Raw genomic sequence first — 115,343 nt, forward strand, 5'->3', positions numbered from 1 at the left:
GCCACCTTAATGGCCATAGGTACCTTTGCGGATATAGTCACCTTTATAGGCTGGTTCTTATTCGCTATTGTAGCATTACCTCTTAATTTAGCCCAAGTAAGAAAAGAATACATAAGTGCTCCCCTACTTAAAATATTTAAGGGCATTATGCCTGAAATGTCTCAAACCGAACAAGAAGCGATTGATGCGGGAACAACTTGGTTTGAAGCTGAACTATTCAAAGGCAAGCCTGATTGGAACAAGCTACATAATTATCCACAACCTAGATTAAGTGCAGAAGAGTTAGCTTTTTTAAACGGCCCTGTTGAAGAAATATGCTCTATGGTAAATGACTGGGAAGTAACTCATGAACTTGCCGATCTTTCACCGGAAGTTTGGCAATACATGAAAGACAATAAGTTTTTTGCCATGATCATCAAAAAAGAATTTGGTGGTTTAGACTTTAGTGCTTTCGCACAATCACGAGTATTACAAAAACTGTCTTCTGTCAGTTCTGTTCTTGCAAGCACCGTTGGAGTACCCAACTCTTTAGGGCCAGCAGAGCTGTTACAACACTATGGAACAAAAGAACAACAAGATTACTATTTACCACGTTTAGCTACAGGCGAAGAAATACCGTGTTTTGCTTTAACAAGCCCTGAAGCAGGTTCAGACGCCAGCTCCATTCCAGATTTTGGCGTAGTCTGTAAAGGACAATTTGACGGGGAAGAAGTACTAGGCATGAAGCTAACATGGGACAAACGTTATATAACCTTAGCTCCCGTAGCAACCGTATTAGGTTTAGCTTTTAAACTACAAGATCCTGAGCACTTACTTGGTGAAGAAGAAGATTTAGGTATCACTTGTGCCCTTATCCCTACTGATATTGAAGGTGTTATAACAGGCCGTAGACATTTTCCATTGAATATTCCTTTTCATAATGGTCCAACGCAAGGTAACGAAGTTTTTGTACCATTAGATTTTATTATTGGCGGCGCAGAAATGGCAGGCCAAGGCTGGCGTATGCTGGTTGAATGTTTATCGGTAGGTAGAGCAATAACCCTACCTTCAAACAGTACTGGCGGCGTTAAATCTTTGGCTTTAGCCACAGGGGCTTACGCAAGAATTAGACGTCAATTCAAACTACCTATTGGTAAAATGGAAGGTATTCACGAACCTTTAGCCCGCATTGGCGGTAATGCTTATTTAATGGATGCCGTAACCACAATGTCTACTGGCGCGATTGATTTAGGCGAAAAACCTTCAGTTATTTCAGCTATTGCCAAATACCATCTGACAGAAAAAATGCGTCAATGTGTATCAGATTCAATGGATATACATGGCGGTAAAGGTATTTGTATGGGAAAAAGTAACTATGTTGCTAGAAATTACCAAGGTGCTCCTATCGCGATTACCGTAGAAGGTGCAAACATATTAACGCGTAGTATGATTATCTACGGGCAAGGAGCAATCCGTTGTCACCCTTATGTTTTAGCTGAAATAGCAGCAACCCAGAATGAAGATGAAATTCAGGCGTTAGACGACTTCGATCATGCCTTTTTTGGTCATGTGGGCTTTTCTATCAGTAACATTTGTCGTAGCTTATGGTTTTCATTTACCGGAGCACGATTACAACGAACACCTTTTAACGATGAAACAACGCGTTATTATCAACTACTCAACCGTTTTAGCGCAAACCTTGCCATGTTGTCAGATATTTCAATGGTAACTTTAGGTGGCGAATTAAAAAGAAAAGAACGCATTTCAGCTAGATTAGGTGATGTACTTAGCTATTTATATTTAGCGTCTGCAACCCTTAAACGTTACAACGATGAAGGCCGTAACATAGAAGATTTCCCATTAGTAAAATGGGCACTTGAAGATAGTTTATTTAAAATACAAGAAGCAATAAACGACCTTATAAGTAACTTTCCGAATACAGCCGCTAAAGTCTTTTTACAATGTACCATCTTCCCTCTGGGTACTTGGTTACAAAAACCTTCAGATATTACCGACCAAGAAGTCGCAGAAATATTACAAACACCAAGCGAAACAAGAACAAGGCTAGGTAAGTGGCAATATTTAAAACGAGATCCTGCATTTCCAATGGGGCAATTAGAACAAACTTTAGAAGATATTATTGCATGTGAACCTATTTACACTAAGGCGTGTAAAGGGCTTGATAAGTACCTACCTTTTTATAAATTAAATTTAGTTGCTGAAGAAGCTCTAGCAGCAGGCGTGATCACTCAAGAAGAAGCTGATTTACTCTGTAGAGCTGAAATAGGAAGAAAAATAGCTATTGATGTTGATGATTTTGCATCTGAAGAGCTATGTATTAAAAACTAAATACGGGTAATAAATAATTAAAAATGCAGCTGAAGCTGCATTTTTTTTGAGAATCAAAAGCTAAAATTTATGTTGTTACATTCTTTAAATTAAGAGAAAAAGAAGTACCCTCACCTAATTGGCTATGTACTCTAATTTCACATTTCAATAATGCAAGTAATTTTTGAGTGATTGCTAACCCTAAACCTGCATGTCTGCTCTCGCCTTCAATAGCATTACTGGCTCGATATCTTGCATCAAAAATATACGCGATTTCTTCAGCCTTAATACCCGTACCATTATCTTTTACAGTTAAGTAGCATTGCCCATCATTAACGTCAGAGGTTTCTAACACAATACTTCCTCCATTTGGCGTATGCCGTAACGCATTATCTATTAAATTACTTAATACACGTTCTAACTTACCAATATCGCTATACACTTGAATATGGGAAAACTCAGGAATAATACTAAGTTTTATATTAAGTGTTTCTGCTTTTAGCTGAAACTTAGCCGCTACATCATATAAAAGTTCAGTTAAATTAAAGTTTTCTAAATTCATTGACACTTGCCCGCCTTCTAAGTGAGCTAATTCAAAAATTTGATCAATTAACATTTTTAACTGACTTGAATTTTTTAATGCTGTTCGAATGAATTGATCACGATCATCACTGCTTATTGAATCCCCTTTAATCGCAATAGTTTCAATATAACCTTGTAATGATGCCAGCGGTGTTCTTAAATCATGAGAAATATCAGCTAACAGCTCTCTTCTATGTATATCGGTTTGTTTCAATTGTTCTATTTGATCATTAATTTGCTCAACCATTTCATGAAATACACTACCTAGCTGGTGAACTTCATTTTGACTATTGTGCATCCACGAGTGTAATTTAACTTTAGATTTATCAAAATTACTTGATTTTAATGCCCTCATCTCGGACATTAAACGGCACAATGGACTCGTAAAGTATCGAAATAACCCTAACATAATGACAAATAAAAATAATAACGCGACAACAGCAAATACTATAGACAACTCAGCTTGACGAGTACCTTGATGTTCGTTATAGGCAGAGTCATAACGTTCTCCAGCGACAATAACATACAAATAACCTTGCAATTGTGTTCCGTTAAATACTGGTGCAGCTGAAAAAACTTTTTTACGTGTTAAATGACGAGGATCATCACCATAAATAGGTAAAGGTGCTTTATTTCGAGTTAATTGAATTAAAGGCACTAAGTCAACTTTTTTTCTCTTAATTAAAGAGTCATCAATCGAATGTGTTAATAAATTACCTTGCGGATCAACAAAATAAAACTCAAAGCCTGGCCCTAATATCATAAGCGTATGAAATAAGTTCTCTAGTGCGTCATGATCATACACACCCTGTTGTAGCAAAGGGTTATCTCTTGCTAAATTTGCCGCTAACGACAAATGTAGTTGCTGCTCAGATTCATAACGTGTGTTTTGCTCAACTTGTTGTGACCAAAAATAAAACACAAAAGCAATGGCAATGAACACACCAAATAATGACAATGAAAGTCGTTGGTACAACGATAACTTCATATTCTTACACCTTAACTTACGCCTTGTTTACAAAACTTATAACCAACCCCCCATACTGTTTGTACTATTTCAGGGGCAGTTGCATCTTTTTCTACTTTACTTCTTAAACGATTAATATGTGAATTAACCGTATGCTCATAGCCACTATGATGATAACCCCACACAGAACTTAATAACTGAGAACGAGAAAATACTTGTTCTGGGTGAGATGCTAAATACAGTAATAAATCATACTCTGTTGACGTTAACTCTAATTCTTTACCTGCTAACGTTGTTCTATGAGACAAATGATCTATTTGTAAGTGACCCACTTTCAAACACTGTTCAGGCTCTGGTGCTTGCTGCATATTGCTTAGTAGATGCGCGCGTCTTAATAAACTTCTGACTCGTGCTTGTAGCTCTCTTACACTAAAAGGTTTAGTCATATAATCATCAGCGCCTAATTCTAAGCCTAACACTCTATCTATTTCAGAATCACGCGATGTCACCATTAAAATAGCTTGCTCAGGCTTTTTCTCTCGTAACTGCCTACAAACATCTAAACCTGACATGCCGGGTAACATCACATCAAGAATAATCACATCATAATTGTTGGCTAAAGCAAGCTCTAATGCACGTTCGCCTGTTAAGCTGTGTTCAACATTTAATGATAGTTCTTCTAAATTTACTCTTATTAAATCAGCTATATCTTGTTCGTCTTCAACAACCAAAATGTTATCCATTTGGCGATCCTTGATCATTAAAAAGAGAGGCTGCAACGACACAACCTCTCTTTAACACTATTCTACCCGTGTAATAGTGATGCTTAATGTCGGATTATCGAATCGATGATCTTGTGTTAATACTGACTGAGTTAAGCCATCATCTTTACTAACAACACCTGGATGCATCGCAACATAATCAACGTCATCTCGCACTTCGTTGTATCCCTCTCCGCCAGCAGCAGGACCTGGGATAGTTGCCATCAGTTCACTATTTTTCTCGGTACCTGAGTCATATGAACTTGTTAATAAGGAAATACTTTCGTTTACAGCTAAATTACTTATATCTTTTGCTGTTATACCAGTAAAAGCGTCGTTTGTATTAACTAACATAGTGGCAATAGAAATACTGCTTGGCATAGTGTCTTCAATACTAACAGTAATGGTTTCACTCATACCTGGAGGTAATGGAGATACGCCACTTTTACCTGATAACACCATAGTTTCGCTAAGTACAGCTGAATTATCACCACTCTCTGCAAGGTTCTCTAACGCAATAGAAGCTGGCATACCTATTTCCCAAAGCTTGCCTTCATTATGTAAAACAACAGCAACAGGTGACATAGGTTGTGCTGTGGTCAAATTAACCACTTTAACTGTATATTCATAACTTACTGGAGTGGGTGCCGGAACTACCGGTGGCTCAGGTGTTACTGCTTTATTATCATTATCACTACCACAAGCACTGACTAAAAGACTTAAGGCTATAGCCGCTGATAACGACGCTTTTTTATATGTGTTAGATGAAATCATCATAACCCCCTACTTCACTACGATAGTAACGGAAGCAACAGGGTTCAACCAACGATGTACTGTATTATCAACATCACTTGTGCCACCTGTTAAATCATCATCACCTAAATTACCACGATGTACATGAACCGTTGTATTGGCTTCTACAGATGTAACACCTGTTCCACCTGTACCTGCATTACCGCCCGGTGCTGCCGGAATGCCAGGAGCACCAGGAGCTCCCGACCCCATTACAACGAGCTCATTGTTAGCTTCTGTACCTGCATCATAAGCATTTAACATAACTTTGTAAGTTCCCGCTTCACTTGGAATTTTCCAACCGTTTAAAGCAACAAAAGCATCGTTAGTAGGAAGTAACATGCTAGCAATCGATAAATACATATTACCGTCTGCCGTATCAAGCATAGCAGTAGTTGATTGAGATGGAGCTAATAAACCGCCAGCAGGATTTTCAACCATGTCAGCATTAACGCCTGCTAACATGGTAGATAAACCAGAAATATCGCCACCTTCGGCCATTGCTTGTAACTCAGGAGAAGCAGTTTCACCTAATTTATATAAAGAAGCATCGGCAGTATGAGCTGCAATAATAAGAGGGGTATAATGCATACCTTGAGTAAGGTTTGTTACAGTAACTTCTAATTGTTGTGCGTTAACAGCAACACTTGATGTTGCAAGCATTAATGCCGCGATAGTTTTATTAAATTTCATTTTTTATCCTTGGTAACTGAAATAATTCAAGTTCAGTATGCAAGGAAAGTTTCGCGATGGCGTCACGAAGTTATCACAAAACCATCACATTTTACTTACGTTAAATTTTATAAATAACCTGAAATTTTTAAAGCCTAAAGCGGTTCACACAACAATACATGCGAGAAAGGAGAGATATGTGTTTAATGTAAATTAAACTTGAAAATAGAGTTGCATTAAAAGTAACTCTACTTGAAAGCCTTTATTCTTATAAGCCTTTGATTAGAGATGTTTCGTTTTTACTAACACCAAAAATATCTTTGGGTTTAAAACCTAAAGTTACGTGAAAATCTTTTGCTGGCAATACTAATAATTGTCTAAAGTATTGCGCTTCAGGCGATTGAGCCACAACAAAATAAGTCGCTTGATCTTCCTTTAGTACACGTCCAAGACCTAATAAAGACACAGAAAGCTTTTCACCAAAATTGATAGTTTTAGTTACCGCTTGAAGTTCGTAAGGATTAATTAATGTGACATGAAAAGTATGATGATCTCTTATTGCCTGCCTTTCTCTAAAGGATGAAAATTCATTACCTAATATATTTTTCATTTGCTGTAAGTATACCGACAAATCAGCCTTCGATACCTTGCCACCTACGTATTTAAGTCCTTGATTATCTGTTAATTCAACAACTTCTATTTGAATGTTTTTAATAAATCCCTCTTCAGCATTCATACTTAAATCTTCTTTTATTCGAGAAATTTTATGACTTATTCTTTCTTGCTCTTCTATTAATTCAACATTTTCGCTTTCTTGTTCTTCTATATAAACTAAATAATCAGCAATACTACTGGCCTTTACGCTCATTGAAGCTACCGTAAGTATTGAGAGACTAATTAGAATAAAATTATGTAAAAATTTCATTTTTATCTCCAGATAAAACACATTATTGAGATATTTTACCACTAACTTTGATTGTTTAAATACCACTTCACGGTTTCTTTTATTCTCGTTTCAAATAATTGCTGTGGTATAGGACAACCTATAACGTAACGTCGAGTGAGAGTAAGCTAACTTTTACATTATTTAAAAATGGATAACCTCATTAGATTTAACAATAAAATACAATGTAACCTCCATATCGAAGCATATTTTAGCTATACTGTAATATAACAATCACTTAATACCCATTTCATTAGTGAAGCTGGTAATAGATAGAAAATTAACTAAAACATATGAAGTATATGCTTACCCCAAATGTATTTAATCAAGTAGCTACTCTGTTATGGAATACACGATGGCGCTTATTACAGTGGAGTTTATTTAGTTTTATATTATTTATTGTATTGCAAAATCAAATAAGTTTAGCAACACCAAACATATTAGTGTGGCTGGCTTTATTTATACTATTTTTTGCTTTACAGGCGTTGGTGATAGCTTCATTTATTTTTTTCTTTAAAAACTTACCTTCTACAAAAGCTAAATCACAAAACTGGTTTACTTTTTATCGTATTATCGAATGGTGTGAAACTCTTATTTTTACTCTGCTTATTCCCTTTCCTACATTAATTTATTTATATATGTTGTTTCTATACCCGTAACCAATCAAAATTGAATAGGCACTAACTGTCCATTTTCAATCGTAACAACACGATCAGCTATTTCTGCTAAGTGCTTTTCATGCGTAACAATAATAACGGTTTGGTCTTGTAATAAAGTAGCGAGTTGTAAATTAAAATCTTCTTTACCTTCTTTATCAATCATGGAAGTCGGTTCATCTAGTAATAGAATTGAAGGTTTAGCAAGTAAAGCCCTAGCCAGTGAAATACGTTGGCGTTGCCCACCTGAGAGTAAAACACCATTTTCACCGACTTGTGTTTTATAGCCAGACTCTAATTCATTAATAAAAGTATGGGCACCGGCCTTAATAGCGACTTTTTCAATTTCTTCTTTAGTTGCTTGCGGATAACCGTAAGCTATATTGTCCATTATTGAACCATCACACAACGCAATATCTTGTGAAACAAATCCTATATACCTTCTTAATACGGACAAATTAATATCATTAATATTTGTATCACCAATAGTAATAATGCCTGTAGAAGGTTCTATAAAACGCATTAATAAATGTAAAACGGTTGTTTTTCCTTTACCGTTTTGTCCAACAATAACAACAGTTTCGCCTGATGCTATATCTATATTGACATTATTTAGTAAAATATCACTTGCTTCATAACTAAAACTAATATTTTTAAAGGAAATTTTATTGTTATGAATATCTTGCTCTAAATCACCTTTATCAATAGGCTCAGGCGATATATTAAAAACTTTGATTAATCGGGTAGACGCACCTAAAGCTTGCTGTGTTTGACCGTACAAATTAGCTAAAGCACTCATAGGCCGCGCAAAAAGAATTCCGTACATTAATAAGGTGATTAAGTCAGGCATTGATAACTTACCTGTTTGATAATGAATAGCGCTCACCACCACAACCACTAAAACACCAGACGTTACTAACAATTGAACTAAAGGAGATAAAATAGCTTGAATCTTCAATTGTTTTCTTCGTAACTCTTGAATTTTATAAGCATTATTTTTAAAGCGATCTGACTCTATATTTTCTCGAGAAAAAGCTTTAACTAATTTTATAACACCAAAGTTTTCGCTAGCGATGGCAACAGAATTTGCCTGACTTTGCACAATATCTTCAGTAAGCGGCTTTATACCTTTGCCTAAAATTTTTAAAACAATAAAAAATGCAGGAACCATTAGCATAATAATTAAGGTGATTGTTGGACTAATAGACGCCATAAGGATTAAAGCCCCTACTAGTATCAATAAGGAAGGTACTAAGCTGGTAATAACACCTGATAAAAAATGACTTAAAATACTTACATCGTTACTCAGTAATGCAAGAGTTTCACCTTTTTTATTATTATTAAAATACTTAACTGGCAGTACTTGGATATGATCATACAAGCGACAACTTAACTGTGTTAAGACTTGCGCGCCTATATAGTTAATTCGGTAAGTGGAGAAAAAACGAAGTACCGCTTGAATAGCAAATAATGACAACCAAATGAGTGCTATCCACTTGTAGCCAAAATCATAAATTGTATAGTTTTCTAACACGCTTTTAGAAAATTGCCCAGCAAACCACGGAACACTTAAACTAACTAGACTTTCTAACACCATTAAAATAATGACGAATAATAAGCCTTTTTTATATTGTTTAAGTAAAGAGAAAAAATAAAAGAAATTCATTTTCTGTGCTTTCGTATTCAAAAAATCATCCTGATCAACATAAAATTACTTGGTATCAAATAATACGCAATATAGTGGCTATAATATTAACCTAAATCAAAGTACAAATTCTTCTTTTGCATAAAGAAGATTTAAATTTATTATTTTCATCTATGTCATAACTAAAAAAGAACACGCTTTAAATGTAAATAATTTGTTAACAGCAAATATTATAGCTATAATCCATGCAATTATTTAAATAGGGAATTATTCCATGAAAAAATCAATTTTACGTAGCGCTATCGCCATAGCAATCTCTTCACTTTTTGCATCTACATCAGCTTTTGCTGCAGAACAACCAAATGCTGAAGATCTTGTAGGTAAGGCATATGCAGGTATTCACCTTCTACATATTGATACTGACAGCGAACGCTGGTTAACAAACAATCCATTATCTTCACTAAACAATGGTGACGGTTTTGGTGCTGAATTGGGTTACCGCCTAAATACAACAACTGAACTAAGATTAGGTTACAGCCATATTAATTTAGATGCTAAACATGGTGGCTTTGCTAAACCAGATTCTTCAAATATTGCTTTTGACGTTTTGTATTTTCCAACAGAGCAAAACTTTTATTTAGTAGCAGGTTTAAGTGAATTAGATATTGTTGAATCTAAATTATCATCTAACCTAGGTTTAGGTTACCGCCATTACCTAAGTGAAAAAACAGCGCTTTACTTTGAAACAAAAGCTCATTACCAATTTGATGAATACTATGATGATTTTTCAGCACAACTAGGTTTTACTTACTTCTTTGGCGAATCTAAAAAATCTAAACCCGCTAAAAAAGAAATGAAAGCTGCTGAAGTCATGCCAGCTAAAGCTGCTGTAATGTTAGATGCAGACAACGACGGTGTTGCTGATGCGAAAGATCAATGTAAAAACACACCTCTTGTAGATAAAGTTGATGAAGTTGGCTGTACTATTTTTATGGAGGATGTGGCTTCAATTAATTTATTAATTAACTTTGATAATAACAATGCAGTGATTAAGCCTCAGTATTTTGAAAAAATTAAAGAAGTTGCTGAATTCTTAAAAACATATAAATCTGTAAATGTAGTTATTGAAGGCCATGCTTCTGCTCCTGGTAACGACGCATTAAACAAAACATTATCTCAATTACGTGCTAACGCAGTAGTAGATATGCTTATAAATAAACATGGTATAGATGCCGATAGACTATCTGCTGTTGGATATGGTGAAGAGCGTTTATTAAATAAAGCAACGACTAGAGCGGCTAATGCTGAAAACCGTAGAATAGTAGCTACTATGAGTGTTGACAAAAAAGTACCATTAAAGCGTTAATACAAGTAAATTAATTTACTGAGTTTAGGATCAATTTATCAACTATAACTGGACCTAAATTACAAAATATTTTAAAAGGCTAAACAATGTTTTAGCCTTTTTTATTTAAATGAATATACAGCCATTAATAATGAGTTCGAGCAAAAAACTAAGAATAAAGTTAGCATCCTCCTTAGAATTCTGAAATATTATTCTCTTTAAATAACTGAACTAACTCATCTTCAGTAAGTACTTCTACCCCTAAGTCTTGTGCTTTTGTTAGTTTAGAGCCGGCTTTCTCTCCAGCAACTAAATAATGCGTTTTAGCAGAAACACTACCTGAGACTTTAGCCCCTAAAGATTGTAAAGCAGCTTTAGCTTCGTTACGGCCCATTTGACTTAGCGTACCTGTTAAAACAAAGGTTTTATTAAGTAAAGGTTGCTCATCAGCAGCTGCGACTTTTATTTCAGGCCAACTCATAAAAGACGTTAAATCAGCAATCACTTCAATATTATGATCTTGCTTGAAAAATTGAATTATGTTTTTCGCCACAATTACACCTACGTCAGGTACCGACTGTAAGGTTTCTTCATCTGCATTTTTAAGCGCATCGAAGGTTAAAAAGTGATGAGCTAAGTTATTTGCTGTAGTTTCACCTACTTCTCGAATGCCTAACGAGTATATAAACTTAGGCAATGTGGTTTGCTTGGCTTTTTCCATACCCGCAATTAAGTTAGCCGCAGACTTTTGTCCCATACGCTCAAGCGTGCTAACACTTAATTCGGTTAATCTAAATAAATCTGCAGGTGTCGATATAAGCTTCTCATCCACTAATTGTTCAACTAACTTATCACCTAAACCGTCAATATCAATCGCTTTCCTTGAGGCAAAATGCTTTATTGCCTCTTTACGTTGTGCACCACAAAATAAACCACCGGTACACCTTAAAACAGCCTCGCCTTCAGCTTTTAATACAGCTGAATCACATACAGGGCAAGTTGTCGGAAATTGAATTTCGCGAGCATTATCAGGTCGTTTATCAATAACAACACTAACAATTTGAGGAATTACATCGCCTGCTCTTCTAATAATAACGGTATCGTTAATTTGTATTCCTAAACGATCAATTTCATCTTGGTTATGTAATGTTGCATTACTAACCGTTACACCACCAACAAAAACAGGCTTTAAACGTGCTACTGGCGTTATTGCACCTGTACGCCCTACTTGAAACTCTACATCTTCTAATACAGTTAATTCTTCTTGAGCAGGAAATTTATAGGCCATTGCCCAACGCGGTGCTTTAGCTACAAAGCCTAACTTTTGCTGAAGTAAAATGTCGTCAACTTTTAATACGGTACCGTCTATTTCGTAAGACAAACTTGAACGACTATTTAGTATATTTTGGTAAAATTCTTCGCATTCATCAGTATTTTTAAGCAATCTAACTTCTGGGCACATAGGTAAACCAAGCGCTTTAACTTGACATAATCGTTGGTGGTGAGAGTTTGATAACCATTGTGTGTTTTCATTGGCAACTCCGTCAATAAAGTCACCAACAAAACCTAAACCGTATGCATAAAAAGCTAAGTTACGCTTTGACGTTATTTTAGAATCAAGTTGTCTTAAACTACCTGCTGCTGCATTTCTAGGGTTAGCAAAAGTTTTTTCGCCTTTTTTAATGGCGTTTTCGTTAAGTTGTTCAAAGCTTGCTTTAGGCATAAAAACTTCGCCGCGCACTTCAATAATATCAGGGTAGTCATCCCCAGTAAGACGAAGTGGAATACTTTTAATAGTTCTTACGTTTTCTGTAATATTCTCGCCTGTAGCGCCATCACCACGGGTAGCCGCTTGAACAAGTACGCCATTTTCGTAACGTAGACTCACAGCTAAACCATCTAATTTAGGTTCCGCACAAATTTTTAGCGCTTTAGTGTTACCAATACGGTCTTGTAATCGTTTTACAAAAGCATCCCATTCTTCTTTTGAAAAAACATTATCAAGCGATAACATAGGTATTTGATGAGTAACTTGTGTGAAAACCTTAAGTGCTTCTCCTCCTACTTTTTGGCTAGGAGAATCCATTTTTTTCAATTCAGGGTGTTCTGTCTCAATAGCAATCAATTCTTTCATTAATCTATCGTACTCAGCATCAGGAACACTCGGTTCATCTAATACGTAATATTGATTGTTGTATTTATTGATTAAGGTATGAAGCTCACTAATTCGCTGAGATAACTGAATATTTGACATAATAAAGGTGATAATTCACTTAAAGTTAAAAACAAAAAAGGCTCTATAAAATAGAACCCTATTATAACCAAGTTGATTAATTTATTATTCAACTTGGCATTACTTAAATTAGCATAGCATTACAAATTTTATGCTAATGCGATACGATTTTTTCTTTCAAATTCTCTAATTTTACTTATGTAATGTTGCTCTGTTTGTTTAGTCATAACACTACGTTTATCATCGAGAAGCTGCGCCCCAAACTCTACAGAAATTTGTTTAGCTGCTCCTAGCATATGCTCAAAAACTTCAAATGCGTCACCCGCGTTAGGTAAGGTCATAAATAATGTTACCCCACAGGTTGTGAAGTTTTCTAAAGCATCTAAGTCGAAAGTTCCTGGGTTCATAATATTAGCTAGACTAAAGGTTACTTTACCATTACCGGCACTATCTTGATGACGATGAAAAATATCCATATCGCCGTAGCGTAACCCCAAAGTTAGCAAGGTAGGCAGTAACGCTGCACCAGAAATTACTTCTCCTTGAGGCATAACAACAGAAACCACTAAAACTTCAGGTTCAAGTGGCTCTCTTTTCATTTGTTTTTCAGCGGTTACAGGTTCATCAATTGCTGACATAGATGGCATATCACCTGTATCGACAGGGTCACCAAAATTCAATTCAATTTGATTACGCTTAACAGCTTCTTTTTTAGTGATAGGTGCTTTCTTTTTAACTTTAGGTTTAGCTGTAGTAATAACCTCTTTAGCTTGAGGTTTTGGTTGTGTAATAGGCGTATCGTATAACGGCTTATCTATAACCACCGGTTTTTTAACAGGTTCTTCTAAGTTTTCATTATTAAATAAATCAGGGTTTTCTGTTACGCCGTAGTCAAAATCGACAATATCGTCGCCAATATCTGTAGAACAGTCCTGCTCAGAGGTTCCTAGTTGCTCAATACCAGCGTCCGTTAAGCTAATATCAATTGAAGATGATTTAACTTTAGTTTCAGTCGTATCTATCGAGCTTGTTGTTAGCTGATCAGAAGGTTCGCTATAGTCAAAATCATCATTGACCAGCTCTGTATCAAGCGCACTATAACTAGGCTCTTTTTTAGCTGTAAAAGGCGTATTTTTTACTTCATTTTCATTAAGTGAATGGCTATCGCTTGGTGTTTTACTTCCAACCACGCGCGGTTTACTTACGCCATCTTGGTCAAAACCAGAACCGTCAAAACCTCTCTCAAGGGGTTCAATCGGTTCATTCGTTGCTTTTAATTTATAGGGGTTTTTATTTTTTCTTATCGTTATAAAACCATGTATAAAAATTACTGCAATAATAACAGCGCTTAGAATTATAAGGGTGTTTCTAAAATTGCCTTCCATTTTTCAACCTACAATATTTCGGCCATAGCGACAGCTTCTTCAATATCAACAGCAACCATTTTTGAAACTCCGGGCTCAAACATGGTAACGCCTGTTAAATGAGAAGCCATTTCCATGGCTATTTTATTATGACTTATATAAATAAACTGAACAGTTCGCGACATTTCACGAACCAAGTTACAAAATCGACTTACGTTAGCATCATCTAACGGAGCGTCAACTTCATCCAACATACAAAAAGGTGCTGGATTTAATCTAAAAATTGCGAATACTAATGATAAAGCGGTCAGCGCTTTTTCACCACCAGATAATAGATGAATAGTACTGTTTTTTTTACCAGGTGGTTGTGCCATTATTGTTACTCCGGTGTCTAACATATCAGCTCCGGTTAATTCTAAATAGGCTTTCCCTCCACCAAACACCTTAGGAAATAGGCTTTTCAGGTCTTTATTTACCTGTTCAAAGGTGTTTTTAAATTTCTGACGACTCTCTTTATCTATTTTTTCGATTGCGGCTTCTAATGTGTTAATTGCTAAGGTTAAATCATTATTTTGTGTATCTAAATATTCTTTACGCGTTAATTGTGTTTCGTATTCATCAATCGCAGCTAAATTAATTGCACCTAAGCGCTCTATATCTTTCGAAAGTCGAATAATATGCGCTTGCCAAATGCTTTCTTTGGCATTTTTAGGCATGTTATTCAGTATCTCATCAAATGATTGTTGTGTTTCTCGAAGTAAATCTAATGACGATTCAGCTCGTAATTTAAAACTTTCATAATCTAAATGAAATTTAGCGGATTTTTCACGTAAAGTTAAAATATTATCCTGATTTTTCTTTTGTTCAAGCTCAAGTGTTTTCACCTCAAGTTGAGTATCCGCAATATCTTGCTGAAGCTTTTCTATTTTGCTGTCTGTTTCAGACATTTCTTTAAGCCATTGAACCAGCTTATCTTCATCAATTTTTAATGGTTCGGCGCTGTTATCAATAACATGCTGATTAGACATTTGTTGTTCTATTAAACGTTCTATTGTTTTTTGAACACTTTGCACACTCTGCTTACATTGATCTTTTTCGTTTTTAAATTGCTCAACTTTAATGGCTATATTATGACGTTCTTCAGCTAAGTTATTCACTCGTTTTTGCGCAACACTCACTTGTTTTGCTAGGCTTTCTTGTTGATTTTTTAATTGCTCAAAATCAACATCAGCCGGCATCACTAATTGATTACGCTGCTCCGTAAGCTGATTAATATGTTGTTGAATATTGATGAGTTGTTGCTTATGAAACTCAATGTCACTTTTTATTTTTTGCTGTTGTGTTAAATAAAATTGCTGATTTTGCTCCGCTAATGCTTCTGTTTGTTTAGCGTTTTGCAGCGATAACTCAATAGCTTTACTTTCAATATTTAACTGTTCTTGTTCTGTTAACAACTGCTGTAACTCAAACTCTAACTTAATTAACCCTTCTTTATTTGTATTTACAGCTTGCTCTAGTTGACAAATATCTGTCGTTAATTGCGCTTTTCTTTCAAGTAATAAAAGATGATTCGGCGTGCTTTCAATAGTACCTTTACGAACAAAACCATGTCCTAACCACGTAGTATCCATGCAAATAACAGATTCGTCACCCCCAAGTTTTGGAAGGATTTTTTGCGCTTGTTCAACATTATCAGCAAAATAAATTTTTTGAAAAAAAGAAAGAGCAGACGGTAAATTCTGTATTTTTTCAGTAATAGAACCCGCAGAATTTTGGTTTATATGAGTATGAGATTCAATTAACAAAACCGTTTCTAAATGTTTAATGGCTGAAATAGAGTCTGATACTGAGTTAACTATTTCTGCTTGTGACCAACTTAACAGTAAACTTTCTACCGCTTTTTCCCAGCCTGACTCTACGCTAAGCTGCTCAACAAGGCTTGGAATATTTTGCTTTTGTTCACCACCTTCAACCACTATACCTTTTTCTTGTAAGCTATTTCCCTGTAAACAAGTATGCTGTTCAACTTGCCAATTTTCTTTACGAGAAAGTTGCTCATCAATATTCATTATATTGTTGTTGAATGCGGTTAATGAGGCTATTTCACTGGCCAATAATTGCTTAGTTTCGCTTATTTTATTTTGCTTAGCTTGGATCTGTTGATTTAATTTCTGTTGTTTACTTAGGGTAAGCGCTAACGATTTCTCAATAGTTTTACTTTCTTTAATATCAACCTGATTAGATGAATTATTCTGATACTGCTCATCAATATATAACAGCTGATTATTTAACGATTCAATTTGTTCATTAGCTTGTGATTTTTTTTGCTGCTCTAATTCGACTTTATTTGTAATGGTTGCTGTTTTTTCTTTAAATTCAGCAACACTTTGGTAAGAAGCATTCCATAAAGCTTGCACTGCATTTTGTTGTGTAGATAAACCTTCTAACGTTTTTTGTTCTGTTATTAATTTTTTTTCTACATCGCTCAACTGAGGTAAAATTTTCGTTAAGCTATTTTCTAATTTATTTCTTTTTTCTTGTTCTGTTTTTAAAAGCGCTTGAGCATTTAAAAGTTGCTGCTGAGTAATATCATTATTTTGTGTAATACTGGTGCTTTGCTGTTTTAAATGCTTAATATTTTGCTCTGTGCGGGCAATATGATTAGTTAGCTCTAACTTTTTATTATTAAAGCTAGTAATGCTCTCATTATTTAGTTCAACCTTTTGCTTCGCTTGAAACAGCGCAATATTTTGTTCTTCTTGAATTTTAGCAATCGACTCAATATCAATTTGGGCATCGTTATAAAACGTTTGTTGTTGTTTACTTTGCTGATCAAAAGCTTGCCAGCGTAATACTGAAAGTTCAGCTTTATATTTTCGCTCTTGTGCTTTTAAAGTACGAAAACGTTTAGCTGCTTCCGATTGTTTATGGAGTTTATCTATTTGTAGACTCAGTTCAGCACGAATGTCACTCAAACGAGCAAGGTTTTCACGGGTGTGTCTAATTCTATTTTCGGTATCTTTACGTCGTTCTTTATATTTTGAAATACCCGCGGCTTCTTCAATAAATATACGTAATTCATGAGGTTTAGATTCGATTAAACGAGAAATAGTACCTTGCTCAATAATGGCATAACTACGAGGTCCTAAACCTGTACCTAAAAATATATCCGTTATATCTCTACGACGACATTTGGTTCCATTCAAAAAATAAGTGTTGGTGCTTTCTCGATTAACTAAACGACGAATAGAAATTTCATTTCGATCCGCCATATTCCCTTGAATACGACCATCTAAATTATCAAAAACTAATTCTACACTGGCTTGACCTATAGGTTTACGGCTTGATGAACCATTAAAAATAACGTCGGTCATAGAATCGCCACGTAAATTTTTAGCTGAGCTTTCACCTAACACCCAACGAACAGCATCAATGATATTAGATTTACCACAACCATTTGGGCCAACAATCGCGGTCATCTGTTGTTCAAAAGGCACTTTAGTTGGATCAACAAAAGATTTAAAGCCAGCCAGTTTTATATGCTTTAAGCGCATATTATAAACAACCCCTTTTAATCATATTTAATTGTCGCCCACAAAGATTGGAATAATTGATGATAAGATAAACGATTTGCTCGTACCCTATTATAAGCCGCTAACTTTACCAGATGTTGATGTGCTTTGTAACAATTCAATACTGTAATTTTAAAGCCGTTCAACATATAATCGACTCTGTAATATCAAACAGTTAGGTAAATTAAAAACGATGCAACACAATACTTCTTCAACACAAAATACCAGTGGCGCTGGGTATTTTTTTAAAGGCTTTGACCTTATTCAACAAAAAGGCATTAAACGATTTGTTTTTGTTCCATTGTTTATCAATTTAATTTTATTCAGCGTAGCTTTTTATTACCTTTATTTGCAACTTGATCATTACATGGCGATGTTTACTCAATGGTTACCTAGTTGGTTAACTTGGCTTAGTACGGTTTTGTGGCCTTTTGTTTTAATTGCCGTTGTGGTGCTGTTTTCTTTTATATTTAGTACGGCAGCAAACTGGTTAGCTGCACCTTTTAATGGTTTGTTATCAGAAAAAGTTGAAGCTATGTTAACAGGTGAACCAAGCCCTGATGGTGGATTTAGCGATATTATTAAAGATATTCCCCGTACTGTAGGCCGAGAGTGGACTAAGCTTTGTTATTACGTACCTAGAGCGCTAGGCTTTCTTTTAATTATGTTTATTTTACCCGTTATAGGGCAAGTTATTTGGTTTATTTTTGTTGCTTGGATGATGGCTGTTCAATATAAAGATTACCCTTTTGATAATCATAAAATATCATTTACTGATATGAAAAACGCACTTAAAAAGAAACAAGGGTTAAGCTATGGTTTTGGATTTACAGTGGCTATTTTTTCAATGCTTCCAGTAGTCAATTTAATTGTAATGCCTGTTGCTATTTGCGGCGCAACAAACCTTTGGGTTGATCATTATAGAAAATCATTTATACGTTAAGATAAATAGCTTATAAGCTAAGCCTTGTTTCACTTTAATTAAAAGTTCAGCACTCGCTTAGCCAAAATAAACATGCTATAACTTGTTATATTTATATTATATATAGGGAAATACCGTGGCTAAAAACACCAATAAATCACTGATATTTTCAATGTTCTGTTCAACTTTATGTTCAGCATTGTTAAGCTCAACACTGTTAAGTACAAGCGTAAATGCGGCTGATACTGAAAAAGTAACCATTGAAGTAATGAATGATGCTAAAATTTTCGCGCAATTTGACGATGAAGTTCCTGCCGTAATTAATTATTTCACAAAAAATAATGAAACCAGTATTGTGGATTTTTATGAAGAAAATTATGGTCAAGCTATTTCATCTAGCAGAAAAAAAGGCCGATTAGAAAAGTCATTTATAAAAGATAACTACAATATAAAAATCATTATTTCTGAACAAGATAATTTTAGGCAAGTTGATGTATTAGTCACTAAATAACGCAGATATATATTCAACCCCTAATGAACAAAAGGAGCTTAATGCTCCTTTTTTAGTTAATAGTTTTGTCTGATAGCTATTTTCAATCAAACAATGCGTCTATCGTTCCTTGCGCTAAGCCATGGTATCCAGGTCTTGCTTGTTTATATACTTTTAAAGCCCAGTCTTTTCCTTCTTGCGTGGTAACAAGCTCTTTATATAACGGCACAATAAGTTTGCGTCGTCCTATAGATTTTAAGTAAGTCGCCATTTGCGGATAAACATGTTTATAACCAGCTTTAATTGATAATAAGTACCAAGCATGGGCAATTTCAGCATTCGTACTTACGGTTAAATTAAAACGTTTATCTAGTGTACTCATGAATGATTCATTAATATCTAATGGTAAGTTATTAATGAAATGAAGCCACTCGTGTAACGTCCACTGTGTGGTATTAATTTCATCTAAACTAATAGCTTTTGATAACAATTCATTTGTTAAGTTATCAATCACGTTAAAGGCATTAGAGGTTGGTTTAGGTGAAACACTGGGTAAACCTTGTCCATAAATCCATTCATTCAATACTTTATCAGAAACTATATCAGGGTATTTATGCGTTAAGTTTTCTTTTAAATACACTATAAAGTTTTCAGTACCTAAGCTTTGAAAAGCATGGCTATTAAAATAGTCGAGCATGAATATATCAAACTTATCTCGACCAAACTTTTCTTCTAAGTACATTAAAAACAACTGACCTTTTACATAAGGTACACCCGAAAAAGCATCATCAGGATCGCGTCCTTTCAAATCAATATAAAGCTGTGTATCACCAGGTGCTAATACCGAGATTTCATCATTCAAACCTTGAGCGCCTAATGCTTGCTCCATAACAGCACGGTCTACACCAAAAACAGATTCCATAATGCGATTTTCAACATAACTGGTAAAACCTTCGTTTAACCATAAGTCTCTCCAACTTTCATTAGTGACTAAGTTACCAGACCAAGAATGAGCTAACTCATGCGCAATAAGGTTTACTAAACTTTTGTCGCCCGCAATAACAGTAGGAGTAATAAAGGATAAGCGTGGGTTTTCCATACCGCCAAAAGGAAAACTCGGTGGTAAAATAAGTAAATCGTATCTACCCCAGCGATAAGGCCCAAATAATTTTTCTGTTTCATCAATCATCGCTTGTGTGTCATCAAATTCAGCAACAGCCGCGTCTAATATAGACGCTTCAGCATAAATACCCGTTTGCTTACTCATGGCTTTAAACTGTAAATCACCGACACCTATTGCAATTAAGTAAGAAGGAATAGCTTGCGGCATTGAAAAGAAGTAATCACCATCACGTTCGGTATCAGGTTCATTGTTAGCACTCATTACCGCAACTAAATCTTTATCGGTTGTAATTCGTGCTGTATAGGTAGCTCTTACCGTGGGTGTATCTTGAATAGGTATCCATGATCGCGCGTGAATGGCTTGGTTTTGGCTGAATAAAAAAGGTTTGTTTTTGCCTGCCGTTTGTTCCGGTAGCAACCACTGTAATCCTGAAGCTTTTTCCGTTGAGTGGTAATATACACGTACTTTTTTTGCTTTAAATTGAGGTTTAATGGTTAGCTTAGCACCAAGAACATCATCTCGTTTTGCTAACATATATTGCACTTTCACCCAGTTACCTGAGTTATTTTGTGCCATTACGCGTTTAATAATTAAATCACGAGTATCTAAATAAATAGGTTGTAGATCATCAGACAACCACTTTAACGATAGTTCAGCAAACCCTTTAAGTGATTTTTCTTCAAAATCGACAGCTAAGTCTAAATAAATATGTGTTGTGGTCACCTGATCATAATTAGCATAGGTATATGCATCTTTAAGTTGAGCATTTGCCGCACAAGACAAACTAACTAAGACTAAAGTGATAATTTTTAATAAGTATTTCATTATATAAACATCCATAAAAAATAGGCCTTTAGATTAAGATAACCTAAAGGCCTATTCAACTTAAATACTTAAATTCGAGATGCTTTACTGGAGAGATGAGACGTTTAACTTTTTTAATAGCAAGTTGATAAATTAATTGACCACTTAGCGAAAATTAAAAGCCTTAATACATGCTTTGCTCAATTATGGTTTATCCATTCTAATCACTACGCGTCTATTCTTTTCACGACCTATTATGCTGTTATTTGAAGCCACATGACGCTTCTCACCATAACCTTTAGCTTCTATTCGGCTAGGATCAATACCAGTTTTAACAAACTGCTCTCTTATCGTTTGAGCACGTCGTTTAGACATTTCATAGTTAGCATTTCTTGGACCGTAACTATCTGAATAACCGTCTATTAATACTAATTCTAACTCTGTATCTAAACTTAAGTATTCAGCAATCATAGCTAATTTACGTTTAGATGATTTAGTTAAATCGTCGGTGCCAAATTGGTAATTTAATACGGTATAAGAAATGTCATCAAAATTATAGTTTAGTAAATTACCCACGCAATTAACAAACTCTTGATAAGCACGTTGAAATTTAGCTGTTGATAAACCAACAGATATTTTTTCATCACTTCGGTACCAATCGTCATAATAAAACGTTGGGCTCATACCTTGGTCTAATTCATTTAGCATAGTCCAAGCCACTTTCTTAGGTAAACTTGGTGCAAATTGTTTATGCAATTTCATATCCGCCAGAGTATAACCTGCCACACCCGGTCGCCATTTAGGGGCAACAGAACGAACTTCAGCTAACGAGTAATTATCAGGTAGGCGCATCATATCTAATTCAAATTCTAAATTAGATTTACGATTGGCTTTGCTGTAAAACTTAGCTTCGCCGTAATTGGGAATATTGTGGGAAAGTGTGCACTCTAAACGTGATTCGTTAGATAATTGCCACTTAGAGTTATCTAAGTTAGCCGCATACTGCCTCATACCTGCATTTGCATTGCAAACAGATACTAATAAAACAACTGGTAGAAGATATTTTTTCATAATCAATTATATTTTAGTTTCAATGACAGTAACTATATCGACGAACATTTAAATAACTTTAACATGAATTGTTAAAATTAAAGGATAAAAGTAAAAAACACTCAGTTCTTCGTACTTATTTTAGCTATTTTCTGAGATAATTGTTATTAATTATCAAAATAAATAAGACTTTTTGTATGACGGATCTTAATTCATCTACTACTGCTTCAGCAGACAACGGAAAAACACTTTTTGCACAACGTTTTAGAGGTTACTTCCCTGTAGTTGTAGATGTTGAAACCGCTGGATTTAATGCGCAAACCGATGCTCTCCTTGAAATAGCAGCAACAACCCTTTCCCTTGATGAAGACGGTAATTTTTCTTTAGATAAAACCATACATTTTAATGTTGACCCTTTTGAAGGTGCTAATTTAGAAAAAGCGGCTTTAGAATTTACTGGTATTGATCCAACCAACCCGTTAAGAGGTGCTGTTGATGAAGAAACAGCGCTGAAAGCTATATTTAAATTAATTCGTAAAAAAATGAAAGCCGTTGGATGCCAGCGAGCTATCATGGTTGCTCATAATGCCTCATTCGATTTAGGTTTTGTAAATGCAGCAACAGAAAGGTGTTTAATTAAACGCTCTCCGTTTCACCCTTTTGTTAGTTTTGATACCACTACACTTTCAGGTTTAGTATTAGGGCAAACAGTATTAGCTAAAGCTTGCATAGCAGCCAATATAGATTTTAATAACAGTGAAGCTCATTCGGCTTTATATGACACAGAAAAAACAGCAGAACTGTTTTGCCATATTGTAAATAAATGGAAACAACTAGGTGGCTGGCCTTTAATAGAAGAGTAGCTTTCTTTTTCTCTTTAATTATTAACCTTTAGTGATATCACTAAAGGTTAATAATTAACTTATCCCATAAAAAAAGGAGCCATAAGGCTCCTCTTTCCAAATAAATCTAATCTTAACGACGTAGACCTAATTTACCGATTAAAGCAGTATAACGTTCAACGTTTTTGCCTTTTAAGTAATCAAGTAATTTACGACGTTGACTTACCATACGTAATAAACCACGACGTGAATGGTGATCATGGATGTGCTCTTTAAAGTGACCTTGAAGATGGTTGATTTGAGTTGTTAACAAAGCAACTTGTACTTCTGGTGAACCTGTATCACCTTCTTTTTGAGCATATTCAGCAACAATTGCTGCTTTTTCTGTAGCGTTTAAAGACATAATATTTCCTTAGTGTGTTTACTTAAACCGAGTATGGAATAAGTAAGTAAAATTCTCATCCTGCCAAACACTAATTCAGCTAAGACGACAAAAGAGCGCGTATTCTATCAGTAAAGTGTGCGATTGCAACTGTTTACTGCGGATCATTAGTTATATTTATACCCGTTACCAATCAAGGTGCGTATTTCAGAGCACCTTGAATGGTAACGGGTATATAATTTGCCTCACTACCACTATAAAAATGAGACTGTTTAACAATATGGATATTGGTTGCTATTTCTCTTATCGTAAATTCAATATCCATTTTTTCATGATCTATAAACTCTTTCGCAGCAACATAAAACACATTATCTGCTTATCATGAAATTATGGACAAACGATTAACTGCACTTAAAAAAATAGGGAATCTAATTAAAGAATCCCTATAAGTAATTAATGTTGTTCTATCTAAGATGGTAAAGCTGAAAATAAAATTAACTATTTTAATTTGCTGCCACAACAATACGTTTAGGTGCAACTCTGCCTTCATCATCAATGAAGCCTACACCAATAAATTCACCATCGTCTTCGTTATCACCAATAAACACTTGTACCATACCTTCAGCAGGACCATCAGAGGTTTGTACAGGATTACCATGCCTTAAATAATGAGCCGACATATCATCAACAAAAACAGCAGGTATCCCATCACAAGCCGTTGTCATGGGTAATAACAAAGGATCAAGTAGTGTAGAAGGAGACACTTCATCAGCCTCAGCTTGCGCTAATAAGGTTTCAAGTTGCTCCATAGTAACCATTCTATTTTTAGGATAATTGCCAACAGCACTTCTTCTTAAGTGAGCAACATGAGCACCACAACCTAATAACTCACCTAAATCATCTACAATCGTTCTTATATAGGTACCTTTAGACACATGAATAGATAAATCAACCTCATCATCTTCAAAACGTAAAAGCTCTAAATTAAAAACCGTTATATCTCTTGATTCACGAGGAACCTCAATACCTTCTCGCGCATATTTATATAAAGGCTGACCTTGATATTTAAGCGCTGAATACATAGAAGGGATCTGCTGAGTTGTACCTCTAAAGGAATCTAATGCTTTGCTAAGTTCATCGGCACTTACATTGACTTCTTTCTCAGAAACAATTTCACCGTCAGCATCACTGGTTGTAGTTCTAACACCTAACTTAGCAGTAACTTCGTATGTTTTATCAGTATCTAATAAAAACTGAGAAAACTTTGTGCCTTCGCCTAAACAAATTGGCAGCATACCTGTAGCTAACGGATCTAAAGCACCTGTATGTCCTGCTTTTTGAGCAAAATAAATACGCTTAACTTTTTGTAATGCGTTGTTAGATGACATTTCATAAGGCTTATCCAGCAATAAAACACCATTTATTGCTCTGCCCTTTCTCTTCTTGGCCATTAAGTTATTACCTTAAAATGCTAGCTTTACTCTTTATCATCTTCAATATCTGTAGATTCTACTGACTCATCGTCCATCAAATGCTTATCGCTTGCTACAGCTTTATCAACCAAAGAGCTCATACGAACACCTTCAGCCATTGATTGATCATAAACAAAGCGTAAATGAGGCATAATTCTCGCTCTCAATTTCTTTGCAAGTAATGAACGAATAAAGCCAGCAGCATCGTTTAATACTTCAATAGAGCTTTTAATTTCTGATTCTTCATTTGTAAAAAAAGTAACAAAAATTTTTGCATAAGCTAAATCTCTAGTTACCTCTACTGCTGAAACCGTTGTCATACTTAAACGAGGGTCTTTAACTTCTCTCATCAGTATAGTTGCGATTTCTTTTTGAATTTCTTGTCCGACTCTATCGGTACGAGCAAATTCTCTTGCCATCTTAATTACCTATTATTTCAAACAGCTTGCCATGGCTTACTGTTCTTTAAAAACATAAAAGGGCTAATACAAGATTAGCCCTAGTTTCATGCAGTATATTGTTTAATTAAAGTGTACGTTGAACTTCAACTGTTTCAAATACTTCAATTTGGTCACCAACACGAACATCATTATAGTTCTTAACACCGATACCACATTCTGTACCGTTACGAACTTCTTGTACGTCGTCTTTAAAACGACGAAGTGATTCTAATTCACCTTCGTAAATTACAACGTTTTCACGAAGTACACGAATAGGAGCTGAACGTTTAATAAGACCTTCAGTTACCATACAACCAGCAATAGCGCCGATTTTAGGTGATTTAAATACGTCACGTACTTGTGCAAGACCAATGATTTCTTGTTTGAATTCAGGGGCAAGCATACCGCTCATTGCTTGTTTAACTTCTTCAATCAATGCATAGATAACGCTGTAGTAACGTAAATCAATCTTTTCAGACTCAATCACTTTACGAGCAGCGGCATCAGCACGAACGTTGAAGCCAACAACTATAGCATTTGATGCTGCAGCAAGTGTTGCATCTGTTTCAGTAATTCCACCAACACCTGAACCAATAATTTTAACTTTAACTTCATCAGTTGAAAGCTTAGTTAATGAATCAGAAATTGCTTCAAGTGAACCTTGTACATCAGACTTCAATACAACGTTAACTTCAGAAACATCACCTTCAGCCATGTTAGCAAACATGTTTTCAAGTTTAGACTTCTGTTGACGCGCTAATTTAACATCACGGAATTTACCTTGACGATAAAGAGCAACTTCACGTGCTTTTTTCTCATCTTTAACAACTGTCGCTTCATCACCAGATTGTGGTACACCACTTAATCCTAATATTTCTACAGGAATTGAAGGACCAGCTGATTGAATTGGCTTACCGTTTTCATCGCGCATTGCACGAACACGACCGTATTCTAAACCACATAATACGATATCGCCTTGGTTCAAAGTACCTTCCTGAACAAGAACAGTAGCAACTGGGCCACGACCTTTATCAAGTTTAGATTCAACAACAACACCGTGTGCCATTTTATCGACTACAGCAGTAAGTTCTAGTACTTCAGACTGAAGTAAAACAGCATCAAGTAATTCATCAATACCTAAACCTGTTTTTGCAGATACATGACAGAATTGAACGTCTCCGCCCCACTCTTCAGAAAGCACGTCGTGTTGCGATAATTCACTTTTAACACGTTCTGGATCTGCGCCTTCTTTATCCATTTTGTTTACAGCAATAATAATTGGAGCATCAGATGCTTTAGCATGCTGAATAGCTTCAACTGTTTGTGGCATAACACCGTCATCTGCTGCAACTACAATAATAACGATATCGGTAGCTTTAGCACCACGAGAACGCATTGCAGTAAACGCCGCATGGCCTGGAGTATCTAGGAATGTGATCATTCCATGTCCAGTTTCTACATGGTAAGCACCAATATGCTGAGTAATACCACCCGCTTCGCCATCAGCAACTTTTGCTTCACGAATGTGATCAAGTAGTGAAGTTTTACCATGGTCAACATGACCCATAATAGTAACCACTGGTGCACGAGTAATTGACTCACCCGAATGACCACGGTCAGATAATACGGCTTCTTCAAGTGCATTTTCTTTAACAAGAACCACTTCACGACCCATTTCTTCAGCAACAAGTGCTGCTGTTTCTTGGTCAATCACTTGGTTAATGGTTGCCATAGCACCCATTTTAAACATTGCTTTAACAACTTCAGCGCCTTTAACAGACATTTTATTTGCTAATTCAGCAACAGAAATCGTTTCACCAATGCGAACTTCATTAAGCTTAGTTTCAGCTGGTTTAGTAAAACCATGCTGTAAGCTTTGAGGTGCTGATAAAGTTTGTTTACCACGAGAAGCACGGCCACCTCTTGCATTACGATCTTGTGAAGTATTTTTCTTCTTACGACGACGACGTCCGCCTTCATCGGCTGAATCGCTTTTATCTTCAGCTTCTTGAGCGTATTTAGAAGATGTTAAATGCACAACTTCTTTTTCTTTTGCTTTACGTTCAGCTTCTTCTGCTTTCCAACGAGCTTCATTTTCTTCAGCAAGTTTTTTAGCTGCTTCTGCTGCTGCTTTAGCTTCTTCTTCAGCTTTAGCCGTAGCTTCAGCTTCTTGAATTAGACGAAGTTTTTTGGCTTCATCACTTTCTGCTGGTTTAACTGGAGCTTTAACTTCATCAATATTTTTTGCTTTAGCTACTGCAGCCGCTTTTGCTTTCGCATCTGCTTCTTCTTTAGCTTTAGCTTTTGCTTCACGCTCAAATTCTAATTTAGCCGCAGCTGCTGCTCTAGCATTTTCAGCTTCTTTAGCGTCTGCAATTGCTTTCGCATTCGCTGCTTCTTCAGCTTTAATACGAGCTTCTTCTTGTGCTTTTGCTTCTTCTTCAGCAATTTGTTGTTCTTCTAACTCACTACGCTTAACGTAAGTACGTTTTTTACGAACTTCAACATTTACTGATTTAGCTTTACTACCATGCCCAAGAACTAAAGTTGATTTAGTTTTACGGTTTAGTGTCATTTTACTTGGCTGAGTTGATGATTCATCACCATGTTGCTTTTTCAAATGTTCTAATAATTTTTCTTTTTCATCTTGCGAAACAGAATCGGTTACCGACTTTTGAACACCAGAGTCAGCTAATTGACTAACTAAGCGTTCCACCGGTGTACCGATTTCTTTGGCAAGCTCTTGTACTGTTACATCTGCCATCTATAATTTTCTCCCGGTGTTATTATTCTTCATTAAACCAACAAATATTGCGGGCAGCCATAATTAGCTCGCCTGCTTTGGTTTCATCTAATTCTTCAATATCTGATATTTCATCAACACCTTGTTCAGCAAGATCTTCTAAGGTAATTACACCTCTACTTGCTAAAACAAATGCTAAATGACGTTCTAAACCTTCAAGGTTTAATAAGTCTTCAGCGGGTTCAGCACCTTCAAGTGTTTCTTCACTTGCTAATGCTTGTGTTGTTAATGCTTCTTTAGCTCTTGCGCGAAGCTCTTCTACAATGTCTTCGTCCATACCATCAATTTCCAACATTTCAGCTGCTGGAACATAAGCTATTTCTTCAAGTGAAGTAAAACCTTCTTCACATAAAAGCGTTGCAAAATCTTCATCAAGGTCTAACTTTTCAACGAATAAAGATAATACTTTGTCATTTTCAGCTTGATGTTTTTCATTCATCGCAGCAACAGTCATAACATTCAATTCCCAACCCGTTAACTGGCTAGCTAAACGAACGTTTTGACCACTTCTACCAATAGCCATTGCTAAGTTGTCATCTTCAACGGCAATGTCCATGGTATTTTTATCTTCATCTACAATAATTGATGCAACTTCAGCGGGTGCCATTGCATTAATTACGTATTGTGCTGGATTGTCATCATATAAAACGATATCAACACGTTCACCACCTAACTCACTAGAAACGGCTTGTACACGAGAACCTCGCATACCAACACATGCACCAACAGGATCAATACGTTTGTCGTTACTTTTCACTGAAATTTTCGCGCGAGAACCTGGATCACGAGCAGCGCCCTTTATCTCAAGCATTTCTTCGCCAATTTCAGGAACTTCAACTCTAAATAGCTCAATTAGCATTTCAGGCTTAGTTCGACTAACAAATAATTGTGCGCCACGTGCTTCAGGTTTAATATCGTATAATAAACCGCGAATACGATCGCCTGGACGGAAAGTTTCACGCGGTAACATATCATCACGATATATAATCGCTTCTGCATTACTACCTAAATCTAAAATAACACTATCGCGGCTCGCTTTTTTCACTACACCTGTAATGATTTCACCAATTTGATCTTGGTAAGCATCAACAATAAGTCCACGTTCAGCTTCACGAATTTTTTGAACAATAACTTGTTTAGCGGTTTGAGTGGTTACACGGTCAAATGTAACTGACTCTATTTGCTCTTCAACATAATCGCCAATTTTTACATCTGGGTCATCATACTGAGCAGCATCAAATGTGATTTCTGCATATGGATTTTCCATTTGATCATCACTAGGAGCTATAACTAACCAACGACGGAAAGTCTCAAATTCTCCTGATACGCGATCGATACTTACTCGAACAACGATATCACCTTCATATTTCTTTTTTGTGGCTGTTTCCAAAGCGGTTTCCATCGCTTCAAAAATACTTTCACGCGGTAATGCTTTTTCATTTGAAACAGCATCTACAACTAGTAATATTTCCTTACTCATGCTACTTAGCCTTAATTATTTAAAATAAATCTAAAAATTATCATTAAAATTTAGGAACAAGATTTGCTTTATCAATGTTACTAAAAAGAAGTTCATAATCCTGACCATCAACTACCACTATTAATATATCGTTATCGATAGTCTCAAGTTTGCCTTTAAACTTACGGCGGCCGTTTAAAGGCATTGATAATTTAACTGTTATGGTTTCCCCTATTACAGCTTGAAAGTGCTCTAAACTAAATAGAGGCTTATCCAAACCGGGCGAAGACACTTCTAAGTTATATTCTGAACCTATTGGATCTTCTACATCCAATATTGCACTAACTTGACGACTAACTTCTGCGCAATCATCAACGTTTATGCCATTTTCATGGTCGATAAACAAACGTAAAACCGAATTATTGCCTGCACTTATAAACTCAATGCCGAGTAACTCTTTACCAACACCTTCAACGGCAGGCCTTAACATTTCAGTTAACTTTTGATCAAACTTAGCCAATCATTTTCTCCAGAAACAAAAAAAGGGCATTAAGCCCATTATCAAAACATTTATTTGTACAAACAATGTCATAACAACAATCATTTACACATAAAAAAGCCCCTAACGAGGGGCTCAAATTCACTAACCCTCTGTATTGGCGAATAAAGTTCATTCGCCATAAGTACAACAGTTAATATTTATTAATAATACTCTCAATAAATACCTAGTGACAACTGCTACACTAAAAGCTGGTACGAATTATATATTTACTAACGTCTAAGCGCAAGGGCTTTACAAGTAAGGATAAAAAAAACGTTAAATAAAAAAATGCTGTATTTAAATTTAGGTGCTAATATGAATAAAAAACACTCAAAAATTAAACATTTGTGATATATCTTATTAGTATTATATGGTATATATAGCGCGTAAAAACCAATTAACATTTACCTAACATTTAACTAACATTTGTTCTTTTGGAGCTAACAAGTTTATTATGTATACTTTTTCTCAATTATTGTTACGAAATTGCATATTAGGAATTGTTTTTTCTTTAATTATTGTACTTTTTTCAATATTTACTACATCAAAATATTTACAAGAAAAACAAAACGTTCATGCTTCTATAATTAAAGCAAACTCAGCTTTGTTGTTAAGTGATCAGTCACAACTAAATAATAACAATGCAGCAGAACAAATATTTATAGAGTCGTTACGTTCAAATTATAAATATAGTTTACTGAAAATAACGAATAACACCGATAAAAGTATTTATAATTATTCAACCCCTATCAATACACTTATATTGCCTTACACTTTACCTAAAATTAATAAGTTAACAGTAAAAAACAATTTAACTATTGTTTATCAGCTTGATTTTAGTAATGAATCATCACTCATTATAAAATTGCTTTCATTAATATTAGGTTTAACCTTTATTTTTATACTAATTGCTAGCTTATTAAGTTCGCACAGCTACAAAACACTTCTAAAAAAATTATATGACGATTTAAAAATAGCGATAAATAATAATTTTACAGAAGATGAAACCTCAAAAAGCAATGCTCCCGCTGAATTTACTCATATATTTACTGAGCTTAAAAAATTAATTAGTACACATAACATAAATACAAAAGCGCTTGAAGAGAAAGCCTTTTTAGAGCCTATTACAAAATTAAGTAATAGAAGCCGTTTTGTTCAATATTTTGAAAACCAAATAAGTAGTGATAAAAACATTAAATTTGGCGTATTAACAATTACACGATGTTCAGAATTACAAACAATTAACCAAATTCATGGCTACAATGCTGGCGACACTTATATATGTGGCGTTGCTGAAATAATGAAAGGATTGATAGCTAAGTATCAAGGTGCGCAATTATTTAGACTAAACAGTTCTGATTTTGCAACAATAATCCCCAATAGCACCATTAAAAATGCGGAAAAATATGCTGAGCAATTAACAGAAAAATTCAACTCGTACCAACAAGTTTCAGATTTAGATTCGGTTGCTTTTACTGGACTGGTATATTTCGAAAAAGACAAACCTTTAGGCGAGTTGCTTGCCCTCGCAGACACCGGGATCAGCATAGCTCAAACACAACACAAAAACTCTTGGTATGCGCAAACTGACACAGATATTTTAGAAAGTGCCAGTGCTAGTTATGGCAATCAAAATTGGCGTCAAGAAATTGATAACGTAATAGAAAATCAAAGAATTACTTTACTGGTACAAAATATTAAACCGTCTAACCGAAATGTTAAAGTTTATGGTGAAATACTAGCAAGATTCTTAAATTCAAATGAAGAAATGTTACCTACAGCTTCTTTTGTTGCTATGGCAGAAAAGCTCGACAAAATTGTTGCAATAGATAAGATGATTATTGAAAAAGTTATTTCTGAGATTGCTAGTAAAAATCTTACTAATTCTTCTTATGGCATTAATGTAAGTACACGAAGCATTCACGATGAGCACTTTTTAATTTGGTTAGAAAGAAGATTACTTAGAGATTCGTCAATCGCTTCAAGACTTATTTTTGAAATAACAGAATATGGTCTACAACAAAATATAAAAACCAGTAAACGCTTTATTGATATGATCCACAGAGCGGGTTCCAAAGTAACAGTAGAACGTTTTGGTGTTGGCTTAACATCATTTAAATTCTTTAAAGACTTAAAACCTGACTTTATTAAAATGGACAGTACTTATACGCGTGATATTGATGAAGATAAAAACAACCAATACTTCTTACGCTTAATGGTAGATTTAGCTCATAGATTGAGTATTTCGGTATTAGCTGAAAGTGTTGAAGGCCAAGAAGAAAAATTTGCCCTAGAAAAACTCTTTGTAGACGGTTGCCAAGGATTTTATATAGGTAAGCCACTACCTTTATAGCACTTTAAACACTAGCTAACTGCAATGTTTTTTATTAAAAAGGCATTGCAGTTTCCTTTAAAACACCAAAATTTTGTATCCCTAAAAATATTCCCCTCCGTCTTACCACCTATATAATTGCTCATAATCTAAACAATTACTTGAAATGGCTCATAAACTTTCCAAATTGATGAATAACCCTACAATCAAGCGGTTGTTTCTTTTGGTATAAAAACGGATAATATCCACCATAAATTTACCAATGTAATCATTAAATGTCTGAATATCTCTTATTATTAGTCGGTACTGTGTTAGTGAATAACTTTGTACTCGTAAAATTTTTAGGATTATGCCCTTTCATGGGAGTTTCATCTCGTACTGAAACTGCTGTTGGCATGGCCTATGCGACGACATTTGTAATGACATTAGCTTCTTTACTAAGTTACCTTGTTAATACCTATATTTTAGCGCCGCTAGGGTTAGAATATCTAACAACTATGGCTTTCATATTAGTTATTGCTGTTGTCGTACAATTTACCGAGATGGTAGTACATAAAACGAGTGCCAATTTATATCGCCTTTTAGGTATATTCCTCCCCCTTATTACTACTAACTGTGCTGTATTAGGTGTTGCTTTACTTAACTTGTATGAGCAACACAACTTCTTTGAATCAATAATCTACGGTTTTGGTGCCGCAGCTGGATTTTCATTAGTGCTGATTATGTTTTCTGCTATGCGAGAAAAATTAGCCAATGCAGATATTCCAGCTCCATTTAAAGGTTCTGCAATAGCAATGATCACCGCGGGCTTAATGTCATTAGCCTTTATGGGATTTACAGGATTGGTGAAGTTCTAATGTCTATCGTTATCGCAATTCTTGTTATCGGTTTTATTGCCCTATTATTTGGCGCTTTGCTGGGCTATGCCTCAATTCGATTTAAAGTTGAAGGTGATCCACTCGCAGAACAAATAGATGACCTACTGCCACAAACACAATGTGGCCAATGTGGCTACCCAGGTTGTAAGCCCTACGCAGATGCTGTAGCCAATGGTGAAGCAATTAATAAATGTGCACCTGGTGGCGAAGAAACTATAAAGAAAATAGCAGAATTAATGGGTGTCGAAGTACAAGCATTAGATGAAAACCATGCCGCTGATAACACGCCAAAAGTAGCCTTCATTATTGAAGAAGACTGTATCGGCTGTACTAAATGCATACAAGCGTGTCCAGTAGATGCCATCATTGGTACCACCAAACAAATGCATACCGTTATTGTAGATGAATGCACAGGTTGTGATCTATGTGTTGCGCCTTGTCCCGTTGATTGTATTGAAATGCGACCAATTGAAACAACAAAACAAAGTTGGCAATGGGATTTAAATAGCATACCTGTAACACAAGTTGATTAGGAAAATACGTGAATTCTATTATTAACCGAATTGATAAAAACCAATTTTGGAAATTCCATGGTGGCATTCACCCACCTGAACAAAAATTTATCACTGAAAACAAGCCTATTCGTACTTTGCCTTTACCAAAAGAGCTTATTCTTCCACTGCAACAACATATTGGTCAAGCAGGTGAGTTAATTGTCTCTGTAGGCGATACAGTGTTAAAAGGTCAAGCTTTAACTGCTAGTAATCACCCAATGGCAATACCTATTCACGCACCAACAAGTGGCACGATTACAGCGATTAAAGATGCAACTATTGCTCACCCTTCTGCGTTACCAGAACCTTGTTTATTTTTAGCGCCTGATGGCAAAGATACATGGCAACAGCGCAATATTTGCACTGATTATCATAAACTCACTAATTTCGAACTATTAGAAAAAATAGCGAATGCAGGCATAGCAGGAATGGGAGGAGCTGGTTTTCCTACTCATATCAAAGCTAATAGCTCAGCTGCTCATTCTAAAAGAATAGAGTTTTTAATCATTAATGCTGCTGAATGTGAACCTTATATAACAGCAGACGATTTACTGATCAGAGAACAAAGCCCAACAATAATTGATGGCATCAATATTCTTCATCAACTCATTAATCCTGAATATGTATTAATTGGTATAGAAGACAACAAACCCGAAGCCATTAAAACATTACAAAACGCAACTAAAGATCTCGAACATATAAGAGTTTGTGTTATTCCCACCAAATACCCTTCTGGCGGAGAAAAACAACTGATTCAAATATTAACAGGTAAAGAAATACCTAGCGGATTTTTACCGAGTTCTCAAGGTATTATCATGCAAAACGTAGCAACCTGCTATGCGATTGCTGACGCTGTTATTAACGATATCCCGTTAATTAAACGAGTAACTACCGTTACTGGTTTAGGTTTAAATAAACCTCAAAACGTATGGGCCTTGTTGGGAACTCCTGTTAACTATTTACTTGAGCAATGTGAATACCAACCGCAAAGTAATAAACAACGCATTATTATGGGCGGCCCTATGATGGGGTTTGCTTTACCGTCAGGTAATGTACCCGTTGTAAAAATAACAAACTGTGTACTTGCGCCAAGTGAAAAAGAAATTGCTGCTGAAAATACAGAAGTTGAATGTATACGCTGCGGACAATGTGCCGATGTATGCCCTGCCCAGCTTCTTCCGCAAGAACTCCAATGGAGCGCAAAAGCTAAAGATCACGATCAACTAGAAACCCTCAACTTATTCGACTGTATAGAATGTGGTGCCTGCGCTTACGTATGCCCTAGTTACATTCCGCTAGTACATTACTATCGCATTGGTAAAGCTGAAATACGTGAACAAAAGCAGCTTGAAATAAAAGCCGAAAAAGCAAAAATAAGATTTGAAGCACGTAAGCTAAGATTAGAACGTGACAAAAAAGCGCGAGAAGAAAAACAGCGTAAAGCCGCTGAAGCCCGTAAAGCAAGAATGAATTCAGGTACTCCTGAAGCCAAAAATGAAATGTCAGCGGTTGCTGCAGCTTTAGCACGTGTAAAAGCTAAAAAAGCACAAACTACAGATGCTGCAACTACAACTCCTCAAGAGCAGCAGGCAGTAGAAGCCTCAGAAAAACCTAAAAACCCACAAATTGCAGCTGCGATCGCTCGTGCTAAAGCTAAAAAATTAGCCAACCAAAATAATTTTGATGCTGAAGATTCAACTAAAATTGAAAATAAACAAGACACTAAGGCAAATAATAAAACAGAAAAAAAACCTGCTTTAGAAGTTTCTCCAGAAGGTAAAAAATCAAAAGTAGCAGCAACTATCGCGAAAGCAAAAGCTAAAAAACTAGCGAAAGAAAATAAAGCTAAAGAAGTCCCTTCTACAGTAACTAAAGAAAGTGATGTTCCTTTAGCTGATACATCAAAAGCTACAGACACTCCTGAAATTGGTGAAACAGTAAAAACACCTGAAGTTATTGAAAAACCTAAAGTGACCGAAGCAAAAACTAATAATACAAACAAAGACGATAAAAAAGCGAAAATAGCAGCAACTATTGCCAAAGCAAAAGCTAAAAAGCTAGCAAAAGAAGTCCCTGCTACGGTAACTGAAGAAAGTGATGTTCCTGTGGCTGATACATCAAAAGCTGCAGACACTCAGAAAGTAGCTGAAACAGTGAAAACACCTGAAATTATTGAAACGCCTGAAATTATTGAAACGCCTGAAGCTACCGTTGCAAACGAAGACGATAAAAAAATAAAAATCGCAGAAGCTGTAGCGAAAGCCAGAGCAAAAAAAGAAGTTACAACACCAACAGACAGTAAAGATACGATAGCAGAAGAGAAGAAAAAAAGAATTGCTGAAGCAGTCGCTAAAGCAAAAGCCAAAAAACAACAACGTTCAGAGTTAACTTAAATTATGGCCTTTTGGATCGCAAGCTCGCCGCATAACCATTTAAAAAATAAAACATCCGCTTTAATGAGGTTGGTAATTTACGCCACCATCCCAGGTATTTTGGCGCAATGGTACTTTTTTGGTTGGGGTAACTTAATTCATATTTCACTAGCTATTGCGAGTGCATTAGTTGCTGAGTTTTTTATTTTATCCTTAAGAGAAAAGAAAATTCCTGAACAAATTTTCGATGGTAGTGCCATTTTAACTGCCATACTTTTAGGTATTAGCTTACCCGCATTAGCGCCGTGGTGGATATCTATTTTAGGTGCAGCATTTGCCATTATTATTGTAAAACAGCTATACGGCGGCTTGGGTCATAATCCATTCAACCCAGCTATGGCAGGCTATGTCATGCTACTTATATCATTCCCTGTTCAAATGACATCGTGGCAACCGCCATTACAGTTAATGGCAATCGACTTAAGTGCATTTGACACGCTCTCAGTTATTTTTACCAGCTACACCACAGACGGTTACTCGGTTGAGCAATTAAAAAGACACATAGACGGTTACACCATGGCAACCCCGTTAGATACCGTTAAAACCAATTTAACCTTAGGTTTAACCATTGCTGAAAGCATGGACAGCGCCGTTATAGGTAAAAACTTTGGGATAGGCTGGGAATGGGTAAATGCTGGATTTTTACTGGGTGGCTTGTTTTTAATATTTAAAAAAGCCATTGATTGGATCACCCCTTTTAGCTTTCTATTTAGCTTATTTTTATTTTCATTCATCGCCTTCATGTATAGCCCTGATAGTAACGCATCAACCATGTTTCATTGGTTTAATGGTGCTTGTATGCTGGGCGCATTCTTTATTCTTACCGACCCAGTTTCGGGCGCTACCAGTAATAAAGGAAGAATGATTTTTGGTGCATTAGCTGCCTTACTTGTATTTATTATCAGAAAATATGGTGGTTACCCTGAAGCTATGGCTTTCGCTGTGTTACTTTGTAATATGTCTGCGCCTTTAATCGATCAATACACACGTCCTCGCACATACGGACATAAAAAAACGCAGAATGCTCAGGATAAAACTAATGCGTAAAGCTATTCAAAAAAATGCTAATGTGCTTGCCATATTCGCTATCGTTTGTACCGCTGTTGTCGGCATAGTCCACTCATTAACTAAAGATGAAATTGAGTTACAAAAACAACAGCAATTACTCAAAACGCTATCACAAGTTATTGACCCTGCAACATATAACAACGAAATAATTAACGATTGTATTATGTTCAGCCAAACAGGTTCAGATAAAACAGCTAAGTCAAAAAATCAAACACCTCATGCTGCTTATATTGCAACTTATAATGACTCTCCTGTTGCTATGGCAATAACCGCCACAGCACCCGACGGATACAACGGAAATATTGATATTATCGTTGGTATTAAAACCAGTGGTGTTGTGAGCGGCGTTAGAGTATTAAATCATAACGAAACCCCCGGTTTAGGTGACAAAATAGAGCTTAAAAGAAATTCTTGGATCACAACATTTACCGACAAAAAGATTAATGGTAATCCAGATCCTCGCTGGAAAGTTGCTAAAGATGGCGGCATGTTCGACCAATTTACAGGTGCAACCATAACACCAAGAGCCGTAGTAAAAGCTGTACATAACACAGTGGCTTATTTTAACGAAAACAAAAAAACGTTATTCGCTCAACCGAGAAATTGTGGAGATATTGAATGACAAACGGTGCAGAATACAAAGAACTCGCATGGCAAGGTTTATGGAAAAACAACCCCGGCCTCGTTCAACTATTAGGCTTATGTCCGTTATTAGCCGTAACCTCAACAGTCACCAATGCGTTAGGTTTAGGTATAGCAACGCTATTCGTATTAATCTGTTCAAACGCGACGGTTTCATTAGTACGTAAATGGGTTCCTAAAGAAGTTCGCATTCCTATTTTTGTATTAATTATCGCCTCGTTTGTTACCTGCGTTCAGTTATTAATGAACGCATATACCTTCGTGCTCTATCAATCGTTAGGTATTTTTCTTCCGTTAATCGTAACTAACTGTGCCATTATCGGCCGTGCAGAAGCATACGCCTCTAAAAACCCCGTTAAACAAGCCACCTTTGACGGCTTAATGATGGGCTTAGGTTTTCTACTGGTTTTATTTGTATTAGGCGCAGTAAGAGAAGTACTCGGTCAAGGTACTTTATTTGACGGCGCTCACTTATTATTAGGCGAATGGGCTCATATATTACGCATAGAAGTATATAACCTCGATAACCAATTTTTACTTGCCGTACTTCCCCCTGGAGCATTTATTGCCATGGGATTATTTATCGCACTGAAAAACTTTATTGATAATAAAATTGCCGAAAGCGCACCTAAAAAAGAAGCTAAATCAATCGAGCGTGTACGCGTAAATTTTGATGCAAGTTAATAAATAAAAGCTAAAGTAGTAGAAGCTGAAATATGAATAAAGAATCACGAATAGAAATGCTAACAAGATTAAGAGATAACAATCCTAATCCTACCACCGAGCTAAATTTTAGCACTCCGTTCGAGCTATTAATTGCCGTGCTTCTTTCAGCTCAAGCAACGGATGTTGGCGTAAATAAAGCGACCGATAAACTGTATCCTGTAGCTAATACTCCACAAGCGATCCTCGACCTTGGTTTAGACGGTTTAAAGTCTTACATAAAAACTATTGGTTTATTTAACACCAAAGCCGTAAACACCATGAAAACCTGTCAAATGTTGGTAGACTTACATGGCGGCGAAGTACCTGAAAGCCGAGCCGCTTTAGAAGCCCTACCCGGTGTTGGTAGAAAAACAGCAAACGTCGTGTTAAATACAGCCTTTGGTCAGTTAAAAGACAACGAAGGTAACTACTTCATTGCAGTAGATACCCACATTCAACGTTTAGCTAATCGCACAGGTTACGCTAAAGGTAAAACCGTAGAAGAAACAGAAAAAAGTATTGTAAAAAACACCCCAAGAAAAACGGAGTTTTTCTTTAACTTACACCACTGGTTTATTCTTCACGGACGATACACATGCGTAGCAAGAAAACCCAAATGCGGCTCTTGCATTATCGAAGACTTATGCGATTTTAAAGAAAAAACGGAGTAACAATAACTATTATGAAATTTCTACACAGCATGGTTCGAGTGAAAGACCTAGACGCTTCACTAAAATTTTACGTAGATTTACTCGGTTTAGTCGAAACCAAACGTATTGACGTACCCGCAGGTAAATTCACACTAATTTACTTAGCGACGGCAATAGGTGAACCTGAAGTAGAGCTAACGCATAACTGGGGTTCAACTGAAGAATACAGCATAGGCAGAAACTTTGGCCATTTAGCCTTTGAAGTAGATAACATCTACGACTTCTGCCAAAAGGTCCTTGATGCTGGAGTTACAGTTAACAGACCACCACGCTGCGGACACATGGCTTTTATTAAATCGCCTGATAACATTTCAATTGAATTACTACAAAAAGGTGAAGCACTTTCGCCTCAAGAACCTTGGTTAAGTATGGAAAACACAGGTAGTTGGTAAAGCTTATTTTTACAGTTTAGTTTAATAGCTTCATGATAATAATGATGAAGCTATTAAATTTCATTCCTTAATCAATGGAAAATATCGAGTAACAGCGCCACCATTCACATTCTAGTTTTATGAGTAAATTTTTCACAATATATTTTCTAATGAATATTAGATTCATATTACTGATAAGTATTAGTAACAAACTAAAATCACTCCAACTAAAACCTAACCATTTAATATTTAATGTTATTTACTCATATTTAACATTACATATTACTGAGGCTTTTCAGTAATATAGAAACTGTAGTGATAATTAAAACTTTATGATTCCTAAACCTATGAAAATATGGGATTTTAATATTAATTAAATAAACGTTGTGGTGCTGACATTACTGATAATATCTCTATAATAAGCTGTTAGTTCATTACCCAATAATTATGTCATACCAAATAAGGAAGTTATAAATGCCCATAATATCAAACCGAATAAATGGTGTCCTCGTTGAATTCTCACCAAGCGTAAATAAAAATGTAGATCAAAAAATTATTGATGCATTAAACCTTGTTATAAAAAATACTATAGCGCAAGGTTATTTTTTGAATAAAATATATATTTCTTCAGCAAACGATCAACATAAAATGCCAAGTCGACATGTTCAAGGTCAAGGAAAAGCTGTTGATATATCACGAATCAATGGAATGAAAATGTCTATCTTCTATCCTTCATCACCTGCTGTAAAAGCAATAACCGATGCGATTCAAATGGAATTTGAAAACTATCAACATAGAAGAGAGAATTTTGGCCCTCTGTTGAAGAAAAAGCTAGGAAAAGACAAGGCAATATCTGGTCATGGTGACCACATTCACTTTTCCGTCAATTAGGTAAATACTTATGAAACTTATCATTTTGGTAGCTACCTTTTTACTTTCTGCTTGTACTAATCACTTAAGTAATAGCTCGTTAAAGATTAAAGAAGCTATGGCTTACGGTACAATAATTGAGTTAAATAAAACTGATAATAATATTAATAAAGAGCTTTATATTAGGCTTTATCAAACCCCCTTAAACGGCGAAGATTGTTTCATCGAGACTCATGGTATATGTAAATATCAATATTATGTTAGCGTTTCAACATTCGATGAATCCCCTGAGGTTAATGTTTTTAAATTAGGAGTTTATGGTGAAATTATAAATACACAGTGGCTTGCTGTTAATCAGTATGACTATGCAGAAATAGAAGTAACATATAACTCATATACAAAAGAAGCCATTAAGAACAATAAGGCTCTTAATAATGTAAAATCTACAGTTGTATTGAAAGTTAACCTTGATGGGATTACAGAAAAATAAATGTAATAAACGAGCTAATCAACAAGGACAAAAACAGTTGTTTTTTGCTCCTGCGTCGCTATTTTGGCAAACTAAACTTAGCCTATTAATTGGGTGCTATATTGCAAATGGAGTTCAAGTGAAAAAATCTATATTTTTAGTATTCTTATTATTATCTTTAAATTTAAATGCAGGTGGTTATTACCAAAGCGTCAATCAGGGATATGATGCAGATTCAGGTTTATTCTTTTATCCTATAAAACACAAACCTAAATCAGGAGGGATGTTTTCGAGTAAATCGAATACCAGAATTAAAAATATCTTAATATTCGATCCAAAAACAGAAAAACAATCCTACCTTTTTGAACGCAATAGAATTTGGGATATTCAAACCTTCATTTTTGAGGAAAGCATTAGTACAAATGATGTTGTTAAATTTTTTGGTAGTTCTAGTAGTAGAGTTTTAAATAATAAAAATTCAATAAAACACAAAATAAAAAATAAGTTACTTATTGTAACGAGTGAAAAAGAATCCGAACAACTAACCATGTGGTATGCAACAAAAAAGGGGGGGAATTTAAAAGCAGTTCACAATTTTCACAATTCAGTTAGATGGCATATTGATCTGAAGAACTCCAAAATTAGATTTATATCCCACAACGAAGAAATTACATTCAAGAGTATTGAGTGGTAGCAATAAAACAAGACATTGCAGCAGGACAAAAAACAGTTGGTTTTGCTCCTGCGTCACTATTTTAGCCAATAATCATTTACCTCTTAACGAGGCGTTTAGGTTTTATGAAGAAGTATCTAGCTTTATTTATCACTATTATTGTAGCTTATTTTAACGCTGATTTGATTGTTAGCAAATTGCCTAATAGCGATTTTAAATTGAAAGCTACTTTGTTTCTTAATAAAAGTAATATTGAGACCTTAATCTCGATCCTAAATAAAACCAGTTATACAAATATATTCTGGGTTAAAGATGTGCAGCTAAAAGCTGGGGCGCGTAATAATAATTCTGTAGTCTGGAATCAAACACCTCAACTTGATGAGTTTACACAAAAAGCTATAAGTTTTGGTTATGAAACCATGCTAACCTCTAAAACCAATAAAGGTAATTGGTTACTTTCTGGTTATAAAGAAATTGTATTTCTTAATGAGTCTAGATCAAAAGTGAAAACAATCACTGTGGATTATTTATATGGCGGTAAACCTGAATATCAAACGTGTAATGATAATTACATAAAAAAATCACTTGATGGACAATGTTATTTACCTATATCAAGCAGTTGGTTTATATACAAGTATTGGTCTACCTACGACACAGAATCAGATCAAACCTAACAAGTAACTACGGTTCCTTTAACTTATATATCCCCCATAAACTCACCGTCAGCTAAAAACTTGCTATAGACACTAGAGTAAACGAGTTGCGAGCTTTACCTTCACTAATAAATAACGATCTTATTTATTAGTGAACCAAGGTCTTAGTAGATGTGATTGTCCAGTATCTATAAATTCAAAAGAATAATTATCTATTTCAACACCGATAGTAAATTACTGTAATTATCGGTCCATACCAATTCGTTTGTATTCGGCCATTGTGACTGTAACCGCTTGACCTTAGTATTTCTTATAAACGACTTATTATTTGTTACCACTACCCATTCTGTTTGAGTAACCTCTTTCTCCGTCGCTTTGGTTTTAAAATACAGGGCTGAATAGTTACTGTTTTTAGCAAGCCCTTTTACTAAGGCTGTTAAATCTAAATGGCTATTAGATACATGAATCGCTAATACTCCATCCGCTTTTAAATGCTTAAAGTACAATTCAAACGCTTCGGTTGTTAGTAAATGCGCAGGCACTGAATCGCCAGAAAAAGCATCAATAACCAATACATCAAAATTATTAATGGTTCCGTTATCTAGCTCTTTTTGCAGCGTTACACGGCCATCACCTAAAACGACTTCGACATTCGCCCTACTCTGTTCAATATACGTAAAGTATTGTCGCGCCATGCGTTCTACATTTGGGTTTAGTTCGTAAAAGGTATAGTTATCGCCTCTACGTCCGTAAGTGGCTAATGTGCCAGCGCCTAAACCCACTAACCCTACATTCATAGTAGGTGTTAAAAACAAATGCTGAAGTGCTAGAGCTACGCCTGTGTTTTCGCGGTAGTAACTCATTGGGATATGCGCTAGGTTTTCGTTTTGCGATTGTGTGCCGTGCGAGGTTGTCCCATCAATTAATCGGCGTTCAACAATGCCGTTAACTTCAACGTCTTTCACACTTAAAATACCGTAAAAATTTCGGCTAAGTTCTACGGTGTTTTCTTTAAATTGCTGATTCAGCGATACAAAGCCCACCACAAGTAAAACAGCAAAAACACCACAAGAGCTAGCAATAAGCGTGGTGAATTTTTCAGCCTTATTATTCGAAAAGCTTTTCAATATATAAGTGCACAAACCCAGTAATATAAATACCGCCACTAAGGCGATGGGAAACTCTAAAAACTGAGTGAAAAATCGTTGCGCAACAAAAGCAACAAAGGCGCTACCTAAAAAACCACCCAACGACATATTTAAATAGAATAAGGTTAGTCTGTCGGTAGACGGTTTTAGCTTAACTAATTCACCATGACAGATCATACAAGACGACAATAAAATCCCCGAATAAATAAGTACTTGAGATAAAATATCGAACTGCGATCCGATAAAGAACATAAGCAAACCAGCAAATGAACTCAGTACAAATAACATGTACCAATACCAACGCACGTACCATTTAGGGCTATGAAAACTAATAATAAAAGTAAGTAAATATAAGCTTAATGGCAGTATCCATAAAAAAGGAACTGGCGGAATATTTTGTGTCATCGCATTGGTAATAGACACTAATAAAATAACGCCTACAGCAGATAAGGCCAGCCATAATAACCAATCAAGTTTAAAGGCTTTTATATGAGTAACATCAGCTTCTTCGCTACCTTCTTGTAACGGGGAAACACCCGACACTAACCTGAATAATTGCACGCAAAAAGCGATAAGCAATAACACTAATAAAATGTAACCCGCCGACCAATATATCAACTGATTAGGTAAGCTAAATAATGGTTCAAATATAAACGGGTAACTCAATAACGCCAGCAAAGAACCTATATTAGAAAGGGAATACAGCTTATAAGGGGTAAAATCAGCTTTAGTGACATACACATAACTTAGCCATTTTTGTACCAGCGGACCGGTAGACGAAAGTAAAAAATAAGGTACGCCAATGGATAACACGAGCAACTGTAAAATATCACTTAAGGGAGCTAATTGATTAAACTCACTAAGTTGTTTTAGCCCTATTGGCATAAAAAACAAACTGACAAATAAAGCTACTGCATGAATCGATACTTGAACCGACAAGCTTCTACATTTAGAAAGTATGTGTGCGTATAAATACCCTAACAATAAAAAGGCTTGAAAAAACAATAAACAAGCAGTCCAAATAGCCGCACCACCACCAAATAATGGCAATATTAATTTAGCTATAAGGGGTTGAACTTGAAAGAGTAAAAAAGCACTTAAAAATATAATGAATAAATACAACATGGCTTAACTTTTTAATGTTTGATTTTTGAATTTAAAATGAAGAGAAAATAAAAAGCCTAACAAACATTAGGCTTTAAATATTGAATCTGTTAAAAATTACTCGCCCCAAATATCTTTAGGTTTAAGCTTTAACACTTTACGTTCTGGTTCAGGTTTTGTTGTTTCTGCTGTTTTTGCTTTAGGGTTAACATACAACTTACTCGCATTAGGTTTAGCTTCTTTGTAATATTCGTCCCTATTTTCAAGTGGTTTTTCAGACGCTCTGTCCGTTTTTTTAGACCAAGTTTTTGCTTTATTATCAGTGCGTACTTCGTTATCAGCAGTGTCTTGTTGCTTAATAAACTTTTCAGGTCGGTTAACATGATATTTATTATCTAAGCCGCGAATAAAGTTACGTAAAAACTGATCTTTACACACCTTATAATGTTTATGGTCTGACTTTCTGAAAAAAGCACCAAGCTCAGATTTACTAAAATTAAACTCTTCAGCTTTTACAATTTCAAGTATGTCTTCAGCTTTTAAGTTAAGGGCAATTTTTAACTTAGTTAAAATAATATTATTGGTAATTCTTTTTTCTGGCTGAGGTTGAGGACCGTCTTTCTTGCCTCTTTTCTCATTAATTAAACCATTTAAAAAAGTCGCTAACATTACGTCAGAACAGTTAACATGTGCTGGATCTTCTTCCTTTTTTAACCAATTACTTACTTCTTCACGGGTAACCGTACTTTCAGCTAAAGCAAAAATGTTAATCATTTTTTGGTCGTTAAAATTAAACGTGTATCTAAGGCGACGTAAAATATCGTTATTGGTCAAAGGAGTATCCTAAAAAATAAATCAAATAACTGTCCTTAAAAATATAAGGTACAAGCTGAAAATTGCAAAAAGCTATTTTATCAGAATTTAAAATAGATAACTTCCAATAGATGTTATTTAACTTATTTTAGAATGATTAAGTGATCTTGTTCATCGGGTATATCCGATAAGGTGATGGATTCCATAATGCGTTCTTGTGACGCTAAAGCATGTTTCGACCATTTTTTATATTTATCAGAACGGTCAACACTATGGTTAAATTTCACTTCTAAAAAACTGGTTTCACTTAACGGTAAACAGTAAAAGTCATGGCGTGATAAACTATTACTGCGGATTTCCTGATAAAACACCCAATCAATTTGATTAAAGCTCCTCAAAAAAGCAGCAGGAATAGGAGGTTTACCTCGAATACTAATAAGTAAATTGATTCTTTCTTCTAATTCATCTGTTTCAAAAGGCCTAGCCATATTACTAGATTGCTCTATAGTAGCCTTGCGAATTTTAGTATTCTTCCCATCAGGACCATTATGAAAATTTTCATATTCTTTAATCAAAAAGTTAGCTAAAGCTTGTTTATCTAATACATTGATTTTATCGGTTTGTTTAATGCGTAATTGACAGCTAAGCATGCCATATTCACTACTAGGTACTAGAGCAACAGGAGGTACATACATCCAATTCTTAGTAATAATTCGTACAAACTCATGTTGTTCATATTGTTTTTTATTCTGACCAAACCAAGTATTTGAAGAAAAAGGAAAACTAATATCAACCTTGCTTGGGGTTACTGCAATATTGGTATTAGGTAAATTAAGAGTTAGTTGTAGATCTTCTAATATAAAGCGATGTGTAATACATCGATTAAAGTCAGGGCCTCCCACAAAACCACGCCAACAGTCTTTTAACAGCTGAAGCATTAACTATTCTTAACTGAATTATCAACAAGTAAGTTATCTTGTTCATCTGGTATATCCGATAAGGTGATGGATTCCATAATGCGTTCTTGTGAGGCTAAAGCATGTTTCGACCATTTTTTATGTTTATGGGACAAATCAACTCGATATCTAAAATCAACCTCTAAAAAACTATTTTTACTTAATGGTAAACAATAATAATCATTACGCGACAAACGGTTATTACGAACTTCTTGATAAAAAATCCAATCATGTTTATTAATTTTTTTTATAAAAGCAGGAGGAATAGATGGCTTCCCTCTATTTTCAATCCATCCTGCAATTTCTTCTTCTAATCTATCTGGCGACCAAGGTCTATATTTTTTACTTGACTGCTCTGTAATTTCTTGACGAATTTTAGTGTTTTTTCCATTGGGTCCATTATGAAAATCATCATATTCTTGTATAACAAAGTCAGCTAAAGCTTGCTTATCTAGTACGTTAATTTTGTCAGTTTGTTTAATACGCAGTTGACAACTCAACATACCGTATTCACTGCTAGGTAAAAGGTTAACAACAGGTAAATACATCCAATTTTTTGTGAGCATATGTACATATATATGTTGGTCATAAGATTCTTCAACATGATGTTGAAACCAAGTTTTAGATGTGTGAGGAAAATTTATATCCTCTTTGCTTGATTCAACGAAAAGATTACCATCTGGGATACTCACACTTAACAGTTTATTTTCTAATATAAAGCGATGCGTAATACACCGATTAAAGTATGGCCCTCCCACAAAACCACGCCAACAGTCTTTTAACAGCTGAAGCATTAACTATTCTTAACTGAATTATCAACAAGTAAGTTATCTTGTTCATCTGGTATATCCGATAAGGTGATGGATTCCATAATGCGTTCTTGTGACGCTAAAGCATGTTTCGACCATTTTTTATGTTTATCAGAACGGTCAACACTATGGTTAAATTTCACTTCTAAAAAACTGGTTTCACTTAACGGTAAACAGTAAAAGTCATGGCGTGATAAACTATTACTGCGGATTTCCTGATAAAATACCCAATCAGTTTGATTGAAGCTTTTGATAATACCATCAGGAATCGGAGGGTTACCATAAGCTTCAATATAACCGACAATTTCTTCTTCTATTTCCTCATATGTCCAAGAAACTGAACTCTTAGCAAAACGTTCTTTAGTAGTTTTTCTTAATTCAACATTTTTTCCTTCTGGTCTATTATGATAATCTTCATATTCTTGAATCAAAAAGTTAGCTAAAGCTTGTTTATCTAATACATTGATTTTATCCGTCTGTTTAATACGTAATTGACAACTCAACATACCAAATTCATCACCTGAAATAATCGAGATAACAGGTACATACATCCAGTTTTCAGTCACAATACGCACAAATTTATGCTGTTCATATATTTTGGCATTTTGCTCAAACCAACTAGTTGAAGTATGCGGAAAACTAACATCTATTTTATTAGGCACTGCTGCAACATTACTGTCTGGCAGTTTAAGAGTTAATTGCTTATCGCCTAAAATAAATCGGTGCGTAATACACCTATTGAAGTCTGGCCCTCCCACAAAACCACGCCAAAAATCTTTTAACAAATGAAGCATTAACTATTCTTAACTGAATTAACAACAAGTAAATTATCTTGTTCATCGGGTATATCCGATAAGGTGATGGATTCCATAATGCGTTCTTGTGAAGCTAAAGCATGTTTCGACCATTTTTTATGTTTATCAGAACGATCTACTCGGTGTCTAAAATCAACCTCTAAAAAGCTATTCTCACTTAACGGTAAACAATAATAATCATTACGCGACAAACGGTTATTACGAACTTCTTGATAAAATACCCAATCGATTTGATTAAAGCTTTTAATATAAGCTGCAGGAATCGGTGGCATCCCCCTATTTTCAATCCAACCTTTAATTTCTTCCTCTAATGCTTCTGCTTCAAATGGCCTAAACATTTTACTTGACTGCTCTATAATTTCTTGACGAATTTTGGTGTTTTTCCCATCAGACCTATTATGATAATCTTCATATTCTTTAATCAAAAAGTTAGCTAAAACTTGTTTATCTAATACATTTATTTTATCCGTCTGTTTAATACGTAATTGACAACTCAACATACCAAATTCATCACCTGGAATAATCGAGATAACAGGTACATACATCCAGTTTTCAGTCACGATACGCACAAATTTATGCTGTTCATATGTTTTGGCATTTTGCTCAAACCAACTAGTTGAAGTATGCGGAAAACTAACATCTACTTTATTGGGAACCGCCATAACATTACTGTCTGGTAATTGAAGTGTTAATTGTTTATCCCCCAAAATAAAGTGATGTGTAATGCATCGATTAAAATCAGGCCCGCCCACAAAACCACGACAAAAGCCTTTTATTAAGTGCATCATATTCGACTATCACCTTTAGGTAGTGTATTAATAAATTTTCTTACTTTAGTTGCCGCAGGAATATTACCCAATAACTGCAATTGGTCTGCGTAGGAATTTAACCCTAAAAACGGTAACGTATGAGGGCTAATGCCAGGATCTGCTACTAGGTATTTGCCAAATTTCATTGACCGTACCAAACTACTTGATGAAAGGTCGTTCGCACCTGCAATATTAGGTACTAAATCAAAGGGATTATTGCGTACTGAATGAATTTTCATCTTCATTCCATTCGCTATTTTTTTTAAGTGTGTCAGATTAGCCCCTGAGCCGTGTATTGCTACTTCTTGTGTTGTTAACGGTTTTCCATAATAAATCCGATAATGTTCTAACGCTGCACAAAATATAATGGCGCCTTGACTATGTACCAACCATTTAACTTTTTTGCCTTGCTGACTATTTTGAGCTAAAATCGCGGCCAAATGCTGCGCATTATGAGATTTCTTCCCTTGCCGTTTATCAAAAGCACATTCTGCTAAATCTAAACATAAATTATCAGTAGGATTATGAAACAATGTATAGGCTTTTATGCCATCACTTTGGTAAGCGGCATCTAAATGCGTGCCCATTAACCATGCCGCTTTATCTAATTCATTAAGCATTCCATTAACAGCAGCATGACTTGTATTAACTTGAGACGTTGGTGAAGGGTTTCTTTCCCATGCTCCTTCTAATGCTTTAAGTCCATCTTTATCCATGGCTTTATCATAAGTTGCAGATGTTAATCTATCGACTTCATACAGCATAGTACGCTCTGCTGAAAAGTTATTCTTCGGACCACTAAGTTGTCTATCAAATAACACATCCTCAATATCTATTTTATTAGATGATAAGGAATACCTAATCAAATAATGATAACTACGAAATGGATATTGAGTACGCCATAAACGTTTTAGAGGGTTACGACTGTGTTTTAATGAATTTTTAGCATTAGGGTGTGCACAAATGTACTTAATTTCTTTTTCTACCATTTGTTGGTCAAAATCATTTAATTGCGACAGCATAGCTAGAGCTTGACAGGTAAAATTGACTTTATTAAATGGGAAGTTTTGACTTAAATTTACACCGTATTTCTTACAAGAAATAGTATCTAATGCCATAAGTGATTGTGCGTTGATATTCGTGTCGAGCTTAGTCCAAGACATAGTAATTTCCTTTTAAATTGATTCCATTGCCGATAGGGTAATATTTATGTTATTTAATGTAAAGAATAAGACCCTAGCCGTTTCGTTCAAATGCTTTTTATATAATTAATGTTTTTACTCAAAAACTTTCTATCTATCTAAACTTTATGATCCATCTCATGCTAATATAACGCCGATTTTCAAACTTTTAACTGTCGGCTTTTAACGACAACTCTAGGTTTGAAACACCACTAAAATCACATATTTTATAGAGATGTTATGAGCAAGAATACAAGCCTTTTCAATCCCGTATTAGCGAAAAGAAAAGGAAAAAATGCAGATAAAAAAACATGGACGAACTTACAAGGCAGTAGCTCAAGTTTAGCGATATACCACGGTGCATGTAATGCCGAGTCGCCTGTTTTACTGTTAACTCATGACACGCCATCAGCCATAAGAATTGAACAAGAGCTAAAAAGCTTAAATACAAGTAAAGCCTTATCCATTTGCTTATTTCCTGATTGGGAAACGCTACCTTACGATACGTTTTCTCCACATCAAGACATTATTTCTCAACGCCTTGCGACTTTGTATCAACTTTCACGAATGGAAAGAGGTGTTGTAATCGTACCCGTGTGTACCTTGCTGCAACGTATTTCACCTAAAAAGTATCTTGATTTAAACAGCTTAATTATCAAAAAAGGTGATAGAAAAGATCTTCACCAACTTAGGCGAGAACTTGAAGCAAGTGGTTATCGCGCAGTAGACCAAGTAATGGAACATGGTGAATTTTGTGCCCGCGGGGCCATTATTGATTTATTCCCTATGGGAAGTAAAACACCGTTTAGATTAGATTTTTTTGATGATGAAATAGATGAAATTCGTTTATTTGATCCTGAAAGCCAACGCTCTAGCGACAAAGTTGACGGTATAGATTTATTACCTGCGCACGAATTTCCAACAGATAAAGACGGTATTAACTTATTTAGAAGCCAATACCGCGAAATGTTTACGGGCAATATTCCTAAAGACTCAGTTTATCACCAAGTAAGTAACGGTATTTTACCTGCCGGTATTGAGTATTATCTACCACTATTTTTTGATGAAACAAATACCTTGTGTGATTATTTATCTGAAAATACCTTAGTAATTATTTCTGGTGATATAGATAAAGCACAAACACAGTTTTGGACCGATGCTCAATATAGATACGAAGACCGAAAATACAATACATCACGCCCATTACTTGCACCTGAAAAACTTTTTTTAAATAGTGAAGAACTTTATAGCGCGATAAAACCTTACGATAGAATAGTTTTACAAGCTCAAAATACAGAGCTACAAACTGACGATACAGCAAATGAAGAGTCAACCAGCAAAGCAGGTACTATTCATTTCGACGTAAATACACTACCTGACTTAACCGTAGATCATAAACTAAAACAGCCTTTTGAGTTGCTCAGTCAATTCATGAAAAACAAAGAGTCTCCCGGTAAAATTTTATTTGTTGCTGAAAGCCAAGGCCGCCGAGAAAGTGTTTTAGAATTATTACAACGCAATAATATAAAACCGAAAACATTTACAAATATCGACGCCTTTATTGAAAGCAACGACGTTATTGGTATTACCGTAAATGCCTTAACCCATGGTTTTATCTTTCAAAGTAAAGGCGTTGCGAAAAAGAATGCAATCGCCCTCATTACCGAGTCAGAATTACTTGGCGACAGGGTTCAACAAACACGCCGTAGAAATAAACAAAAAGATATTCAAGCTGACGCTTTATTTAAAAACTTAGCAGAACTATCAATCGGCCAACCTGTTGTGCATATCGACCATGGTATTGGTCGCTACTCTGGCTTAGAAACATTAGAAACAGGCGGCATGACCACCGAATTTTTAATGTTAACTTATGCTAACGAATCAAAGCTTTACGTACCTGTTGGCTCGCTACATTTAATTAGTCGTTACTCAGGCACCGATGCCGAACATGCTCCTTTACATAAATTAGGCACCGACAGTTGGAGCAAAGCCAAGAAAAAAGCCATTGAAAAAGTTAAAGACGTTGCCGCTGAATTATTAGATATTTATGCTAAACGTGCCACCAATCACGGCTATACCTTTAAACGCGACAAAGATGAATATCGCGCTTTTGCTGACAGCTTCGGCTTTGAAGAAACTCATGACCAAGAGCAGGCAATTAATGCCGTAATTAGCGATATGCTTTCACCTAAAACCATGGACCGTTTAGTGTGTGGTGATGTTGGTTTTGGTAAAACAGAAGTCGCCATGCGCGCCGCTTTTATCGCAGTTAACGATGGAAAACAAACAGCGATCCTTGTTCCAACTACCCTGCTTGCACAACAACATTACGAAAACTTTAGAGACCGTTTTGCTAATTGGCCTGTATCTATTGAAGTATTATCACGCTTTAAAACCGCGAAAGAACAAAATGCCGTAATAGCTAAAGTAGAGTCTGGTGAAATTGATATTTTAATTGGTACTCATAAACTTTTACAAAACAGCATAAAATATAAAGATTTAGGTTTATTAATTGTTGATGAAGAACATCGCTTTGGCGTTAAACAAAAAGAAAAAATTAAACAACTGCGTAGCAATGTTGATATTTTAACATTAACCGCAACCCCTATTCCTAGAACATTAAATATGGCTATGGGCGGCATGCGCGATTTATCAATTATTGCTACACCACCAGCCAAACGTTTAGCCGTAAAAACCTTTGTAAGACAAAGAGACGATGCGCTGATTCGTGAATCAATACTGCGCGAGACTGTACGTGGTGGCCAAGTTTACTTTTTACATAACAACGTAGACACCATAGAAAAAACCGCAGCAGACATTCAAATTTTAGTACCTGAAGCACGTATTATTGTTGCTCATGGCCAAATGGGAGAGCGAGACTTAGAACGTGTAATGAGCGACTTTTATCATCAACGTTATAACGTGCTTTTATGTACCACTATTATTGAAACAGGTATCGATGTACCTAGCGCAAACACCATTATTATGGACCGAGCCGACCGTTTAGGCTTAGCTCAGCTACATCAACTTAGAGGCCGCGTAGGTCGTTCGCATCACCAAGCTTATGCTTATTTATTAACGCCTCATGAAAAAGCCATGACCAAAGATGCCAAAAAGCGATTAGACGCTATTGCTTCGCTTGAAGATTTAGGTGCCGGTTTTACCTTAGCCACACACGATCTAGAAATACGTGGTGCCGGAGAATTATTAGGTGAAGATCAAAGTGGTTCAATGAGCCAAATAGGCTTTAGCTTATATATGGAAATGCTTGACCAAGCAGTCGCTTCATTAAAAGACGGTAAAGAATTATCGTTAGACCAAGTGATGCGCAATCAAACAGAAATTGAGCTACGAGTTCCCGCTTTATTACCTGACGATTATATTTTTGATATAAGTTTACGCTTAAGTATTTATAAACGTATTGCCAGCTGTAAGAACAAACAAGACTTAGATGATATTCAGATTGAACTTATCGATCGCTTTGGCTTATTACCACAACCAGCTAAAAACCTTGTTCATGTAGCTAAACTTCGTCTTAAAGCACAAAAAATTGGTATTTCAAGAATCGAAGCCCATGACTCAGGCGGTTCAATTGAATTTAGCGACGATACTAAAGTTGACCCCATGCAAATTATTAAACTTATTCAGCAAAAAAATACTATTTATAAAATGGACGGTGCTAATAAACTTAAATTTATTCAAAAAACTGAAGACAGCAAATCTCGGTTTATATTAATAGCCTCTATTTTAAATGAGTTAGCTTAGGTAAGTTCAATTGTAAACAGAATGTAAATTTATTAGTAACTCTTTACCCTTGAACTTTGGTATTATTGTTAGATAACATAGCTTATAGCGTATAAATTAAAGGAAACGACTTGATTAGGAACATACTAAAAACAGCCAGTTTGATAGCATTTCTTCCCACATTAACACTGTCATCAAGTGTTAATGCCGCTATTAGCTATTCAAATTCATGGTTTGAAATAGAAGTAATTTTATTTCGCCAAATTGACGATAAAAGCCAATTACAAGAAGTGTTTCCAGAAACAAGTGTTCTACCTACACCTGAGCATTTTATCGATCTTTTAGGTCCTTATTTATACCCTAATATCGCTCAATTAAAAAATAGAATACCGAGCTGTACTGAGTTTTCGAATCAAAAAACGACTGAATTTACACTTAATCCTGTTGAAATTCAGTATCAAACCTTTGATGAAGTAATGTTAGAAGATATAGCAAATAATTTTTATCTTTTTAACAACGCCAATGTTACGAAAGCTCTGAGTGAAATTACCTCATCTGACCCTATAAACAATACAATAATTGAAAATATATCTGACGAAACTCAAGGCGATCGAACGAACAACGCTATTGATAGTACTCAGTTATTAAGTGAACAAGGTATTATTGAAAAAGATAATGACGGTCAAGCAGCAGTTGAACAAATTGACCATACATTATCAACAACAGACAACCTCGTTACATTACAAAAAGAGCTGACAGAACAGGTTATTGAAGGTAATGCTCATCAACAATATACTTTTACTTCGTTTGATGTGCCGCACGAGTTTTGCATTGTTCCTGAAGCATTTTTTGATGACTACAAAAAAGAACATCCTTACTTTTCCTATAATGACGTACCATTAGAAAGTACTCCGCTATTATTTTCTGGTGAAGAAGATCTAACAACAGAAAAGCCTTATATAATTAACGAAGCTTCTCTACAACTTCATGATATTGTTAAACAACTTAAACGTAGTAGAAACTTCAGACCTTTACTTCATATGGGTTGGAGACAAATAACAAAAACCAAGAGTGAAGCAATTCCACTCAAATTATATGCGGGTGAAAACTTAATGCAGCCTTATTATAAGGCGCTTGATCACTACCAAAATGCAGTTAAGCAACAACAAAAAAACTTATTATTAGAAGAACAAGCTTTAGTAGCGCAAAGCGTTGATAACCAAGCTACCAATGATATGTTGATGGACCACGAAGCACTGCAACAACAAATTCTACAAAATAAAATAAGCAATATTTTACAGCAAGCTCAAACCACAGAACCAACTATTGATAATGTATTAAATAGCTTAAATACAAGCCCAAACGGCCTTGTTAATCCAATCAGTAATTTGCTTATGAATGGCACAGAAAATTCGTTTGAGGCGCCACTAATTGAACCACAAAAACCGCCACAAGCATGGACTATAGAGGGTTTCTTAAAAGTAGAAGTCGACCATTATTTGCATATTACCGCTGACTTTAATGTCATTAACATGTCATTAGCTGAACAAGCCACACAACAGCTTCTATCTAAAGAACCTGTCAAATTAAAGTCTATTCGCTTTGAGCAAAACAAACGCGTACGTAGTACAGAAATACACTACTTTGATCATCCATATATGGGGATAATTGTTGAAATTAGACGACATGATCAAATTCCACCTGTTGAAGAAGAAGCCGAGCAGGCAACAACCTCTCAATAGTTTCAACCTAAAGCAATAAAGAGTAATAAATAATGGATAAAGAAATAGAGATTCAAGCGGCAGTATTTAGACGTTTACTCGCTCATTTAGACAACCGTAAAGACGTGCAAAACATTGAGCTAATGAATTTAGCGGGGTTTTGTCGCAACTGCTTTTCTAAATGGACAGTTGCAGAAGCTGAAAAACTTGGCGTAGAAGTAGATATAGAAACAGCACGCGAACAAGTATATGGAATGCCCTATTCAGAATGGAAAGAAAAACATCAACTCCCTGCCACACCTGAACAGCTAGAAAAATTTAATCAACTTAATCCTAAAAAGTAAGCTTTTTTAAAATAGCATATACCCCTTACCATTTAGTTTTATAAAAAACTAAATGGTAATTGAAATACCAACCTTATCTGATTCTCTACGATCTTTAGTATTTCTTGACTCTAACCAACGGCCTCGTTTAGCCACTTGCTTTCTGCGATCGTTAGTAGAACGTCTATCTTTTTCTACCCAGTTAGATCTTTTTTTAACTAATTTCACCTGATTTTCATCCGTGTCACTTTCATCAGCGTTATCATTTTTTTTCGTTAGTTTTTGCTGTTTATAATGCTTTTGCTTTTTTTTGCTATTTTTTGCTGTACTTTCTGCTTTAGGCACAAGTACCGACGTTAATAGCTCTGGAATAACGTCCATAACAACCAACCTCTGTCGTAATTAATATAAATGACTTACCACCTTATCGGCAGGTATTACTATTGGTTTAGTTATTTTTAGATCATTTAATTAACAAAAGATTTTATAACGACTTAGCCTTTGAAAAAAAGAAATTATTAGGCATTGGCTAACACAGCATTATTCACTTACTTATGTTTACTCATTAGTTTCGATGAGTTATGTCTATATCACTTTACCCTTACCTAAAAAAGCTCACTTCATCTTCAGTTAAATATCGCCATTCACCTAGTGGTAAATCAGCGAGTTCTACACAACCAATACTCTCTCTATGTAGTCCAACAACTTTATTACCTATTGCAGCAAACATACGTTTTACTTGGTGGTATTTGCCTTCGGTAATGGTAAGTAATACCTCTTGTTCTTCAACTATTTCTAAAATACCGGGCTTAGTTAAGCCTGTTTCACCTTGTAGCTGAACGCCTTCTTTAAAGCGTTCAATAGCCGATTCTTCAATAGGGTTTCTTAACCAAACACGGTATGTTTTATTACAATCTTTTTTAGGAGAAATAATATTATGTGACCAACGACCATCATCTGTAACAATAACGAGTCCGGTTGTGTCAGCATCTAAACGCCCTGCTATGTGTAAATCAAACGCTTTATCTACTTCAACGTAATTCAAAATAGACGGATAAACTTCATCTACGTTAGAGCAAATAGTATCAAGAGGTTTATGTACCATAATATAGCGTGAAGTTCTTGGCGTGAGTACTTGGCCGTCAATATCGACGGTATTATTTTCGTGAACTTGCGTTGCTGCGTTTTTAACCACTTCGCCATTTACTCGTACATCGCCACTTTTAAGGACTTTTTTAGCTTCTGTTCGGGTTAACTCAGTACTTTTACAAATAAATTTATCTATACGCATTTATCTAACTCTTCAAACCTTTTTTACTTATATGCTTATTCAGCAAAATACCAATAACCTAAATCTAGTTGCGCTTTAACAAAACTGATAAACGCTAGATTCTCTTTCCACGGCTCTAGTGCTTCTGGATCAACACATACGTTATCGCACAACAGTCTAATAACAGGAGCAATAGATGAATCAAAATCAACTTGGCTGCCATTTATATAACAAACACCTTGCTCAACAGTGTCGGTAAAATAGAAAGCACGTAAACCACCTAAACGTAATAAGCTGGTTTGCGAGAGTATTTCAGTAATATCTTCATCAGCAAAAGGTTCTTCGTTGGGTACAAGATCCATTTCATGTTTAGCTTGCGTCATATAACAACCGGTAAAGCTTCTAAAAGCATCGTCGTTATCAAGCAATTGCTGTAGTTGATTTTTAATTAATAAATAATCTTTCGAGTCTATTGCACCGCTATGTTGAGTAGCTTCTCGATTAGGATCGACTATTAGCTCGTTACCTTGATCGTTGTCGATCAGATGATCCGCAAACGCACTCAACAAGCTTACCGTTGAATTAGTTCTAAAGCCTACAGAAAAGCTCATCGAATTATTTAATGACTTACCTTCGTGAGGAAAGCCCGGTGGAATATATAAAATATCGCCCGCTTCAAGCTCTTCATCAATAATAGCGTCAAAATTTTCAACATGTAATAAAGCCGTATGAGCCGAAAATTCTTTATGCTCGCCATTATCCCCTACTCGCCAGCGTCGGTTACCAGAACCTTGACAAATAAAGGTATCGTATTTATCCATATGCGGGCCAACACTACCATTAGGCGTAGCAAAACTTGCCATTAAATCGTCTAAGCGCCAGTGGGGAATAAATCGAAATGCTTCAATAATTTTCGCGGCATCTTCCGACCAATTATCTAATGCTTGTATTACTAACGACCAATTTTCTTCACCTAAATGATCGTAAGATTCAAACGGACCAAATTCAGCTTGCCATTTACCGTCAGTATGATGAATCAATCGCGATTGTACTTGCTCTTCGCATGCGATACCCGCAAGTTCATCAGGAGAAATAGGATCTTCAAAATTTAAAAAACCTTGCTTGATTAATACTGGTTTTTTTTGCCAATAATCACGTAAGAATTCTTTTTGGGTAAACTGAGTTAAATTTAATTGAAACATAGACTATTTTAGTATTCTGTAATTTTATCTGTACTTGCGCGGAGTTTATCACGTTAGCTTACTGCTCGTAATCTCTCATTAAATAATTATTACCTCACGATTAAACGACCATTCATTAGACAAAATAAGCCACTCGCCATAGAATGATTTTCATGAGATAACCTGCCTTAAAATAATAAGGAGAGAAAACACGATGGATTTGATTCAGGGCTTAATCATCATCACTACTATTCATTTTTTAGCTGCCGCAGCACCAGGGCCTGACTTTGTTTTAGTATCGCAACAAACACTCACCCATGGTAAAAAAACAGGTTTGTTTTGTAGCATCGGCATCACGCTGGGTTTATCTATCCATCTAATCTATTCAACACTTGGCTTAGCGGCCGTTATTGCTAATTCAAGTTCTGCACTGTGGGCAATTAAAATTATTGGTGGCTGTTATTTACTTTACTTAGGCTATAAAGGTATTACGTCTAAAAAATCGAGTAACGAAGCCGTTCAAACAATTAGTGTAAAAAAATCACCACTCAAAAGCATTGGTGTCGGTTTTTTATGTAACGCACTAAATCCCAAAGCGCCTATCTACTTTGTGTCGTTATTTACCTTAGTGCTATCGCCTGACTTACCTCTTTCGCACTTATTAATTTACAGTGCTTGGATAATGGCTATTCAATTATTTTGGTTTTCAAGCGTGGTGTTTTTACTTTCAAGACCTGCGGTAAATAAAAAGTTTCAAGCCATGGGGCATTGGGTAGACCGAGTAACAGGCGTGGCTATGGTTGCACTAGGTTTAAAAGTGATAACAACTAAGCTTGGTTAAAATATTCCTTACGCTTTATTACATATTTAAAACATTATCTAGACATTTTAATAGCTCAATTTTAACTACAATACTAGCTAAATATTATTGTAGTTAAGTATTATTTCTTAAGGGTTTAGAATGAATTTAATGATTAAGTATTGTAAAACAATAACGATTACTTGCAGCTTACTTTTAGTAACCAGCTGTGGAACTATTGGAAATAAAATTGTATATGAGATGGCTCAGCCGCCTGCTATTGCAACTTGCGATCTACAGCCTCCAACAGAAAAAGACTTATGCTATAAAAACTCAAAAAATAGAATACCTTATGAACAATATAAAAAAGAACGTAAGGCAATAATAGAAGGAAATATTATTGCCCAAAAATAATAATAAAACTTATTACATTTTTAATAAAAAACCATCTTTCGAGGGCTAATTACTACACTTAAAACGACTCTCTATTTACCCTATTGCGAATATTCTCATAACTTTCTGCTTTGGTTTTACTTGGAGCCACTATTTGCTGAATTGTAGCGTTGTGCAGCTGCATTGCTTAATAGCACTTTACCTTTTTTAGCAACGTTTTCGCGTTGTAGGTAGAACCTAATATCTTTCGTTTTAGCATTTTTAAATGCTAACTTTGGCAATGAAATGATTGCGCTCTAATTGAAAGCTATTAGAATAACAAAACTCATCACTTTACGCTTTTATAGGCCATTTATGTCGATTTACATTTCTTTATTACGTGGGATCAATGTCAGTGGTCAGAAAAAAGTGAACATGAAAGAATTAGCTTCGCTTTACCAATCGCTAAACTTGAATCAGGTATCTACTTATATTCAAAGTGGTAATGTTGTTTTTAGTTGTAATAACCTTACTGAAGAAGAACTCGCTAAAAACATTGAAAATGCTATTGAGAAACATTTTGGCTTTAACGTACCTGTTTTAGTTTTATCGCAACAAACGTTAGTTAATGCGTTAAAGGCCTTACCTTTTAAAGATATTTCAGTTACCGAACAAGGCAGCCAAGTAATATTGAGCTTTATGTCTACCGAGGTAAAAAGAGAAAATATAGATGCGCTAAAAAGTTATTTAACAGCAGAAGAAGAATTAGTTGCAGGTAGCAAACTTGTGTATTTACATTGCCCTAAAGGTTACGGAAAAACCAAGTTATCGAATACATTTTTAGAGAAAAAATTAGCTGTAACAGCCACATCAAGAAATTTAAAAACCGTTGTAAAACTTTGTGAAATAGCCGATCAAATATCGTAAAAGCTATTGGTTAACGCTATTAACTAACAAGTTAAAACTTATCCACCACTCTATGGTGCTTTGAGCTACCAAAGCACAGCATCAATTTCATTTAATAGATACTGTGTAAAAACATGAATATCTGGCAGGTCGTTCTTAATAGCATATTCAACAGCAATAGCTTTTTCTGATAGCTCAGTAAAACCAAACATTTGGCCGGCCCCAGCAATACGATGGGCTAAATTAGCGAGCTTTTCGTTGTCATTATTTTTAAGGTGTAAAATTAAGTCTTCTTGTTCTAGCACTAAATTAGAACGGAATCTCTCAACAAGGTCAGAAGTATCTATATTTGATACTTTTTCTTCTTGTTCTTTGGCTGTTTGCGAATCACAGCAGTATTTTACTACGGTGTTAATAAAGAGCTGTCTTTCAATAGGTTTTTTAAGATGACCATCAAAACCTAGCGATAAATATTCGTCAATTTCATGAGACATCGCATTAGCCGTTAACGCAACAATAGGTACTTCACAACCTTGCTGTCTTAATACATTAAAGGCTTCTATACCATCCATTTCAGGCATTTGAATGTCTAGTAAAATCAAACTAGGTTGGCTATTTTTATAGTGTTCTACGGCTTCTTTACCGTTAAGAGCTGTAAGTACTTCTAGCCCCATAGTGGTTAAAATACGTTCAATAATGCGCAAATTGTCTTCATAGTCGTCAGCTAAAATCACTAATCCTGTACAGCTAACGTCATCACTAATTTTCGGTTTATCGAGTACTTGAGTTATTTCAAATTTGTCATCTACACCAAAACTATAATCACAAGGTAAAACAAACGAAAATACGCTACCTACATTTAATTCACTTTCTACTTTGATTTCGCCCTGCATAATATTCGCAAGCTGCTTAGACACAGACAAGCCAAGCCCTGATCCGCCAAAGCGTCTACTAATACTGCTATCACCTTGGGTAAAACTTTTGAATATGTCTTGTATTTGCGTGTCACTCATTCCTATGCCGGTATCAGTAACTTTAAATACCAGTTGATTATCTGATACGTAAACGCTCAATTCGACTGAGCCATGTTGAGTAAATTTGATAGCATTTGCACATAAGTTAATTAAAATTTGCTTTAGCCTGAAGGCATCAAATTTAATAATAAAAGGCGTAGGTAAACGATGAGTAATAATAAAAGATAAGCCTTTTGCTTTAGCTTGATCTAAAAACATATTAATTAATTCGATAAAAACACCGTGAAGATCTTGATGATGTAAATCGAGCTCAAGCTTATTTGCTTCTATTTTACTTAAATCTAAAATGCTATTAATTAAGTCTAATACATGCAAACTGTTAGAATGAATAACCTCAACTTCTTTAGATAAACATTCACCTTTTATTTCACCACTTAATATAGCCTCAGACTGCCCAATAACCGCTGTTAATGGCGTTCTAATTTCATGGCTCATATTTGCTAAAAACTGACTCTTAACCTTATTAGCTAGCTGTAATTCTTGTGTTAGTTCAACTAACTCTAATGTTCTTATTTTAATTTTTTTAGCTAACTCTCCTTTTGAACGAATATCTTTTATACGTCTATAAAGGTAAAACACAGAAATAAAAATAAAGATAATAATAACAATAATAAAATTACGTTCTTGGTTGAGCTTTTGTCTTTCAAGCTCTTGTAATTTTGTTGTTTGTTCAAGATTTTTTACCTTTTCTTTTAACTGTTCCGACTCATATCTCACTAAGCGTTTATTGGTTTGATCATTCGTATGTTTATAAAATTCGTTAATATAATCTTGTTGAGTAGATAGCGCTTCTTTATTGTTTTTTTGATAAGCGTAAATTAATGAATATAAAGCTAAATTATTATTAATTTGCTGCTGATAATTCATTTTTAAGGCTTTTTCATGGGATAAATCTAACTGCGCTAAAGATTCGTCTACATAACCTAAATGAAATAAACCAACTGCTAACTCGTATAAAGCACCTACTTCGGCATTTTGATTTTTTGATAATTTAGCAACGCCTATAGCGGCCTCTGCATAGTTAATAGCAAGATCGGCTTCCAATTGCTGATTATACAAATCAGAAAGATTATTCAGTTGAGCGGCTATATAATAATCTCGGTTATTTTTTTGGTAATAGTCGAGTGCTTTTTCGGTGTAATAAAGGGATTTTTTATATTCTTTAGCATGTTTATAAGAAACACCTAAATCGGCATACGTTGTGGCAATACCGTCTTCGTCGTTAAGGAGTTGTTTTTGCTCTAGTACCTCAAGCAATAACGTGATTGCCGAGTCATGTAGTTTAAGTCGTAAATAAAGTTCAGCAATATTGCCTCGAATATCTATTTGATCTTCAATTGTGCCGTAGTTTAAGTAAAGTTGTTCAGCTTTTTGATACTGATCTAGTGCGCTGAGAGTATCGCCCATGGCAGCATATACTAAAGCGATATTATTAAGTAAATTGGCATGTTCTACGGGCATGTCTGTTTGGGTAAAATACTTTAATGACTTTTGATAAAAATCTAACGCTTCTTGGTTGTTACCTTGGAAGTAATGAATAATACCAATATATTTATTAGCCAGTGCTTCTTCTTTATTAAATTTGTTGTTAGAGGCAAAATTCTTAGTTTTTTCAAAAAATTTTAGCGCTTCGTCAAACTTCTCTTGAGAATAATAAGTAATTGCTTTTGCATGAAGTATTTTGCATTTTTGAATGGAAGTAAGCTCTTCATTATTTTCAAGAAGAGTTAATTGATGAACGGCAGAGGCAACATCTTTGATCTTTTCAATTTCATTAATTTTTTGTTCAAGATCATTTTGAAAAGCGTATCCAGGTATTAAGCTACTTAATAAATAAAGTAGTCCAATAAATAAATACGCAGTTTGCCTAAAAATCATGCCTATACCTTAGGTTTTTTAAGTTAGCATATAACAAATTAATCACCTTCAGTAGTAAAAACATTAACTGCTTATGTTTTTTTGTTGATTGAGTAAAAGTTGTTTAATTTCAGCTAATTCTTTTTCAAGTTTATCTATTTGCGCCCTACTGGCTGGCTGACCTTCTTCACCGGTTTCACCATGAGATTCAGCCCTAAAATTTTCATGCTCTTTACCCATCACTTCAAGAACCGTTCCTACCATCATATTTAAAAAGATAAAGGCGGTTAAAAAGATAAAGCTTAAATAATAAATCCAACTCATGGGATGTACGGCCATGGTTTCGTACATAACATCGGTCCAATCTTCAAATGTTGCAACTCTGAAAAGTGTTAACATTGAAATAGAAACATCGCCCCATAACACGGAGTTAATAGCACTAAACATAATGCTGCCAACAGCTGCGTAAATATAAAAAATAACAAACATTAATAAAGCGATATAACCCATTCTTGGGATTGCTTTAAGTAGTGCATTAATCAGTAACCTTAACTCTGGCACCATAGACACTAAACGTAATACCCTGAAAACTCTTAATAACCTTGCGAGTAAAACGCCAGAACCACCTGCAGGGATCAAGCTACCTATAACAATAATAGTGTCGAATATATTCCAACCACTTTTAAAAAAGTTTCTTTTATCTTTGTAGGTGATAAAACGGATAGATAATTCAATAACAAAAAAGATGGTGATACCGTGATCTAAAATAGACAAGATCGTAACAACATCATCAGGCAAGTTATGGGTTTTAGCTCCAATCAACAACGCAGATATAATAATAACGGCGATAATTGACCATTGAAAAACATTACTTGAGTTAATTTTATGCAGAAAAGTTTGTATTTCGTATAGCGTGGCTTTCACTGTTTTTCTCTTAATTAGCTTATTTAAATAGAATAAATTGAATAGGGTTAAATGAACGATAATACACTTTGTTTACCGATTATAAATAAAGACTTTAGCTTACTACGCTATCAGCAACATATGGGTTAGTTTGGCGTTCTTCACCAAAGGTACTCATAGGTCCATGTCCAGGAATAAAGCGTACATCGTCACCCAATGGAAATAAGTTACTCCGAATTGAGTGTATTAAGGTGGGGTGCTCCCCTCTTGGAAAGTCCGTTCTACCAATAGAACCTTTAAATAATACATCACCTACTTGTGCAAGTTTTGATGCTCGGTGGAAAAATATAACATGCCCTGGTGTATGTCCAGGGCAAAAATAAACTTCAAGTTCAATGTTACCAAAAGTAACGGTATCGTTTTGATTTAACCAGCGGTCGGTTTCAAAAAAATCAGCATCACTAAAACCAAAACGTTCTTTTTGTTCTGGAATTAAATCAATCCAAAATTGATCTTCTTTATGGGGCCCTTCAATAGGAACATTATAGAAAGAAGCTACTTTATGGGTAGCACCAGCGTGATCGATATGTGCATGAGTTAATAACACTTTGGTGAGTTTAAGATTATTTTCGGTAATTGCCGATTCAATTAAGGCGAAGTCGCCGCCAGGATCAATAACAGCAGCTTCCATGGTTTCATCACACCAAAAAAGCGTACAATTTTGCTGAAAAGCCGTCACGGGAATAATTTTAAACTGAAGCATACAACTCGACCTCTAAAGGCTAATAACAAACAAAACACATATATTGGGATTAATTACGCCAATCCAATAGAGAATAATGAAAGTATTTTACGCTATTAATATGTCGATTTTATGTATTATACCCGTTACCAACCAAGGTGCGTATTTCAGAGCATCTTGAATGATAACGGGTATATATTAAAGGCATAGTTATTTATTCTATGTAGTTAAGTGAAACTTAAAATACTCAAAAGTTCCGCTTAAGTGATTATTCTTTTTTACCACACTTGCTTTTTATCTCCATACCTTATTGTCCAACCTGTAAAATAAGACGCGAGAATAAATGCCGCTGATATGTGAGTATATTGTTCTGAAAATATGAGAACAATACCTATAGCTAATGCAAGAAACTCAAGCCAAAGTTGAGTTTTTCTTGATGGTATTCCAAAAAAAGCACACTTGAACCACCAAGGCTGCATTTTCCATTTTTCTGATTTTTTATCTATCATTGTGATTTCCTCTGTAAGTTTAGAAATATCGACTTCAAATACAGAGGCGAGGGATTTAAGAGTTTCAAGACTTGCACTTTGACCACTTTCCACACGCTGAATAGTTCTTATACTAAGACCTGTAAACGTTGCTAGTTGCTCTTGAGACCAATTCTTTTGTGCTCTTAATTTTTTTACTATCATAATTACTCCTCGCTGCTCTGAGCTTACAGAATGTCAAAAAAGTAGGCTTGGCGGTGACGAATTAAACCCGACAGTTTGCCGACAGTTGTCATTAAAACAAGGTAACAATTTGTTATATAAATAAAAAATCAAAGCTCGTTAAACTTATCTAACCATTCACTAAAAGAGTTTGATACCTGTGTTACGCTGCATAACCCTTGATCGAAAAACCAAACGGCCGCATCTTTTTGCTGGCTTACACAATCTGTCTGCTTAAAACAAAACATGTTGCCCTTACAGTCAGACGCAAACAAAATATGCCCTTTCTGCATGCCACTCATTTCGTATAGCTGTGATAATGAATAAACATCAGCCAAATTTAAAAAATCTTGTACTTCAGAAATATCAGAACCTAAATCACAAATTTTAGTTAATACATTGGGCGTATGAACTAAACCATAAGTCGAAATTAAATACTTATAAGACTCAGGTAGAAAAACATTAAGGTTAGATTCCAGCTCGTTAATATCTTCAGCTTTAATAGGAACCATAGCACTTTTACTGCCCCAATTTTTTACGAATAGATCTATGCTATTCATGTGGTAATACTCGATAATTCAAAGACGCCGATAGATATACGATAGCTAAGCTAAAAACACAAGGTTACTACCGATAAACATTTAAAAAAGCTCACACTATTTATTTATAAGATAAAAAACTTTTTAAAGTTCTTTTTAGTAGGTAAGCTTTGCCTCAGCTAATAACAATCAATTATATTAATTAATGACATCATCAAGAGATTTTTTCCATTCGCGTTTAGGTTTTGTACTTGCCGCCGCAGGTTCAGCAATAGGTTTAGGTAATATTTGGGGGTTTCCCACTCAAGCGGCTAATAATGGTGGCGGTGCTTTCTTATTCGTTTACCTTATTGTTACGCTACTTTTCGCTTTACCTGCCCTTTATGCCGAAATTTATTTAGGTAACCAAGCACAATCAAACCCTGTAAGAGCTTTAAAAGAAGCCTGTAAAGATTCTGTACCTAATTTGGGTAAATACATGGGAATTATCGGATTATGCGGTGCGGTAATGATGTTAAGTTTTTACACCATTGTAGCAGGTTGGATGCTAGCTAATGCCTTATCTCCGCTTGCTGCACTACTTAATTTTTCTGACTTATCAGTATGGTTATCAACATCGAGCACCACACGAAATTTAATCTTTACCCCTATATTTTCTTTATTAGGTGCAGCCATTATTCATCAAGGTATTAACTCAGGTATCGAAAAATGGTCGTCGCGCTTAATGCCCGTACTGCTAGTTATGCTACTTGGATTAATTGTGTATATTTTGCAACAACCCGGTGCAATAGAAGGCCTAAAGGTTTATTTAATACCTGATTTTTCACAAGTTATGGAACCTACATTAATCGTATCAGCCATGGGACAAGCTTTCTTCTCATTATCTGTTGGTGTTGGCGGCATGATGGTTTATGGCTCGTACATGAAAAAAGATCATGACATTGGCAAGCTAGTGCTTTCGATCGCCTCGTTAGATATGTTTATTGCTTTTATGGCTGGCTTGTTAATTATTCCTGCCCTTTTTGTTGCTCAACATGCAGGTTTTGAGGTATTTAATGAAGGTAAATTAATTGGCGAAGGACAATTAATATTTAATATTTTACCTCAACTATTTTCAAGCATGGGTACAATAGGTTTATTTGTTTCATTCGCATTTTTCTCTTTGTTATCAATTGCTGCGCTTACCTCAACTATTTCGTCTATTGAAGTTCCCGTGTCTTATTTAGTTGAAGAAAAAAGTAAATCAAGAAACAGTGCAACATGGCTTGTTTCACTTGTAGTGCTTACGGCAAGTTTACTAATTATCGCTTTTTTTGACACCTTGTTCGGCTTAGTAATACAGGTACTTACTACCATTTTACAACCGTTAAGCTGTTTGTTTTATTTTATAGTGGTGGGCTGGTTATGGAAACGCGGTAATAAACTCGTAGCAACAAACCAAAAAAATCACAGTAAATGGCTAGCCTTATGGGGCAATCATTTACGTTATTGCTGCCCTATTTTATTAACCATTGTATTTGTTAACGTAGCCATTCTTAACTAGCTTGAGTAATAGTACTAGGCGTTTCATTTAATCTGATACGCCTATCTCTCATCACTACGTCTTATATTTTTACTAATTAATTACATTTATGATTGCTTGCACCTATGCACTTGCTAAAATAGTGCATTAATTTCTACTTGGCTCTACTCACTCGAATGTATTCACGCTTATTAACACCATTAGATTTAGGTTTTACTCAATTAAAAAACAGAGTTTTAATGGGATCTATGCATACCAATTTAGAAGAAGCGCCCAATGGTTTTAACCGTTTAGCTGCTTTTTATGCATTAAGAGCACAAGGTGACGTAGGCTTGATTATTACGGGTGGAATTTCTCCAAATCCCGAAGGTAGATTAGCACCCAACCGCGCGATAATGAACGATAAAAGCGACGTAGTAAATCATCAACTTATTACCCGGGCTGTACATGCTGAAGATGGCAAAATATGTATGCAAATACTGCATGCAGGTCGATACGCTTATCAAAAACAAATTGTTGCACCTTCTGCCATTCAATCACCCATTATTCCATTAACACCAAAAGCACTATCGAGTAGCGATGTTGAACAACAAATTAATGACTTTGTTCATACCGCTGTTCTCGCGCAAGATTCTGGTTACGATGGTGTTGAAATTATGGGCTCTGAAGGTTATTTAATTAACCAGTTTATTGTTAGCTCAACCAATATTCGGAGCGACAAATGGGGTGGAAGTTACCAAAACCGCATACAGTTTGCGGTACAAATAGTAAAAAATATAAGAGCAAGAGTCGGCACCAATTTTATTATTATTTATCGCCTATCGGTACTCGATTTAGTCGAACAAGGCAGCTCGCTAGCTGAAGTAATTGAACTTGCTCAAGCAATAGAAGCTGCAGGTGCAACCATAATAAACACAGGTATTGGCTGGCATGAATCAAGAGTCCCTACCATTGCCAGCATGGTTCCTTCCGGAACATTTGCCAGTGTAAGCCAATACATTAAAGACAATGTTTCGGTTCCTGTGGTAGCGAGTAACCGTATAAATACGCCAGAGTTGGCCGAGAATATATTAGAAAACAACTGGGCAGACATGGTGTCTATGGCTCGCCCTTTATTGGCCGATAGCCACTTTGTACAGAAAACTAAAAACCAAATACCGCAAGCAATTAATACCTGTATCGCTTGTAATCAAGCCTGTTTAGATCATATTTTCGAAAACAAGGTGGCAACCTGTTTAGTTAACCCTTTTGCAGCACACGAAGAAGAATTTAAACTCGTCCTCGCTCTTACCCCTAAAAAATTAGCTGTAATTGGTGCAGGTCCTGCTGGTATGGCGTTTTCGTTATATGCAGCAACGCGTGGTCACGAAGTTACTTTGTTTGAAGCGACCGATAAAATAGGTGGGCAATTCAACCTAGCGAAACAAATTCCGGGCAAATCAGACTTTAACCACACCTTACGTTATTTTGAATACCAATTAGCTCAGCACAAAGTACGTATTCATTTAAATGCTGAATTAAAAGCTCACGACTTAAGTATTTATGATGACATTGTTATTGCCACAGGAACAACGCCTAACCAGCCAACGTTTGAAGGTTTTAGCCATAACAAAGTGGTGTCGTATCAAGATATTCTTTCAGGAAAAATAACCGCTGGTAAAAGTGTTGCTATTGTAGGCGCTGGAGGCATAGCCTTTGATGTTGCAGAATATTTAACGGACACAAGCAACTCAGCGCAAAATACCGTAACAAATTCAGAGAAAGAAATAGCAGAATTTACTGATACTTGGGGCATAGATCTGTCACTACAAAATAAAGGTGGTGTAAAAGCGGCTAACCATAAAAACTCAGTAAGAAACGTTTATATGCTGCAACGAAAAATTAGAAAACCAGGAGCAAGTTTAGGTAAAACCACAGGCTGGATACATCGCACCTCTTTAAAAGAAAAACACGTGTCTATGCTTTCAGGCGTAACTTATAACAAAGTTGACGACAACGGCTTACATATCAACATTAGAACAAAAGCCAGAGTGTTAGACGTAGACACTATTATTATTTGCGCTGGCCAAACAGAAAATAACAGTGTTGTTGATGTAATAGCTAAAAGTATTTCAGCTGACAACATTCATATTATTGGTGGCGCTTTAAATGCGCAAAAGCTTGATGCACAAAAAGCGATTGAAGACGCACTACACTTAGCTAGAACAATTTAGCTTACTAATAATAAAACATAAAAGGACAGCTTTTATTGTGTTAAAAAACTCATTACCAACACATATTGCAAAACGAAAAATTATATTTATTACCAGCATTCTTGCTTCATTCGCTTTTATTTTATTTTCTCTTACCGCCTCAAGCCCTAGCTATGGAAGCGATTGGTACAAAGCTTATAATATGGAAAAAGTTGAAGCTTATTCAAAAACCTTCGACTCAAATATTGTCTTTTATAAATCGCCGACTAAATGGAATACGCCCTCGTTAACCTTAATTCATGGTGTGGGTGGCTCAGCTGAAGATTTTAAAAAAATAGTTAAACAGCTTTCGCAACATTATCAGTTGTTTATTCCCGACCTGCCCGGTTATGGTCAATCGCAAAGTCCTAAAAATAACTTTTCACCCAGCAAGTATGCTCAAGCCTTATACGAAGTACTCCCTAAATTAGTACGTAAACGTAATATTGTTATTGGCCATTCAATGGGAGGAAATATCAGTGTTCAATTGTCACTCAAACATCCTGAATTAGCAGAAAAGCTTATTTTGATAGATGCTGCTGGTTTTATTAATAAATTTTCTTACAGCCAATACATCGCCAATAATTACGCGCTTGATAAAATAAAGTTAACAGAAAACGAAGCCCCCTTACTAAAGGGCTTAATTAATACCGTTAATAAATTAATTCCCGACCCAAGCAAAGTTTTATTAAGCGACGCAGGTAGAAAATACCTATTAGAAAACAACAGTACTTATATTTCAGCTATTGCTGTACTGGACGAAAATCTAACAAAGTTAATGAGAAAACCAGCACCTCCTACCCATATTATTTGGGGCGGAAAAGATCAAGTCATGCCCGTACAAGTTACTAAGTTACTCAGCTATTTATTAAAAACACAATCTATTGAAATTTTTGAAACCGCAGGCCACTCTCCGCAAAAGCAATTTCCAATACAAGTGGCCAACAGTATTCACAACTTCATACAAAATGGGGCTAAAAGTACTGAAAACATCAATAAAACTACAGTTTACAATCAAAGCATCACTATAGATTGTGATAAAGGCCAAACGACTGATTTGTTAAATAACACAACGTATTTAAACGTTACTATTAAAAACTGCCAACCTAAGAGCAATATAGACAACTTTACTGCTAGCCAATTAGTTGTAAATAACTCTAAGCTAACCTTCACCAATTTAAGCCTAAATTACCCAGAGGGCTTTAGTTTTATATCGCTTAAATCAAGTATGAATGTATGGGGCGGAAATTTAAAAGGCTTATCAGTAGGTTATATAGAAGAAAGCGATATAGAACTTCACGGAGCAGATATATATACAAAAAACACTTTAGTTATTAGCAATGTACCTACTACAATGAATGTATCGTTAACTCGAGTACATCAAGATAACAGAAGCTTTAGTTGGCACGGTATGATTAACGTAGGGTTTTAGCTAATCGGTGCTGCTTTTCTCGTTCTTAGTTCTATTAGGTAGCACAATTCTGACTGTTTTAGTGGCAAGGTGTACTTCACGAAGAAAATAGCTCAAACCTACGGTAAGGGTAAACATTGACGAAATAAAAAGCGTTCCAACCACCCATTTTATTTCAAAACCAAGAATCGCCTTTATAAAAAGCACCGCAATCACCAAACAAACCAGTAATGCAGAAAGCGTACAGGCTGTAATAGCAGAACTCGCTAAGTAACGGCGACGTTCAAGATAATGCTGCTCTACTTCATAACAGTTAAGGTTAACATGCTCAGCTTTAACAAATTTATCCGCAACATGTCGCCCACGATCAATAATACGCGCAAGACGCCCCGTCATAACATTCAACATGCTGGCAATACCCGTTAAGAGAAAAGCAGGAGCCAATGCGAGCTGTATTACGTGGCTTACATCGCCTAAAAAAGGTGTGGTGTCGATCATAACGTTTTAATTCTCATTTTTTAAGAGTGAGTAATATTTCCTACAAAAGTTTTTGATTTGTGGACTATTTATACCCGTAACCATTCAAGAGGCTATTTCAGAGCATTTTGAATGATAACGGATATATATCTTACGCAATAGCAAAATCTACTGAGTGAACATTCGTTAAGTTAACTTGTTGTTTAGCATGCCAAAGATCATAGTTATCTTGCATTGATAACCAACTCTCAGGTGTTCTGCCTATTGCTTTAGATAATCGGAGTGCCATTTCAGGAGATATTGCACTTTGCCCTTTAAGAATTCTATTTAAAGTAGATGAAGCAACATCTAATTGTTTCGCTAAATAACGACAACTATAACCAGAAGGCTCTAGATAAACGTCGTAAATAAACTCCCCTGGATGCGGTGGATTATACATACTCATTAGTGATAGTCCTCATAGTTGAGAATATATGCATTACCTTCGATGAATTCAAAAGTTATACGCCAATTACCATTTACGGTAATAGACCAAATCCCATCACGTTCACCTTTTAAAGGGTGTAACCTAAAGCCGGGTAAATTTATGTCATCAATGACTTGGGCTGTATCTATTGCCGCCAGCTGCATACGTAATTTACGTTGATGCTTTGCTTGAATGCCAGAAACACTACCTGTTTGAAAGTATTTCTTAAGACCTTTGTGTTTAAAAGATTTGATCATACAACAAGTGTAGCGTGATGCGCATCACATGTCGATTAAAAAAGAATAACTATATACCCGTTACCAATCAAGATGCGTATTTCAGAGCACTTGAGCGATATCAATTCAAGGCAATGCTTTGTAATAATGGTCGTTCCCTTATAAAAAGCATTAACGACGAAGTGATTTTGCTCAAGCGCTTCTTCGATGGGTCTAAAAACAATTTATGCTGCGTTATTAACTTTAGTAAGGGAATAACCATGACGTAAACTTAATGCCTTGCATACATGGATGTATGTACTTAGATTTTGTTTGGAACGTAAAATCTGTGCCTAAATTGTTTTTAGTTCCCACTGAAACCTACATATTGAATGGTTACGGGTATATATTACAATGTTCAACCGACTTTTATTAAGCAAACGGCTTAACCGCTATCAAATTAATCAAAGTTTCTTCACGGTCTGTTGGTGGTTTAATACCAAATAAGTTTTCGCCAATAGCTAAGTCTTCTCGGCTCCACCAAAGAAAAGGGTAAGATATTTGTTCATCGTTAACGGTAAAACCAGAATCTTTAATAAGCGTTAAATATTCGTCTGCCGTTTTTTGTACGCTCATAGGGTGGCGAAACAGTAAACGAATAATCCACGAGTGAATATAACGTTTAGTGGATTCAGCAAACATGAATATTCCACCAGGTTTTAAAATACGTAAAAACTCTTTTAAAGCTTCAGGTTGGTAAATTAAGTGGTGGAATGTTTGATGGCAAAATACCATATCCACTGAATTATCTTCCAACTTGATCATTGAGCTAGAGCAACGTACATATTCAACATTGTTTAGGTTATGTAGAGCGACTTCTTTTTTAGTTTCGTCTAGCATTTCCTGATCTATGTCCATGGCAATTAATCGCTCGGGGCTATATCTGTCGTTCAGTTTTTTCATTGAACGACCATAACCACAGCCCACATCGGCAATAACATTAAACGTACGAGGTGAATCTTTTAACAAATGAGTAAGGTCTTCTAGCGCAACTTCTAGAACATAGTCTGTCCATGTATTACTTCTAAGAAACCATTTACCAAAAGCTGATTCAGGTACGTGCGCTTCTGCTAATACATTTTTCATATATTTTCCGTTGAAAGTTACTGTATAAACTTTTTAAAAATAAGCGAGGTATTAATACCACCAAAAGCAAAGTTGTTACTCATTACGTATTGGGTATCTATTTCTCGTCCGTCGCCTGTTATGTAGTCTAAATTTCCACATTCAGGATCAACGTTATCTAAATTTAAAGTAGGAGCAAACCAGCCATTGTTCATCATTGAAATACACGCCCACGACTCAATAGCACCACAAGCACCTAATGTATGGCCTAAATAGCTTTTTAATGAACTAATCGGTACGTTAGATGTTACGGCCATTTCAGTTGCGTGTGTTTCGGCTATATCGCCTCTGTCTGTTGCTGTTCCGTGCGCATTTACATAACCAATTTCAGATGCATTTATACCTGCGTCTTGAAGAGATTCGGTAATAGCTAGCGCCATGGTTTCTTTAGTCGGTTGTGTAACATGAACGCCGTCTGAGTTGGTACCATAACCCACCACTTCAGCGTAAATAGTTGCGCCACGGTTTACGGCATGCTCGTATTCTTCAAGAATAAGTGTACAAGCACCTTCACCAATAACAAGGCCATCTCTGTCTTTATCGAAAGGTCTTGGGCTGTTTTTAGGATCATCATTTTTCGTTGAGGTTGCATATAATGTGTCAAACACAACGACTTGGGTAGGACAAAATTCTTCACCTCCGCCAGCCACCATCATTTCTTGTTTACCAAATTTTATAGCTTCGTAGGCATAACCGATAGCTTGAGAGCTAGAAGTACAAGCTGAGCTTGTTGTATACATACGCCCCGAAATTCCGAAAAACACCCCTACGTTAACAGCCGTAGTGTGGCTCATCATTTTGATATAACTAGTAGCGTTAATACCATTCATATCGCCCGACTTTATTAAGTCGCCAAAGGCAACCATAGGTTCACTTGAACCAGAAGAAGAACCATAAGCGATACCCATACGGCCAGATTTCAGGTATTTATCGTCTAATAAATTAGCATCTATTAAGGCATTTTCAGTTGCGCTGGTTGCCATTAATGAAATGCGCCCCATTGAGCGAATTTGTTTTCTTTTATAATGAGCCGGACGTTCAAAATCTTCTATTGGGGCTGATAAGTGTGTATATAAACCCTTAATAGCTTTTAGCGATTCATCTATTTTTACAGCATTTTTTTTCTTACGTAAATTCGCTTCAAAGTCTTCCCAATTATGACCAAGGGACGTAATAGCCGACATACCGGTAACAACAACACGTTTCATTTAAAAATAAACCTCTTATTCATGTAATTTAACTTTATTACATTTTTCTCTTAAATTGTTATAACTGTTCGGCTAAAAATTTAGCAGGATCGTTAGGCTGAAATACATTAATTCTTGCTGTTGCTAATGCCTTATCATTTTCTGATATAGAACAATCAAACGCGCTTAAACCTGACTCATCACTATACAATTTATCTACTTTCACAATAAGTTTCATGCCTTTTGTAAAAACAGAATAATCGCATTTGTATTTTCTTGAACTGACTAAAAAGCCAATTTCAACCGCTCTACCCTGACTAATTTCATTCGCATTAGCATAAGCTGCAATACTTTGAGCCATGTATTCTATACCCACATAACTTGGTACGCCTTGCAAATTTTGGTTATACAGTAAACTCGACTCTGTTATTGTATGGCTACACGTCGCTGTTTCGTCTTCAAATGAAATAAGCTCATCAAGAAGGATCATCGGCTCTGCATGAGGCAGTACCTCTTCAATGCTAAAGTTTTTCATATTATTTTCCAATGAGAACACTCACGTTATTTCCGCCAAAGGCAAAAGAGTTAGATAAACATGTTGTAAACCCTGAGCCTTTATTTTGCCCTACGGTAGTTAATGCGATGTTAGGTAATTCTTCATCTTTCGACTCGTCCCAGCAGTGTGGAATATACAAGGTATTTTCGGCTTGTAACATTAACCAGCATAAACCAATTTCAGTTGCACCGGCAGCGCCTAAGGTATGACCAATCATGCCTTTGACTGAGCTACATGGCGTTTGAGTACCAAACACTTTATCTACCGCTATGGCTTCCATTGAATCGTTTTTCTTGGTTGCTGTACCGTGTAAGTTTATATAATCGACATCACTAGCATTTAAGTGAGCTTCAGCTAAAGTTTGTTGCATGGCTGAAATAGCGCCCTCACCTTCTGGATGAGGTGCTGACATATGATGCGCATCGCTTGATTCACCACAGCCTAATAACTTAATGTGACCTTTGTCTTTTCTTAGTACACATAACGCAGCAGCTTCACCTAAGTTAATACCGTTTCTGTTGGCGCTAGATGGCTGACATAAGCCTGTAGAAGTCGAGTCTAAAGCAGTAAAACCATTTACGGTCATTCCACATAACGAATCAACACCACCAACTATTGCAGCATCGATAATACCCGTGAGTATTAATTCTTTTGCGGTAATAAAAGCTTTCGCGCTAGACGAACAGGCGGTAGAAATTGTATAAGCTGGGCCGTCGATACTTAACTCTTCACTAATAAATTCAGCTAAGTTAAACATTTCTTGCATGCGGTAGTCGTAGTTTTTAGAAAACTCACCGCTGGCATTTTTTTCAACAATCGCTTGTTCGCCTTCCGCTATACCTGAAGTACTGGTGCCAACAATGACCCCTATACGATGAGTAGGCGTTGATGATTTCACGTCATTAATTTCGTTTTCTAATGCTAATAACGCTAATTTGGCGAGTTGATTATTACGCGTATTAAAATAAGGCTTTTTGTGACTTAATGAAGGCAATTCAGCGTTAACTTCCCCCACAAATAACCGTCCTTCGTTTAATAAACCGTCACGTTCAACAAGACCTGTTCTAACACCTTCGAACATGTTTTTTTGGATATCTTTATTGTTATTTCCTAAAGCATTAACTAAAGAAAATTCACTTAAAAAAATCGTTTCCGTTTTTTTATTTGTCATTTAATTGCTCTATTACTAACTCATATTGTTCAGCTATGTTTTGTAAAACAATATGTTTTGATGTGTATATTATTTTAACTAACATCTTGTTTTTATGTTTAATTTTTCGCACTTGCTCGCTATTTTCAGTCGATTCAATAAGGGTGTACCCTTTTAAAAGACCTTGCTTAATTGTATCAACAGGCCATTTTACCCATTGAATATCACGAATAATACGCAGTACAACCTCATCATTAAACTGTGCACTTACCAGTTCAACTAAGCCACTATCATATTGCCATTTGGCTTGAATAATAGGTAAACCGCTATAGGTCATCGCCACCATGTTTAAGCGTTGTTCATGAAATTCTATTTGTGTCAGTAACTTTTGAGTTTGTTCATTTTTAAAAACTAACGATTCTAACACCGCTGTATCTACTAAATGAGTGGGCACCGTTTGTAATGTATAAAAATCATCGTTAACTTGATTGTTACTGACTAAGCTCGTGCAGCCACTTAACAACATGCATACAAACATACTCAAGACAAAGGGCTTAATTGCGAATAACAGCTTCACTAGTCTTTATTCTCGTCTTTACAAATATCAACTAAAGCTGCTAAACGTCTTTCAGTTTTAGCGACATAAGGATTCGTTTCGTCCCATGCGTAGCCTGCTAATATTGAACAAATCATGTTTTTTACGTCGTTATCATCTTCTTGGAAAAAAATCACATTTTGTAAATGAGTATCGTACCAAGACATAACAAAATATTTAAAAACTTCTATTCCACATTTTAACGGCTCACTAAAATCAGCTTGCCAACAAACCGACTCGCCTTGTAATTGACGATCAAGCGTATTAGCCGCTAAAGAAGCTGACTTCATCGCGATAGTTACACCAGATGAGAATATCGGATCTAAAAATTCACCTGCGTTTCCAAGTAGAGCAAACTTATCACCATATAAACTTGTTACATCAGATGAATAGCCCTGTAAGGCGTTTACTTTGGTTGTTTTTTTATGATTTTTTAATAGCTTGGCAAGATAAGGTTCTTGGCTAATAAATACATCGAGCAATGCTTCACTACTTAAATGATTATTCGCATTAAAGTAATCAACATCACCAACGACACCAAAGCTACATGTATCATCTGAAAATGGGATCAACCAAAACCAAATATCGTTATTATCAGGATGCACCGTGATCAGTATTTTATTACGGTCGTACTTTTCATCAGTGATGTTGTCTTGCATATGACAAAAAAGCGCCTTTCTGTTCGATAACGTACTCGGTAATTCTAACGATAATAACTTAGGTAAAACACGGCCAAAGCCACTGGCATCTAAAACAAACTTTGCTTGTATTGCACTTTTTTGTTCATTTTTTACAAGCTCTAACGTAGCGTATTCTTCAGTAAAACTAATACCTTTCACTTCTTGTTCAAAGCGAATGTCGACACCAATTTCTTGTGCTCGATCTGAGAGTAATTTATCAAACAAAGCACGCTTAACTTGGTAGGTTGTACCATGACCTTCACTAAACTTTTTATTAAAATCAAAACTTGAATGTTCACCGTTTCGATAAAAAGCTGCACCGTTTTTAAATTGAAAACCGAGTTCATCAGCATGTTCAACAAAGGTATCTAACATGTCAGCTTCTTCAAGAAAGCTCATACAATAAGGTAATAAGCTTTCGCCTATTGAAAACCTTGGGAACGTTTCTTTTTCAACAACGATAACATTCCAGCCTTTTTGAACAAGAATACTAGCAGCAACAACACCTGATGGCCCTGCGCCTATGATGACAACATCACACTTCTCAACTTCAGTCATTTTTACGTTTTTTCCTTGATTCAAATCCGTGTACTTTAGTGATAATGGGTGAAAATAAAAAGGTAATAACAATACCTATAAAAACAGTTTGTCCGAAACTAGCAATAGCAGGTGTTGCACTAAAACCTAACATAGCAAACACAAATATTGAACTTAATGCAGACATTAAGGTGGTTTGAGTTATAGATTTTGAAAAACCATGTTCAGCATAAAACACTGAATAATCAAGCCCTAAAGCTAAAACAACAAGCCCTGCCGCCACATTAAATAAATTGATATAACCTTGAAATAACTGACTTAACGCAATAGCAATTGTAAAAGCCAATACTGGAACTAAAACCCCAACACATGCTCGTTTCCAACCATAACGAAAGGTAAATACGATAAACGCGGTTAAAAACGCAATAGCAAAAATCATCAATAATACTTCTCTAAATACTGATAATTCTTTTTCTGTATCGGCTAACGTATCAACAAAAACGCTTTGTTTTAATTCAGCAAAGGTTGCCGATAAAACCGCTACATCGGTAATATTTGAAAAACGAATAATAGAGTAATAATGCTCTGCATCTTTAATCAGCATAGATTGATAGGTTTTACCTAAAGGCGTTTCGAACCAGCTTTCAGGCGTTAAATATTGTGTGGCTTTATTTACTTTATTAGCATTTAAACCCAGTAATGAAGAAAACTGACTAAAGTACTGATTATTGCCCGCATTAACGAGTAATTGATTGTCTTTCTTTTGGCGCTCAATAGAAGGTAACCATTGAGAAATTGCTTGATAGCTACCAATTACTTGTGTTGATTTTAACTGATTCAATAAAGGTAATAGCTGTTCTTCGTTTTCTAATAAGGTTTGAGCACTATCACCTTTAACTAACAGATATTGATTATCAAATTTTTGTCCGAGTATTTCTTTAACTTTCACTTCGCTATTTGATAAAGCGTCTGACACACGATAAAAAGACTTAGGATTATCAACAAAGCTGATATTAAATAAGCAGGTAATACACAAGGCTGCAATAATACATACAGCAGCAATGCTCACTTTAACGTTTACGTTGAATAGCTTTTGATGCAATCGGTTGGCTTTAGCATAAAAAGCAAGAGGCTTTTGACGGCTAAAATCAAACTTGTGATGAAGGTACGGATACACCAACAACACGGTTAATAAAGCGCCAAATAAACCAAAGACAGTAAACACAGCTATTTGTTTAAATAGAACAATTGGCACCACAACAAGCAAGGTATAACCTAAGGTTGTGGTAATAAAACTTAATACCAGCGACATTCGAATAGTAGATAAAGGTGAACGCTGCGTTGCCTTAACCCGTTGTAATTCAGTAAAACTGTGAAAACTATAATCGACTGCAATACCAACTAAGGTAATAGCAAAGATCATGGTGAGTAAGTTAACCTCTTTAAAGAAGATATTTAACCCAATAAAACCATATAAAATACTGATTGAAATGAGAAATAACGTACTAATAACGACAGAGAAACGTCGGTAAGAGATAAAAATTAAAAACAAGGTGGCTATAATAGAAAGCCCGCCTAGTAGTTTCATTTCACTTTCTGCACTGCGGCTTGCTTCGTCGCTATAAAAAATACCGCCGGTTCTTACATAGTCAACTTCAGGTGTTAATGGTATTGCGTTTAACGACTCAACAATAGACTTGGCTTTATTAACATTTAACGCCCCTTCTTTGGTGCTAATGGTTACTAAAACATACACAAGATTGTTATGAGGCACAGTTAAATAACCGTCTGACGTTATATTGATTTTATTTTGAGGGAACGGTGAACGATTAAGAAAATGAGCAAAAGATAAGGTAGGATCTTTTTCAATAGTTTGAGCCACCAATTGCTCACCTATTTGATTGATCAACTCAAATTCTATTTTAAATATTTTTTCGAGATCTTGATGCGTTATCGCATCTCGAAAAGCAGGTAATAACAGCTGTTGCTCAAAACCGCTGTAGCTATTTATCATCATACTTTGATTGGGGATATTTGATAACTTTCCAGTTACGCTGTCGATACCATCAATATTTTTGGCTTGATTAACAAAGGTATCAACAGCTTCTTTAGCTGTAGCTAAGTTGCTATGTCCGATCAAATAAATTTGTTTTGTACTAGCGCCAGCATTAAATTGTTGCTGAATAGCTTTCCAATCATCATTCGTATTATTATCGAATAAAGCAGTTAAATTAGCATTTATACTTACGGGTTGATTAGCCGCTAAGTACAATAAAATTAAGACAAAGATAATGCATTGAACGCACCAAACATACAGTTTATTAATGGATGTTAAATTCATTAATATCTTCATCTGATAAGGTGTTTTTTGTTTGAGTGAGCACTATTTTAGTGGTGTTTTTTTGCGTATCGGTAATTAAAACTTCTCGTTCGCTTTCTTCTTCGCCAAGGCATAACTCTAATAAGCTGATCGCTTGAGCTAACAAAGTATCTTTGGGTTGTAACAATAAGCATTGCTCGTTTTTTACTGTTGTGTCCCACTGCTCTTCATTTATAGTGCCCGTAAAAACCGTTTGAATAAGTGTTTCGATGCTGGCGTGTGTCACCATTTTCCGATAATGATTGGCAATACCGTCTATTGTTTTCACCTCATTATATTGCCAAATTTCATTATCAATAATTAATAACTTTGAAAATACAGGACTGTTTACCTGCCAAAGAATATTATGCTTATAAACTTTAAAAAGGCCGCTCGATTTAATGGGCGTGGATAAAAAGGAAAACTTCTTTTCTTGCGTAAAACTAGCAACGCCTTCTTCTATTTTGAAGTCGTCAATAAGCTCTTTGGCATTTACCTGAGTAAAAACTAAAAGTGCTAAACAGCAAGCCAATAAACGAGAAAGTAATTTAGTCATTTTTAATATATGGTGCCAATTTTTCTATAAGTACAGCAGGCGACTCGTACTGCATTTCATTCGTTGTCATATCAACAGCAACTTGCACGGTATACGCTTTAGTTAATGTTTCATCTGATTCAGTATCAAATATGCGGTATGAAATTTTCAAACGTGATTCATACTCAACTAAAGTTGCTTCAACACGTATTTTGCTACCAAAACGAGCGGGTTTAACGTATTTAAGGCGCATATCAACAACCGGCCATACGTACCCAGAATCTTCCATATCGTTGTAATCATAGTTAAAAGCACGTAGTAAATAACATCGCGCTTCTTCCATGTACTTAACGTAATTACCATGCCAAACCACTCTCATGGCATCAACATCATAAAATTGTACGTCTATCTCTGTTGATACCGTAAGTAAGCCCTTAACTTGTCTCATAAAGATCCCAGCGTTCTTCTTGGATATACGAGATAGTTTTTCTTAGTAACTTGTCTGTTGGTCGATCTTCTTCAAGTAACTCGAAGAAACTTGAAACATCATCAACCATAGCCGCTACATCATCAGTTAAAGAGTCTTTAGATAATTCGTTATTAATAATACGAAGTCTAATACCTTGCACAGAAGCTAAAAGCGTTGCTGCTAGTACTTGTTCAGTTAGTTGTAATATACGTAAACAATCGCGTGCAGCTATGGTTCCCATGCTGACTTTATCTTGATTGTGACATTCAGTAGAGCGTGAAAATACACTTGCAGGCATGGTTAACTTCAGCGCTTCAGCCGTCCAAGCAGAACAACCAATTTGAATGGCTTTAAAACCATGATTGATATGTCTTCTGTCGCCTGTAGCCCCAGTAAGGTTGGGTGGTAAACCATGATTCATTTTTATATCAACAAGCGTAGCAATTTGTCTATCAGCTAAATCTGCTAAGTTAGCAACACAGTTTTTCATTGAATCCATTGCCATAGCAATATGACCACCATAGAAATGACCACCGTGTAAAATATGCTCGCCAATGCCATCAATAATCGGATTATCGTTTGCGCTGTTTAACTCGTTTTCTATCATGGTACGTAACCAAGGTAAGCTATCAGCCAATACGCCAATAACATGTGGTGCACAACGAATTGAATAACGATCTTGTAACCGATGAGAATTACGTGGATGCGTATTGTGGTTTAAATCTGTTTGTATCCACTTAGCTATTTGGTTTTGACCTGGATGTGGTTTTACACTAAATAAAATATCGTCAAAATGGTTACTGTTACCTTTTAACGCTAAACTCGAAAGTGCCGTAATTCGAGCCATTAACTTAGTGGCATACTCAGCACGTTTATACGCAGTACAAGCTAAAGCCGTCATTACAGCTGTACCATTCATTACAGCTAGACCTTCTTTAGGTCTTAGTTTAATCGGCTTTAAACCTTCTTTTTCAAACGCTTCGCTGGCCTGAACTATTTCACCTTTGTAGTATGTGTCTCTTTCGCCGATTAAGGTACCTGCAACATAAGATAGTGGCGTTAAGTCGCCACTTGCACCTACTGAGCCTTCTTCAGGAATAACAGGCAAAATATTACGATTAAGTAACTCAACTAATAAGTCGAGCAAGTTCCAGCTAACGCCAGAATATCCACGAGACAATGACGCTAATCGAGTAGCTAAAATAGCGCGTGACTGCTCTGGCGTAAAAAAGTCACCTAAACCACAGCCATGAAAACGTGTAAGGTGCATAGGCAATTCTTCAACGAGATCTAACGGCACTTCAAACATAACTGAATCGCCGTAACCTGTTGTTACGCCGTATATGTGGCCTTCTTCTTTTAATATTTTATCCAAGAAACGTACGCCAGCGTCGATGCGTTCTTTAAAATCTTCTGCTTGAGAAAGTGCTACAGGATCTTGTGATTTAGAAACATTAACAATATCTTCAATCGTTAAGTTACCTTCACCAAACAGTATTTTTTTACAATTTTCGCTACTCACTTAGCGTTTCTCCAATTCAATATATTTTTGATAGCTGTTATAAATTAGCTATTACCTATCTTTACTTTATCTTGCTTATTATTTTTTATTCTGCCAAAAACTAAAAAAGTTAAACCATTGGTATGGTTCTTTACGACAGTAAAATTCTAATCGCTGTGCATATTTTTCAGCAAGCGACGAGAAGTATTCATTTCTTTCTTTACGTTTTACTTTTTTCGGTTGGGCAAACTCTTCAACATAAGCTGAGTAGCGCCCTTCTTCTTTCAAGCAAAACATTAAAAACACTTTACAGTCCATAATCGATGCTAGTGCAAAAGGCCCTTTAGCAAACGGGGCTTCTTCACCAATAAATGGAACGTTATAGACACTATCAGGATTATTAACCGAAGTACGATCAGCAAAAATAACAATGGCTTCACCGTCTTCAATTTTTTGTTTTAATTGAATAGAGTCAGCTGGCCCAAAGTCATTAATATGAATAAAGTTAATGGCAGCATCTTTGTTTACTTTTTTAAGGAAGTTATTAAATGATGGCGTATGTTCATTGTAGGTAATAACATTAAGCTTACGTTTGTTTTCACCTGTACTAAATATTGCTCGACACACTTCCATGTTACCTAAATGTGCACTAAAAATAACCGCGCCATTGGCATTAATTAAAGATTGATAGGCGGCATCATTTTTAATGTCGATATCTTCAATATTTACCTTGCCCAACCAAGCATCAAACTTGTCGACAATAGATAGACCAAAGTTATAAAAAACTTTGAAACCTTTTCGAAACAGTTGACCTTGAGTTAAAGTGACATTATTTTTGTATTTGTACATGTTACTTAAGTAATGATGAATGCTTTTTCTAGCAACATCACCCGTTAAATAAAAGTAAATCATGACTGGAAATAAAACGACTTTAAAGAGCCAGTTACCTAAATATTTGTGCACAAATACGAGTACTTCAATACCCAACATAAATCCACGTTCTTTTAACTTAGACCAATGTAAATCTTCAGGTTTATTTTGCTCTAGCTCGTTGTTTGACGGTTGCTCAGCCATTGCTTTTTTATTCCACTTTTGTGCGAGTAATTTAGGTAAGCGTAATAACATACCGAAAAACAAACGTGTATGCATTTTACTAATAATGACATTATCTTTAAATGCATGAAAATGAGAAATACCAAATTCAGGATAATGCACTTTAGTTTGTACAAATTTAACAGGAACACCTTGCCAAATAAGCTTGACCATGACTTCAATATCAAAATCCATGCGCTTACCTAGCGAAGTATTTTGTATAAGCTTTGCATACGCCGCTAACGGATAAACCCTAAAGCCGCACATGGAGTCTATAACTTTACAAGAAAGTGTTTCTATTCCTACCCAAAAGTGAGTGATATAGCGCCCATAAAAACGCCCTTTAGAAATAGAATCGTCGTAAACAGGCTGACCACTGATCAAGCTTTCTGGCGAATCAGCGGCTTCTTTAATAAATTGATTAATATCGAGTAAATCATGCTGACCATCTGCATCAACTTGCAAGGCATGAGTCATATTCATGTTAATAGCAGCAGCTAAACCTGTTTGCATAGCCGCACCTTTACCACCGTTTTCTTGATGATGAATTAAGGTAACTAAAGGAAACTCTTCCGAGACTTGCTTTAAAATTTCTCTTGTTGATGCTTGGCTGCCATCATCAACAATAATAATGGGGAAGTTAAATTCGCATAAAGAAGCAATGGTTTCTCTAATAACAATATCATGGTTATAGCATGGAATAACGAAACAATATTGCATTAGCGGTACACTGCTCGGCCAGAAGTGTGAGCACCATGTTCTGAGCTGTAATTAAAACTTACTTTAAGGTCTGACATTTTTTTTAAAATTAATTTTACTTGGTACTCAGGCGCAATTATCACTTGAAATTTTAAAGCATCAACGGAAAGGTATTGCTCAATTTTTAAATCAAAATATTGTTCAACATAATGCATAACCCAATGTACTTGCACAACACCAGCTAATATTGGCGCCTGTGGAAAGTGCCCTTTAAAATAATATAAATCCGCAGGAATAGTTAAAGATAAAACCACTTCATCTTCATTAGCTTCTACGTGATCAACTTGAGGAAATAACACCTTATTATTCAAAGAACTTCTCCATCTCTTTTTTATTCAATTTTCCGGAAGGATTATAAGGTAAAGCCTCTAAATAACGAAATCTTTTTGGTATAGCAATAGCTTCTAGATCTTCATGTAAAATCGAGGTTATATGACGATTAAAGACTAAATTTCGACTTTGTTTTAACTCAGCTTTCGCTTGTTCAGTTAATACAATAGCGGCAACTACTTGAGTGCCTCTTTTATTATTAGCGGTTAAGCAGTAGGCATCGTCAATACAATCAATCGACTTTAAACATTGTTGCACATGATCTAACGACACTCTTTTTTCTTCTATTTTAACAATACGATCAACTCGTCCACAAAGTTCAAATTCGTTGTCACTGATGATATTCACTCTATCGTCACATAGGTACCAATCAGGTTGAATAATATAAGGTGATTTTATTTTGAGGCATTCAGACTCTTGATCGAGGGCGATATCAATATTCTTGAATGCTAACCAATGTTGTTTATCTTCGCTGAAACGCTGACGCCAAGCTATTCCGCCTGTTTCGGTACTGCCAAACACTTCAATTGGCGGTTGCTGTAATTCATTAGCTAACTGCAAACTTGCCTCTAAACTTAAAGGCCCCCCTGAAGAAAACATACAAGAAATATGAGAAACATGATCTTTGTATACATTGTCTTTAATTAAGCGATGAAAGTGTGCAGGACTGCTGATTAACACGACTTTATCTAACGAGTACTTTGTAATGTCGTGACACAAATGCTCTGGGTATTCATAAGGCTGCAATATAACGTTTCGTCCAGACCAAATAGGCCATATCAGTTTAAATAACAAACCATAAATATGTTGATGTGATACGGTAGAAACTACACCTGAATCTTTCAAGTAATGACCAAAGCTTGCTTCTAGTTGCTGAACTTCCAGTAGTAAATGTGAAAACTCTTTGTGAATAGCCTTCGCTTCACCGGTAGAGCCAGAGGTAAATAATATAACTCTTGTATCTGTATATATAATTAATGGCTCTGGGTTTACTGAACAACCATCAGCTTGATACACAATAGTATTTTCAAAAGCGAGCTCATTCGCACCGGCTACACCTTGTACATGAGCTAAGCAAGTTTGTAATTGATTAGTGGTGCCGTTTTGAGGTAATACGATATTTTTACGAGCACCAAGTAAAGCAAAAAATAAAACCGAAAACTCATAAGCATCTTCGCAATAAAGCAACCATGTTTGAGCTGAATTTTGAATAAAAAGCGATCGATGAAATAAAACCGATTCAGACCATTGCTGAAACGTTTTAGCTTGTGAAATAAAATAAGTTTTATCGCTAGGTAATGTAATCTGATTGGTCATTTTTCTTAAATCGTTTTCTAACTATCCATTCACCAAGAAATAAAACACCCATAAGTACATAAGAAACTAAGCCATTATAAAATGCCCAAATTTCATCACTTAAAAACACGGTGACTAAAGAGATAGAACCATTAATCAAGAAAAACACACACCATACTAAGGTAACTTTTTTGGTGTATTCAACCGCATTAATAGTGAGTTTATCTCGAGCACTAGCAATTAAGGTAATAACTGAGGGAGGTTTAGCTAATGAATATAAAAATATACTCAAAAAACTTAAACTCATAACTACAGGATATAATTTTAGTAAAAAGGATGAGTTATTAAAAAGGCTAAGCATTAATAAAATAATAATATTAATGCCTACAACTTTAATAAAAGGAATATTTATTGATGCCTTACTGTAGTAAAAGCGTAAACAAGCTAATAAAACTAACACTAAAGCAATATATGTAGGCTCTATCCATTTTAAGCCAAAAAAAACAATTAACGGATAGAGTACAAAAACACTCCCTATAACAATATGTTTCATTAAAATTAGCTAAGAGCTAATTTTTCAACGGCATCAACTACGTCTTTAACAGTACGAACTTGTTTAAAATCTTCCGGTTCTATTTTTTTACCTGTTATTTCGCGTAATTTTACAACTAAATCAACAGCGTCAATACTATCAAGATCCATATCTTCATATAAATGAGCATCCATTGAAATGTCTTCTTCATCTATTTCAAATAAAGTCACTAATATATTGCTAAGTACTTCGTAAATTTCTTCTCTATTTTTCATGTCAATTTAATACCTGAATTATTTATTTTGTTCGATAAATTGGCATAATGATTTAACTGAGTAAAAATGTTTTTTACTGTCTTCAGAATCGCCATCAATTTTCACATTATACGCTTTTTTAATTGCTACACCCAATTCTAATGCGTCTATAGAATCTAAACCTAAGCCATCAATAAATAAGGGCTCTTCGTCTGATATATCTGCGGGTTCTATATCTTCTAATTCTAATGTTTCAATAATTAATTGTTTTACTTCTGTGATTAACTCATTCATGAGCGGCAAATTCCTCTTTATAATATTCTACTAAGTCTCGAGTAAGTTCTCTTACTGAGTTAGAAACTGATTCAGCTTCTCTATATTTTTGTGTTGATAATACAGGATTAACAACTAATTTGACGGTAAATTTTTTATCGGGTATTTGATACCAAGCTAATTCTTTTGTTAACGTAGTTGGCGTAACCGTTAAAATAATAGGTACGATATCAACTTTTGTTCTTAATGCTATGTTGGCCGCTCCCCGTTTAAACTTTAAGGGTTTATCTATGCTACTTCTTGTTCCTTCAGGAAACACAATTAAATTATTACCTTCTTCAAAAGTTTTACTGCAATCCTTTAAAAACGTATCAGGATCTTCTTCATTATTTATATAGCCTGTATTTGTTACAACTCCTTTTAAAAAAGGATTTTTCCACAAACCCGCTTTAACAACACAATCGGCATTTTCTATAATTGAAATTAACACAACCACATCAATTAAGGATGGGTGGTTAGCAATAACCAACTTGCCTTTATGTTGTTTTAACTGTTCTTCGTTTTCAATTTCGAGTGTGAGAATGCCAACAAAGCTCATATAATTTACGAACATTTTAAACGTTTTGTGTACTACTTTTCTAGCGCTGTATTTACGTTGGTATTCGTTATGTCGATGAATAAAGTTAACAATAGGAAAAACAATAAGGGTAAGTAAAATACCGCCAAAGCCGAATAAGGTGAATGCAGATCCTGTTGCAAATATTCTCCAGTATTTATTTATTTTTTTCAAAATAAACTTCTACTGATACGCCATTGATAACGCTTAGACAGAATTACAGATTCTTTATTTTCTCCATGAAAAAACCTTAAAAAATCAAGAGGTTGAAATGTAGCTTTTTCATCACTATGTTCAGTTTGCTTTTCAAAGGTTAACTGAATACCTGTATCAGGTTGGTATTTAGTTAAAATAAAGGCGACTGATAAAGTTTGCTCTTTATTTGAAACATATTGACTGTATTGTTCTGGAACAATTTGATCGGTGTAAACGACTAAAATTTTATCTAAATGTTGGCTTTCTAGTTTTGCGTAAGCATCAACTATTGCCATCATTAATGAGTCTTCCCCTGCGGAAATAGCGGTCATAGGCTGCTTATTATTAGCAAAAATACTATATAAACCCGCTACAGCATTATGAACAGACAAACCAAAATGGGTGGGTGATAAGTCATTTTTAGTTGCAACATCTTCAATTAATTTAGCTGTTTTATGTAAATCGCCGTGGCGTGAAGAAAAAACACAAGGAATATTACTTGCGTTATCACCAAGAGATTCCAGAATACAATGTAAGGAAAGTTTAGCGAAAGGACTTAATCTTCGGCGTTGCATTGCAGGTATTTGTTTTAAAGGAGGAAGATCTTCTTCAGGTAAGTAATTTAAGTCACCTTTTGCCCATAGCTGCCAATCTTCGGTAGTACGTATGTTTCCATACCATGCTACGCACTTTTCAATACCAAATTTCATAAATACATCAACCGCTAAAATATGCGCAAATTCTACCTAAGCAGCCAGTTCAATTCAACTAAAGAATAGTTAACTATCTACAGCTAACATGAATCAATACAAGGTTATAACGTTGAAAACACAATAATTCGTTCAATTAAAAAACAAATAAAGAGCTAAGCTTTATATTTATGCCAGCTGATCTTTTCTGCTTTTTCACACATATCGCTTAACGCTTTTTTATTATCTAAAGTTTCAAAAACAACGGTACCTATATAGGTTTCTGATTCATTATATAAATTGCAGGTATTATAAGAAAAAAGAGAATGATTAAAGTTAAATGTTCCAATATTTTTAATAAGTACATTAGAGCAATTAAAAGAGAACAAATCAGTTAAGTTAGCTTGTGTTGCTTTAGTTAGTGCTTCTTTAGCTGTCCATAGTTTATAAAAATAGTAAGAGTCGTATTGCTTATTATTTAAAAGGGTTAACTCATCTTCCACACAAAATTCTTGAGCTAATTCAACAAACTTTCTAGGTTTAATTTTTTCAATATCAATCCCTAGCTTTAACTGTTGTGAACTAATACATACTGCGGCAACAGAGCCACTATGAGTGATTGAAATTGAGAAACTATACTTTTGATTGATGAGTAATTGAGTGTAATTCTCTATTTGGTAAGTCTTTATTTGGGCGATTTCTAAGTAACTGTTTTCTTTTGGTTCACCTTCTGCTTTTAAAGTCAGTGATTTTTGTTGGAGCAACTGAGTCGCAGCTTGAAGCAATAAAACTCGACTCAGGAGGAATTGTTGACGTTTTAATGGGCTTTTCATTGTATTAAAACGATTTTTATCTTCATGATTCAATAAAGGAATATATTGGTTATATTGTTCAATAAACCATGAATCACTCACTTTTGCATATAAAATAAAAACCGACATGTAATAACTAAAACAAACGCTGAATGTGAGCAGGAATAGGAATACTTAGATTTTTTTTAATCAATTCATCAATGTTTAAATAATCCTCCTCATTGTCAATTTTACCTATAATACCCGTTTCACATTTTTCAATAATAAAAGCATAACACTGACGTGAACTTTCAGTGATTGACCATACAATAACAATGCCTTGCGAGCTATGACCTTCTAAAAAGTCCATTTCAGCTAATGCACAGCTTTTCATAAAAGGTTGCTCACTAGCACCTATAAAAACATTGGGGCCTTTTATATTAAACTCTTTGGCAATATAAAAGTTTGCCGCATTACCCACAGTAGCAATAAAATCAAAAGGCCTTATAGATTCATTATTCTTCATACTCGTAATAACCGATTGAAAAAGCTCTACACTTAAATATTCTGCGGCACTATATAAAGATAATGGCTTGGATGATTTTTTATATAGCTCTGAAGAGTTATTGAATAAACGATAGACAGCTAATAACGACAACAAAGTAAACGTATCTAATCGTCTTACAGGTAAATCAGTTTCATTTTTCACTAAAGACCGTATATCTTTATCAGAAAGTTCGTTAGATACACTCACCTTCTCATAAGCAATAAGAGCCAAGCACGGATCAGAGTTCATCACGAATTAACCTCTTGTTGCTGGTGAGTTTTATATTTTTTAAAATGACAGCAGCGTTATTCCCACCAAAGCCAAAATGATTAAGTAAAATATGTTCTGATAACATCATTTTTTCAACAGATGAAATAAAAGAATGCAAAAGATCATTTTTCTCTTGTTTTTGATATGTACATTCAGGAAGAATTTCTTGTTGAAAAAGATGCTCAAGCAAGGCTAATTCTAAAACACCACAAGCCCCTAATGTATGACCTAAAAAGGATTTAAATCCAAGTATCTCAGGTGCGTTATCAAGCGGCTTGAACAAACGAGTAATAGCATTACATTCAGCTAAATCACTCATTTGTGAAGCGGTTCCATGTATTTTAATGAGATCGATATCTGATTTATTAATATTCCCATTAGCGAGTGCTTTTTCTACTACTTCAACAATATGGTCACCATTTTCATCTGTAATAGTTAAGCTAAAATCGTCACATGATGAATAACCACCTAACACCTCAAAAATAGTTGATGACTTGGGCATACTTGATAACATCAATACACCAACGCCCTCACCTAATAAAAGCCCATCTCGTGTATTTGAAAAAGGCCTAACACCTGAGTTACTAAATAAATCTAATGAATCAAATCCATTAATAGAGAGTTGATTGAAAAACTCGCAACCAATAACAAGCGCATGTTTAATTTTGTTGTGTTTTATAAATTGAGTAGCGTACAGCACAGCATTCGCACTCGAAGTACAAGCCGTATTAAAAGTGTAATGTATTGTATGTAAACCAAATAACGACGCTAGTTTTTGGCTTAACCTGTCAGTTTGGGATAACCAAATCGATTTATTTTCATCTGGCTCTACGCACGCTATATCAAGAGATGTAGATCCTAAGAATAAGACAGTTTGAGCGAGTTCTTCAGAGGTTAAATTCGCTTGTTGAATAACGACCTCTATTTGAGAAGATAACAACGAGATCATCTCATCAAATGTTTTGTGTAGCCTGTTTTTATTTATTGGAAAATAGAGCGCACTTTTGTTTTCAGCCGGAATTTCAACCGCTAACATATTTTCAGTATTATCAACAACATACTGACAATTTTTCTGTTCTCCTATCGCACTAATAGAAGCAGAAGCAACAACAAAAACTTTATTCATGCATATGTTCTTTTAATCATATTAGCTATTTTCAGCAATTAAATTGGCAATACTATTAATTGTTGTTAAATGCTTTCGGCTTTCTTTAGAACCTTCAACTTTTATCGCAAAGGTTTTCTTTAATACCAAAGACAGTTGTAATGCATCTAAAGAGTCTAAACCTACTCGAGAGTCACTACCAAATAACATTTCATCATCTAAAATATCATTCCAAGCAATATCGTCTTCTTTTTCACATTCTTCAACAATCATTTTTTTTAGTTTTTGTTTTAACTCTTCTAGTTCCACATTAATTTCCTGATTTTGTTGATGAATAAATAAAAAGCCATTGATAAAACGAATAAACTAAATATAAGTAACTTAAGTAAATACGGTAAAATATCGACAAATTCTTTGCCTGAAAATAAATTTCGAATAATTTCAGCAGACCAATATAAAGGTGAGTAAGTTGCTATTTTAGCCATTACCTCTGGTAAAATATCAATAGGCACCATAAAGCCACTAATAGCCGCTAATAATATATTTATTCCTCCGCCAAAAACAATGGCTTGCTCATAGCTATTGACTAAAGAAGCAATAAAAAACGCTAAAGCATTAGCCGCTAATATAATAAATAAACTCCCTATGATATAAACGCCCCAATGGCTTATAAATATATCCGGCTGCTCTGTCACAACAGGTACAACAAATACACCAACTAAAGTTAATAAAATAAGCTGCAGTATACTTAATAAGTAAAAAGCACTGAATTTACTCATAAAATATTGGCTCGTAGATATAGGAAATGTTTTTAATCTAATTAGCGTGCCATTTTGCTTTTCGTTTATTACGGTAATTGAAACAGGTAAAACAATAAAATAAAGCCCAAAAACAATCCATGAAGGTACACTATATAAAATAGGTGTAAACGTCTGTTTATTCTGTGTTACTACAGTAAAATAAGAAGCAACTTCGGTACTGTTTTCTATTTCTTTAATTTGTTCAGTTAAAGAGAGATCTTCATCTAAGTCGCCACTTTCAAGCATAAAAGCATGAAGTCTTAGTTTAGACAATGCAGTTTGAATAAGCCTTATAACCGCTGCTTTTTTTTGAGGAGTCATATTCGCTTGAATATTAACAACAATAGCTCCCTTAGCTAAGCCTGATAATATTTGGTTATTAAAGGAACTCGGTAGTTTTATAGAAATATCCGCTAAGCCCTCATTTTCAACAAGTGTAAAACCTTGCTGCTTTATATAACTTTTATAAGCTAATGATATAGGATCGGTATTTTCAGAGATAAAGCTCACTGAAGTTTTATTTATTACATCAGTGCCTTGCTCACTCATTGCAAATGTCATAATTAACATGAAAGCGATAGGCAATATGAGTAAAACACCAATACTGTGTATATCACTCAAAATAATGCGAGCTTCTTTATTTAGGCTACTTAAAATCATAATTTATTGCCCGTGGTCCCTTGCTTATACATATGCTCAACAGAATTAGCTGAATAATGAATATTTTTTATCGATGCTTTTAATTGGCTTAACTGCAATAAATGACTATTGAGTTCTTCTGGGGAAGTAAGAAGTAACTGATATTTACACGCTGCAATTTTTTGATAACCGCTGAGATAGTTAGTACTTGAAGGTTCGTGCTCAAACTCTACTGATAGTAATAAATTCTTTTGTTGTGTTTGCTCAATAAGCGATGCTTTTCCATCTTTAAGTATAATGATATCGTCACAAACTTTTTCAACTTCATCAAGCATATGGGAAGTAAACAATAAGGTTTTACCTTCCGCTTTAAATTGCTCAAGTAAAGTAATAATAATAGCCCTCGATTCAGGGTCTATACCAACCGTTGGCTCATCTAAAAATAAAACTTTGGGTTGTTTAACCAAGGCTATCGCGATATTTAAACGACGTTTATACCCACCTGAAAGTTTACTCACTTTAATATGACTTACATGGGTGAGTACGCATTGCTCAAGAATTTCATTAATAAACGCATGTTTATCTTTTTTTGTTTTTTTTGATTGTACACAAAGAGATAGAAAATAATAAAGATTTTGCTTAACCGATAATTGTGGATAGAAGGCATATTCCTGCGGCACTAAAGCGACTTTTTCTTTAACCGATTCAATTAAAGGTTGTATCTGGTTTTCATCATAAAATACCTGCCCCTCAAATGAAGGTAGCAAACCACATAACGCAGAAATAAAAGTCGATTTACCTGCACCATTAGGCCCAATAATACCCGTACATTTATTTGCTTTAATGGTTAAAGAAATATCTGATAATGAATAAAAGCTGTTGTTTTTATATTTAAAACTTAGGTGCTTTACATAAATAGCATTTGGCATGTGTGATTTATAATAAAAATAAACCTTATAGATAATATTTATTTAATTAAATAGATATTGAGCTTTATTTTTAACATATCCTTATTTTTTAGCACACTATACGTAATTATACTGAATTAATAAATATTGAATGGCTTTTCTTAATTAAATTTATAATCTTATAGTTTATGGTTATTCATAATAGGAAAATAGGGTTAAGGAACAACAGAAAAGAATTCTTAAATTTTAAACACAAAAAAGCCGAACTTTTTGTTCGGCTTTTTATTAACTTATAAGTTGATTAATTATGCTTTACGACGACGTGCGCCAGCAAAACCTAATAAACCTAAACCTAAGATAGCTACTGAAGCTGGCTCTGGTACACTTAACGTCATGTTACCGTCATGTGAAATTTGAAAGTTTTGAGTACCACCTATTGCTGGGTAAGTAGGGCTTAAACCAAGTATATCTTGTACAGTTACGATTAAAGTAGCTGATTTAGCACCTGAAGTTGTTGATAAATCATCACCATTAGCGTTAAAGAAGTAACCTGCAGCAAAGTTAAGGCTTAAATCAATACCACAAAAACCTTTGTTTTGTAATGCACCTGGGGTTATATTAATAGAACAACCGCCAGTATTTAAACCAAATGAAGCGATTTCTGTTCCGCCGTCAAACATGCCGTTACCAACATTCGTTGTATCAACATATAAACCAGAAGCACCAGCATTGAATGTGATATCTAATGTACCCGTTCCATTGTTTGTTACTGTTCCTGAAAATGCATAGTTGTAAAATACTTCATATGCAGCATCAACACCTAAAAGTGTACCACCAAGTTTAAAGTTTACGATATCAGTAGAACCGAACTCAGAGAAAGCTTCAGTACCTGTAATATCACCACTAAGGTCTGTATCAGTTTGTGTTACATCAGCTAAATCAGCATCAAAATCAATAAAATCAAAAACGATTTCAGAACCAGGAGTTCCGTTAAAAGATGAATCGTTAAATGTAACTACATCAGCAGAAGCAGCAAATGAAGCACTAGTGATCAAAGAAGCTAGTAATAATTTTTTCATGTTTAGTACCCTTTGTATTAAATGTTTACTAATGATGGTGTTATCATCAGGTTTAAGTTAGATATACCAAAACAATGCACAGTATATGCCAACTAACTTTAACCTTTTATATTCAACAACTTAAACAAACCATCATTCAAATGTAAAATCCATTTGTAAAATAAGCTGACACATATTTTCACTATTCAAACGATATGATCAATTTAAAGAGATTCAAACACTTTACACGCGTACTTTTGCAAAACCTCTGGAGATTGAGCCATTAAAATATCTAAACTTCGATTATGACCTTTGACAGACTGTGAATCATCTACATAATCTTTTGCCATTTGCTCTATTACCTCACCTAAAACAATTTTTTCAAATTGGCAATCTGGTGATTTTTTACAGTACTGGGTAAAAGCATATAAAACTTCAACAATTGCTGATTTATAATAAATTGGATGCAAATGTTGGATGAGTACGTCTAGCGTACGCGCAAAACTTTCTTCTCTGGGAGTCATTGAAGTTCTGATTAAATTGGAATCTAAAGCTTCCCCTGAGTTTATATTATCACCAAAAATAATATATTGAGTATTTGATAAACTTTGCCAAATGTCTGTTAAAAACACATCGTCGATACGTGTAATCAAGCCTTTAGCCGTTCGCCACTGTAACCAATCTGTATCAATAGCTTGCATTTTATTACTAACATTTTGATTATTGGTTTTAGCACTAAAACTGTATTCAACATCGTAATTAAACGCTTCTTGTTGAGCATTCAATATTTTCTGTACTAACATATTTAATTCAGCCGGTGATTTACTTGATAAATCAACCAGAGACTCTTCCGTACATTCAGAATGTTCCGCACAAAGTGCTAAAACGCTATTCAACTTAATAGAACGTAAACCATTAAATAATTGAGTATTAATACGTATGGTGTTTCCCAGAATAACCAAAAACTCTTGTATTAAGGTTCTTTCCAGTAAATTACTAGAGGCTTCATCAAGTAGTTTCACTAATTTTTTAGGTTTTAGTAAGGCATGTTCACCATTTAATACCGTTTGATCCTTTTGTCCTACAACGATAGATATATGACGAGCACATACTTGTGACACATCATCTGCAAGATCTTTATAAGAAAGTTCAAGTAGAGAAAAACACAAACGAGCAGTCAACCAATGTTGTTTATGTTGAGCCCTACTATATATACTTTCAACTAATGATTTAAATGTAATACTGGCATATTGCGTTAGAACCGAACTCTCTATATTTTGGGGTAAATGAGAATCTAATTGATATACTTTACTCCATGCCATTAATTGCTCATAACTTGTTTTGTCAGAATAATTTAACGATTGCAATTCTTTTTGCAAAGACTCTGAAAATAAAGAAAAATCGAATGGGATAATGTGTGAATCTGAAACTTCAGGCGTATTATCTAACGCTTGAATAGTAATATTAGGCACAACCAGTTGGTTCACTCTTGATGCTCTATAAGCCAAACTTGCAGAAGCATAACCAATATTGGTTTGTGTTGCTCTTAACTGTAAAGAACGAATAGTATCTAACAATACATCTGCATTGACGCTGTCACACATATCCTGAGTCAATAGATAGGTAAAAACGGCAGCCTCATCGTTTATCCAATGCTTACTAATATCATCCACTTCACCTTTTAAATGCTCACTGGCTAATTCAGCATCAAAAATTCGATAGTTATTTTCTTTATGTTGAAGGCTTGATAACGACAAATAGGCTTTGCCATTAAAGGTATATGTTTGTGCTGTAGCTAGCCCTTGTAAACGACGTTTTGGGCGTCCTGTAAGATTTAAACTCTCATTAGCTCCAACTCTTCGATAACACTCAACAAGCTCTTCAGCAGTAATAACACTTATAGGGCTAATTTCATTGATGGTTTCAGCAATAACCCCTTTCTCAGCTAATTGCTGCTTAACACTGTTATTTTCGGCCAATACTACTAGGGCAAGTTGTGCTTCATTATCTTTAGTCGATCTAAACCTTAACTGCAAAGGATCGAGATCATCTTGTTCAATAACGCCTTCATCAAGCATTAATCCTGTAAAATAAAGACTTTGTGCCCAAACTAATGGCACGTTTTCATTGCGTGTTCTTGGCTGACTTCCAGGAGACGCTCTCTCCGCTTCAATATTTTCGTCTTCTACAAAATAAAGCTCTGGTAAAAGTTTCTTCCCCCCAGCTTCAACCATAACAGCTTCAAGTTTTTCTCTATACTTTTTAGCCTCATCTGCATCATTGTCAAATAATGCTTGAATATATAAATAGGTATAAAATAACGGCCACTCTGATTCAATATTTGCAAAATTAGCGAGTTCTGAATGCTCATAATGAATTCGGCTATGATCTTCTACTGCTGTTTGATGACCATCCCACAAAAAGCGTTTACAACCGTAATCTCCCCCTAACTCAGATAAAATTTTATTTTTCGTTTTATTTATAACTTGTTTGTCGCTAACAGCAAAAGCAGGGAAACCAATAATGCTTAAAAGTGCACTATCAACCTCTTTTGACATAGATTCTCGTGGTAAAAGGTGAGCTAACGTATTACGTGCTCTAGAAACAGCATCTGGAATGGTATGAATAATAGCTCTAGGGTTTGCATCTTTACCAAAAAGGTTAAACCCATCTAACGCTTGTAAAGCTGCTTTTGCCATACCAACAGAACTTGCATTAATTTCTGTTTTACCATTATTTATTTTATTGCCTCGCTCCCAAATACCATAATCTGGAGTTCTATAGGCGAAAGCGATGTAATAAACTAAGTTTTGAATAAAATCGACTTCATCAATAGTTTTAATAATACGTAAACCAGAAGCAGACATTTGTCCGATCATCAATAAAAATATTGATGTTGCATCTATTTGTAAGTGCCCCCATTCATCATCACCAACAACAGTTAGACCCGTTGTTGTACTATATTTTGCGTGTAAGCAATCCATAGGATCTAAAGTGGCTTTAAATTTTTCAACTTTATCAGCCTGCCTCATCATAGAAATAAGCAAGCCACGCATTAATTTGATAGTCGATTGCTCTAGCTCGTCACATTTAATTTTATCTCCGCCCCGTTTAAAGGCCATACTAAGGCTCCAAACGCTTAAGATAGAGTAAACATTATCTCTTACCCATGCATCGGTATAATCTCCATGCGTTGTAATAGCGGTACTTGCTGGAAGTAAACCTGTTACTGGATGCTGACGTTTAATAATAATGTCGTTGATATCTTCATATAAACGATGTAACAAAGAAGCTTTTTGCATATTTATGCTCACTGACGGAAGTATGAAAAATAAAAAGGTTACAAGATAACAAATAGTAACGACACAAAAAATCACCAATAAAGATAAGTGACTTTGTAATATTATTACAGTTGAAGATTAAAACTTTATGAAGAAATAATAGTGGTATTTAGTACAAAAAATCAATGTATTAAAATCAAAAAAGCTCGTTATAAACGAGCTTTTAATATCTATACTAATCCTAGTAATTAACTGATCATTGCTACTACTTAAAATCACTAACCACTTTATCATTTTATTTAATAATTAAAACAATTAGTTAACTATTAAAATGACTTATGTTTAGGGTCTGTTGACCTTTCAGGTATTTTTTTTCAGCAGTCTGTTTGACTTTTATACAAGGCATAGTGATTGATGTGTGGTCGTTCCACATAAAATCACTATAACGATGTAGAAATATCAAACAGGCGCTGCCCAAGGGTTCATTTAAAAGCGATTTATTCTTCGTTGCCTACATGGATGTAGGTACTTAGATTATGCAGGAGCATATAATCTGTAAACCTTTTTTACATAGAATGACTATGTGACAAAACGTTTGCCTTGCCTGCACGGATGCAGGTACTTAGGTTTTGTTTGGAACGTAAAACCTGTGACTAAAGCGCTTTTAAATTGAACAAAAATCATACTCGAAAGATCAACAACCCCTATTATTTTCTACGTATAAACCACTCAATTCATTAATATAAAAAGTACTATATAAAAAAATTACGAAAGCTTTTCAGATAAGATGGTATTTACCACTTCAACGGGTTGAGTTCCATCTATTGTAAGATATGAACAAGCACCTGATTTAGCTTCTTGCTGATAATAAGCAACTAAAGGCTTAGTTTGTTCATGATATACAGCTAAACGTTTACGAACTGTAGCTTCTTCATCATCAGGACGAATTGAAAGGTCTTCACCTGTTTCGTCATCCTTCCCTTCAATGGCAGGAGGATTATATATTAAATGATATACACGACCTGAACCTGAATGTACGCGACGACCCGCCATTCTTTCAACAATCACACTATCTGGAACATCAAACTCAATAACATGATCAACAATAACGTTGTTTTCTTTCATGGCATCAGCTTGTGGAATAGTGCGAGGAAAACCATCAAGTAAAAATCCTGCTTTACAGTCATCTTGCGTAATACGTTCTTTAACTAAACCGATAATAAGTTCATCAGAAACTAACTGACCTGCGTCCATTACTTCTTTAGCTTTAATACCAAGTTCTGTACCCGCTTTAATCGCCGCTCGAAGCATATCACCGGTAGAAATTTGTGGGATGCCAAACTTGGCCATTAAAAATTGTGCTTGAGTACCTTTACCAGCCCCTGGAGCACCTAATAAAATAATGCGCATTTAAAAAAGCCCTTTATAATTTATGATGAATTTAAAAAGCAACACTATACATTTTCAGATGGCTGCAAACAAGTAAGAATATAACACAATCATCAAAAAAGGAGCCATTCGACTCCTTTTTAATACTAAAGTAGTATATTAAACTTTTACTTAGTTAAACTTAACATCAATTTATTTAAACGAGTCACAAAAGATGCAGGATCTTTTAAACTACCACGTTCAGCTAACATAGCTTGATCGAATAAAACCTCAGTCCATTGATTAAATTGATCATCATCAGATTCATCTGAGATATGTTTAACTAATTCATGTTCTGCATTTATTTCGAATATAGGCAGTGTTTCTGGCACACTTTGCCCTACAGATTCCATGAGTTTAATCATTTGACTACTCATATCATTTTCATCGGTAACAATACAAGCAGGAGAGTCTGTTAAGCGTTGCGATAATTTAACATCTTTTACTTTACCTTTTAACGCAGCTTTTATACGTGTAACAACCGAGTCAAACTCTTGTTCAAGTTTTTCTTGTGCTTCTTTAGTTTCAGCATCATCCATATCACCTAAATCTAAACCACCACGAGTAACTGATTGAAGCTGTTTACCATCAAACTCATTTAAATGACTTATCATCCATTCATCAATACGATCAGACAACAATAATACTTCAATACCTTTTTTACGGAACACTTCTAAATGAGGACTATTTTTTGCGGCTGAGAAATTATCAGCAACAACATAATAAATTTTATCTTGCCCTTCTTTCATGCGCTCAATGTATTCAGGTAAAGAAACACTTTGCACATCTGTATTCTCGTTTGTCGAAGCAAAACGAAGTAATTTAGCAATTTGCTCTTTATGAGCCATGTCTTCAGCTGGACCTTCTTTTAAGACTTGCCCAAATTCATTCCAGAATATTTGATATTTTTCTTTATCATTATTTCCTAAACGCTCTAACATAGTTAAAACACGTTTAGTACAGCCTTTTCTGATCGCTTGAGTCACTTTATTGTCTTGTAAAATTTCGCGAGAAACATTTAAAGGTAAATCATTAGAATCTAATAAACCTTTAACAAAGCGTAAATACGTTGGCATAAATTGTTCAGCGTCATCCATAATGAAAACACGTTGAACATATAATTTTAAGCCGTGTTGTTTTTCACGATTATGTAAATCAAAAGGAGCTTTAGCAGGAACGTATAATAAGCTTGTGTATTCGGTTTTACCTTCTACTCTATTATGTGCCCAAAGTAGAGGGTCACCATAATCGTGCGATACATGTTTATAGAATTCTTTATATTCATCATCAGACACTTCAGATTTTTCACGTGTCCATAATGCTGTTGCTTTATTAACGGTTTCCCATGTAGCTTCTTTTGCTTCGATAGCAGGTCGAGTTACATTACCTTCATCATCTTTTTCTTCTGCTACAGCTTCAACAGCAGGAGTTAACATTTCAACTGACACTGAAATATGATCCGAATATTTAGTCACTATCGACTTCAAACGCCAATCGTCTGCAAATTCAGACTCATCTTCTTTTAAATGAAGAATAATATCAGTACCACGATTCGCTTTATCTATTTGAGCCGTTGTAAATTCACCTTCGCCTTCACTACTCCACTCCACACCTTTAGACGCGTCATCACCAGCAGCGCGAGAACGTACTGTTACTCTATCAGCAACAATAAAAGCAGAATAAAAGCCAACACCAAATTGACCAATCAATTGAGAATCAGACGCTTGATCGCCTGATAACTGAGAAAAGAAATCCGCAGTTCCTGATTTAGCAATAGTACCTAAATGAGTAACGACATCTTCATGGTTCATACCTATACCGTTATCTGAAATAGTTAAGGTATTATTTTCTTTATCAGCACTTACACGAACACGTAAGTCGCTATCACCTTCATATAAATCAGCATTTGATAATGCTCTAAAACGTAATTTATCAGCAGCATCTGCAGCGTTAGATACTAATTCACGTAAGAAAATTTCTTTATTCGAATATAATGAATGGATCATTAATTTCAATATTTTAGCTGTATCAGCACTAAAACTATGATTTTCGGTATTTTTTATATCAGTCATTGAATAAACCTCTTCAAACTAAAACTCATTGGGTCATACATGGACAACAAACACGAAATAACATAAAAGTTACATCTATTGTTGTTAGTTGCCATTAGATATAAGACTGTCTTTTTTCTTTTCAACCTTTGATGATAAAAGAAAGTTAACAAAGCCCTAACTACTGACCATATTTGCAATATTCATCAATTCAATAAGAAATAAAAATAAATAATCGAATAATTAAATCAATATAATTTGAAATCATATTTTATGAATAACGTTTTCGGCCAGATAAAGCATGAGACAAAGTATTTCCGTCTACATACTCCAGTTCGCCTCCAACTGGAACTCCATGTGCAATGCGTGAAACATCCACATTATATTTTGATGCTAATTCAGCAATATAATGTGCTGTTGCCTCACCTTCTACTGTCGGGTTAGTCGCAAGAATAACTTCCTTAAAGTTATCGCTCGTGAGTAGTGTACTTAGTACATCAAGCCCTAAATCTTCTGGGCCTATTCCATCAATAGGAGATAAATGCCCCATAAGAATAAAATACTTCCCTTTAAATTCACTCGTTTGCTCAATAGCAATAACATCGGCAGGCGATTCTACAATACAAAGTTGCTGTACAATTTCACGTTTAGGATTTTGACAAATCTCACATAAATCTTGCTCTGTAAACGTTCTGCATTGCTGACAATGACCAACATTTTCCATGGCATTTTTCAACGAATGAGACAATTTAGTACCACCAACTCTATTTCGTTCTAACAAATAGAATGCCATTCTTTGGGCTGACTTAGCACCTACGCCCGGTAAGCACTTTAAAGCATCAATAAGTTCATGTACTAAAGGACTAAAATTCATGATATTTATACACTTATATTTATTAAACAATTTTATTCATATTATTCTAGCACTAAGTAAATATCTAAAATATAATAGCTTTATAAGTTATTTGTAATAAATAGAGTTATTTGAGAGAAAAAGCAACAAATCTAAAACGTTAACAACAAGTTAATAAATAGTAATAAAAACACTACCATGAGTGTCTAGATTTTTTACAGTTAAACTAAACAAGTAATAAAAATAATAAGAAAACAAAAGTAACAAACTGAAAAAAAACAAATTTTTAATTTAGGCATAATTAATGCTTTAATTAAAACAAAATTTAAATGTAATGGCATTATGAGCATTACATTACGTTAAATAACATAATATTGGAGTTAACATGTTGTTAAATATAAGTAAATTAAGCATGGCGGGGTTGGCATTAATGTCGGCATCTGCATTTGCAAGTACAACCAATTTTGGCTCAGTAAGTGACACTGGGAATAACTTCAACCAATTTTCAGTTGTATCTGATGGTGTTACTATTAACGTTTCAGGTTGGTCTGATACAGCAAGTTTTTCTGGTGGTTCATCAGCTAACCCATTAACTGGTGATGATAAAATCGAACGTGCTAGAGATTTTGATAAAAATGGTAATGGTTGGTCAATGGAAAACCGTGATGAATCAAAATCTAATGGTACCCAAAAAACATGGGTGGATGGTTATTCTCACTCAGCAGATAACTTATCCGCAGGCAGCCAAGATTATGATACATATTTACTTGAATTTTCTGTAGCTGTAAACCTTTCTGAAGCAACTTATTCATGGAATCTTGGCAATACATCTAATAACCAAGTAACTGTAGCGGCTTTAAGTAGCAACAACCTTAATGGTAATAGCTGGGCTAATGTTAAAAGTAATCAAACAATTTCATCTGGTTATTCTCAAATGCAGGATACCGGCGGTTACTATACTACTAGCTTCACAAATGCTACAAGTAACGTAACAGGAACATATTCTCAGTATTGGATAATTAGTGCCTTAAACTCTGTGTTTAGTTCAACGGATACAAGCGGCTTAGAAGGTAACGACGGTATGAAATTATCTGGTGTTTCTTTTTCGAAAGATCCAGGTACTCCACCACCGCCATCTACATCAGTACCAGAACCTACTTCTATTACAATGTTTGGCTTAGCATTAATTGGTTTATTTGCTGCAAACAGACGTAAAATTAAATAATAATTTATTTTTGTTATTAAAAAGATGGCTAAGCCATCTTTTTTTTATCTAAAAACTAGGCTATATTCATAGCACACTAATTCTATTAAACTCTTAATAAAATATAATAATAATTGAATTAATAAATTCACTTCTATAACAAAGTGAATAATTACAAATGTTTCAAGTTTTGTTATCAACCTTAAAGCTGGATAAATATGCGTTCATTACTTATAGCATCTACATTATTACTGTCTCTCAATTCTTACGCTTTTAATGATTTTGAAAAAGCACTAACCTCTTATAATAAAAACGAAGTAGACGAGGCTTATGTTCACTTAAAAAACGTTTTAAAAGACGAAGAAGATAATTTGCCTGCCATTGTTCTTATGGGCAGAGTATTACTTAAAAAAGGTTTGTACTTTGAAGGTATAGAAGTTTTACAAGAAGCCTTATTTAGAGGAGCTGATGTCAATTTTTTAATTGACGACCTTACCAGCGCCTTAATGTTAACAAACTCTTTTGACGATGTTATTAAATTAAGCTCAAACAAACATTTAACTCCCGCCAGTCAGCTAACAGCATTTTTACTATCAGGTAATGCTTATTCAGCAATGAAAGACTACGATAACGCTAAGATCTATTATAAAAAAGCCTACGCCCTTGCTCCAAATGATCTGAGAACTATTAGTGCGTTATCAGCTTTTGAGTTACAACAAAGAAACTTTTCTGATGCTGAAAATCTTATTGCTAAAGCACAAATACTTTTTCCAAACGATAGTCGAGTGTGGAATTTAAAAGGACAGCTGCACGATAACAAATCTGAATATGATCAATCTCTTCAAGCTTATAAGCAAGGTTATAAGGTAAATCCTGAAGACCCTTTTATTCAAAGAGCTCTGGCCAATGCTTACGCCAACGCTAATATGACTAAAGAAGCCCTTGCATTAGTAGAGAATATATTAAAAGAAACCCCCGATGATCCTTTTGCAAAACTACTTAAAAGCCGCTTGTTCGCCTATAGCTCTAAGACGGAAGAAGCAAATCAGATACTTATTGATATTAGCCAAAAATTATCACTTCTTAGTGATGAAAAAAGAAATAGCAATGTATCACTATCGTTAGTGGCTGGAACAGCTGCTTATTTACAAAACAACTTAGAGTTAGCCCAAAAAGAGTTGCAGTTTTATGTAAAAGAGCAACCTCAAGATTTAAGTGGGATCAGTTTACTGGTTGATATTTACTTAAGCCAAGGTCAAGCTTCAAAAGCATTTGAGTTACTCGAAAACAAAAATAAATTTATTAAACATAATTTAGAACTTTCAATAAAACTCTTTGAGCTTTATCTTGACGATAATAAAATTTACAAAGCCGAACAAATATTATCTCCATTAGAAAAAAATTATGGTAAGCATTTACAATTTATTTTAGCCAAAGCAAACCTGCTAGCTAAAAGTAATCAATTAGATAAAGCATTACAATTATTAGAAGAAAATAAACCTGTAGATTTTTCACCTGCATATTCAATAACTAAAGGGTTACTGTTTTCAGCTAACAACCAAATATCTGAAGCTCATAATATTGCCGACGAGCTAATTAAAATCAATGCGACTAATGTTGATTATTTGAGTTTTAAAGCCAGTTTATTATTACAACAAAATAATTGGCTTGAAGCCTTAGATGTTTTATCTCAAATTTTAAAACAACAACCTAATAATTTTAATGCTCTATTTAATAGTGCAACCGCTAACGCTGCTTTATCTAAATTTGAAGATGCTAAAGCAATATCTGCACGATTAATTGAAACTCAACCCAATAATTTATCATTAAAAGTACTTAATGCTAAAATTGATAGAGATATGGGTAATGTAGAGCAAGCGAAAGAAGTACTTACTCAAATAATAAGTAAAAACTCAACTTACATTCCAGCCTTAGAAACTTTAATGGAGCTTAATTATCAGCAAAAAGATTATGAACAAGCATTAGAACAAGTTGATAGGTTAAGTAAGTTAAGCTTTTTAAATGCTAAATATATAAAAATGAAAGCACAAATTTACTTGGGCTTAAACGATTTCACTAATGCTAAAAAACAATTACAGCTACTTTCTGGCGTGGTTACTACACCAAGAGATATTTTTGTAATGAGTCAAATGCAGATACAAGCAAATGATATATCTGGCGCTAAAAAGAGCTTAGAAAAAGCACTTTCTATTGAACCTAAAAATATATTTATACAACGTTCACTCGCGAAACTTGAAATCGATTTAGGTGATTTTTCTGAAGCTAATTCCATTTTATCAAAACTTGAAAAAGCGAATAGATATGATCCTAATGTATTAATGCTTAGAGGTGACTACCATCTCAAAAAAGGTAATAAAGTTGCCGCTCATAAATTTTATTTAAAAGCTTTAGATAAAGATAATAACTTTCATATTGTGTTATTAAAATTATATCAACTAGCCTTAGATAAAGTAGAAGAACAGAGCTTTACGGCCACATTAAAAAATATATTAGCTAAAAATCCAGAGAATTATTTAATGCGATCCATATATGCCGATTACTTATTAGGTAAAGGGAATGTTAAAGAAGCTAAAGGTCACTACGAAAAATTAGTTACTGTTGATAATTTAATAAACAAAGCTTCTATATTAAATAACTTAGCTAACATATATATCACTATTGATTTGAATAAAGCAGAGGCATACTCAAAAAAATCTATGGAATTAAATAACAACTCTTCTGCAATAATTGACACTTATGGTTGGATTTTAAGTCTTAATAATAAATTTGATGAAAGCTTGTCAATTCTCAGAAAAGCCTATTCAATGGATTCCAATAATCCTTCAATTAACTATCATATTGGTTATACCTTAGTTAAGTTAAATAGAATTGAAGAAGCCAAGCGAGAACTAAAACAGTCACTAGCTAATAAAAACAGATTTACGGAACGCGAAGACGCTCAAAAGCTTCTTAACTCCCTTTAAAATCCACTTAAAAATATAAAAGCCTAACAACTCTCGTTAGGCTTTTTCTTTTGAGAGCTATAACCTAAAAAACTATAAATACAACTACATATAAATTATTAATATATAGTAAAATAAAAGAGTTTTTAGGGTTCTCACTTAAAATGATAATATGACAATAATTGGCATCATGTGTAATTTAACCTGAAGCAACTATATAAAAGACAGTATAAGACGTTCATATACAATACCTCTGGACAGCATAAAGGTTTCCGATGCTAATTAATGACAAAAATTCAAACATTACGTTTAATAGTAAAGCCGTTTTAAATTCTGGTGAGGTAGCATTAGTCGGTGCTGGCCCGGGTGATCCTGAACTATTGACTTTACGGGCCTTAAGCTTTATTCAACAAGCAGAAGTGACCATTTATGATCGTCTAGTCAGCCAAGATATTCTTAATTTACTACCTGAAACATCTGAAAAGCTTTACGTAGGTAAAAAACAAGCTAAGCATTCTGTTCCTCAAGATCAAATAAACGAATTACTTGTAGAACAAGCTAAATTGGGTAAACGAGTGCTTCGTTTAAAAGGTGGTGATCCTTTCGTTTTTGGTAGAGGTGGAGAAGAAGCTGAATATGTGCTCTCTCAAGGTTTTAATTGTCATTTATGTCCAGGTATTACCGCTGCATCAGGTTGTACTACCTATGCTGGTATCCCTTTAACACATAGAGGTGTTGCACAAGGCTGTACCTTTATTACAGGGCATATGGAGAATGATGGTGAACTCAACTTACCTTGGGAAAGTTTAACGTCTAATGCTCAAACCATTGTCTTTTATATGGGGATAAATACATTACCTAAAATTGCGGCAAAACTTATAGCACATGGTAAAAAGGCAGATACTCCTGCGGCTCTTATTTATAAAGGTACTCAACCAGAACAACAAGTGTACCGAGGTCAATTAAATACATTGGAAAACATAGTGGCTGAACATAATATAAAACCACCTACATTAATTGTTATTGGCGATGTCGTTAATCAGTTAACTACACAGCAGCTATCTTCACCAGGCTTATTAGAAGCCGAACCAAGCTTACAATCAAATAGTTTATAAGCTTGTTAAATACTTTTGGTAATCCTCAACAGCATGGGGATTACCTGTATTTTCTTGGCAAACACTTTGTCGATATTGAAAATTAAATACATCAAACCATAAATCTAAAACTTCAGCGTTTACGCCCTCTCCAAACATATCTAACACTCTTGCTGCCACTTCTGCTGTTGCAAACTGGTTACTAGCTGATGCTTGTCTAATTTGATATCGAGAAATCATATCCTTGTTTTCTGTCATTTCAGGGTTAAATGAAACAACAGGAAAGCGGTTAAGGTATGGGCTTTTACGAAACATTTTTTTAGCTTCTCGCCAGCTACCATCTAACATAATAAATAATGGTCGCTTACCCTCTTTAACAACAAGTGTTTGATTATAAACCTCTCTTTCAGGCTCGGCATATTGATCGGGAAATACCACAAAAGGTTGCCATTGTTCATCATTTAAAACCGCTAATAAATCTTTGTTTTCTTCAGTTCTTGACCATAAAAAAGCAAACGTATCGGGTACTACGTCAGCAATTAATTTACCCGTATTGCTCGGTTTTAAAATTTCTGTGTCATACATCAATAATAAAAAACCGGCATTACTAGTCATCTTAGGTGTTAACTTACAAATACAATGAGTTAAACCAATACGACATTTTTCACAGCGTTTAACTTTCCAACCTCTAGAATTATAAACGGTGGTACTGATACTTTTTCGATGCTCGTAAAGTCGATGAACTGCGTTCATTAATTATTCTCATTAATAAAAAGGTAAACATAAATAAGTGTTACAAAGTTTCGGTATGCTCGACTTATTGTTTATTGACACTGGAATAGCGCTTAAAACTAAGTATAGTGCCCAATAAAGCTAAAAGAACAACAAGGGCTAAACCTACAACACCTAAAACATTATCGACAGCTTTAATCCCTGTCCATTTTAGATAATGAATTTGATACATAGTATCAATAAATTCAGTGTCAGGACCTTGTTGATACAAACTCATTTGAGGCCAATTTAAGGTAATTGCAACTTGAGTAGACGTTAATGCTGTTAAACCATCAAGACTCACTACATTGCCATAACGTTCAGTATTATGCTTTATTGCATCTTTGATCAAAGCTTCTACTTGTTGCTCACTAGGTATTTCAATAGTTTGCATTGTTGCTCTATCCAAATGAGACCATTTATTATCTTCATTTTTAACTAATAAATGCTCTCCAAGAATGGAGTGTATTATTTTAATTTCAGACCACTGATTAGTGTTAGGCGTTGTAAATGAATTGATCGAAGGATATGTTTTTATGGCTAGTTGTTCGTAAGCTTCTGAGTAACCGGGTTTAATAAAAAAGAAACCGCCCGTAATTGCCCAAGCAATTAAAGGCAAAAGCATAATAAAACCTAGGTAGTTATGATACTTTTTAAGATTCACGAGGTTCTTTGTGATCAGACTTTACGCTTTTTTTAAGTGTTATACCCAATGAAACAATAGGTAATAAAATAGCGCCAGCTATAACTCCAACTAAACCTTCCAACAAAATAGAAATAACACTTTTAAAATCAAAACTGATTAAACTATTAGTCCATGAAATAAGATCAGAAATAATATGATGAATAAACTCGATGCTATGAACAATAATTCCTCCCCCTACTAAGAACATAGCGATAGTACCTACAATAGCCAATGTTTTCATGAGTAATGGAGCAAAGGTTAACAAACCTCTACCTAAAGCTTTTTTGAGTGTACTAAATGAGCCTGATAGCGATTGTTTTAATAAATACAATCCTAAGTCGTCTAACTTAACAATTGCAGCAACTAGGCCATAAACACCAACAGTAATCAAGAAGGCCATACTGGAAAGTACCATAACTTGCATTTCAAACGAGGCGTCTTGTAATGTCCCCAAAACAATAACAACAATTTCAGCAGATAAAACAAAATCAGTACGAATAGCACCTTTAATTTTATTTTTCTCTAAAGCGACTATATCAGCATCGCTGTTAATAACATTTTTTATATGTTGTTGGTGGTTTTTTTTACGGTGGAAAATTTTCTCAACAACTTTTTCCACTCCTTCATAACACAAAAACAAACCACCAATTACAAGCAAGATAGTAATAAGCGAAGGAGCAAATGCACTAATAACAAGAGCTGCAGGAACCAGTATTAATTTATTTAAAAAAGATCCTTTCGTAACAGCCCAAACAACGGGTAATTCTCGATTGGCTTTAACGCCAGAAACTTGCTCTGCGTTTAATGCTAAGTCGTCACCTAAAACACCCGCTGTTTTTTTAGCTGCAACTTTTGAAAGTATCGCTACATCATCCAAAATAGTTGCAATATCATCAATTAATGTTAATAAACTAGCGCCTGCCACTATTTAGCTCCTTGCTGAAAAATAAGATTAACCTTCGTCTTCTTCGTCATCAATATCTGACTTAAATTGTCTAAAACCTTCTTTTGCAATAATTTCTATATAAAAAGAAGTTAAATTTTCAGATGCAGCTTTATCAATATGTTTATTTATTTCAGTTAAATGAACTTCTTCAGCTTCAGCTTCTGTTAAGCCAAATTTACAATCAAAATCCCAATAATCAGCATCAACAGGAAGTGTTTTATTGCGCTCTCTTTTAATGTATTTTTTAACTTCATGTTTCACACCATCAATTAATCTTTCGTATTTAATTTTAGGGTGAGTAAGGGTAAATGTCTTTTTCATGATTTTCCTAAATGTTTTACTAAATATGTAATTTAGTTCGTTGCCTATATTTTACGTGATTTTTATTAGGGTATCGATACAATAATTAGAAATCACAATTAAAATAATGAATAATAGCCATCAAATTTACCTCAGTATTAAAAACACTCTTATGATTAAGAAAAAGTTAGGCTTTGCAATTAACCTTATCGCTTTATTTTTATTTGTTCCGGGCATAGTGCTTCCTATGTTTTCTTTATCTATGGAAATGACAGCAAACGTTAGCGGAACAGGTTTATCTTCAACTATAGTTGATAAAGAATTGTCACTTATAACTACAATCCAAGAACTATTTCAAGATGACAGAGTATTAGTCGCCTTGCTTATTTTAATTTTTTCAATCTGTATTCCGGTGATTAAAACGATTTTAGTTACGATAGCTTTTTGGAAAAGAGAACAGGTTATTGAAAAGAAAATTATCAGTTTTGTCGCTTCCATCGGAAAGTGGTCAATGGCTGATGTTTTTGTTATTGCTATATTTCTCGCGGTTCTTTCTACAAATCATGCTGAAACAACCGATATACAGCAACTTTCTATGTTTGGCTTCAAAATGAATTTACATATTAGTAGCGAAACCTTATCGATAGTGGGCCAAGGTTTTTATTATTTTGCAGCTTATTGTTTGTTGTCGTTACTTGGAACACATTTATATCAACATGCATTAAAAGAAGTAGAAAAAACATCTAAATAAAACTGGAATGATTTCTGCTTATACTATAATTAATTTTATTTTGTTAAAAAATTGACGTTAATCGTCATTTAACTCTACACATCGTTTGCAATAAATAGAAAAGGATCAATTATGTTAATTATTAGCGGTACTGCAGAATTTATGGGTGAAACAAATAAGTTTGTAAAGGGTGACTTACATGCCTTTACTATGTTCTGTACTAACGAAGTTTTAGATGATCAACTTATAGATATCGAAAATTTCTTTAATGAGCGCGATTGGGATCAAATAACCATTGAAGAAGCGGGCTTAATTAATGACGATTCAATGTTAGACAATGATACGCTTAAACAAGCATATCAAAAAGCAAGTGAAGAAAGTTTATCGGTAGTTATTCAAAATACGCCGATTTCAAACGCAGCTTAATTATCTAATTAGAGCGTATTTACCTTTACAGTGTATTTTTACAACAGCTAGTTTAGGCTTTATACAAGGCTTCGTTTTTGATATGCCGTTATTTTACTTAAGAAAAGAATAACGCAGCATAAATGCAAACTAACGTTACCTTACGGGTTTATTTAAAAAAAATTGATACCCAAAGGGTCAATACGCTCGAATATCTTTAGATAAAAATAAAGTCTTCTAGTTATCTATCCAAATAACCTGAAGACATTATGTCTCATAGCAACTCTCTGTATTTTTTATATTTCAGCTTGTCTTATTTCTTCTAGTTTTGCGTATAAGTGTTCGGTAAAAAAGCCATGCATTAAAAAGCGTTGCCCTAAGTTCCAAGGGCCCACTAAATACTGCGGATATTTGTTATATGCCAGTTCGGTTAAGGTATCGTCACCAATTATACGACCAATTCTTATAGCGATTGATTGATCTAAATTAAAGCCATTTATTGCGTCTCGATATTCATCTTTTTTCAGTAACAAACAAAATAAGCACATGAATAAAGCATGGGAGGTTTCAAAATCTAAAATTTGAGTCGCCTTTTTATCAACTAACAATTCATCCATATTAATAGGTTGCCAACTCTGCCATTGGTAAGGCCTATTCGTATTATGATTACTGGTTTTATTGCTATTACCTAGTTTTATAAAGCAATCAAATAACTCTTGGTCATGATCAACAAATGTACTGTGCAACATGTCGTTAATTGTTTTTGGATAAAGATTAACTCTATGTTCATGCCCTGTATTTTCTGACAAGAAATTCAAAATATTAGATTCTGTCGCGTAGTGCCTTAAAATAAGTAGGTTGGCTTCTGGTGAGACAAAGTATTTACAAAACCAGCAAATTGTTTTTTGTAATGCTTTATGCGCACTAAATTGAGGTAAAGGTAATCGCTTAACAAACCAAACAATATGCAACAAAATAGCAAAAGTAAATTGTAAAATAGGTCTTAACACCCAGCGGAATTTATTATCTAAATCTTGTAACCATAAATTAGCCGCCTCACTTTGTATTGGTAGTGAATCGTCTGTACTTATAGCTTGTAAATAAGCGCTACGAGGTTTATCCATGATTATCAACTTCTTCTAATTGTAGCTGGTATAACTTAGCTACCACTTTAGCCGTACGAATAATGTCATCAATATTTTTTTGCGAAGTGGCTACACGATCAATCAAATTATAAAGCTCTTGTAGATGATTCTCGTCATTTTCACCATGGTAATCCATAAAAGACGTGGCATTGTTTTCAAAGCTAAATTGCTCATTAATATACCGAGACCATTTCGTGGCCATTTTGTTACCTAGCCCTTCAATAATCCACATAGCGCCAATTAAATCAACTGGATTCGGCTGACTTGCTCTATACATTAAAAAACCATGTAAAGCTTCTGAACCTATATTTTTTTGTGTTGATTCAATCACACTTTGCTCACCGCCAGCAGCAACATAGTCTGCTTCTAATAATTGATAATCTCGGTGTTCTTCTTCTGCATGATGAATAACAGTTGAACGTATGTCTGAATAATCGCGGTCAAAACTTGAAGCACTCCTACTGATCCATCTTGAGCCTTCAATCACTTGTTGACGTAAATTGAGTAACAGTTTTTGGTAATCTTCAAGGCTTAATCGCCCTTGCTCTAATCGTTTTACAATAGCAACTTTAGACACAGCTAAATCAAAGTCTAACCAAACTTTTAATAACGCTTGTAAGCAGTTTTGTCCTAAAGGGGTTAATACAACTTGTTCCATCAAAATTACTCCGCTACAGTTAAGTGCATATATGCACAATTAAATCGGCCACTTTCAGGCACCATACAAAAAATCGTTTCACCAACCTTTAAATCATGCGTATTAATAAATTCATCAAGCATAATAAAAATTGACGCACAGCCAGTGTTACCTCTTTCATATAAATTGGTGTACCACTTTTCTTCTTCAATGCTAGCTCCTGCGGTTTCCAACATATCAAAAATTTTACTTTTAAAATATTTAGACGAAAAATGACATAACACGTGGTCTATTTTGTTCACTTCAACATCACCTTGCGCAATTAGTTTCAAAAAACCATGCACGCCAACCGACACAATATTGTCTAATAACCTAACATCTTGTCGGAGCATTAACGCCCCTGCTTTTTCTGCATCAGCATAAGTATCGTAGTCTTGCCAGGTTTTGTGTTCTTCATTTTTAGCCGTACCCACCGACATACAAACCGGATAAACATTGGCATGAGAAAAACTTTTGATCCAATCTATTCTTAGGCTTTTTCCTGTAGGTCTAGGCTGATTCTCTAAAAGTAACGCGCCTGCCCCATCAGACAACATCCAACGTAAAAACTCAGCATTAAAATCTACTTCGTTACCTTCAACTTGCTCATAACGTTTATTCTTAAAAAGTCTTGAAGTGAGTTCGCTAGCAACCACTAAAGCATTTTCGCTACATTCTGATTTTATACCAGTGAAGGCAGCTTTTAACGCCATCATGCTGCTAGAACAAATTCCATGGCTGGTATGTAGTTCAACTTCTGAAAGGTTTAACGAGGCCTGCACCATACTCCCAAAGCCAGGTAATACCATATCACCTTGGCTAGTGGCACAACTTAGCATTTGTATTTTTGTAGGTGAAAGGTAACTATTTTCAATACAAGCTACGCCTGCATTTGCCGCCATTTCACTGTTAGAGATTTGTGTTTGTTGCTGCTTATTAATGGCGTAATGTCGTTGCACTATGCCATTCGAATTAAGTATTTTGTTTTTTAATCGGCTTTTTTTACCGTTAATTAAACCTAAAACATCTTCAATTTCATCGTTGTTAATAGGGTCACCTGGTAGATAATGCCCTGTACTATTAATATAAACGTCCACTTAAGATCCTTTTTTAAAATATACGTTTAAACAACGCAGGTTTTCTTCAATATACGGAAATACACAAACCACACACATAAATATTAAATAAGTAGGTAAATATGATGAAGTGCCATGAGGATTTTCAAGCGGTATTAATGACATATTCCCCGCCCACTCTAACGTGATTAGCGACTGAAATTCATCCCAATTAATCACTAAGATTGACGTTAACATGTATAAAG

The 115,343-nt window shown here is 35.0% G+C and carries 105 protein-coding genes and 1 pseudogene (2 of these 106 cut by a window edge); 33 read left to right on the plus strand and 73 right to left on the minus strand.

Translation table 11 applies throughout. From position 1 onward, the window contains the following. Nucleotides 1-2,328 carry the 3' portion of an acyl-CoA dehydrogenase FadE gene (gene fadE, locus AC0L5Q_RS06250; protein ID WP_473615823.1) on the plus strand. It extends 93 nt beyond the left edge of the window, so 2,328 of the gene's 2,421 nt are visible here — the last part of the coding sequence; its start codon lies off the left edge, out of view; its stop codon occupies nucleotides 2,326-2,328. A gap of 67 nt (nucleotides 2,329-2,395) precedes the next feature. Here fadE and AC0L5Q_RS06255 read toward each other — a convergent pair whose 3' ends face one another. The 5 genes from AC0L5Q_RS06255 to AC0L5Q_RS06275 all read right to left on the minus strand — a co-directional run bounded on the left by AC0L5Q_RS06255 (nucleotide 2,396) and on the right by AC0L5Q_RS06275 (nucleotide 6,949). Next, complete coding sequence (locus tag AC0L5Q_RS06255; RefSeq protein ID WP_473615827.1) at nucleotides 2,396-3,877, minus strand: sensor histidine kinase; 1,482 nt, start codon at nucleotides 3,875-3,877, stop codon at nucleotides 2,396-2,398. Between the two features lie 11 nt (nucleotides 3,878-3,888). Beyond that, the gene (locus AC0L5Q_RS06260; RefSeq protein ID WP_473615831.1) at nucleotides 3,889-4,599 is read right to left on the minus strand and encodes a response regulator; all 711 of its coding nucleotides are present in this window, start codon (nucleotides 4,597-4,599) and stop codon (nucleotides 3,889-3,891) included. A gap of 57 nt (nucleotides 4,600-4,656) precedes the next feature. Next, entirely contained in the window at nucleotides 4,657-5,391 is a 735-nt protein-coding gene (locus AC0L5Q_RS06265) for a spondin domain-containing protein (protein ID WP_473618262.1), read from the minus strand. Between the two features lie 9 nt (nucleotides 5,392-5,400). Then, complete coding sequence (locus tag AC0L5Q_RS06270) at nucleotides 5,401-6,102, minus strand: spondin domain-containing protein (protein WP_473615835.1); 702 nt, start codon at nucleotides 6,100-6,102, stop codon at nucleotides 5,401-5,403. A gap of 247 nt (nucleotides 6,103-6,349) precedes the next feature. Next, nucleotides 6,350-6,949, minus strand: a complete 600-nt coding sequence (locus tag AC0L5Q_RS06275) for a hypothetical protein (protein WP_473615838.1) — start codon at nucleotides 6,947-6,949, stop codon at nucleotides 6,350-6,352. 368 nt (nucleotides 6,950-7,317) lie between these two features. Here AC0L5Q_RS06275 and AC0L5Q_RS06280 point away from each other — a divergent pair, with 368 nt between their 5' ends. Beyond that, a complete protein-coding gene (locus AC0L5Q_RS06280) occupies nucleotides 7,318-7,683 on the plus strand; it encodes a hypothetical protein (RefSeq protein ID WP_473615842.1) in 366 nt (121 codons plus the stop codon). Between the two features lie 4 nt (nucleotides 7,684-7,687). Here AC0L5Q_RS06280 and AC0L5Q_RS06285 read toward each other — a convergent pair whose 3' ends face one another. Further along, complete coding sequence (locus AC0L5Q_RS06285) at nucleotides 7,688-9,367, minus strand: ABC transporter ATP-binding protein (protein ID WP_473615847.1); 1,680 nt, start codon at nucleotides 9,365-9,367, stop codon at nucleotides 7,688-7,690. 232 nt (nucleotides 9,368-9,599) lie between these two features. Between AC0L5Q_RS06285 and AC0L5Q_RS06290 the strand changes: the two genes are divergently transcribed. After that, nucleotides 9,600-10,691, plus strand: a complete 1,092-nt coding sequence (locus tag AC0L5Q_RS06290; RefSeq protein ID WP_473615852.1) for an OmpA family protein — start codon at nucleotides 9,600-9,602, stop codon at nucleotides 10,689-10,691. A gap of 172 nt (nucleotides 10,692-10,863) precedes the next feature. On the opposite strand, the gene ligA is transcribed toward AC0L5Q_RS06290, so the two are convergent. From ligA to smc, 3 genes are all read right to left on the minus strand, one after another. Next, complete coding sequence (ligA, locus tag AC0L5Q_RS06295) at nucleotides 10,864-12,924, minus strand: NAD-dependent DNA ligase LigA (protein WP_473615855.1); 2,061 nt, start codon at nucleotides 12,922-12,924, stop codon at nucleotides 10,864-10,866. 128 nt (nucleotides 12,925-13,052) lie between these two features. Further along, entirely contained in the window at nucleotides 13,053-14,288 is a 1,236-nt protein-coding gene (gene zipA, locus AC0L5Q_RS06300; protein ID WP_473615857.1) for a cell division protein ZipA, read from the minus strand. 8 nt (nucleotides 14,289-14,296) lie between these two features. Continuing rightward, complete coding sequence (smc, locus tag AC0L5Q_RS06305; protein WP_473615859.1) at nucleotides 14,297-17,821, minus strand: chromosome segregation protein SMC; 3,525 nt, start codon at nucleotides 17,819-17,821, stop codon at nucleotides 14,297-14,299. A 211-nt stretch (nucleotides 17,822-18,032) separates the two neighbouring features. On the opposite strand from smc, the gene cysZ reads away from it, so the two are divergent. Both cysZ and AC0L5Q_RS06315 read left to right on the plus strand, forming a co-directional pair. After that, nucleotides 18,033-18,782, plus strand: a complete 750-nt coding sequence (gene cysZ / locus AC0L5Q_RS06310; protein WP_473615863.1) for a sulfate transporter CysZ — start codon at nucleotides 18,033-18,035, stop codon at nucleotides 18,780-18,782. 115 nt (nucleotides 18,783-18,897) lie between these two features. After that, a complete protein-coding gene (locus tag AC0L5Q_RS06315; RefSeq protein ID WP_473615868.1) occupies nucleotides 18,898-19,272 on the plus strand; it encodes a hypothetical protein in 375 nt (124 codons plus the stop codon). Between the two features lie 82 nt (nucleotides 19,273-19,354). Here AC0L5Q_RS06315 and AC0L5Q_RS06320 read toward each other — a convergent pair whose 3' ends face one another. Both AC0L5Q_RS06320 and AC0L5Q_RS06325 read right to left on the minus strand, forming a co-directional pair. Beyond that, a complete protein-coding gene (locus AC0L5Q_RS06320) occupies nucleotides 19,355-21,199 on the minus strand; it encodes a M1 family metallopeptidase (protein WP_473615871.1) in 1,845 nt (614 codons plus the stop codon). A gap of 183 nt (nucleotides 21,200-21,382) precedes the next feature. After that, nucleotides 21,383-22,249: a flagellar protein MotY gene (locus AC0L5Q_RS06325; protein WP_473615875.1), complete on the minus strand. Its 867-nt coding sequence runs from the start codon at nucleotides 22,247-22,249 to the stop codon at nucleotides 21,383-21,385. Nucleotides 22,250-22,425: 176 nt separating this feature from the next. On the opposite strand from AC0L5Q_RS06325, the gene rnt reads away from it, so the two are divergent. Then, complete coding sequence (gene rnt / locus AC0L5Q_RS06330) at nucleotides 22,426-23,091, plus strand: ribonuclease T (protein ID WP_473615878.1); 666 nt, start codon at nucleotides 22,426-22,428, stop codon at nucleotides 23,089-23,091. 112 nt (nucleotides 23,092-23,203) lie between these two features. Here the strand turns inward: rnt and rpsO are convergent, their stop codons facing one another. From rpsO to rimP, 7 genes are all read right to left on the minus strand, one after another. Beyond that, on the minus strand, nucleotides 23,204-23,473 hold the full coding sequence (gene rpsO / locus AC0L5Q_RS06335) for a 30S ribosomal protein S15 (RefSeq protein ID WP_076418899.1): 270 nt from the start codon (nucleotides 23,471-23,473) through the stop codon (nucleotides 23,204-23,206). A 172-nt stretch (nucleotides 23,474-23,645) separates the two neighbouring features. Beyond that, nucleotides 23,646-23,819, minus strand: coding sequence for a hypothetical protein (locus tag AC0L5Q_RS06340; RefSeq protein WP_473615883.1), 174 nt, complete (start codon nucleotides 23,817-23,819; stop codon nucleotides 23,646-23,648). A 136-nt stretch (nucleotides 23,820-23,955) separates the two neighbouring features. After that, nucleotides 23,956-24,903 carry a tRNA pseudouridine(55) synthase TruB gene (truB, locus tag AC0L5Q_RS06345; RefSeq protein WP_473615887.1) on the minus strand — a complete coding sequence of 316 codons (948 nt, stop codon included), beginning with the start codon at nucleotides 24,901-24,903 and terminating at the stop codon, nucleotides 23,956-23,958. 26 nt (nucleotides 24,904-24,929) lie between these two features. Continuing rightward, nucleotides 24,930-25,343 (minus strand): 30S ribosome-binding factor RbfA, encoded by a 414-nt coding sequence (rbfA, locus tag AC0L5Q_RS06350; RefSeq protein WP_473615890.1) that lies wholly within the window; start codon nucleotides 25,341-25,343, stop codon nucleotides 24,930-24,932. 106 nt (nucleotides 25,344-25,449) lie between these two features. Continuing rightward, nucleotides 25,450-28,128 carry a translation initiation factor IF-2 gene (gene infB, locus AC0L5Q_RS06355; RefSeq protein WP_473615894.1) on the minus strand — a complete coding sequence of 893 codons (2,679 nt, stop codon included), beginning with the start codon at nucleotides 28,126-28,128 and terminating at the stop codon, nucleotides 25,450-25,452. 22 nt (nucleotides 28,129-28,150) lie between these two features. Beyond that, entirely contained in the window at nucleotides 28,151-29,647 is a 1,497-nt protein-coding gene (gene nusA / locus AC0L5Q_RS06360; protein ID WP_473615898.1) for a transcription termination factor NusA, read from the minus strand. 43 nt (nucleotides 29,648-29,690) lie between these two features. Next, a complete protein-coding gene (gene rimP / locus AC0L5Q_RS06365) occupies nucleotides 29,691-30,146 on the minus strand; it encodes a ribosome maturation factor RimP (RefSeq protein ID WP_473615903.1) in 456 nt (151 codons plus the stop codon). Between the two features lie 475 nt (nucleotides 30,147-30,621). Between rimP and AC0L5Q_RS06370 the strand changes: the two genes are divergently transcribed. From AC0L5Q_RS06370 to AC0L5Q_RS06430, 13 genes are all read left to right on the plus strand, one after another. Further along, the gene (locus AC0L5Q_RS06370) at nucleotides 30,622-32,520 is read left to right on the plus strand and encodes an EAL domain-containing protein (RefSeq protein WP_473615907.1); all 1,899 of its coding nucleotides are present in this window, start codon (nucleotides 30,622-30,624) and stop codon (nucleotides 32,518-32,520) included. Between the two features lie 254 nt (nucleotides 32,521-32,774). Beyond that, complete coding sequence (gene rsxA, locus AC0L5Q_RS06375) at nucleotides 32,775-33,356, plus strand: electron transport complex subunit RsxA (RefSeq protein ID WP_076419737.1); 582 nt, start codon at nucleotides 32,775-32,777, stop codon at nucleotides 33,354-33,356. Continuing rightward, nucleotides 33,356-33,910 carry an electron transport complex subunit RsxB gene (gene rsxB, locus AC0L5Q_RS06380; RefSeq protein WP_473615913.1) on the plus strand — a complete coding sequence of 185 codons (555 nt, stop codon included), beginning with the start codon at nucleotides 33,356-33,358 and terminating at the stop codon, nucleotides 33,908-33,910. Before rsxA ends, rsxB begins: the two co-directional genes overlap by 1 nt. Before the next feature lie 8 nt (nucleotides 33,911-33,918). After that, a complete protein-coding gene (gene rsxC / locus AC0L5Q_RS06385; RefSeq protein WP_473615915.1) occupies nucleotides 33,919-36,324 on the plus strand; it encodes an electron transport complex subunit RsxC in 2,406 nt (801 codons plus the stop codon). Between the two features lie 3 nt (nucleotides 36,325-36,327). Beyond that, nucleotides 36,328-37,410: an electron transport complex subunit RsxD gene (rsxD, locus tag AC0L5Q_RS06390; RefSeq protein WP_077338770.1), complete on the plus strand. Its 1,083-nt coding sequence runs from the start codon at nucleotides 36,328-36,330 to the stop codon at nucleotides 37,408-37,410. Next, nucleotides 37,403-38,053 carry an electron transport complex subunit RsxG gene (rsxG, locus tag AC0L5Q_RS06395; protein WP_473615920.1) on the plus strand — a complete coding sequence of 217 codons (651 nt, stop codon included), beginning with the start codon at nucleotides 37,403-37,405 and terminating at the stop codon, nucleotides 38,051-38,053. Before rsxD ends, rsxG begins: the two co-directional genes overlap by 8 nt. Then, on the plus strand, nucleotides 38,050-38,757 hold the full coding sequence (locus tag AC0L5Q_RS06400; RefSeq protein WP_077338772.1) for an electron transport complex subunit E: 708 nt from the start codon (nucleotides 38,050-38,052) through the stop codon (nucleotides 38,755-38,757). The genes rsxG and AC0L5Q_RS06400 overlap by 4 nt, the downstream gene beginning before the upstream one ends. Nucleotides 38,758-38,789: 32 nt before the next feature. Continuing rightward, entirely contained in the window at nucleotides 38,790-39,449 is a 660-nt protein-coding gene (gene nth, locus AC0L5Q_RS06405) for an endonuclease III (RefSeq protein WP_473615924.1), read from the plus strand. An 11-nt stretch (nucleotides 39,450-39,460) separates the two neighbouring features. Next, complete coding sequence (locus tag AC0L5Q_RS06410; protein WP_473615927.1) at nucleotides 39,461-39,880, plus strand: VOC family protein; 420 nt, start codon at nucleotides 39,461-39,463, stop codon at nucleotides 39,878-39,880. Between the two features lie 453 nt (nucleotides 39,881-40,333). Then, the gene (locus AC0L5Q_RS06415) at nucleotides 40,334-40,750 is read left to right on the plus strand and encodes a hypothetical protein (protein WP_473615929.1); all 417 of its coding nucleotides are present in this window, start codon (nucleotides 40,334-40,336) and stop codon (nucleotides 40,748-40,750) included. A gap of 10 nt (nucleotides 40,751-40,760) precedes the next feature. Next, nucleotides 40,761-41,219 (plus strand): hypothetical protein, encoded by a 459-nt coding sequence (locus tag AC0L5Q_RS06420; RefSeq protein WP_473615933.1) that lies wholly within the window; start codon nucleotides 40,761-40,763, stop codon nucleotides 41,217-41,219. Beyond that, nucleotides 41,200-41,892: a hypothetical protein gene (locus AC0L5Q_RS06425; RefSeq protein ID WP_473615936.1), complete on the plus strand. Its 693-nt coding sequence runs from the start codon at nucleotides 41,200-41,202 to the stop codon at nucleotides 41,890-41,892. The genes AC0L5Q_RS06420 and AC0L5Q_RS06425 overlap by 20 nt, the downstream gene beginning before the upstream one ends. Nucleotides 41,893-41,996: 104 nt before the next feature. Continuing rightward, the gene (locus AC0L5Q_RS06430; protein WP_473615939.1) at nucleotides 41,997-42,545 is read left to right on the plus strand and encodes a hypothetical protein; all 549 of its coding nucleotides are present in this window, start codon (nucleotides 41,997-41,999) and stop codon (nucleotides 42,543-42,545) included. Between the two features lie 191 nt (nucleotides 42,546-42,736). Here the strand turns inward: AC0L5Q_RS06430 and AC0L5Q_RS06435 are convergent, their stop codons facing one another. From AC0L5Q_RS06435 to AC0L5Q_RS06465, 7 genes and pseudogenes are all read right to left on the minus strand, one after another. Continuing rightward, entirely contained in the window at nucleotides 42,737-44,797 is a 2,061-nt protein-coding gene (locus AC0L5Q_RS06435; RefSeq protein WP_473615943.1) for a fused MFS/spermidine synthase, read from the minus strand. Between the two features lie 345 nt (nucleotides 44,798-45,142). After that, nucleotides 45,143-45,610 (minus strand): annotated as a pseudogene (locus AC0L5Q_RS06440) (YehS family protein); the annotation flags it as partial. 122 nt (nucleotides 45,611-45,732) lie between these two features. Beyond that, nucleotides 45,733-46,527, minus strand: coding sequence for a hypothetical protein (locus tag AC0L5Q_RS06445; protein WP_473615947.1), 795 nt, complete (start codon nucleotides 46,525-46,527; stop codon nucleotides 45,733-45,735). Beyond that, complete coding sequence (locus tag AC0L5Q_RS06450) at nucleotides 46,527-47,339, minus strand: hypothetical protein (protein ID WP_473615951.1); 813 nt, start codon at nucleotides 47,337-47,339, stop codon at nucleotides 46,527-46,529. Before AC0L5Q_RS06450 ends, AC0L5Q_RS06445 begins: the two co-directional genes overlap by 1 nt. Then, complete coding sequence (locus tag AC0L5Q_RS06455) at nucleotides 47,339-48,148, minus strand: hypothetical protein (RefSeq protein ID WP_473615954.1); 810 nt, start codon at nucleotides 48,146-48,148, stop codon at nucleotides 47,339-47,341. The genes AC0L5Q_RS06450 and AC0L5Q_RS06455 overlap by 1 nt, the downstream gene beginning before the upstream one ends. Beyond that, entirely contained in the window at nucleotides 48,148-48,957 is an 810-nt protein-coding gene (locus tag AC0L5Q_RS06460; RefSeq protein WP_473615958.1) for a hypothetical protein, read from the minus strand. The genes AC0L5Q_RS06455 and AC0L5Q_RS06460 overlap by 1 nt, the downstream gene beginning before the upstream one ends. After that, on the minus strand, nucleotides 48,954-50,141 hold the full coding sequence (locus AC0L5Q_RS06465; RefSeq protein ID WP_473615962.1) for a hypothetical protein: 1,188 nt from the start codon (nucleotides 50,139-50,141) through the stop codon (nucleotides 48,954-48,956). The genes AC0L5Q_RS06460 and AC0L5Q_RS06465 overlap by 4 nt, the downstream gene beginning before the upstream one ends. Nucleotides 50,142-50,399: 258 nt before the next feature. Between AC0L5Q_RS06465 and mfd the strand changes: the two genes are divergently transcribed. The 3 genes from mfd (at nucleotide 50,400) to AC0L5Q_RS06480 (ending at nucleotide 55,968) form a co-directional block, all read left to right on the plus strand. Next, nucleotides 50,400-53,924 carry a transcription-repair coupling factor gene (mfd, locus tag AC0L5Q_RS06470; protein ID WP_473615966.1) on the plus strand — a complete coding sequence of 1,175 codons (3,525 nt, stop codon included), beginning with the start codon at nucleotides 50,400-50,402 and terminating at the stop codon, nucleotides 53,922-53,924. A 110-nt stretch (nucleotides 53,925-54,034) separates the two neighbouring features. Then, nucleotides 54,035-55,645, plus strand: coding sequence for a CsiV family protein (locus AC0L5Q_RS06475; protein ID WP_473615970.1), 1,611 nt, complete (start codon nucleotides 54,035-54,037; stop codon nucleotides 55,643-55,645). A 32-nt stretch (nucleotides 55,646-55,677) separates the two neighbouring features. Continuing rightward, nucleotides 55,678-55,968, plus strand: a complete 291-nt coding sequence (locus AC0L5Q_RS06480) for a DUF1244 domain-containing protein (protein ID WP_473615974.1) — start codon at nucleotides 55,678-55,680, stop codon at nucleotides 55,966-55,968. Nucleotides 55,969-56,016: 48 nt separating this feature from the next. On the opposite strand, the gene AC0L5Q_RS06485 is transcribed toward AC0L5Q_RS06480, so the two are convergent. The 3 genes from AC0L5Q_RS06485 to AC0L5Q_RS06495 all read right to left on the minus strand — a co-directional run bounded on the left by AC0L5Q_RS06485 (nucleotide 56,017) and on the right by AC0L5Q_RS06495 (nucleotide 58,419). Further along, on the minus strand, nucleotides 56,017-56,328 hold the full coding sequence (locus AC0L5Q_RS06485; RefSeq protein WP_473615977.1) for a hypothetical protein: 312 nt from the start codon (nucleotides 56,326-56,328) through the stop codon (nucleotides 56,017-56,019). Between the two features lie 220 nt (nucleotides 56,329-56,548). Further along, nucleotides 56,549-57,238, minus strand: coding sequence for a pseudouridine synthase (locus tag AC0L5Q_RS06490; RefSeq protein WP_473615981.1), 690 nt, complete (start codon nucleotides 57,236-57,238; stop codon nucleotides 56,549-56,551). Nucleotides 57,239-57,273: 35 nt separating this feature from the next. After that, on the minus strand, nucleotides 57,274-58,419 hold the full coding sequence (locus tag AC0L5Q_RS06495) for a JmjC domain-containing protein (RefSeq protein ID WP_473615986.1): 1,146 nt from the start codon (nucleotides 58,417-58,419) through the stop codon (nucleotides 57,274-57,276). Nucleotides 58,420-58,612: 193 nt separating this feature from the next. On the opposite strand from AC0L5Q_RS06495, the gene AC0L5Q_RS06500 reads away from it, so the two are divergent. The 3 genes from AC0L5Q_RS06500 to AC0L5Q_RS06510 all read left to right on the plus strand — a co-directional run bounded on the left by AC0L5Q_RS06500 (nucleotide 58,613) and on the right by AC0L5Q_RS06510 (nucleotide 60,496). Further along, nucleotides 58,613-59,239: a LysE family translocator gene (locus AC0L5Q_RS06500; RefSeq protein WP_473615991.1), complete on the plus strand. Its 627-nt coding sequence runs from the start codon at nucleotides 58,613-58,615 to the stop codon at nucleotides 59,237-59,239. Between the two features lie 120 nt (nucleotides 59,240-59,359). Further along, nucleotides 59,360-59,611, plus strand: coding sequence for a hypothetical protein (locus AC0L5Q_RS06505; protein ID WP_473615996.1), 252 nt, complete (start codon nucleotides 59,360-59,362; stop codon nucleotides 59,609-59,611). A gap of 333 nt (nucleotides 59,612-59,944) precedes the next feature. Then, nucleotides 59,945-60,496 (plus strand): DUF1697 domain-containing protein, encoded by a 552-nt coding sequence (locus AC0L5Q_RS06510; protein ID WP_473616001.1) that lies wholly within the window; start codon nucleotides 59,945-59,947, stop codon nucleotides 60,494-60,496. A gap of 65 nt (nucleotides 60,497-60,561) precedes the next feature. Here the strand turns inward: AC0L5Q_RS06510 and AC0L5Q_RS06515 are convergent, their stop codons facing one another. The 5 genes from AC0L5Q_RS06515 to AC0L5Q_RS06535 form a co-directional block, all read right to left on the minus strand. Beyond that, the gene (locus AC0L5Q_RS06515) at nucleotides 60,562-63,387 is read right to left on the minus strand and encodes a tetratricopeptide repeat protein (RefSeq protein WP_473616003.1); all 2,826 of its coding nucleotides are present in this window, start codon (nucleotides 63,385-63,387) and stop codon (nucleotides 60,562-60,564) included. A 63-nt stretch (nucleotides 63,388-63,450) separates the two neighbouring features. Next, on the minus strand, nucleotides 63,451-64,290 hold the full coding sequence (locus AC0L5Q_RS06520; protein WP_245825394.1) for an ion transporter: 840 nt from the start codon (nucleotides 64,288-64,290) through the stop codon (nucleotides 63,451-63,453). A gap of 94 nt (nucleotides 64,291-64,384) precedes the next feature. Continuing rightward, nucleotides 64,385-65,032 carry an MBL fold metallo-hydrolase gene (locus AC0L5Q_RS06525; RefSeq protein ID WP_473616010.1) on the minus strand — a complete coding sequence of 216 codons (648 nt, stop codon included), beginning with the start codon at nucleotides 65,030-65,032 and terminating at the stop codon, nucleotides 64,385-64,387. A gap of 257 nt (nucleotides 65,033-65,289) precedes the next feature. Continuing rightward, the gene (locus AC0L5Q_RS06530) at nucleotides 65,290-65,703 is read right to left on the minus strand and encodes a helix-turn-helix domain-containing protein (protein WP_473616014.1); all 414 of its coding nucleotides are present in this window, start codon (nucleotides 65,701-65,703) and stop codon (nucleotides 65,290-65,292) included. Nucleotides 65,704-65,831: 128 nt separating this feature from the next. Continuing rightward, nucleotides 65,832-66,281 (minus strand): SMI1/KNR4 family protein, encoded by a 450-nt coding sequence (locus AC0L5Q_RS06535; protein WP_473616019.1) that lies wholly within the window; start codon nucleotides 66,279-66,281, stop codon nucleotides 65,832-65,834. Between the two features lie 184 nt (nucleotides 66,282-66,465). On the opposite strand from AC0L5Q_RS06535, the gene AC0L5Q_RS06540 reads away from it, so the two are divergent. The 3 genes from AC0L5Q_RS06540 (at nucleotide 66,466) to AC0L5Q_RS06550 (ending at nucleotide 71,445) form a co-directional block, all read left to right on the plus strand. Continuing rightward, complete coding sequence (locus tag AC0L5Q_RS06540) at nucleotides 66,466-67,803, plus strand: sodium-dependent transporter (protein ID WP_473616023.1); 1,338 nt, start codon at nucleotides 66,466-66,468, stop codon at nucleotides 67,801-67,803. Nucleotides 67,804-67,958: 155 nt separating this feature from the next. Then, a complete protein-coding gene (locus tag AC0L5Q_RS06545) occupies nucleotides 67,959-69,995 on the plus strand; it encodes a 2,4-dienoyl-CoA reductase FMN-binding domain-containing protein (RefSeq protein WP_473616028.1) in 2,037 nt (678 codons plus the stop codon). A 37-nt stretch (nucleotides 69,996-70,032) separates the two neighbouring features. Then, nucleotides 70,033-71,445, plus strand: a complete 1,413-nt coding sequence (locus AC0L5Q_RS06550) for an alpha/beta fold hydrolase (RefSeq protein WP_473616031.1) — start codon at nucleotides 70,033-70,035, stop codon at nucleotides 71,443-71,445. Here AC0L5Q_RS06550 and AC0L5Q_RS06555 read toward each other — a convergent pair whose 3' ends face one another. From AC0L5Q_RS06555 to recR, 32 genes are all read right to left on the minus strand, one after another. Further along, a complete protein-coding gene (locus AC0L5Q_RS06555) occupies nucleotides 71,446-71,922 on the minus strand; it encodes a DUF2721 domain-containing protein (protein ID WP_473616035.1) in 477 nt (158 codons plus the stop codon). A gap of 130 nt (nucleotides 71,923-72,052) precedes the next feature. Continuing rightward, a complete protein-coding gene (locus tag AC0L5Q_RS06560) occupies nucleotides 72,053-72,346 on the minus strand; it encodes a HigA family addiction module antitoxin (protein ID WP_473616040.1) in 294 nt (97 codons plus the stop codon). Beyond that, nucleotides 72,346-72,624 carry a type II toxin-antitoxin system RelE/ParE family toxin gene (locus AC0L5Q_RS06565; protein ID WP_473616041.1) on the minus strand — a complete coding sequence of 93 codons (279 nt, stop codon included), beginning with the start codon at nucleotides 72,622-72,624 and terminating at the stop codon, nucleotides 72,346-72,348. The genes AC0L5Q_RS06560 and AC0L5Q_RS06565 overlap by 1 nt, the downstream gene beginning before the upstream one ends. Before the next feature lie 390 nt (nucleotides 72,625-73,014). After that, complete coding sequence (locus AC0L5Q_RS06570; protein WP_473616045.1) at nucleotides 73,015-73,728, minus strand: class I SAM-dependent methyltransferase; 714 nt, start codon at nucleotides 73,726-73,728, stop codon at nucleotides 73,015-73,017. 17 nt (nucleotides 73,729-73,745) lie between these two features. Further along, a complete protein-coding gene (locus tag AC0L5Q_RS06575) occupies nucleotides 73,746-74,975 on the minus strand; it encodes a beta-ketoacyl-ACP synthase (protein WP_473616048.1) in 1,230 nt (409 codons plus the stop codon). Between the two features lie 58 nt (nucleotides 74,976-75,033). Next, nucleotides 75,034-75,489, minus strand: coding sequence for a hotdog family protein (locus AC0L5Q_RS06580; RefSeq protein WP_473616052.1), 456 nt, complete (start codon nucleotides 75,487-75,489; stop codon nucleotides 75,034-75,036). A gap of 1 nt (nucleotide 75,490) precedes the next feature. Then, nucleotides 75,491-76,681: a beta-ketoacyl-ACP synthase gene (locus AC0L5Q_RS06585; RefSeq protein ID WP_473616056.1), complete on the minus strand. Its 1,191-nt coding sequence runs from the start codon at nucleotides 76,679-76,681 to the stop codon at nucleotides 75,491-75,493. Continuing rightward, nucleotides 76,671-77,198, minus strand: a complete 528-nt coding sequence (locus AC0L5Q_RS06590; RefSeq protein WP_473618263.1) for a DUF3261 domain-containing protein — start codon at nucleotides 77,196-77,198, stop codon at nucleotides 76,671-76,673. The genes AC0L5Q_RS06585 and AC0L5Q_RS06590 overlap by 11 nt, the downstream gene beginning before the upstream one ends. Before the next feature lie 38 nt (nucleotides 77,199-77,236). Then, nucleotides 77,237-78,493: an NAD(P)/FAD-dependent oxidoreductase gene (locus AC0L5Q_RS06595; protein WP_473616060.1), complete on the minus strand. Its 1,257-nt coding sequence runs from the start codon at nucleotides 78,491-78,493 to the stop codon at nucleotides 77,237-77,239. After that, nucleotides 78,486-80,813, minus strand: a complete 2,328-nt coding sequence (locus AC0L5Q_RS06600; protein ID WP_473616064.1) for an MMPL family transporter — start codon at nucleotides 80,811-80,813, stop codon at nucleotides 78,486-78,488. The genes AC0L5Q_RS06595 and AC0L5Q_RS06600 overlap by 8 nt, the downstream gene beginning before the upstream one ends. Beyond that, the gene (locus tag AC0L5Q_RS06605; protein WP_473616067.1) at nucleotides 80,794-81,387 is read right to left on the minus strand and encodes a hypothetical protein; all 594 of its coding nucleotides are present in this window, start codon (nucleotides 81,385-81,387) and stop codon (nucleotides 80,794-80,796) included. The genes AC0L5Q_RS06600 and AC0L5Q_RS06605 overlap by 20 nt, the downstream gene beginning before the upstream one ends. Beyond that, a complete protein-coding gene (locus AC0L5Q_RS06610) occupies nucleotides 81,380-81,814 on the minus strand; it encodes an acyl-CoA thioesterase (RefSeq protein ID WP_473616071.1) in 435 nt (144 codons plus the stop codon). Before AC0L5Q_RS06610 ends, AC0L5Q_RS06605 begins: the two co-directional genes overlap by 8 nt. Further along, entirely contained in the window at nucleotides 81,801-83,357 is a 1,557-nt protein-coding gene (locus tag AC0L5Q_RS06615; RefSeq protein WP_473616075.1) for an HAL/PAL/TAL family ammonia-lyase, read from the minus strand. Before AC0L5Q_RS06615 ends, AC0L5Q_RS06610 begins: the two co-directional genes overlap by 14 nt. A gap of 78 nt (nucleotides 83,358-83,435) precedes the next feature. After that, on the minus strand, nucleotides 83,436-85,148 hold the full coding sequence (locus AC0L5Q_RS06620; protein WP_473616080.1) for a glycosyltransferase family 2 protein: 1,713 nt from the start codon (nucleotides 85,146-85,148) through the stop codon (nucleotides 83,436-83,438). Beyond that, nucleotides 85,148-85,498, minus strand: a complete 351-nt coding sequence (locus AC0L5Q_RS06625; protein WP_076418917.1) for an ApeI family dehydratase — start codon at nucleotides 85,496-85,498, stop codon at nucleotides 85,148-85,150. The genes AC0L5Q_RS06620 and AC0L5Q_RS06625 overlap by 1 nt, the downstream gene beginning before the upstream one ends. Further along, entirely contained in the window at nucleotides 85,491-86,834 is a 1,344-nt protein-coding gene (locus tag AC0L5Q_RS06630) for an AMP-binding protein (RefSeq protein ID WP_473616086.1), read from the minus strand. The genes AC0L5Q_RS06625 and AC0L5Q_RS06630 overlap by 8 nt, the downstream gene beginning before the upstream one ends. Further along, nucleotides 86,809-87,366, minus strand: a complete 558-nt coding sequence (locus tag AC0L5Q_RS06635) for a COG4648 family protein (RefSeq protein WP_473616091.1) — start codon at nucleotides 87,364-87,366, stop codon at nucleotides 86,809-86,811. The genes AC0L5Q_RS06630 and AC0L5Q_RS06635 overlap by 26 nt, the downstream gene beginning before the upstream one ends. Before the next feature lie 5 nt (nucleotides 87,367-87,371). Continuing rightward, nucleotides 87,372-87,620 carry an acyl carrier protein gene (locus tag AC0L5Q_RS06640; RefSeq protein WP_473616095.1) on the minus strand — a complete coding sequence of 83 codons (249 nt, stop codon included), beginning with the start codon at nucleotides 87,618-87,620 and terminating at the stop codon, nucleotides 87,372-87,374. A gap of 18 nt (nucleotides 87,621-87,638) precedes the next feature. Beyond that, nucleotides 87,639-87,893, minus strand: coding sequence for a phosphopantetheine-binding protein (locus AC0L5Q_RS06645; RefSeq protein WP_076418913.1), 255 nt, complete (start codon nucleotides 87,891-87,893; stop codon nucleotides 87,639-87,641). Beyond that, complete coding sequence (locus AC0L5Q_RS06650; RefSeq protein WP_473616101.1) at nucleotides 87,886-88,662, minus strand: lysophospholipid acyltransferase family protein; 777 nt, start codon at nucleotides 88,660-88,662, stop codon at nucleotides 87,886-87,888. The genes AC0L5Q_RS06645 and AC0L5Q_RS06650 overlap by 8 nt, the downstream gene beginning before the upstream one ends. Next, complete coding sequence (locus AC0L5Q_RS06655; RefSeq protein ID WP_473616105.1) at nucleotides 88,659-89,393, minus strand: beta-ketoacyl synthase chain length factor; 735 nt, start codon at nucleotides 89,391-89,393, stop codon at nucleotides 88,659-88,661. Before AC0L5Q_RS06655 ends, AC0L5Q_RS06650 begins: the two co-directional genes overlap by 4 nt. A gap of 155 nt (nucleotides 89,394-89,548) precedes the next feature. Then, a complete protein-coding gene (locus AC0L5Q_RS06660) occupies nucleotides 89,549-90,313 on the minus strand; it encodes a 4'-phosphopantetheinyl transferase family protein (RefSeq protein WP_473616109.1) in 765 nt (254 codons plus the stop codon). Between the two features lie 7 nt (nucleotides 90,314-90,320). Further along, on the minus strand, nucleotides 90,321-90,962 hold the full coding sequence (locus AC0L5Q_RS06665) for a hypothetical protein (RefSeq protein ID WP_473616114.1): 642 nt from the start codon (nucleotides 90,960-90,962) through the stop codon (nucleotides 90,321-90,323). Next, a complete protein-coding gene (locus AC0L5Q_RS06670) occupies nucleotides 90,949-92,106 on the minus strand; it encodes a beta-ketoacyl synthase N-terminal-like domain-containing protein (protein WP_473616118.1) in 1,158 nt (385 codons plus the stop codon). Before AC0L5Q_RS06670 ends, AC0L5Q_RS06665 begins: the two co-directional genes overlap by 14 nt. 21 nt (nucleotides 92,107-92,127) lie before the next feature. Continuing rightward, a complete protein-coding gene (locus AC0L5Q_RS06675) occupies nucleotides 92,128-92,394 on the minus strand; it encodes an acyl carrier protein (RefSeq protein ID WP_473616121.1) in 267 nt (88 codons plus the stop codon). Next, nucleotides 92,385-93,545, minus strand: a complete 1,161-nt coding sequence (locus AC0L5Q_RS06680; protein ID WP_473616125.1) for an ABC transporter permease — start codon at nucleotides 93,543-93,545, stop codon at nucleotides 92,385-92,387. Before AC0L5Q_RS06680 ends, AC0L5Q_RS06675 begins: the two co-directional genes overlap by 10 nt. Continuing rightward, nucleotides 93,542-94,453, minus strand: coding sequence for an ABC transporter ATP-binding protein (locus AC0L5Q_RS06685; protein ID WP_473616129.1), 912 nt, complete (start codon nucleotides 94,451-94,453; stop codon nucleotides 93,542-93,544). Before AC0L5Q_RS06685 ends, AC0L5Q_RS06680 begins: the two co-directional genes overlap by 4 nt. A 284-nt stretch (nucleotides 94,454-94,737) precedes the next feature. Beyond that, the gene (gene pepA, locus AC0L5Q_RS06690) at nucleotides 94,738-95,511 is read right to left on the minus strand and encodes a flocculation-associated PEP-CTERM protein PepA (protein WP_473616133.1); all 774 of its coding nucleotides are present in this window, start codon (nucleotides 95,509-95,511) and stop codon (nucleotides 94,738-94,740) included. A gap of 203 nt (nucleotides 95,512-95,714) precedes the next feature. Beyond that, nucleotides 95,715-98,792, minus strand: a complete 3,078-nt coding sequence (locus AC0L5Q_RS06695; RefSeq protein ID WP_473616137.1) for a phosphorylase b kinase regulatory subunit alpha/beta — start codon at nucleotides 98,790-98,792, stop codon at nucleotides 95,715-95,717. Between the two features lie 744 nt (nucleotides 98,793-99,536). After that, on the minus strand, nucleotides 99,537-100,181 hold the full coding sequence (adk, locus tag AC0L5Q_RS06700; protein WP_473616139.1) for an adenylate kinase: 645 nt from the start codon (nucleotides 100,179-100,181) through the stop codon (nucleotides 99,537-99,539). A gap of 146 nt (nucleotides 100,182-100,327) precedes the next feature. Continuing rightward, nucleotides 100,328-102,271: a molecular chaperone HtpG gene (htpG, locus tag AC0L5Q_RS06705; protein ID WP_473616142.1), complete on the minus strand. Its 1,944-nt coding sequence runs from the start codon at nucleotides 102,269-102,271 to the stop codon at nucleotides 100,328-100,330. 250 nt (nucleotides 102,272-102,521) lie between these two features. Further along, nucleotides 102,522-103,124, minus strand: a complete 603-nt coding sequence (gene recR, locus AC0L5Q_RS06710; RefSeq protein WP_473616146.1) for a recombination mediator RecR — start codon at nucleotides 103,122-103,124, stop codon at nucleotides 102,522-102,524. Between the two features lie 364 nt (nucleotides 103,125-103,488). On the opposite strand from recR, the gene xdp1 reads away from it, so the two are divergent. The 3 genes from xdp1 to cobA all read left to right on the plus strand — a co-directional run bounded on the left by xdp1 (nucleotide 103,489) and on the right by cobA (nucleotide 108,385). Then, a complete protein-coding gene (xdp1, locus tag AC0L5Q_RS06715) occupies nucleotides 103,489-104,328 on the plus strand; it encodes an exosortase-dependent surface protein XDP1 (RefSeq protein WP_473616150.1) in 840 nt (279 codons plus the stop codon). 197 nt (nucleotides 104,329-104,525) lie between these two features. After that, on the plus strand, nucleotides 104,526-107,291 hold the full coding sequence (locus AC0L5Q_RS06720; protein ID WP_473616154.1) for a tetratricopeptide repeat protein: 2,766 nt from the start codon (nucleotides 104,526-104,528) through the stop codon (nucleotides 107,289-107,291). Between the two features lie 254 nt (nucleotides 107,292-107,545). Beyond that, the gene (gene cobA / locus AC0L5Q_RS06725; protein ID WP_473616159.1) at nucleotides 107,546-108,385 is read left to right on the plus strand and encodes a uroporphyrinogen-III C-methyltransferase; all 840 of its coding nucleotides are present in this window, start codon (nucleotides 107,546-107,548) and stop codon (nucleotides 108,383-108,385) included. On the opposite strand, the gene AC0L5Q_RS06730 is transcribed toward cobA, so the two are convergent. The 4 genes from AC0L5Q_RS06730 to AC0L5Q_RS06745 all read right to left on the minus strand — a co-directional run bounded on the left by AC0L5Q_RS06730 (nucleotide 108,380) and on the right by AC0L5Q_RS06745 (nucleotide 111,087). Next, nucleotides 108,380-109,117 carry a tRNA-uridine aminocarboxypropyltransferase gene (locus AC0L5Q_RS06730; RefSeq protein ID WP_473616163.1) on the minus strand — a complete coding sequence of 246 codons (738 nt, stop codon included), beginning with the start codon at nucleotides 109,115-109,117 and terminating at the stop codon, nucleotides 108,380-108,382. The genes cobA and AC0L5Q_RS06730 overlap by 6 nt on opposite strands. Before the next feature lie 64 nt (nucleotides 109,118-109,181). Further along, nucleotides 109,182-109,760, minus strand: a complete 579-nt coding sequence (locus tag AC0L5Q_RS06735) for a PepSY domain-containing protein (RefSeq protein ID WP_473616166.1) — start codon at nucleotides 109,758-109,760, stop codon at nucleotides 109,182-109,184. A gap of 28 nt (nucleotides 109,761-109,788) precedes the next feature. Further along, a complete protein-coding gene (locus AC0L5Q_RS06740; RefSeq protein WP_473616170.1) occupies nucleotides 109,789-110,745 on the minus strand; it encodes a DUF808 domain-containing protein in 957 nt (318 codons plus the stop codon). 27 nt (nucleotides 110,746-110,772) lie between these two features. Continuing rightward, nucleotides 110,773-111,087, minus strand: a complete 315-nt coding sequence (locus AC0L5Q_RS06745) for a DUF6172 family protein (RefSeq protein ID WP_473616173.1) — start codon at nucleotides 111,085-111,087, stop codon at nucleotides 110,773-110,775. Between the two features lie 151 nt (nucleotides 111,088-111,238). Between AC0L5Q_RS06745 and AC0L5Q_RS06750 the strand changes: the two genes are divergently transcribed. Both AC0L5Q_RS06750 and AC0L5Q_RS06755 read left to right on the plus strand, forming a co-directional pair. After that, the gene (locus tag AC0L5Q_RS06750) at nucleotides 111,239-111,817 is read left to right on the plus strand and encodes a paraquat-inducible protein A (RefSeq protein ID WP_473616177.1); all 579 of its coding nucleotides are present in this window, start codon (nucleotides 111,239-111,241) and stop codon (nucleotides 111,815-111,817) included. 111 nt (nucleotides 111,818-111,928) lie between these two features. Further along, a complete protein-coding gene (locus AC0L5Q_RS06755) occupies nucleotides 111,929-112,222 on the plus strand; it encodes a hypothetical protein (RefSeq protein ID WP_473616182.1) in 294 nt (97 codons plus the stop codon). A 275-nt stretch (nucleotides 112,223-112,497) separates the two neighbouring features. On the opposite strand, the gene AC0L5Q_RS06760 is transcribed toward AC0L5Q_RS06755, so the two are convergent. The 4 genes in view from AC0L5Q_RS06760 to AC0L5Q_RS06775 are tightly spaced (at most 5 nt apart) and all read right to left on the minus strand, a layout consistent with a single transcriptional unit that may run on beyond the window. Continuing rightward, nucleotides 112,498-113,325 carry a DUF6999 family protein gene (locus AC0L5Q_RS06760; protein ID WP_473616185.1) on the minus strand — a complete coding sequence of 276 codons (828 nt, stop codon included), beginning with the start codon at nucleotides 113,323-113,325 and terminating at the stop codon, nucleotides 112,498-112,500. After that, nucleotides 113,318-114,004, minus strand: a complete 687-nt coding sequence (locus AC0L5Q_RS06765; RefSeq protein WP_473616188.1) for an iron-containing redox enzyme family protein — start codon at nucleotides 114,002-114,004, stop codon at nucleotides 113,318-113,320. Before AC0L5Q_RS06765 ends, AC0L5Q_RS06760 begins: the two co-directional genes overlap by 8 nt. 5 nt (nucleotides 114,005-114,009) lie before the next feature. Then, nucleotides 114,010-115,119, minus strand: coding sequence for a beta-ketoacyl-ACP synthase III (locus AC0L5Q_RS06770; RefSeq protein ID WP_473616192.1), 1,110 nt, complete (start codon nucleotides 115,117-115,119; stop codon nucleotides 114,010-114,012). Beyond that, nucleotides 115,120-115,343 carry the 3' end of a diguanylate cyclase gene (locus AC0L5Q_RS06775; RefSeq protein WP_473616196.1) on the minus strand. Its footprint extends 409 nt past the window's final position, so the window shows 224 of its 633 coding nt (coding positions 410-633); the start codon falls outside the window, past its right edge — the gene reads right to left on this strand; it ends in the stop codon at nucleotides 115,120-115,122.

This window comes from Pseudocolwellia sp. G5-9, from assembly GCF_055808995.1.

Bases quoted from the DNA above. Each gene is read 5' to 3' on its own strand.
- AC0L5Q_RS06255 (WP_473615827.1), bottom strand. From the start codon at position 3,877: ATGAAGTTATCGTTGTACCAACGACTTTCATTGTCATTATTTGGTGTG.
- AC0L5Q_RS06260 (WP_473615831.1), bottom strand. From the start codon at position 4,599: ATGGATAACATTTTGGTTGTTGAAGACGAACAAGATATAGCTGATTTA.
- AC0L5Q_RS06265 (WP_473618262.1), bottom strand. From the start codon at position 5,391: ATGATTTCATCTAACACATATAAAAAAGCGTCGTTATCAGCGGCTATA.
- AC0L5Q_RS06270 (WP_473615835.1), bottom strand. From the start codon at position 6,102: ATGAAATTTAATAAAACTATCGCGGCATTAATGCTTGCAACATCAAGT.
- AC0L5Q_RS06275 (WP_473615838.1), bottom strand. From the start codon at position 6,949: ATGAGCGTAAAGGCCAGTAGTATTGCTGATTATTTAGTTTATATAGAA.
- AC0L5Q_RS06280 (WP_473615842.1), top strand. From the start codon at position 7,318: ATGAAGTATATGCTTACCCCAAATGTATTTAATCAAGTAGCTACTCTG.
- AC0L5Q_RS06290 (WP_473615852.1), top strand. From the start codon at position 9,600: ATGAAAAAATCAATTTTACGTAGCGCTATCGCCATAGCAATCTCTTCA.
- ligA (WP_473615855.1), bottom strand. From the start codon at position 12,924: ATGTCAAATATTCAGTTATCTCAGCGAATTAGTGAGCTTCATACCTTA.
- zipA (WP_473615857.1), bottom strand. From the start codon at position 14,288: ATGGAAGGCAATTTTAGAAACACCCTTATAATTCTAAGCGCTGTTATT.
- smc (WP_473615859.1), bottom strand. From the start codon at position 17,821: ATGCGCTTAAAGCATATAAAACTGGCTGGCTTTAAATCTTTTGTTGAT.
- cysZ (WP_473615863.1), top strand. From the start codon at position 18,033: ATGCAACACAATACTTCTTCAACACAAAATACCAGTGGCGCTGGGTAT.
- AC0L5Q_RS06320 (WP_473615871.1), bottom strand. From the start codon at position 21,199: ATGAAATACTTATTAAAAATTATCACTTTAGTCTTAGTTAGTTTGTCT.
- AC0L5Q_RS06325 (WP_473615875.1), bottom strand. From the start codon at position 22,249: ATGAAAAAATATCTTCTACCAGTTGTTTTATTAGTATCTGTTTGCAAT.
- rnt (WP_473615878.1), top strand. From the start codon at position 22,426: ATGACGGATCTTAATTCATCTACTACTGCTTCAGCAGACAACGGAAAA.
- rpsO (WP_076418899.1), bottom strand. From the start codon at position 23,473: ATGTCTTTAAACGCTACAGAAAAAGCAGCAATTGTTGCTGAATATGCT.
- truB (WP_473615887.1), bottom strand. From the start codon at position 24,903: ATGGCCAAGAAGAGAAAGGGCAGAGCAATAAATGGTGTTTTATTGCTG.
- rbfA (WP_473615890.1), bottom strand. From the start codon at position 25,343: ATGGCAAGAGAATTTGCTCGTACCGATAGAGTCGGACAAGAAATTCAA.
- infB (WP_473615894.1), bottom strand. From the start codon at position 28,128: ATGGCAGATGTAACAGTACAAGAGCTTGCCAAAGAAATCGGTACACCG.
- nusA (WP_473615898.1), bottom strand. From the start codon at position 29,647: ATGAGTAAGGAAATATTACTAGTTGTAGATGCTGTTTCAAATGAAAAA.
- AC0L5Q_RS06370 (WP_473615907.1), top strand. From the start codon at position 30,622: ATGTATACTTTTTCTCAATTATTGTTACGAAATTGCATATTAGGAATT.
- rsxA (WP_076419737.1), top strand. From the start codon at position 32,775: ATGTCTGAATATCTCTTATTATTAGTCGGTACTGTGTTAGTGAATAAC.
- rsxB (WP_473615913.1), top strand. From the start codon at position 33,356: ATGTCTATCGTTATCGCAATTCTTGTTATCGGTTTTATTGCCCTATTA.
- rsxD (WP_077338770.1), top strand. From the start codon at position 36,328: ATGGCCTTTTGGATCGCAAGCTCGCCGCATAACCATTTAAAAAATAAA.
- rsxG (WP_473615920.1), top strand. From the start codon at position 37,403: ATGCGTAAAGCTATTCAAAAAAATGCTAATGTGCTTGCCATATTCGCT.
- AC0L5Q_RS06400 (WP_077338772.1), top strand. From the start codon at position 38,050: ATGACAAACGGTGCAGAATACAAAGAACTCGCATGGCAAGGTTTATGG.
- nth (WP_473615924.1), top strand. From the start codon at position 38,790: ATGAATAAAGAATCACGAATAGAAATGCTAACAAGATTAAGAGATAAC.
- AC0L5Q_RS06410 (WP_473615927.1), top strand. From the start codon at position 39,461: ATGAAATTTCTACACAGCATGGTTCGAGTGAAAGACCTAGACGCTTCA.
- AC0L5Q_RS06415 (WP_473615929.1), top strand. From the start codon at position 40,334: ATGCCCATAATATCAAACCGAATAAATGGTGTCCTCGTTGAATTCTCA.
- AC0L5Q_RS06420 (WP_473615933.1), top strand. From the start codon at position 40,761: ATGAAACTTATCATTTTGGTAGCTACCTTTTTACTTTCTGCTTGTACT.
- AC0L5Q_RS06425 (WP_473615936.1), top strand. From the start codon at position 41,200: ATGGGATTACAGAAAAATAAATGTAATAAACGAGCTAATCAACAAGGA.
- AC0L5Q_RS06430 (WP_473615939.1), top strand. From the start codon at position 41,997: ATGAAGAAGTATCTAGCTTTATTTATCACTATTATTGTAGCTTATTTT.
- AC0L5Q_RS06435 (WP_473615943.1), bottom strand. From the start codon at position 44,797: ATGTTGTATTTATTCATTATATTTTTAAGTGCTTTTTTACTCTTTCAA.
- AC0L5Q_RS06445 (WP_473615947.1), bottom strand. From the start codon at position 46,527: ATGCTTCAGCTGTTAAAAGACTGTTGGCGTGGTTTTGTGGGAGGCCCT.
- AC0L5Q_RS06450 (WP_473615951.1), bottom strand. From the start codon at position 47,339: ATGCTTCAGCTGTTAAAAGACTGTTGGCGTGGTTTTGTGGGAGGGCCA.
- AC0L5Q_RS06455 (WP_473615954.1), bottom strand. From the start codon at position 48,148: ATGCTTCATTTGTTAAAAGATTTTTGGCGTGGTTTTGTGGGAGGGCCA.
- AC0L5Q_RS06460 (WP_473615958.1), bottom strand. From the start codon at position 48,957: ATGATGCACTTAATAAAAGGCTTTTGTCGTGGTTTTGTGGGCGGGCCT.
- AC0L5Q_RS06465 (WP_473615962.1), bottom strand. From the start codon at position 50,141: ATGTCTTGGACTAAGCTCGACACGAATATCAACGCACAATCACTTATG.
- mfd (WP_473615966.1), top strand. From the start codon at position 50,400: ATGAGCAAGAATACAAGCCTTTTCAATCCCGTATTAGCGAAAAGAAAA.
- AC0L5Q_RS06480 (WP_473615974.1), top strand. From the start codon at position 55,678: ATGGATAAAGAAATAGAGATTCAAGCGGCAGTATTTAGACGTTTACTC.
- AC0L5Q_RS06485 (WP_473615977.1), bottom strand. From the start codon at position 56,328: ATGGACGTTATTCCAGAGCTATTAACGTCGGTACTTGTGCCTAAAGCA.
- AC0L5Q_RS06490 (WP_473615981.1), bottom strand. From the start codon at position 57,238: ATGCGTATAGATAAATTTATTTGTAAAAGTACTGAGTTAACCCGAACA.
- AC0L5Q_RS06495 (WP_473615986.1), bottom strand. From the start codon at position 58,419: ATGTTTCAATTAAATTTAACTCAGTTTACCCAAAAAGAATTCTTACGT.
- AC0L5Q_RS06500 (WP_473615991.1), top strand. From the start codon at position 58,613: ATGGATTTGATTCAGGGCTTAATCATCATCACTACTATTCATTTTTTA.
- AC0L5Q_RS06505 (WP_473615996.1), top strand. From the start codon at position 59,360: ATGAATTTAATGATTAAGTATTGTAAAACAATAACGATTACTTGCAGC.
- AC0L5Q_RS06510 (WP_473616001.1), top strand. From the start codon at position 59,945: ATGTCGATTTACATTTCTTTATTACGTGGGATCAATGTCAGTGGTCAG.
- AC0L5Q_RS06515 (WP_473616003.1), bottom strand. From the start codon at position 63,387: ATGATTTTTAGGCAAACTGCGTATTTATTTATTGGACTACTTTATTTA.
- AC0L5Q_RS06525 (WP_473616010.1), bottom strand. From the start codon at position 65,032: ATGCTTCAGTTTAAAATTATTCCCGTGACGGCTTTTCAGCAAAATTGT.
- AC0L5Q_RS06530 (WP_473616014.1), bottom strand. From the start codon at position 65,703: ATGATAGTAAAAAAATTAAGAGCACAAAAGAATTGGTCTCAAGAGCAA.
- AC0L5Q_RS06535 (WP_473616019.1), bottom strand. From the start codon at position 66,281: ATGAATAGCATAGATCTATTCGTAAAAAATTGGGGCAGTAAAAGTGCT.
- AC0L5Q_RS06540 (WP_473616023.1), top strand. From the start codon at position 66,466: ATGACATCATCAAGAGATTTTTTCCATTCGCGTTTAGGTTTTGTACTT.
- AC0L5Q_RS06545 (WP_473616028.1), top strand. From the start codon at position 67,959: ATGTATTCACGCTTATTAACACCATTAGATTTAGGTTTTACTCAATTA.
- AC0L5Q_RS06555 (WP_473616035.1), bottom strand. From the start codon at position 71,922: ATGATCGACACCACACCTTTTTTAGGCGATGTAAGCCACGTAATACAG.
- AC0L5Q_RS06560 (WP_473616040.1), bottom strand. From the start codon at position 72,346: ATGAGTATGTATAATCCACCGCATCCAGGGGAGTTTATTTACGACGTT.
- AC0L5Q_RS06565 (WP_473616041.1), bottom strand. From the start codon at position 72,624: ATGATCAAATCTTTTAAACACAAAGGTCTTAAGAAATACTTTCAAACA.
- AC0L5Q_RS06570 (WP_473616045.1), bottom strand. From the start codon at position 73,728: ATGAAAAATGTATTAGCAGAAGCGCACGTACCTGAATCAGCTTTTGGT.
- AC0L5Q_RS06575 (WP_473616048.1), bottom strand. From the start codon at position 74,975: ATGAAACGTGTTGTTGTTACCGGTATGTCGGCTATTACGTCCCTTGGT.
- AC0L5Q_RS06580 (WP_473616052.1), bottom strand. From the start codon at position 75,489: ATGAAAAACTTTAGCATTGAAGAGGTACTGCCTCATGCAGAGCCGATG.
- AC0L5Q_RS06585 (WP_473616056.1), bottom strand. From the start codon at position 76,681: ATGACAAATAAAAAAACGGAAACGATTTTTTTAAGTGAATTTTCTTTA.
- AC0L5Q_RS06590 (WP_473618263.1), bottom strand. From the start codon at position 77,198: ATGTTTGTATGCATGTTGTTAAGTGGCTGCACGAGCTTAGTCAGTAAC.
- AC0L5Q_RS06595 (WP_473616060.1), bottom strand. From the start codon at position 78,493: ATGACTGAAGTTGAGAAGTGTGATGTTGTCATCATAGGCGCAGGGCCA.
- AC0L5Q_RS06600 (WP_473616064.1), bottom strand. From the start codon at position 80,813: ATGAATTTAACATCCATTAATAAACTGTATGTTTGGTGCGTTCAATGC.
- AC0L5Q_RS06605 (WP_473616067.1), bottom strand. From the start codon at position 81,387: ATGACTAAATTACTTTCTCGTTTATTGGCTTGCTGTTTAGCACTTTTA.
- AC0L5Q_RS06610 (WP_473616071.1), bottom strand. From the start codon at position 81,814: ATGAGACAAGTTAAGGGCTTACTTACGGTATCAACAGAGATAGACGTA.
- AC0L5Q_RS06620 (WP_473616080.1), bottom strand. From the start codon at position 85,148: ATGCAATATTGTTTCGTTATTCCATGCTATAACCATGATATTGTTATT.
- AC0L5Q_RS06630 (WP_473616086.1), bottom strand. From the start codon at position 86,834: ATGACCAATCAGATTACATTACCTAGCGATAAAACTTATTTTATTTCA.
- AC0L5Q_RS06635 (WP_473616091.1), bottom strand. From the start codon at position 87,366: ATGAAACATATTGTTATAGGGAGTGTTTTTGTACTCTATCCGTTAATT.
- AC0L5Q_RS06640 (WP_473616095.1), bottom strand. From the start codon at position 87,620: ATGAAAAATAGAGAAGAAATTTACGAAGTACTTAGCAATATATTAGTG.
- AC0L5Q_RS06645 (WP_076418913.1), bottom strand. From the start codon at position 87,893: ATGAATGAGTTAATCACAGAAGTAAAACAATTAATTATTGAAACATTA.
- AC0L5Q_RS06655 (WP_473616105.1), bottom strand. From the start codon at position 89,393: ATGAAATTTGGTATTGAAAAGTGCGTAGCATGGTATGGAAACATACGT.
- AC0L5Q_RS06660 (WP_473616109.1), bottom strand. From the start codon at position 90,313: ATGTCGGTTTTTATTTTATATGCAAAAGTGAGTGATTCATGGTTTATT.
- AC0L5Q_RS06670 (WP_473616118.1), bottom strand. From the start codon at position 92,106: ATGAATAAAGTTTTTGTTGTTGCTTCTGCTTCTATTAGTGCGATAGGA.
- AC0L5Q_RS06680 (WP_473616125.1), bottom strand. From the start codon at position 93,545: ATGATTTTAAGTAGCCTAAATAAAGAAGCTCGCATTATTTTGAGTGAT.
- AC0L5Q_RS06685 (WP_473616129.1), bottom strand. From the start codon at position 94,453: ATGCCAAATGCTATTTATGTAAAGCACCTAAGTTTTAAATATAAAAAC.
- pepA (WP_473616133.1), bottom strand. From the start codon at position 95,511: ATGAAAAAATTATTACTAGCTTCTTTGATCACTAGTGCTTCATTTGCT.
- AC0L5Q_RS06695 (WP_473616137.1), bottom strand. From the start codon at position 98,792: ATGCAAAAAGCTTCTTTGTTACATCGTTTATATGAAGATATCAACGAC.
- adk (WP_473616139.1), bottom strand. From the start codon at position 100,181: ATGCGCATTATTTTATTAGGTGCTCCAGGGGCTGGTAAAGGTACTCAA.
- htpG (WP_473616142.1), bottom strand. From the start codon at position 102,271: ATGACTGATATAAAAAATACCGAAAATCATAGTTTTAGTGCTGATACA.
- recR (WP_473616146.1), bottom strand. From the start codon at position 103,124: ATGAATTTTAGTCCTTTAGTACATGAACTTATTGATGCTTTAAAGTGC.
- xdp1 (WP_473616150.1), top strand. From the start codon at position 103,489: ATGTTGTTAAATATAAGTAAATTAAGCATGGCGGGGTTGGCATTAATG.
- AC0L5Q_RS06720 (WP_473616154.1), top strand. From the start codon at position 104,526: ATGCGTTCATTACTTATAGCATCTACATTATTACTGTCTCTCAATTCT.
- cobA (WP_473616159.1), top strand. From the start codon at position 107,546: ATGCTAATTAATGACAAAAATTCAAACATTACGTTTAATAGTAAAGCC.
- AC0L5Q_RS06730 (WP_473616163.1), bottom strand. From the start codon at position 109,117: ATGAACGCAGTTCATCGACTTTACGAGCATCGAAAAAGTATCAGTACC.
- AC0L5Q_RS06735 (WP_473616166.1), bottom strand. From the start codon at position 109,760: ATGCTTTTGCCTTTAATTGCTTGGGCAATTACGGGCGGTTTCTTTTTT.
- AC0L5Q_RS06745 (WP_473616173.1), bottom strand. From the start codon at position 111,087: ATGAAAAAGACATTTACCCTTACTCACCCTAAAATTAAATACGAAAGA.
- AC0L5Q_RS06750 (WP_473616177.1), top strand. From the start codon at position 111,239: ATGATTAAGAAAAAGTTAGGCTTTGCAATTAACCTTATCGCTTTATTT.
- AC0L5Q_RS06755 (WP_473616182.1), top strand. From the start codon at position 111,929: ATGTTAATTATTAGCGGTACTGCAGAATTTATGGGTGAAACAAATAAG.
- AC0L5Q_RS06760 (WP_473616185.1), bottom strand. From the start codon at position 113,325: ATGGATAAACCTCGTAGCGCTTATTTACAAGCTATAAGTACAGACGAT.
- AC0L5Q_RS06765 (WP_473616188.1), bottom strand. From the start codon at position 114,004: ATGGAACAAGTTGTATTAACCCCTTTAGGACAAAACTGCTTACAAGCG.